General features: G+C 34.5%; 95 protein-coding genes and 1 tRNA gene (2 of these 96 cut by a window edge). 63 read left to right on the forward strand and 33 right to left on the reverse strand.

From position 1 onward, the window contains the following. Positions 1–383: the 5' portion of a ParA family protein gene (locus tag BKM63_RS17445; protein ID WP_071637843.1), read on the reverse strand. The gene continues 385 nt to the left of window position 1, outside the view; 383 of the gene's 768 nt are visible here — the first part of the coding sequence; the start codon lies at positions 381–383; its stop codon lies off the left edge, out of view. A 743-nt stretch (positions 384–1,126) separates the two neighbouring features. Between BKM63_RS17445 and mobA the strand changes: the two genes are divergently transcribed. From mobA to BKM63_RS17515, 15 genes are all read left to right on the forward strand, one after another. Further along, positions 1,127–1,564, forward strand: a complete 438-nt coding sequence (gene mobA / locus BKM63_RS17450) for a conjugal transfer protein MobA (RefSeq protein WP_071637844.1) — start codon at positions 1,127–1,129, stop codon at positions 1,562–1,564. A gap of 2 nt (positions 1,565–1,566) precedes the next feature. Beyond that, entirely contained in the window at positions 1,567–2,856 is a 1,290-nt protein-coding gene (mobB, locus tag BKM63_RS17455) for a conjugal transfer protein MobB (RefSeq protein WP_071637845.1), read from the forward strand. A 102-nt stretch (positions 2,857–2,958) separates the two neighbouring features. Continuing rightward, complete coding sequence (mobC, locus tag BKM63_RS17460; protein ID WP_071637846.1) at positions 2,959–4,956, forward strand: conjugal transfer protein MobC; 1,998 nt, start codon at positions 2,959–2,961, stop codon at positions 4,954–4,956. Positions 4,957–5,096: 140 nt separating this feature from the next. Beyond that, complete coding sequence (locus BKM63_RS17465) at positions 5,097–5,903, forward strand: SDR family oxidoreductase (protein WP_071637847.1); 807 nt, start codon at positions 5,097–5,099, stop codon at positions 5,901–5,903. Between the two features lie 73 nt (positions 5,904–5,976). After that, positions 5,977–6,888, forward strand: coding sequence for a helix-turn-helix domain-containing protein (locus BKM63_RS17470; RefSeq protein ID WP_071637848.1), 912 nt, complete (start codon positions 5,977–5,979; stop codon positions 6,886–6,888). 117 nt (positions 6,889–7,005) lie between these two features. Next, complete coding sequence (locus BKM63_RS17475) at positions 7,006–7,536, forward strand: TetR/AcrR family transcriptional regulator (RefSeq protein ID WP_278248030.1); 531 nt, start codon at positions 7,006–7,008, stop codon at positions 7,534–7,536. A gap of 37 nt (positions 7,537–7,573) precedes the next feature. Then, positions 7,574–8,188 carry a hypothetical protein gene (locus BKM63_RS17480; protein ID WP_071637850.1) on the forward strand — a complete coding sequence of 205 codons (615 nt, stop codon included), beginning with the start codon at positions 7,574–7,576 and terminating at the stop codon, positions 8,186–8,188. 54 nt (positions 8,189–8,242) lie between these two features. Continuing rightward, on the forward strand, positions 8,243–9,025 hold the full coding sequence (locus BKM63_RS17485; RefSeq protein ID WP_071637851.1) for an SDR family oxidoreductase: 783 nt from the start codon (positions 8,243–8,245) through the stop codon (positions 9,023–9,025). Positions 9,026–9,112: 87 nt separating this feature from the next. Then, positions 9,113–9,889, forward strand: coding sequence for an SDR family oxidoreductase (locus tag BKM63_RS17490; RefSeq protein ID WP_071637852.1), 777 nt, complete (start codon positions 9,113–9,115; stop codon positions 9,887–9,889). Positions 9,890–9,916: 27 nt separating this feature from the next. Continuing rightward, positions 9,917–10,918, forward strand: a complete 1,002-nt coding sequence (locus BKM63_RS17495) for a saccharopine dehydrogenase family protein (protein WP_071637853.1) — start codon at positions 9,917–9,919, stop codon at positions 10,916–10,918. 29 nt (positions 10,919–10,947) lie between these two features. Beyond that, complete coding sequence (locus BKM63_RS24055) at positions 10,948–11,154, forward strand: nuclear transport factor 2 family protein (RefSeq protein ID WP_083572275.1); 207 nt, start codon at positions 10,948–10,950, stop codon at positions 11,152–11,154. Then, positions 11,151–11,417, forward strand: a complete 267-nt coding sequence (locus tag BKM63_RS24060) for a nuclear transport factor 2 family protein (protein ID WP_278248025.1) — start codon at positions 11,151–11,153, stop codon at positions 11,415–11,417. The genes BKM63_RS24055 and BKM63_RS24060 overlap by 4 nt, the downstream gene beginning before the upstream one ends. A 113-nt stretch (positions 11,418–11,530) precedes the next feature. Next, complete coding sequence (locus BKM63_RS17505) at positions 11,531–12,088, forward strand: DNA-3-methyladenine glycosylase I (protein ID WP_071637854.1); 558 nt, start codon at positions 11,531–11,533, stop codon at positions 12,086–12,088. Beyond that, the gene (locus BKM63_RS17510; RefSeq protein ID WP_071637855.1) at positions 12,085–12,423 is read left to right on the forward strand and encodes a hypothetical protein; all 339 of its coding nucleotides are present in this window, start codon (positions 12,085–12,087) and stop codon (positions 12,421–12,423) included. Before BKM63_RS17505 ends, BKM63_RS17510 begins: the two co-directional genes overlap by 4 nt. A gap of 9 nt (positions 12,424–12,432) precedes the next feature. Further along, positions 12,433–12,753 carry a MazG-like protein gene (locus BKM63_RS17515; RefSeq protein WP_071637856.1) on the forward strand — a complete coding sequence of 107 codons (321 nt, stop codon included), beginning with the start codon at positions 12,433–12,435 and terminating at the stop codon, positions 12,751–12,753. Positions 12,754–12,805: 52 nt separating this feature from the next. On the opposite strand, the gene BKM63_RS17520 is transcribed toward BKM63_RS17515, so the two are convergent. The 6 genes from BKM63_RS17520 to BKM63_RS17545 all read right to left on the reverse strand — a co-directional run bounded on the left by BKM63_RS17520 (position 12,806) and on the right by BKM63_RS17545 (position 21,207). Further along, complete coding sequence (locus BKM63_RS17520) at positions 12,806–13,702, reverse strand: ORF6N domain-containing protein (RefSeq protein WP_071638160.1); 897 nt, start codon at positions 13,700–13,702, stop codon at positions 12,806–12,808. A gap of 13 nt (positions 13,703–13,715) precedes the next feature. Beyond that, a complete protein-coding gene (locus BKM63_RS17525) occupies positions 13,716–15,785 on the reverse strand; it encodes a type IA DNA topoisomerase (protein WP_071637857.1) in 2,070 nt (689 codons plus the stop codon). Between the two features lie 6 nt (positions 15,786–15,791). Then, positions 15,792–17,210 (reverse strand): DUF3945 domain-containing protein, encoded by a 1,419-nt coding sequence (locus tag BKM63_RS17530; RefSeq protein ID WP_071638161.1) that lies wholly within the window; start codon positions 17,208–17,210, stop codon positions 15,792–15,794. An 81-nt stretch (positions 17,211–17,291) separates the two neighbouring features. Then, complete coding sequence (locus tag BKM63_RS17535) at positions 17,292–17,600, reverse strand: helix-turn-helix domain-containing protein (protein ID WP_071637858.1); 309 nt, start codon at positions 17,598–17,600, stop codon at positions 17,292–17,294. Between the two features lie 227 nt (positions 17,601–17,827). Then, a complete protein-coding gene (locus BKM63_RS17540) occupies positions 17,828–18,676 on the reverse strand; it encodes an RteC domain-containing protein (RefSeq protein WP_431733027.1) in 849 nt (282 codons plus the stop codon). A 104-nt stretch (positions 18,677–18,780) separates the two neighbouring features. After that, complete coding sequence (locus BKM63_RS17545) at positions 18,781–21,207, reverse strand: aminotransferase class I/II-fold pyridoxal phosphate-dependent enzyme (RefSeq protein WP_071637860.1); 2,427 nt, start codon at positions 21,205–21,207, stop codon at positions 18,781–18,783. A 245-nt stretch (positions 21,208–21,452) separates the two neighbouring features. Here BKM63_RS17545 and BKM63_RS17550 point away from each other — a divergent pair, with 245 nt between their 5' ends. The 4 genes from BKM63_RS17550 (at position 21,453) to BKM63_RS17565 (ending at position 24,798) form a co-directional block, all read left to right on the forward strand. After that, positions 21,453–21,836 (forward strand): hypothetical protein, encoded by a 384-nt coding sequence (locus BKM63_RS17550; RefSeq protein ID WP_071637861.1) that lies wholly within the window; start codon positions 21,453–21,455, stop codon positions 21,834–21,836. A gap of 45 nt (positions 21,837–21,881) precedes the next feature. Then, positions 21,882–22,817 carry a helix-turn-helix domain-containing protein gene (locus BKM63_RS17555; protein ID WP_083572277.1) on the forward strand — a complete coding sequence of 312 codons (936 nt, stop codon included), beginning with the start codon at positions 21,882–21,884 and terminating at the stop codon, positions 22,815–22,817. Positions 22,818–22,907: 90 nt separating this feature from the next. After that, a complete protein-coding gene (locus BKM63_RS17560) occupies positions 22,908–24,422 on the forward strand; it encodes a MauE/DoxX family redox-associated membrane protein (RefSeq protein ID WP_083572278.1) in 1,515 nt (504 codons plus the stop codon). Positions 24,423–24,522: 100 nt separating this feature from the next. Beyond that, positions 24,523–24,798: a DUF6520 family protein gene (locus BKM63_RS17565; protein WP_071637863.1), complete on the forward strand. Its 276-nt coding sequence runs from the start codon at positions 24,523–24,525 to the stop codon at positions 24,796–24,798. A gap of 74 nt (positions 24,799–24,872) precedes the next feature. Here BKM63_RS17565 and BKM63_RS17570 read toward each other — a convergent pair whose 3' ends face one another. The 3 genes from BKM63_RS17570 to BKM63_RS17580 are packed head-to-tail and all read right to left on the reverse strand — an operon-like array spanning position 24,873 to position 31,895. Further along, the gene (locus tag BKM63_RS17570) at positions 24,873–27,518 is read right to left on the reverse strand and encodes an alpha/beta hydrolase family protein (RefSeq protein WP_071637864.1); all 2,646 of its coding nucleotides are present in this window, start codon (positions 27,516–27,518) and stop codon (positions 24,873–24,875) included. Between the two features lie 50 nt (positions 27,519–27,568). Further along, positions 27,569–28,951, reverse strand: coding sequence for a RagB/SusD family nutrient uptake outer membrane protein (locus BKM63_RS17575; RefSeq protein WP_071637865.1), 1,383 nt, complete (start codon positions 28,949–28,951; stop codon positions 27,569–27,571). A gap of 10 nt (positions 28,952–28,961) precedes the next feature. Next, positions 28,962–31,895, reverse strand: coding sequence for a SusC/RagA family TonB-linked outer membrane protein (locus tag BKM63_RS17580; protein WP_347512051.1), 2,934 nt, complete (start codon positions 31,893–31,895; stop codon positions 28,962–28,964). Positions 31,896–32,870: 975 nt separating this feature from the next. Between BKM63_RS17580 and BKM63_RS17590 the strand changes: the two genes are divergently transcribed. The 8 genes from BKM63_RS17590 to BKM63_RS17625 all read left to right on the forward strand — a co-directional run bounded on the left by BKM63_RS17590 (position 32,871) and on the right by BKM63_RS17625 (position 46,117). Further along, positions 32,871–35,117, forward strand: coding sequence for a DEAD/DEAH box helicase (locus tag BKM63_RS17590; protein ID WP_071637868.1), 2,247 nt, complete (start codon positions 32,871–32,873; stop codon positions 35,115–35,117). Beyond that, positions 35,104–35,892 (forward strand): DUF2290 domain-containing protein, encoded by a 789-nt coding sequence (locus BKM63_RS17595; RefSeq protein WP_071637869.1) that lies wholly within the window; start codon positions 35,104–35,106, stop codon positions 35,890–35,892. The genes BKM63_RS17590 and BKM63_RS17595 overlap by 14 nt, the downstream gene beginning before the upstream one ends. 456 nt (positions 35,893–36,348) lie before the next feature. Further along, on the forward strand, positions 36,349–38,217 hold the full coding sequence (locus tag BKM63_RS17600; RefSeq protein ID WP_071637870.1) for an HsdM family class I SAM-dependent methyltransferase: 1,869 nt from the start codon (positions 36,349–36,351) through the stop codon (positions 38,215–38,217). Beyond that, positions 38,217–39,239 carry a restriction endonuclease subunit S gene (locus BKM63_RS23675; RefSeq protein ID WP_071637871.1) on the forward strand — a complete coding sequence of 341 codons (1,023 nt, stop codon included), beginning with the start codon at positions 38,217–38,219 and terminating at the stop codon, positions 39,237–39,239. Before BKM63_RS17600 ends, BKM63_RS23675 begins: the two co-directional genes overlap by 1 nt. A gap of 671 nt (positions 39,240–39,910) precedes the next feature. Beyond that, on the forward strand, positions 39,911–42,061 hold the full coding sequence (locus BKM63_RS17610) for an ATP-dependent endonuclease (RefSeq protein WP_071637872.1): 2,151 nt from the start codon (positions 39,911–39,913) through the stop codon (positions 42,059–42,061). A gap of 3 nt (positions 42,062–42,064) precedes the next feature. Continuing rightward, the gene (locus tag BKM63_RS17615) at positions 42,065–43,948 is read left to right on the forward strand and encodes a UvrD-helicase domain-containing protein (protein WP_123907090.1); all 1,884 of its coding nucleotides are present in this window, start codon (positions 42,065–42,067) and stop codon (positions 43,946–43,948) included. Between the two features lie 433 nt (positions 43,949–44,381). Beyond that, a complete protein-coding gene (locus tag BKM63_RS17620) occupies positions 44,382–44,570 on the forward strand; it encodes a hypothetical protein (protein ID WP_071637874.1) in 189 nt (62 codons plus the stop codon). Further along, on the forward strand, positions 44,567–46,117 hold the full coding sequence (locus tag BKM63_RS17625) for a recombinase family protein (RefSeq protein WP_071637875.1): 1,551 nt from the start codon (positions 44,567–44,569) through the stop codon (positions 46,115–46,117). The genes BKM63_RS17620 and BKM63_RS17625 overlap by 4 nt, the downstream gene beginning before the upstream one ends. Here the strand turns inward: BKM63_RS17625 and BKM63_RS17630 are convergent. Next, positions 46,083–46,156 (reverse strand) — tRNA-Arg (locus BKM63_RS17630). The genes BKM63_RS17625 and BKM63_RS17630 overlap by 35 nt on opposite strands. A 114-nt stretch (positions 46,157–46,270) precedes the next feature. On the opposite strand from BKM63_RS17630, the gene BKM63_RS17635 reads away from it, so the two are divergent. Continuing rightward, entirely contained in the window at positions 46,271–46,783 is a 513-nt protein-coding gene (locus tag BKM63_RS17635) for an adenine phosphoribosyltransferase (RefSeq protein ID WP_071637876.1), read from the forward strand. Here the strand turns inward: BKM63_RS17635 and BKM63_RS17640 are convergent, their stop codons facing one another. The 3 genes from BKM63_RS17640 to BKM63_RS17655 all read right to left on the reverse strand — a co-directional run bounded on the left by BKM63_RS17640 (position 46,784) and on the right by BKM63_RS17655 (position 49,269). Beyond that, positions 46,784–47,434 carry a response regulator transcription factor gene (locus BKM63_RS17640; RefSeq protein WP_071637877.1) on the reverse strand — a complete coding sequence of 217 codons (651 nt, stop codon included), beginning with the start codon at positions 47,432–47,434 and terminating at the stop codon, positions 46,784–46,786. Then, the gene (locus tag BKM63_RS17645) at positions 47,418–48,206 is read right to left on the reverse strand and encodes a sensor histidine kinase (RefSeq protein WP_071637878.1); all 789 of its coding nucleotides are present in this window, start codon (positions 48,204–48,206) and stop codon (positions 47,418–47,420) included. Before BKM63_RS17645 ends, BKM63_RS17640 begins: the two co-directional genes overlap by 17 nt. Before the next feature lie 628 nt (positions 48,207–48,834). After that, complete coding sequence (locus BKM63_RS17655; protein WP_071637880.1) at positions 48,835–49,269, reverse strand: hypothetical protein; 435 nt, start codon at positions 49,267–49,269, stop codon at positions 48,835–48,837. Between the two features lie 261 nt (positions 49,270–49,530). Here BKM63_RS17655 and BKM63_RS17660 point away from each other — a divergent pair, with 261 nt between their 5' ends. The 3 genes from BKM63_RS17660 to BKM63_RS17670 all read left to right on the forward strand — a co-directional run bounded on the left by BKM63_RS17660 (position 49,531) and on the right by BKM63_RS17670 (position 54,610). Beyond that, positions 49,531–51,546: a hypothetical protein gene (locus tag BKM63_RS17660; protein WP_071637881.1), complete on the forward strand. Its 2,016-nt coding sequence runs from the start codon at positions 49,531–49,533 to the stop codon at positions 51,544–51,546. A gap of 80 nt (positions 51,547–51,626) precedes the next feature. Further along, positions 51,627–53,789 (forward strand): hypothetical protein, encoded by a 2,163-nt coding sequence (locus BKM63_RS17665; protein WP_071637882.1) that lies wholly within the window; start codon positions 51,627–51,629, stop codon positions 53,787–53,789. After that, positions 53,786–54,610 (forward strand): N-acetylmuramidase domain-containing protein, encoded by an 825-nt coding sequence (locus BKM63_RS17670; protein WP_071637883.1) that lies wholly within the window; start codon positions 53,786–53,788, stop codon positions 54,608–54,610. Before BKM63_RS17665 ends, BKM63_RS17670 begins: the two co-directional genes overlap by 4 nt. A gap of 201 nt (positions 54,611–54,811) precedes the next feature. On the opposite strand, the gene pheT is transcribed toward BKM63_RS17670, so the two are convergent. From pheT to BKM63_RS17695, 5 genes are all read right to left on the reverse strand, one after another. Beyond that, complete coding sequence (pheT, locus tag BKM63_RS17675; protein ID WP_071637884.1) at positions 54,812–57,232, reverse strand: phenylalanine--tRNA ligase subunit beta; 2,421 nt, start codon at positions 57,230–57,232, stop codon at positions 54,812–54,814. Positions 57,233–57,411: 179 nt separating this feature from the next. Continuing rightward, a complete protein-coding gene (locus BKM63_RS17680) occupies positions 57,412–58,275 on the reverse strand; it encodes a bestrophin family protein (protein WP_071637885.1) in 864 nt (287 codons plus the stop codon). Positions 58,276–58,302: 27 nt separating this feature from the next. Continuing rightward, entirely contained in the window at positions 58,303–59,613 is a 1,311-nt protein-coding gene (locus BKM63_RS17685) for a TolC family protein (RefSeq protein ID WP_071637886.1), read from the reverse strand. A gap of 65 nt (positions 59,614–59,678) precedes the next feature. Then, on the reverse strand, positions 59,679–62,777 hold the full coding sequence (locus BKM63_RS17690; RefSeq protein WP_071637887.1) for an efflux RND transporter permease subunit: 3,099 nt from the start codon (positions 62,775–62,777) through the stop codon (positions 59,679–59,681). 96 nt (positions 62,778–62,873) lie between these two features. Further along, entirely contained in the window at positions 62,874–63,935 is a 1,062-nt protein-coding gene (locus tag BKM63_RS17695; RefSeq protein WP_071637888.1) for an efflux RND transporter periplasmic adaptor subunit, read from the reverse strand. Positions 63,936–64,505: 570 nt separating this feature from the next. Here BKM63_RS17695 and BKM63_RS17700 point away from each other — a divergent pair. The 3 genes from BKM63_RS17700 (at position 64,506) to BKM63_RS17710 (ending at position 66,678) form a co-directional block, all read left to right on the forward strand. Beyond that, positions 64,506–65,105, forward strand: a complete 600-nt coding sequence (locus tag BKM63_RS17700; RefSeq protein ID WP_071637889.1) for a peroxiredoxin family protein — start codon at positions 64,506–64,508, stop codon at positions 65,103–65,105. A 29-nt stretch (positions 65,106–65,134) separates the two neighbouring features. Beyond that, positions 65,135–65,989, forward strand: a complete 855-nt coding sequence (locus BKM63_RS17705; protein WP_071637890.1) for a hypothetical protein — start codon at positions 65,135–65,137, stop codon at positions 65,987–65,989. Between the two features lie 80 nt (positions 65,990–66,069). Next, on the forward strand, positions 66,070–66,678 hold the full coding sequence (locus BKM63_RS17710) for a PAS domain-containing protein (RefSeq protein ID WP_071637891.1): 609 nt from the start codon (positions 66,070–66,072) through the stop codon (positions 66,676–66,678). Positions 66,679–66,992: 314 nt separating this feature from the next. On the opposite strand, the gene recG is transcribed toward BKM63_RS17710, so the two are convergent. Further along, positions 66,993–69,101, reverse strand: coding sequence for an ATP-dependent DNA helicase RecG (recG, locus tag BKM63_RS17715; RefSeq protein WP_071637892.1), 2,109 nt, complete (start codon positions 69,099–69,101; stop codon positions 66,993–66,995). A 204-nt stretch (positions 69,102–69,305) separates the two neighbouring features. Here recG and BKM63_RS17720 point away from each other — a divergent pair, with 204 nt between their 5' ends. Both BKM63_RS17720 and BKM63_RS17725 read left to right on the forward strand, forming a co-directional pair. Continuing rightward, positions 69,306–71,078, forward strand: coding sequence for a hypothetical protein (locus BKM63_RS17720; protein WP_242661180.1), 1,773 nt, complete (start codon positions 69,306–69,308; stop codon positions 71,076–71,078). Positions 71,079–71,129: 51 nt separating this feature from the next. Continuing rightward, on the forward strand, positions 71,130–71,669 hold the full coding sequence (locus BKM63_RS17725; RefSeq protein WP_071637893.1) for a DUF1697 domain-containing protein: 540 nt from the start codon (positions 71,130–71,132) through the stop codon (positions 71,667–71,669). Positions 71,670–71,672: 3 nt separating this feature from the next. Here the strand turns inward: BKM63_RS17725 and BKM63_RS17730 are convergent, their stop codons facing one another. Genes BKM63_RS17730 through BKM63_RS17740 form a run of 3 tightly spaced genes read right to left on the reverse strand, consistent with a single transcriptional unit; the run spans position 71,673 to position 73,310 of the window. After that, positions 71,673–72,176 (reverse strand): hypothetical protein, encoded by a 504-nt coding sequence (locus BKM63_RS17730; protein WP_071637894.1) that lies wholly within the window; start codon positions 72,174–72,176, stop codon positions 71,673–71,675. 1 nt (position 72,177) lies between these two features. Continuing rightward, a complete protein-coding gene (locus tag BKM63_RS17735; RefSeq protein WP_071637895.1) occupies positions 72,178–72,573 on the reverse strand; it encodes a hypothetical protein in 396 nt (131 codons plus the stop codon). Then, positions 72,573–73,310: a diphthine--ammonia ligase gene (locus BKM63_RS17740; protein WP_071638164.1), complete on the reverse strand. Its 738-nt coding sequence runs from the start codon at positions 73,308–73,310 to the stop codon at positions 72,573–72,575. Before BKM63_RS17740 ends, BKM63_RS17735 begins: the two co-directional genes overlap by 1 nt. A 99-nt stretch (positions 73,311–73,409) precedes the next feature. Between BKM63_RS17740 and BKM63_RS17745 the strand changes: the two genes are divergently transcribed. The 3 genes from BKM63_RS17745 (at position 73,410) to BKM63_RS17755 (ending at position 76,942) form a co-directional block, all read left to right on the forward strand. Further along, positions 73,410–75,473: a M1 family metallopeptidase gene (locus BKM63_RS17745; RefSeq protein ID WP_071637896.1), complete on the forward strand. Its 2,064-nt coding sequence runs from the start codon at positions 73,410–73,412 to the stop codon at positions 75,471–75,473. Between the two features lie 112 nt (positions 75,474–75,585). Further along, the gene (locus BKM63_RS17750; RefSeq protein ID WP_071637897.1) at positions 75,586–76,491 is read left to right on the forward strand and encodes a patatin-like phospholipase family protein; all 906 of its coding nucleotides are present in this window, start codon (positions 75,586–75,588) and stop codon (positions 76,489–76,491) included. Between the two features lie 10 nt (positions 76,492–76,501). Then, on the forward strand, positions 76,502–76,942 hold the full coding sequence (locus BKM63_RS17755) for an HAD family hydrolase (protein WP_071637898.1): 441 nt from the start codon (positions 76,502–76,504) through the stop codon (positions 76,940–76,942). 2 nt (positions 76,943–76,944) lie between these two features. On the opposite strand, the gene BKM63_RS17760 is transcribed toward BKM63_RS17755, so the two are convergent. Next, on the reverse strand, positions 76,945–77,466 hold the full coding sequence (locus tag BKM63_RS17760) for a hypothetical protein (RefSeq protein ID WP_071637899.1): 522 nt from the start codon (positions 77,464–77,466) through the stop codon (positions 76,945–76,947). 123 nt (positions 77,467–77,589) lie between these two features. On the opposite strand from BKM63_RS17760, the gene BKM63_RS17765 reads away from it, so the two are divergent. The 4 genes from BKM63_RS17765 (at position 77,590) to BKM63_RS17780 (ending at position 82,097) form a co-directional block, all read left to right on the forward strand. Further along, complete coding sequence (locus tag BKM63_RS17765) at positions 77,590–78,357, forward strand: sulfite exporter TauE/SafE family protein (protein ID WP_071637900.1); 768 nt, start codon at positions 77,590–77,592, stop codon at positions 78,355–78,357. A gap of 291 nt (positions 78,358–78,648) precedes the next feature. Beyond that, positions 78,649–80,985 carry an ATP-dependent helicase gene (locus tag BKM63_RS17770; protein ID WP_071637901.1) on the forward strand — a complete coding sequence of 779 codons (2,337 nt, stop codon included), beginning with the start codon at positions 78,649–78,651 and terminating at the stop codon, positions 80,983–80,985. Beyond that, on the forward strand, positions 80,978–81,400 hold the full coding sequence (locus tag BKM63_RS17775; RefSeq protein WP_123907091.1) for a hypothetical protein: 423 nt from the start codon (positions 80,978–80,980) through the stop codon (positions 81,398–81,400). The genes BKM63_RS17770 and BKM63_RS17775 overlap by 8 nt, the downstream gene beginning before the upstream one ends. Positions 81,401–81,476: 76 nt before the next feature. Beyond that, positions 81,477–82,097, forward strand: a complete 621-nt coding sequence (locus BKM63_RS17780) for an L-threonylcarbamoyladenylate synthase (protein ID WP_012024981.1) — start codon at positions 81,477–81,479, stop codon at positions 82,095–82,097. Positions 82,098–82,284: 187 nt separating this feature from the next. On the opposite strand, the gene BKM63_RS17785 is transcribed toward BKM63_RS17780, so the two are convergent. From BKM63_RS17785 to BKM63_RS17795, 3 genes are read right to left on the reverse strand one after another with little or no spacing between them, the layout of a single operon-like run. Beyond that, positions 82,285–83,118, reverse strand: a complete 834-nt coding sequence (locus BKM63_RS17785; protein WP_071637903.1) for an OmpA/MotB family protein — start codon at positions 83,116–83,118, stop codon at positions 82,285–82,287. A gap of 34 nt (positions 83,119–83,152) precedes the next feature. Next, positions 83,153–84,172 carry a glycosyltransferase family 2 protein gene (locus tag BKM63_RS17790; protein WP_071637904.1) on the reverse strand — a complete coding sequence of 340 codons (1,020 nt, stop codon included), beginning with the start codon at positions 84,170–84,172 and terminating at the stop codon, positions 83,153–83,155. A gap of 20 nt (positions 84,173–84,192) precedes the next feature. Next, on the reverse strand, positions 84,193–84,645 hold the full coding sequence (locus BKM63_RS17795) for a type I restriction enzyme HsdR N-terminal domain-containing protein (protein ID WP_071637905.1): 453 nt from the start codon (positions 84,643–84,645) through the stop codon (positions 84,193–84,195). A 101-nt stretch (positions 84,646–84,746) separates the two neighbouring features. Between BKM63_RS17795 and holA the strand changes: the two genes are divergently transcribed. The 3 genes from holA (at position 84,747) to ettA (ending at position 87,771) form a co-directional block, all read left to right on the forward strand. Beyond that, positions 84,747–85,751: a DNA polymerase III subunit delta gene (holA, locus tag BKM63_RS17800; RefSeq protein ID WP_071637906.1), complete on the forward strand. Its 1,005-nt coding sequence runs from the start codon at positions 84,747–84,749 to the stop codon at positions 85,749–85,751. A 67-nt stretch (positions 85,752–85,818) separates the two neighbouring features. Then, a complete protein-coding gene (locus BKM63_RS17805) occupies positions 85,819–86,001 on the forward strand; it encodes a CAL67264 family membrane protein (protein ID WP_071637907.1) in 183 nt (60 codons plus the stop codon). Positions 86,002–86,079: 78 nt separating this feature from the next. Then, on the forward strand, positions 86,080–87,771 hold the full coding sequence (gene ettA / locus BKM63_RS17810) for an energy-dependent translational throttle protein EttA (protein ID WP_057119783.1): 1,692 nt from the start codon (positions 86,080–86,082) through the stop codon (positions 87,769–87,771). A gap of 218 nt (positions 87,772–87,989) precedes the next feature. Here ettA and BKM63_RS17815 read toward each other — a convergent pair whose 3' ends face one another. Beyond that, positions 87,990–88,403: a thiol-disulfide oxidoreductase DCC family protein gene (locus BKM63_RS17815; protein WP_071637908.1), complete on the reverse strand. Its 414-nt coding sequence runs from the start codon at positions 88,401–88,403 to the stop codon at positions 87,990–87,992. A 408-nt stretch (positions 88,404–88,811) separates the two neighbouring features. After that, positions 88,812–90,977 (reverse strand): endonuclease MutS2, encoded by a 2,166-nt coding sequence (locus BKM63_RS17825; RefSeq protein ID WP_071637910.1) that lies wholly within the window; start codon positions 90,975–90,977, stop codon positions 88,812–88,814. Between the two features lie 135 nt (positions 90,978–91,112). On the opposite strand from BKM63_RS17825, the gene BKM63_RS17830 reads away from it, so the two are divergent. After that, complete coding sequence (locus BKM63_RS17830; RefSeq protein WP_071637911.1) at positions 91,113–91,778, forward strand: uracil-DNA glycosylase; 666 nt, start codon at positions 91,113–91,115, stop codon at positions 91,776–91,778. Between the two features lie 135 nt (positions 91,779–91,913). Here BKM63_RS17830 and BKM63_RS17835 read toward each other — a convergent pair whose 3' ends face one another. From BKM63_RS17835 to BKM63_RS17850, 4 genes are all read right to left on the reverse strand, one after another. Continuing rightward, the gene (locus tag BKM63_RS17835) at positions 91,914–92,288 is read right to left on the reverse strand and encodes a DUF4258 domain-containing protein (RefSeq protein WP_071637912.1); all 375 of its coding nucleotides are present in this window, start codon (positions 92,286–92,288) and stop codon (positions 91,914–91,916) included. A gap of 36 nt (positions 92,289–92,324) precedes the next feature. Then, positions 92,325–93,524: an alanine dehydrogenase gene (locus BKM63_RS17840; protein ID WP_071637913.1), complete on the reverse strand. Its 1,200-nt coding sequence runs from the start codon at positions 93,522–93,524 to the stop codon at positions 92,325–92,327. A 175-nt stretch (positions 93,525–93,699) separates the two neighbouring features. Then, a complete protein-coding gene (gene tsaE, locus BKM63_RS17845; RefSeq protein ID WP_071637914.1) occupies positions 93,700–94,107 on the reverse strand; it encodes a tRNA (adenosine(37)-N6)-threonylcarbamoyltransferase complex ATPase subunit type 1 TsaE in 408 nt (135 codons plus the stop codon). A gap of 182 nt (positions 94,108–94,289) precedes the next feature. Beyond that, the gene (locus BKM63_RS17850) at positions 94,290–95,843 is read right to left on the reverse strand and encodes a bifunctional response regulator/alkaline phosphatase family protein (RefSeq protein ID WP_071637915.1); all 1,554 of its coding nucleotides are present in this window, start codon (positions 95,841–95,843) and stop codon (positions 94,290–94,292) included. A gap of 224 nt (positions 95,844–96,067) precedes the next feature. Between BKM63_RS17850 and BKM63_RS17855 the strand changes: the two genes are divergently transcribed. The 16 genes from BKM63_RS17855 to fabG all read left to right on the forward strand — a co-directional run. After that, a complete protein-coding gene (locus BKM63_RS17855; RefSeq protein WP_071637916.1) occupies positions 96,068–97,297 on the forward strand; it encodes an HD domain-containing protein in 1,230 nt (409 codons plus the stop codon). A 39-nt stretch (positions 97,298–97,336) separates the two neighbouring features. Continuing rightward, on the forward strand, positions 97,337–98,380 hold the full coding sequence (gene lpxD / locus BKM63_RS17860) for a UDP-3-O-(3-hydroxymyristoyl)glucosamine N-acyltransferase (RefSeq protein WP_071637917.1): 1,044 nt from the start codon (positions 97,337–97,339) through the stop codon (positions 98,378–98,380). Next, complete coding sequence (locus BKM63_RS17865) at positions 98,373–99,761, forward strand: bifunctional UDP-3-O-[3-hydroxymyristoyl] N-acetylglucosamine deacetylase/3-hydroxyacyl-ACP dehydratase (protein ID WP_071638165.1); 1,389 nt, start codon at positions 98,373–98,375, stop codon at positions 99,759–99,761. The genes lpxD and BKM63_RS17865 overlap by 8 nt, the downstream gene beginning before the upstream one ends. Positions 99,762–99,835: 74 nt before the next feature. After that, positions 99,836–100,621, forward strand: a complete 786-nt coding sequence (gene lpxA, locus BKM63_RS17870; RefSeq protein ID WP_071637918.1) for an acyl-ACP--UDP-N-acetylglucosamine O-acyltransferase — start codon at positions 99,836–99,838, stop codon at positions 100,619–100,621. A gap of 93 nt (positions 100,622–100,714) precedes the next feature. Beyond that, positions 100,715–101,281 carry an elongation factor P gene (efp, locus tag BKM63_RS17875; RefSeq protein ID WP_057122993.1) on the forward strand — a complete coding sequence of 189 codons (567 nt, stop codon included), beginning with the start codon at positions 100,715–100,717 and terminating at the stop codon, positions 101,279–101,281. A 91-nt stretch (positions 101,282–101,372) separates the two neighbouring features. Continuing rightward, on the forward strand, positions 101,373–102,302 hold the full coding sequence (locus tag BKM63_RS17880; protein ID WP_071637919.1) for a UDP-3-O-(3-hydroxymyristoyl)glucosamine N-acyltransferase: 930 nt from the start codon (positions 101,373–101,375) through the stop codon (positions 102,300–102,302). A gap of 1 nt (position 102,303) precedes the next feature. Next, positions 102,304–102,666: a nuclear transport factor 2 family protein gene (locus tag BKM63_RS17885; protein WP_071637920.1), complete on the forward strand. Its 363-nt coding sequence runs from the start codon at positions 102,304–102,306 to the stop codon at positions 102,664–102,666. Positions 102,667–102,752: 86 nt separating this feature from the next. Beyond that, the gene (sucD, locus tag BKM63_RS17890; RefSeq protein ID WP_071637921.1) at positions 102,753–103,625 is read left to right on the forward strand and encodes a succinate--CoA ligase subunit alpha; all 873 of its coding nucleotides are present in this window, start codon (positions 102,753–102,755) and stop codon (positions 103,623–103,625) included. A gap of 167 nt (positions 103,626–103,792) precedes the next feature. Next, the gene (locus BKM63_RS17895) at positions 103,793–104,221 is read left to right on the forward strand and encodes a hypothetical protein (protein ID WP_071637922.1); all 429 of its coding nucleotides are present in this window, start codon (positions 103,793–103,795) and stop codon (positions 104,219–104,221) included. Between the two features lie 461 nt (positions 104,222–104,682). Further along, entirely contained in the window at positions 104,683–105,294 is a 612-nt protein-coding gene (locus BKM63_RS17900; RefSeq protein ID WP_071637923.1) for an RNA polymerase sigma factor, read from the forward strand. 89 nt (positions 105,295–105,383) lie between these two features. Then, positions 105,384–106,496, forward strand: coding sequence for a FecR family protein (locus BKM63_RS17905; protein ID WP_071637924.1), 1,113 nt, complete (start codon positions 105,384–105,386; stop codon positions 106,494–106,496). Positions 106,497–106,797: 301 nt separating this feature from the next. Beyond that, positions 106,798–110,514, forward strand: a complete 3,717-nt coding sequence (locus tag BKM63_RS17910) for a SusC/RagA family TonB-linked outer membrane protein (protein WP_071637925.1) — start codon at positions 106,798–106,800, stop codon at positions 110,512–110,514. 14 nt (positions 110,515–110,528) lie between these two features. After that, positions 110,529–112,016: a RagB/SusD family nutrient uptake outer membrane protein gene (locus BKM63_RS17915; protein ID WP_071637926.1), complete on the forward strand. Its 1,488-nt coding sequence runs from the start codon at positions 110,529–110,531 to the stop codon at positions 112,014–112,016. 20 nt (positions 112,017–112,036) lie between these two features. Then, on the forward strand, positions 112,037–112,894 hold the full coding sequence (locus BKM63_RS17920) for a zinc-binding metallopeptidase (protein ID WP_071637927.1): 858 nt from the start codon (positions 112,037–112,039) through the stop codon (positions 112,892–112,894). Positions 112,895–112,923: 29 nt separating this feature from the next. Beyond that, positions 112,924–114,267 carry a DUF4302 domain-containing protein gene (locus tag BKM63_RS17925; RefSeq protein ID WP_071637928.1) on the forward strand — a complete coding sequence of 448 codons (1,344 nt, stop codon included), beginning with the start codon at positions 112,924–112,926 and terminating at the stop codon, positions 114,265–114,267. 502 nt (positions 114,268–114,769) lie between these two features. Beyond that, positions 114,770–115,343, forward strand: partial view of a 3-oxoacyl-[acyl-carrier-protein] reductase gene (fabG, locus tag BKM63_RS17935; protein ID WP_071637930.1) — the 5' portion only. The gene runs 173 nt beyond the window's last position; the window shows 574 of its 747 coding nt (coding positions 1–574); it begins with the start codon at positions 114,770–114,772; the stop codon falls past the right edge of the window.

Below are 115,343 nucleotides of genomic sequence, written 5' to 3' on the forward strand. Positions count from 1 at the left end.
TTCAGGATCCCGGGCGTGTTAACTGTTCCGGGCAGGTCAAAGAATACAACATCAACCGGCGTGGGAGAATCATTCACAAACTCTTGAGCTGCTTCCAATACGCTGTCCGCTTTGTATGGCATAATGGGATAGGCTTTTTTGTTGATGGTAGTAAACTGTCTATACGCCAGCTTTTTCAAAGCTTCGTTTTCCATTACCATTGCCAAATCCCTTGTCTTCATTTTCACAAGACTATGCTGTGGAAAATCTGCATCAAATACGGCTACGTTGTAGCCCAAACGATAGTGCAGCACACTTGCTAGAAGGGTTGTAAATGTACTTTTACCAACACCGCCTTTTTGAGAAGAAAAGGCGATAAACAAAGGTTTCTTTTTTGTGTTCATATTTTATAATTTAAAGTTTATATATTCTAGCAATACAGTTTTGGAGGCTACACTGATTTCATTCTTACTATTTAGCAGGGTAGCTGTCAGGGCTGCCGGCCGACATTTCTGATTGCCTGCTTTTTTTAAGTACAGCATCACTGCATTCACCTCTGTATCTAGTCAGGCGGGAATTCCATCTTACTTATGTTCTTTCATCCCTTCATCCCTTCATTCAGGATAGTCTCACGGCCAGCCGTCACGCTTTCCAACATTTCCGCATTGTTACGATCTTGCATTCTTGCAATCATGAAAGCCAGATGATATGCAATCTGGAATGTGCCCAATACACTTGTCGTGAAGTACAGGCTGATTGTCGTCCTGCCAACATTCAAACACAAAGGACGAATCATTTTTGTTGCACTCTATGGGTGTGGCATTGCTTGTCGCTCAAAGGAAGTGTTTGGTAACTATTCATATTACAATCCTTTTATAAACAGGGATTTACTTTGTGAAATAAATTTTTATTAAAAGATTTATGCAACGACTTATGAATAAACGGAGAATAACGGAACGGCTTCGAGCCGTTTTCCCTGTTACATTTAATCCGTCCCGAAGGGCGGATTTTTGTGTTCACCAGAACACGGCAAGTTGTGTTTTGAGGCACTCTTAAACGAGTTAGTGCCTCAAAACAACTTGCCTGGCCGGGGGCTGAAAAAACCTTCCGAAGTCAGGTTTTTATAAAATTTAATAATGGATAAATAATGAAGGAGAACAATAACAACAAAAAACACAAGGGTGGACGCAAGCGCAAAAGCGATCCAAGCATCCATCGCCATGTATTTCGTCTGACAGATACGGAAAATGCCAAACTTTTATCGCTTTTTGAAACATCGAGTATTCCCAACAAAGCAAAATTTATCACCTCGCTGCTGTTCAGCAAGGAGATGAAATCGATTAAAATTGACAAAGGAACAGTTGATTTTTATATGCGGTTGACTTCGTTTCATAGTCAGTTCCGCTCCGTAGGGGTGAATTATAATCAGATTGTCAAGCTATTGTACCGTCATTTTTCCGAGAAAAAGGCGGCGGCTTTTCTCTACAAATTGGAAAAACAAACTGCTGAAATGGCGGCACTATGCCAAAAAATCATCCAAATAACTGAAGAATTTGACGCAAAATATCTGAAAAAACAGCCTTAGAAATGATAGCAAAAATCGGAAGAAGCGCAAATTTATACGGAGCTTTAGCCTACAACCAGCTCAAAGTTGAGAATGAAAAAGGGGAAATATTGTTTGGCAATAAGATAATTGAAACCGCTAGCGGTCTTTATTCGGTTGCGCAATTAGTCCAATCTTTTGCCCCTTACCTGATAGCCAATCGCAATACCGAGAAACATACGCTGCATATCTCGCTCAATCCTGATCCGAAAGATGAGATAAGTGACGACAGGTACAGGGAAATGGCAGAAGCATATATGCAGGAGATGGGTTACGGCCAGCAGCCTTATGTGGTTTTCAAACATACTGATATTGACCGCAGCCATATTCATATTGTATCGGTCTGTGTGGATGAAGAGGGCAAAAAGATTGCGGACAGTTTTGAGAAAATGCGCTCTATGAACGTCTGCCGTGAACTGGAAAGGAAATACGGTTTGATACCCGCAACAGATAAAGAGCATAAACAGATAGACAAGGTTTTCCGTCCTGTAGATTATAAGGCAGGTGATGTTAAAAGTCGGATAGCTTCAGTAGTTCGTCACCTGCCTAACTACTATCGATTCCAAACTTTAGGAGAATTTAATGCCTTGCTTTCTCTTTTTAATATTACCACCGAAAAAGTGCAGGGCGAGTTGAAAGGAAAAATGCAGCAGGGTTTGTTATATATCCCTTTGAATGAAAAAGGCGAAAGAGCCGGACATCCTTTCAAGGCTTCTTTATTTGGAAAGAATGCCGGACTGCCGGCTCTGGAATTGCATTATGCAAAATGTAAAGAAACATTAAAAGACCACGTGGCAAAGCCGACCATTAAAGCTGTCGTTACCATTGCCGTGCAATCAACAAGTGACGAAGAGGCTTTTAAAAAACAGTTAAGGGAGCAAGGAATTAACGTGGTAGCACGGAGAAATGATACAGGACGAATTTACGGAATTACCTTTATAGACCATAATTCTAAGACAGTGTGGAACGGTTCAAGATTGGGCAAAGAGTTTTCGTCCAATACTTTTAATGATTATTGGAACAACAATATCGAACCTGAAATAAAAGGACAGGTTAAACTACAATCGAAAATATCGACATCAAATAGTACAGATCTTCCTGCAAATGAACCTCATCGTTTGTTCGACTTCCTTAATACTGCCGAAAAACATGACGAGAATTTGCTTGATGCATTTGGTGGCTTATTTCCAGAAGCTCAAGGAGAAGATTACCAGGAGCAGGATTTTGCCAATAGATTGAAGAAAAAGAGAAACCGCATAAGAGGACAGAAATAAGAATTCAGCCAAACACTGCCACAGACCGCCTATGACTTCTACATTGAAATAGCCTAGCTGCATAGCTTTTAAATTCATGCCCGAACATTAAAAATTAAAATAATGCAGGGAGAAGATGATTTAAGAGGATTAGCCAAAATTATGGCTTTTATGCGGGCAGTAAGTATCCTATTGATACTGATGCACATTTATTGGTTTTGCTACGGTTACTTTATAGATCGGGGCTGGACACTAGAGGTAATCAACAAAATATTAGGCAATTTTCAGCTTACCGCAGGATTGTTCTCGCATACTCTTTATACCAAAGTATTTGCCTTGGTGTTATTAGCTTTAAGCTGCCTTGGATCAAAGGGAGTTAAGAACCAAAATATAACCTGGACTAAAATTTATATTGCTTTGGCAATTGGATTTGTTCTGTTTTTTCTGAACACAGCTTTATTAAAGCTATCAGTCAATACCGCTACAATTTCTTATATCGTTACAACTGGTTTAGGTTATATCGCTTTAATGGTTGCCGGAGTCTGGATGAGCCGATTGCTTCGTAATAATCTGATGGACGATGTTTTCAATAACGAGAACGAAAGTTTTATGCAGGAAACTAAATTGATGGAAAACGAATATTCTGTCAATCTTCCCACGAAGTTTTACTACAAAGAAAAATGGAACAATGGGTGGATTAACATAGTCAATCCTTTTCGGGCAACGATCGTTTTAGGTACACCGGGCTCAGGAAAATCATATGCAATCGTAAACAATTATATCAAACAGCAGATTGAGAAAGGTTTCTCAATGTACATCTACGATTTCAAATTTGATGACCTTTCTACCATTGCATATAATCATTTATTAAAGCACAGCGATAAATACAAAGTACAACCAAAATTCTATGTCATCAACTTTGATAACCCCCGAAAGAGCCATCGTTGCAATCCGCTTAATCCTGATTTCATGACGGATATCTCGGATGCTTATGAAGCAGCATACACGATAATGCTGAACCTCAATCGTAGCTGGATACAGAAGCAGGGTGATTTTTTCGTCGAAAGCCCGATTATCCTTTTGGCTGCAATCATATGGTACCTGAAAATTTATGACGACGGTAAGTATTGTACGTTTCCACACGCTATTGAACTCTTGAATAAAAAATACTCAGACGTATTTACGATTTTAACCTCATATTCCGACTTGGAAAACTATTTATCGCCTTTTATGGATGCCTGGCAGGGAGGCGCACAAGACCAATTACAGGGACAGATAGCCTCTGCAAAAATCCCTTTGTCAAGAATGATTTCGCCACAACTTTATTGGGTTATGACAGGCGATGATTTTTCATTGGACATCAACAATCCCAAAGAGCCTAAGATATTATGCGTAGGCAATAATCCTGACCGACAAAATATCTACTCTGCTGCATTGGGATTGTACAATTCGCGTATCGTTAAACTTATTAACAAAAAGGGTCAGTTGAAAAGTTCGGTTATCATAGACGAGCTGCCGACGATCTATTTTAGAGGATTGGATAACCTTATTGCAACCGCCAGAAGTAATAAGGTGGCTGTTTGTTTGGGCTTTCAGGATTATTCCCAGCTGACAAGGGATTATGGCGACAAAGAGAGCAAGGTAATTCAGAACACCGTAGGTAATGTTTTTAGCGGCCAAGTGGTTGGAGAAACTGCAAAAAGCCTTTCGGAAAGATTCGGGAAAGTATTGCAGAAAAGGCAGAGCATGAGCATCAACCGCAATGATACATCAACTTCAATATCAACTCAATTGGACAGTCTTATACCGGCTTCCAAAATATCCACCCTGACACAAGGTTTTTTTGTTGGTTCTGTGTCGGACAATTTTGATGAACGCATCGAGCAGAAAATCTTTCATGCTGAAATTGTCGTGGATAATGTAAAAGTTGCTTCAGAAACTAAAAGTTACCAGAAGATACCGGAAATTTTATCTTTTGTAACCGAGCAGGGAGAAGATAAGATGAAGGATGAAATTGAAAGCAATTACAAACGTATAAAATCTGACATACTGAATATTGTTGTTAGTGAAATGGAGCGCATCAAGAATGACCCTGCATTGCAGCACCTTGTGCAGAAATAGTTAAGTTATTTCAAGAACTAATTTAACAGCTATTCTTCTTTAATGTTACATTGTCATTTCGGCTAATAATATTGCGTTTTTGATTAATTTCAGGTTTTAAGGAATGTGCACTTTTGCATAGTTAATCTAAATAAAGAAATATGCAAAAGACAATTTTTATTACCGGAGCTTCATCTGGACTTGGTAAAGCAACAGCTAAATTATTTCATTCAAAGGGTTGGAACATTATTGCAACGATGCGAAACCCTGAAAAGGAAGAGGAACTAAAGGAACTTGTAAATGTAACCATGGTTCAATTGGATGTTACTGATAGTTTATCTATTCAAAAAACAATTGAGGCTATTTTACAATCCCATCCAGTAGATGTCGTGTTAAACAATGCTGGTTACGGTCTGATAGGTCCGCTGGAAGCTTTGAGAGACGAGCAAATTCTATCTCAGCTGCATACCAATCTCATGGGTGTAGTTAACGTAACCAGAGCTTTTGTTCCATATTTTAGGGAAAGGAAAAGTGGAAGCTTCATCAATATTACCAGTACATTTGGACTAGTAGGTTATCCCACCTGTTCTATCTATAATGCTACCAAATTTGCTGTGGATGGTTTTTCAGAGAGCCTGGCATACGAATTAGCACAATTTGGGGTAAAAGTTAAAGTGGTTGCACCGGGCGGAATGCAGACTGACTTTGCGGGAAGGTCTTTACAGGGTGGAATGCATCAAGCGTACACTAAACTGGTGGCAAAAGTTAGCGAGGGCTATAGCGAGGATCAGCTTGCAAATTATGCAAAAGCAGAAGACGTGGCCCAGATTATTTATGATGCAGCCACTGACAACAAAGAACAGCTCAGGTATATTGCAGGTAATGATGCTATTGGTTTATACAAGGAACGCCTGGAATTGACGCCCGAAGGACAATTCGAAAAAATACGTTCGCAATTTATATTTTAGATTCATTGTTTCTGTCGGATTTTATATCAATTTGGCAGAAACAACTTCTTTAAGAATTACTTAAATTTGTATTATGAAAAAACAGCCTGTCATATTCAGTTCGCTATCCCAATTACATCGGGCTATGGGGCAAGCGGCACCATTACATCCGCTGATCAGTATATTAAATTATGGAGATGCTAAGTTTGATCCAAAGGAATTTGAACAAGGTATTATACTAGACTTTTACAAGATATCTTTCAAGACAAGCTTTTCCGGAAAACTGAGATATGGCCAGGGATATTACGATTTTGAAGCGGGCGGAATGTCATTCATAGCACCAGGACAGTTATTGAAAATGCAAGACGAAGAAGCCGATTACAGCGGAATGACACTTCACATCCATCCCGATTTCATTCGACACTATTCGTTAAATACACAGATCAAACATTATGGTTTTTTTGGCTACTCGGCCGCCGAGGCCCTTTATCTTTCTGAAAAGGAAAAAGAAACAATTCTGAGTATTTACAGATTTATTGAGGATGAACTGGGAGAACGTATTGATAAATTCAGTCAGGATGTAATCATTTCACAAATTGAGCTTTTACTCAATTATGCCAACCGTTTTTATGACCGACAGTTCCTGACACGAAAGAATATAAATAATGATATTCTTTCCAAATTGGAGGAGACGTTGGAAAACTATTTTAGGGACGATAAATTACTTATCAAGGGACTGCCGACTGTTAATTCTGTTGCAGAAAATATTAATGTTACACCTCGTTACCTGAGCGATCTGCTGCGGAACCTTGTCGGATTGAATACACAGCAATACATTCACGAAAAAGTGATAGCAAAGGCTAAAGAATATCTGGCAAAGGATGAACTGACTATCGCTGAAATTGCGTATCATTTAGGATTTGAACATCCACAATCATTAAATAAACTCTTTAAAAGTAAAACTTCGTTCTCCCCTTCAGACTATAAAAAAAGTTTATTGAATTAAATTAGGGCGACAAAATATTGAATTCTGAAATGATTGTTTCAGATATTTTTATATCTTTGCAAATGAATTATGGCAAGAAATGTTGAATTTGACGAACAATTAGCAGTTTCCAAGGCAATGGATGTCTTTTGGAGGAAAGGCTATAATGGCACCACAATGCGGGATCTGACCGAAGCTATGGGCATCAACAGCAGCAGTCTTTATAATACCATTGGAGACAAGCACGAGCTTTTTATCCGTAGTATAAAGCATTATACCGAGACCAGAATGAAGGAAGCCGTAAAACAGTTAGAGCCCATCAAATCTCCTATAAAGGCGATCGAAAAATTTATACAATCTTCAGTTTATGTCATAACTAATGAACCTAATAGCTGTATGGCTATTAAAACCACTTTCGAAGTGGCAAGTACCGATGAACAGGTACAAAAAATCATTAAGGCTGACAATGAATTTACCTATAATCTATTGAACGGTTTGGTGGAAAAAGCAATTCAGAATGGAGAAATAACGATAAGCCAGGATGCAGCTATGCTAACGGACTATATCATCAATCATTTCAGTGGCTGGCACGAATTTTTTATCATCCATAAAAACAAAAATCGTATCAAGAATATGGCAACATTCCTGATCAAGCAAATTAACCAATAATTTTTTTATATAAATCTGAAACAAACGTTTTAAAATTATGAACATACTGAAAGAATACAACGACTATTACACGGCAAATGAAAAGCCTGAAGTATTGGAAATAGGCGAAGCAAGCTACATATCTATTATCGGGGAAGGAAGTCCCGGAACTGCTGTTTTCTATGAAAAGAAAGCTGCTATTAAAGAATTTGTTGCTTTATTGGCGTATCATTGTGATGCGACAGATTTGGCATTTTCAAGCAACGTGGTAGAAATATTCTACTGGTTTGATGAGGAAAAAGTGGGGTATGTAGATATCGGAAATTTCTATACGACAGTTGACCTGGATCTGCTACACTACAGAATTGCGATCCGCATTCCAGAGTTTATAAAAGCTGAAACCATTCAAGAAGTGGGGCAAAAAAGCGATCTCCCTTTCGCAAACGACTTTGAATATTTTACTTATTCGGCAGGAACTTGTGTGCAGCTTTTGCATAAAGGACCTTTTGCAGGAGAATTGCAAACACTGCCTGTGCTCCAAAAATTTGCTTCCGAGAATGGATTTAAGAAATCTGGAATGCACCACGAAATTCACTTAACCCCTTTTGAATTGGGACAAAGTCAGGAGCATCTGAAGACCATCTTGCGAGATCCCGTAGCTAAAGAATACTAATTTTTTTAATCAAATCTGAAACAAGCGTTTCAATAATAATAATAATAATAAATAATGGAAAACTCAATTAAAGAATTATCGGGTAAAATAGCCTTGGTTACCGGTGGGACAAAAGGTATCGGAAAAGCCATAGCAGATAAGTTGGCGTCCAATGGAGCAACAGTTGTGGTAACTGCACGAAAGCCATCAGAAGAAAAAAACGAGCATCATTTTATAGCGGCAGATCTAACCGACAGTACCGCTATAGCTGAACTAACAGAAAAACTGATCGAAAAATACGGAACGCCAGATATCCTTATCAATAATGTAGGCGGCACTTCCTCTCCGGCAGGAGGTTTTCAGATGCTCAGCGACGGCGACTGGAACAGGGATATTGAACTCAATCTTTTGGCATCTATCAGACTGGATAAGGCTATGGTTCCAAAGATGATTGAAAAGAAATCGGGAGTTGTGATTCATATTTCCTCGCTGAACGGTAAGATACCCTTGTACCAGTCCAATTTCTCTTACGGGGTAATGAAATCAGCTTTAAATGCCTACAGTAAGACACTGGCCAATGAAGTTGCCAAAAACGGTATTCGGGTAAATACAGTATCCCCGGGTATGGTCAAAACAACAGCTATGGAAACTTTTCTGGAAAGCTATGCACAAACCATTGGTAAAACCGTAACAGAAACTTCACAACAGCTTATGGATAGCATGGGTGGCGTGCCGATGAACCGTTTGGCCGAACCTGAAGAAATTGCCAACATGGTGGCCTTTTTAGTATCTGATGGTTCTAGTTACATAACTGGAGCCAATATGCTTGTTGACGGCGGTACCTTTCCAGCTGTTTAATTGCCATTTAGTTTAAGAATAGTCAAAAAAATAATAACATCGGAAACGTTGGTTTCGGCAGATCATTCAATTTAAAATACATAAAAAGTGGAAAAAGAACTCATAGGGAAAGTAGCTTTGGTAACTGGAGGTACAAAAGGCATCGGTAAGGCAATCGCTAACAGATTATCGGAAGCTGGGGCTATCGTTGTCGTAACGGCGAGAAGTCGCCCTGCAAAAGAGCAAACAAAACATCATTTTATTGCCGCGGATCTGACTATTGCCAATGATACCGATACAGTAGTGAGAGAGGTCAATGAAAAATTCGGTACAATAGATATTCTGGTCAATAACATGGGTGGTTCTACCAGTCCATCAGGAGGGTTTGCTGCCCTTACAGATGAACATTGGGAAAATGACCTGCAATTAAACCTTCAAGCTGCTGTACGCATAGACAGGTCGATATTACCGCAGATGGCAGAAAAGAAAAGCGGGGTCATCATCCATATCTCTTCAGTCACAGGCACGCTTCCGGTATATCAATCATTGGGCGGCTATGCCGTAGCTAAGGCAGCCCTAAATAATTACAGCAAAAGTTTGTCGAAGGAATTTAGCCCTCAAGGGATAAGGGTTGCGACAGTCTCTCCAGGTATGGTAAAGACAGATACCATGGATGCCTATTTGCAATCACTGGCTGAAACATCAGGTTCGAGCGTCGAACAAGTAACACAAAATTTGATGGATAGTCTCGGGGGAATACCTATGGGCAGGATGGCTGTGCCAGAGGAAATAGCAGAACTGGTTGGTTTTTTGGTATCTCCAAAAGCATCCTATATCACCGGGGTAAATTACATTATTGACGGAGGGTCAAATCCATCTTTATAGTGTTCAAACCCTAAATAAGATAAGAATATGAACAACAAGAAAAATAAGCTCTTGATTTATGGGGCAACGGGATACACTGGAAAAATCATTGCAGCCAGGGCAAAGGAGTTAAATATTAATTTTGAAATTGCAGGACGGGAAACCAATAAAACTCGGAAATTGGCAGAAGAATTAGCGGTTGGTTATCACATTTTTGAAGTCGATACCGAGGACGCCTGGAAAAAAACATTACAGGATAAAACTGTTTTAATTAACGCGGCGGGGCCCTTTCAGTTCACTGCCTCACAGGCTATGAAAGCTTGCCTGAAGGCTGGCGTTCACTATCTGGATATCAGTGCAGAATTGGATACCTACCGAATGGCGCAATCGTTGGACAGCGAAGCTCGGAAAGCTGGGATACAGTTGATATCCGGTGCGGGACTTTTCGTAAGCTATGATGCACTGGTGATACACCTTTCAAAATTGGTGTCAGAACCTGAATATCTGAAAGTAGGGTTCCGTCATTATGGAGGTTTCTCCAAAGGATCTGTATTGAGCAGCAAGAACATCGCTGACTTAGGCATATTAGTACGTAAAAATGGAGCTATTGTTAACAACCCTGAGCCAAAATCGAAAATATTTTCGTTTGGTAAAGAAGAAGTGGAATGTATGCCAACGCCTCTTGGGGGAATTATCCTGAGCTATAAATCCACGGGAATTCCAAATATCGAAGAATTTTTTTCCTTAAAACTGCCTGCAACTGAACTTCCGGATTTAACTTCCAAAAATCTGCCTGATGGACCAACATCAGAAGAAAGGGCAGCGGGGCGAAATGGAATTTCAGCTGAGCTTACTGGCAAAGACGGAAAAGTAGTAAAAGCTTATGTAGATGCTCCTTCGGGATATGACCTTACACCGCTTTCGGTATTAGCAGTAGCAAGTCGCATCTTAAATAATGACTTTAAAGTGGGATATCAATCACCGGGTTCAGCGTATGGTGAGGATATCTTGAAGGATATCCCTGATACCTATTTGGTCGACACTAAATAACAAAAAGGATAAAATCTAAAATTATAAAAATGAGCAGCGAACAACAAATTCAGAATTTAATTGGCCGGTACACGCATTATGTAGACCAAGCCAGATTTGATAAGATTGGAGATTTATTTGCTAACGGAAAAATTATATCCCCAAGAAATGTGATAGAAGGGAGAAAAGAAGTGATTAGCCAATTAAGCAAAAACTTACAGGTCTATGCCGACGGAACCCTAGAACGGCGCATGTGACCACCAACACAGTTTTGGATATTATGGAGGATAAAAATCAGGCTACAGCGTTATCCTATCTCACAATTTTACAAGCTGATGCCGAAAGAGGACTTTCTTTACAGCCAATTGCCGTGGGACGTTACCATGATACCTTTAAGCATGTGGATGGGAAATGGGAGTTTTCGGTTAGGGAACTATTCATCACATTAGCAGGAGATCTTTCACACCACGCAGTACCAAATACCATTGACCCTAAGATTATTGAAAAAAGAGAAAAATAAGATCTTTTAAGAATAGATTAAAATGTTCGTCAAAATGGCAACGAAACCTTCCTTTTTGACGAACTTTATCTTCGCAGCTTAGCTGATCTTTGTACTAACATAAATTAATAATAATGAGTTATTGCAACTATATCCCTATGATGAACGAACCGAGCCGTAGCCTTCATCAGAATTATCATGACAATCATTATGGATTTCCTATTCATGATGACAATGAGCTCTTCGGCCGCCTGATTATGGAAATAAATCAAGCGGGGCTGAGCTGGGAAACTATTCTTAAAAAAGAGGAAAACTTCCGTAAAGCCTATGATAACTTTGACCTTACGAAAGTGGCAGCCTATACAGAAAAAGACCGTGAAAGATTACTGAATGATTCGGGAATTATCCGTAACAAACTGAAAATTAATGCAGCAATAGAAAATGCTAAAACAATTTTTCAATTGCAAAAGGAATATGGCAGTTTTGACAAATGGTTGGAACACCATCACCCAAAAACTAAAGAAGAATGGGTAAAACTGTTCAAAAAAACATTCCGTTTTACTGGTGGTGAAATTGTAAATGAGTTCCTAATGAGCATCGGGTATCTGCCTGGAGCCCACTCGCCATTCTGTCCCGTACACATAGCTATATTAGAGACACATCCAATGTGGTTAAAAAATAGAATGATATGAATATAGAAACATTTATCAAAAATTGGGTTGCTGCAAGCAATGCATTTGATACTATAAAATACCTTGGTTTTTATTTGCCCGAAGCTGTTTTAGACGATCCATCAGTAGGCAGAAAGTTTGAAGGACATCATGGAATTAAGCAATATTTCGATAGCTACTTTATTGGATATAATACGCATACCGAGCAGATAAAACTTAATATAATTGATGAAGCAACTGCCCATTTGAAAGTACAGTTTACAGGTGATTTTCCTGAAGGTAAAATTGACGGTACATTTGATTTTAAACTTAAAGGAAATAAAATAATTTATTTAAAAGCAGATTTAATCCATTAATAAAAAAATATGAGCATAGATAATTTTGACGAAATCATTCGTCGCTCTTTGGAAATTAGAAAAAAGTACCATGGACTAGAAGTGTTGCACCATGGAAGTGAATGGATCGTGGAAGAGGACGCTTTGGCTTATTTAACCGATGCTGGTTTAGTAGCTCGAAACATTATGGCACAACAGAAACGCTGGCCGAAAATTGGCTTTGAAGAAGAACTTACGCATAAACTTGGCGAAAATATTTGGTGGCTGATTGTGTTAGCTGATAGAATGGATATTGATATTAAGCAAGCTGTTGACAAATTCTTAAGCAAAACAGAAAAGTTAATCAAATAATCAGGATTTACTGTTATACTATTTAATTGGATATTCTTAATTGGGAAAAGCATTAAAAATTAAGGCTACCTCCATTGTTCAGGATCTGCAGCATTCTGCCAACCTCAATATCCATTCTTGAAAAGGCGAACCATTTTTTGCCAAGGTCTTTGAGCGAGGCTCCGATATGATAGAGCTCCGTATCGTCGATTATCAAAAACCGGTCGTGAGCATCAGGGAAAATTTCGATTTCAATCGGGGGATATTGACTGTTGTATCGCTGCGCATCCAGTCGTAGCTGATTGCTGATATTGCAGGTGTAGATAGTTGCGGTAACATTATCGCTGCGTTTACCCAGTAAAGTTAGTACCGTGTCATCGACATAATTATCCAGTAGGATAATGGAGTTTTTGGCAGCTCGGATAATATTGGAAACAAAGGCATAGGCATCAAAAACCTGCCCGTTATAGAAAATCCCTTTTTCGCTATGGAGCTTATCGCTTTCCAAAGCCTTAAAAATTTCTTCAAATTTTTGGTCAGCTTCTAATTGTTTGAATTCAATCTTATCTAATCGATGAAAAAGTGAAGCGTTGCTCATAAGGATTCTACGCATTTCTACAAAGGCTTCCATAATTTCTACACTGACCTTAACGGCAATGTGAGAACGGAGTATGGCAGATGCCATTGCAACACCTTGTTCCGTAAAAACATAAGGTAAATAGCGTCTTCCACCGTAACTCAAACTTGAGGTTCCAATTTGGAACCTCAAGATTTCAGCTTCCTCTTCATTCAATTGAAAACAAAAGGATTCAGGAAACCTTTCAATATTCCTTTTTATGGCTTTATTTAGGTTCTTTGTTTCCACCTGGTATAAGGAAGCAAGGTTGCTATCGAGCATAACCTGCTTTCCACGTATGGAATAAATCAGATTTCTGATTTCCATGGTGCTGAGGGTAGGTTTATTTTCCATTACTTGTGAAGCTTTAATTTTTGGCAAATTCAAAGGTAGTTTCGGCATTATCGTTCAGTACGATGTACGCATCGAATTTCTTTCCTGACCTGCTTTTCATTCCTTTAATGAGTGAAGTTGTACCCTTGCTGACAAGACTTTTAATATTGTCTATACTGATTTGCGCACCGCAGACATTGCGGAACTGTATCCAGTTGCAAGTCTCTTCAGGACACTTTACTATTTTGTCACGTATGATAAGTTGTTGGCTTTTACATTTCGGGCAGATGAGGTCTGGCAAGTTGTTTTTCGCAATTGGGATCTGCAACAATTCATTGGCAATAGATGCAGCGTAATTTTCCGTTTGCTTTTGAAATTTTCCTGCATCTGATTCGTTGTTCTCGATTTTTTCCAATGCAAGTTCCCATTGGGCAGTCATCGCCACATCTGCTATTTTTTTTTCTTTGACCAATTCGTATACCAATAATCCCTTTTCGGTTGGTACCAGAGATTTCTTTTCCCTATTTATGTAATTACGGGTAAACAATATTTCGATAATTGATGCTCTTGTAGCTGCAGTGCCGATACCTAAATTTTGCAAAACCTTTCGCTCACCTTGATTTTCGATATCATTTCCGGCACTTTCCATAGCTGACAAAAGGCCTGCTTCAGTGTAAAGCACAGGCGGTTTGGTTTTCTTTGCCAGAACAAAAGCCTCCTTTATTTTAAGATCATCGCCTTTTTTCAACTCAGGCAAATCCAGTACTTGTTCTGTATCGTTATCAGAAAAACTGCCTTTAATGAAGCGCCACCCAGGTTCTGTAATTTTACAGCCATTTGCTGTAAAATCGTAGTGCAAAACTTGTATATCGACATCCGTTATCTCTTTGATACAGGGTTGTGCAACGGCTTCAAGTAATCGAAATGCAATCATATTATAAACCGCATTTTCCTTTGGATTCAGGGCTGATGGGATTCTATCAGTAGTTAATAATCCATGATGGTCGGTAACACGCAGATCGTTCACAATATGTTTATTAAAACGGCGCCATTTCATTTGAGATAGGTTTTGTTTAATATTTTCCCTCTTTTGTAAAGCTCTTACAAGATTAGGAATCTCTGCCCACATATCTTCAGGAATGTATTTGCTTGCGGTACGTGGGTATGTGATAAATTTCTGTTCGTAAAGGCTCTGGCAAATGTTAAGGGTTTCTTCGGCCGAAAGGTTTAATTTTTTATTGGCTTCTTTTTGCAGGCCGGTAAGGTCGAACAATAAAGGCGGTTGCTCTGTAACGCTTTTGGTCACTTGGGATGTAATTATTGCCGTTTGGTTTCGCGCAATGGCTTTCAACACATCAGCGGCTAGTTTTTTATCTTCCCATTTGATTTTTGAGATACTTTTAAAATCTATCATTTCCTTGTTATGGGACAACTGAATCTGCCAGTAATTTTTTACTTTGAAACTCCTGTTTTCCAGATAGCGTTTGCATATTAAAGCCAATGTAGGTGTCTGCACTCTTCCGAGTGAATAAACCCCGTTAGAAACTGCAATGGAGAGCGCTTGCGTGGCATTGATACCCACAAGCCAGTCTGCACGGCTCCTGGCTTGTGCTGCCTGATATAATCCGTCAAATTCTTTTCCGTCTTTGAGATTATCAAAACCTAGTTTAATGGCTTTTTCGGTAAGGGAGCTTATCCAAAGTCGCTTAAAGGGTTTATTGCACTTCAAGTATTCGTATATGTACCTAAAAATGAGTTCGCCCTCACGTCCTGCATCGGTGGCGACAATAATATTATCGCTGTTGTCAAAGAGCTCTCTAATGATTCTTAGTTGTTTTAGTGCTCCTGTATCTACAGAATCCCCTTGCTTTTTACTGACGTTTCTGACAGTCAGTAAAAAAGGGTTTGGAAGTATCGGCAGTGATGCTTTGTCAAATCCTGTGATGCCGTAATCTTCGGGCATTCCTAATCCTACAAGATGGCCCAGTGCCCATGTAACAAAATAGCCATTACCTGTCAGGTAGCCATCTTTTTTTTCGGTGGCTCTGATTATAACGGCTATTTCCCTTGCTACACTGGGCTTTTCTGTAATAATTGTTATCATATCTTATTACATTTTAGGCCCTTTTGATTTAGCAGGTGCACTTGATTCTTGTTGTTGCTGTTGTTTCTTGTCATCGGGATTTGTTTGTCCTGATTTTAATGGCTCCTGTATGTTCTTAGTAGCTTCGTTAGTTTTGCCTTCGGAATTGACAGCAGTCTGCGTTTTGTGGGCTTCAGAAGGTTTTATTTGTTCTTTGATTTTATCTGGATTTTGGAATGAAAAATCTGTTTTATTGGTTTCTTTGTTGTAGGTGATATATCCATTGTATTCTTTCCCTTTTTTATCCACTAAGCCGCTGATATAAACTGTTTGACCATCTTTGAGTTTTTGATATTGATCATTATCGAGTTCTTTATCTCTAAAGTTTTTTGGTGCTCCCTGCGTCTGGTTCTGCTTGTTAGGATCATTTCTATCAAAGAGAAATTCAACAAAACGTTTGTCGGCATTAAACTGCACAGATGCATCAAATGCAGTACCTTTCTTTGAAACCATACCTTCTAATGTAAGCGGTTTACCTTCAAATAAAGTTTGTTTTTGCTCTTCGCTTAGTTTTACACCTTTAATTTCATCGGGAATTTTAATGAAATCCGTGCGCAGTGCGATTACCTCATTGGTCAACCTGTCTATACTGATAATGGAAGGCATGATCTCATTGTTTTTCGGATTGGTGAGATCCACTATGCGTCCCATATTACCTGTTTGCAGCAGATTGTCTTTATCTTCCTTGCTGAACTCGTGACCGAAAAAAGGATAATTCAGATTAGGCTCTTTTCGGATGCCGTGAATGGCCAACACGACCTGTCCTTCGTCGTTTTGCTTAAGCGACAAACGGGCATCCATTCTTGTAACTGCAGTACCAAGATTTAAACTTACCGGTACAAGCTCATTTGTTTTGTATCCCTTGAGTAGCGGATCAAGCAGGCTCATTTTTTCAAGCTTTTCTTTGCTTAAACCCAAATGGTTTAATGTTTCCCAATCGATCTGTTCCGGTTTGTATTTGTATTCACTTGTTTCCGGATTTGTTTGTGCTGTTTCCATATTAATTTCGTTTTTTTGATTATTCGGTTTAATTTCATACTGTTTCATTAATTGTTCACCTTCAGGTGTGGGACGATCAATTTGCTTCTGCATCTCTTTTGAAGTATCAACAGCCAGAAGAGCAGGGATTTTGAAGAACGAAAAATTAGTCGGGTCCTTCAGCTGGCTGAAAAAATTGGAAAAGAAATTTGAAAACAAATCTCCCTGCTTGTCTACGCGCATAAACTGGTTCTGATTTTTGCGCGTAGGGTCAACGGTTTCCAGATTGCCATTTTGGTCAATGCCTTTTACTGCCAGAATTTTCTTTTTCTCTTTATCAAATACAAGCAGTATATCCGATAATTCTTCCTGAGTATTAAGTGGCGGGTCTTTAATTTGTTCACTCATAATTTTAAATTTTAAATTCATGTGCGAAATTAAAAGGTGAAAAGATGCTGACTAAAATCTGGAACAGTTTGGCATCGTTTTTCACTCCCTGGCATAAGTTTTTGGTATTCGGACGTTGATACTTTCTCTGATGAACTGGTGTACATCCGATAGCTTATAATATATTTTTCCGCTAATGGTATAGTAGGGGAGCTTGCCAGTTGATCGGTAACGCTGCAGTGATCTCCCGCTTATCTTAAGCATTTGCAATATATCCTGATTATCCAATAGCTCTTCGCCGTCAACACTTCCGCGTTTTTTTTCAAGTTCACTGATGTGCGCGCTCAAAAGGTCGAAACGTTCTATGATCCGTTCCATCCAGGAAATGAATTCCATTCTGTCTATATTCATGGCGGTGTGTTTTACATTAGTGATGCAAAATTGCTAATGGCAAAAGTTTTTCATTACCAATTTCAGCCAATGTAAAATGCTGTTTTATGAAAATTTTAACTGAATAAAAAATTATGATGAGTTGCTGATTTACTGGTATAATTGAGCATATAGAAGTAATTATATGCCAGTAGCCATTTGATGCCAATTGCACCTCATTGGCAAGAAAATTGCAAGTTTTAAAAAAATCAGACCTCTTTTTCCATGTGCTGTTTAAGCGATAATTTCAGCTGGTCCAGGAAAATACTTTTGCTATCAGCCCTGTCTTTCATCCTATGATAGGCATGATGAACATCTCCGAGCTGGATCCTAAAAAGCAACTGGAAAACCATACTGATTTTACGGATGCCGGCTTTTCCATGAGATATACTGCCCGATGCGTGAAGTGCGTAAATTAATTCGATCAGCGCATTCTTTGAATCTGTCCAGAAAAAATCTCTGTTAGCTACATTTCCGTCTGAAAAAATGGTGGACTGCTGGGTGTCAGGTTCAATTTTAGAAACGAGATAACTGTTAAGCAGTTCGTTAGCAATTATACGCGCTACCTTATAATCATAATAGGTAGAAAATTGAGTGTCAATTTCAAAAACAAAACTATTAACTCCTTCATGAAGGTCTATTTTACCCCGACAAAAGAAATGATGGTCCCATTCGGTTCTTCCCGTGCGATAATAGCGATAAAAATCTGTGTTATAAAAGTGCTCTTTATACTCCTGTTTGAGGAGATTAAGCTCATTGGAAAAGTATTTATGATGCATTTTTCCCGTTACAACCGGACAGGATGCTTCAATTCGGAAAACTTTATTATAGAAAATCAGTTTTCCTAGTATTTGGGGTTTGATAATTTTAAAAAAATTAATCTCTTCATTTTCATCGGAGAATCCTTTTTCTAAAACAATTTTTTTAACCGTACAAAGCAAGCTTCGAAGAACGGTAGTCATGTGGTAGGATTTTTCAATTATATGTTCAGGGTCTAAGCTGAATTCCTGTTCTGCTTTTCGAATAACCTGAAGGGCGTTCTCACATGTAGATCTTATCATGGCAACAGAATTTAGATTTATTTGAACAAGGAAAAGTGAGGGCAGTTCTGCCCAGATACGGTATGACGTTACTTTTCGTTAGAGAATTTAAATATATTATATCAGCGCGCGGTATTGGTTTCATTCTGCAGTGTCTGCATCATTTCCATAGCGTAGTTGTCCTTAGCCTGTACGTAAGCGACCTTCGTTATGATGGAAGCGCCAAGTTTTTTCTTCTCAAAGCTTGCCGATATGCCAAAATCAATTCGACCAATTTGAAGTTCTCGCGCTCTTTTGATCGTTTGGTATAAAAGCTGCCTGTATAGATTGAAACCTTCTCCGACAATATAGTCCATGCCGATAAGTTCAGGCACATATACATTTCCTGAATTTTTATAGCAAAACATTATTCCAATGAAATTCTTTTCAACTGCATTTTTCAGGGTCAGAATTATGAACTCCCAGTTTGGAGAGCTATTCATCTTTTCAAATACTTGCCTGTTATATGTGAAGGTATTTATGGCTAGGTTGCGATCCTTTACATTGCAGTACAGCTTGTAAGCCCTGTTTATTTCTTCTTGATTGAGGCAATCCTTTATTTCAACATCGTAGAATTTTTCGTATGGCAGTATTTCCCTGTTGTAATGCTTGCGTGAACGGGTTGAAAGCAGGGAACCATAATTCTCAATTGTGGGCCAGTTTTTATTTTCAATTACACAGGATTCTGGCATATCAATCCGGAAATACCCTTGGTTTCTAACCATTTCATCCCACTTGAATCCAGTTTCAAAATCACGCAGAACGACCATATCAGCCCCTAAAGAACTGTATGTTTCTTCCATCTTGTTCAATAGCATTCGAAATGATTGCTCGGCCAGAGGATGACCCTGGTCAATATAACAGTGCATTCCCTCAGTAAACAAAGAGCCGGTGCTTAGTACTTTGGAAGTCATATACATGGGCTCTGTTTTTCGAATTTCTTCAAGGTGTCTTGAAACTGATTCTGTAGACAGCATATCATCTTTCCATATCCCAAATGTGCAGAACGTCATTAAAACAACTTGCATGTTTTGGTACCTGATTATATAATAGAAAAAATCCAATTTACTGGCGGAATCCTCGTTACCGGAGAAAGTTTGTTCAAGATAATTCATTCCGTCCCAATCCAGGATATTATGAGTGCCCAAATATTTGTTCCATTCCTGCTTGTCGATATTCATTATTGTTGTTTGCTCTTCAATATGCAGCAGTGCTATTTGCTGTTTTTTAGCAGGGAGTTTTCTTCTGATATCCATTCTAAAAGCCTGCCGTATTTTTTCATCACTGCTTCCGGTTTCTTCCACGACTTTCTGGAAGTGGTGATCCATTGCACGGGCAAGTTCTGAAATATCTTCAATTTTATTATGCGCAGATATCGTGATACGGATTCCGGTGTTTTTTATAGGTACTGCTGGATAAATGCCAAGGTTGAGATAAAATCCTTCTGCGAAAAGGCGCTTTGTAAAATTATAAGCAGTGGCGGGTGTCCCCATACCAATAAAAAAAACCGGGGAGTCATTTTCAGAAACGAGCGGCAGACTGCTTTTTGAAAGCAGCGTGCTGAAATGTGCTATTTTTTTGGAAAGTTGAGCCTGAAGCTCATAGATTTCTGCAGAAAGATGTATGTTACAGGATGCAATTGCAGCGGCAACTGATGCAGGTTCAAGCTGAGCTGAAAAAGTAAGGGGACCGCCAAAAGTTTTAATCTTTTCCCGCAATTTACGATCACTGCAGAAAAATGTGGCACCGCTGGCACCAAAAGTCTTGCTCAGCGTGCTGACAACGACAACGTTTTCTTCCAGCGTTTCAATAGCGTCGAAGATAAAACCTGTACCATTTTGTCCTTTCCAGCTCATTCCGTGTACATCATCAAAATAGAGGTGAAACTGCGGATACTTTTGCGCAAGTTTTAAAAGATCCTGTACTGGTGCATAATCTCCGTACATTGAGTAAACACCGTCCGCCATGTACCAGATTTTGCCCGATTTACCGCTGAACATTCGAATTTTGTCTTCAAGCATTTCCAGATTGTTATGGCGTACCATCTCCACAGGTATTCCCCTAAGCTTTAGAACCTGACAGGCATTCTGCACACTCCAATGCGCCTGATGGTCTAAAATTACGGCATCTTCATCTCTTATCAGGGTGGGAATAATGGCCATATGTCCAAGGGTACTGTTCTTGGTTATTATTGGCGGTATATCGTACATCTGCTCAATCTTGCTTTCCAATTCAGCATATAAAGGATGCGAAAGATAAGTTTTAGAAAGAGGAAACTGCGTCCCGTAATTTCTTATAGCATTTATTGCAGCCTCTTTTAACCTTTCATCCTGTTCGAGTCCTAAATATCCCGTAGTGCCAAAATGGAGCATTTCGTATCCGTTAATTTTTATCGTCCGTCCATTTAAATATTCACCTTCCGTGTATAGGTGTAGCATTCCTTGATCCTTTGCACTAGTAAAAACAGTGTCTACTGTATCGATAAAATTATTGTGTTTGATTTTTGCCATCTCTTATTAAATTTTTAGGTTTAGATCTGTGTTTTTGTAATTGTCTGAAAATTAGACACCTAAAATTCATTATAAAAATCGAAAGCGCTTTTACTTGCAGATATTTTATTCCCAATTTGGCAAGGGTAATTCCCGATTTGACAACAAATTACAGTGTTTTGCAAGAAATAATCCATATTTGACAATGACAATGTTTCTAAATCTTTATAATTTTGTTAAATTTCAAGTTTAAAAACAAACAGGTCATGATTGCCTCACATGAATCTTTTGAGAATCAAAATGCAAGGTTTTGGATTGAAAAGGGAATCCTCTTTTTCGAATATAAACCTAATACTGCAATAGATTTGCAAGTCGCTATGCGCGTGGTTGCAGACAGGATTGCATTTCAAAATGAAAGGAATCTTCCTGTATTTTGCGATACCAGGGGAATTGCCTCAATTGACAAAGCAGCCCGAGACTATCTCGCAAAATCCGGATCACTGCTTGCAAAAGCAGTCGCTCTAATTGGCAGTGAAAATGTTTCCATGACTATGAGCACTTTCTATCTTGAAATTAGCAAGCCGTCTGTGCCTACGCGAATTTTTACCGTGGAGCAAGAGGCATTGGATTATTTAACGGATTTCGTTTAGGACCACTCTTAGACAGATAGATACAAGTATTAAATATTTACACAAATGAAAAGCTCTCACAACCGCCAGCGGATGGTCTCGATGCACAAGATGTTATTTGAAATGGCAAGGGGCAATTTCAATAACCAAATCCCTTTGAGTAGTTATGACGACGAAATTGAAACCTTGGTCGTTCTTGTCAATATGGTGGCGGAAGAACTTAAGGAGTCCGCTTTTCATTCAGGTTTTGTCAATCCGTATATTACTCACAGGATGGTAACACCTGCAACTTTTATCTTAGATGAAAATCATTCTATAAAGAATGTGAATCAAGGCGCTTTGAAAATTTTGGGTTATGATTCGATAGAGATGCTCAGCAGGCCAATACAGGAATTCTTATTAGATGACTTCACGGAAATGTCTGATCTAGAGAAAAAAGCGCTGGAGGAGCTTCTTCTATCTGGTGAAATCATTACTCTAAATTTCATAACATATAAAAAGCTGATAGTAAGCGCCGAATGCTCGGTATCAAGATTGTCGGAAGGTAAGTTTACAGTACTCAGCTTCATAGCTCCCTTTCTCCAGCTTGATGACGCTGTTCCGGAATCATACGAAACAAAAGAGCAAAAGCAGCATAATTTTAGAAAAGCCGATGCGCGCCTGATGCAGCGAGTTTACGATTACGTACTTGCGAATTTGGCGGAGCCTTTGCCTTCAATAAAGGAAATTGCTAGACTTTTTGGGACAAATGATTTTAAACTCAAAGACGGATTCCGGTATTTTTTCCATACAAGCGTCTACAAGTTTTATACCGAACAGCGGCTTAAACGGGCTTACCTAATGATTGAGCAAACTGATATTCCTTTGAAAAATATTTCGTTTATGAGCGGTTTTAATAGTTATCCTAACTTTTCCAAATCATTTAAAAAACAATTTGGGCTCTCCCCAAAAGAAATAGGCCGAAACAAAACAGGTGGTCTTTTTATAAGTGAAAAAGATTAATCCTTTCTGAGTAATACTCGCTCCCGATAGTATAAGTGTTATTGATTTGTAATTCAGAATTTTACATTGTGGAATTCAAATCGACTACTTATGATACTGAATGCGAAAATCGGATTGAAAAAAAATATTGTAGAGATAATATGCCTGCTGTATCTATTATTGTTTGTATATGCAGCCACAAATAAAGCCTTGGATTTCGAAAAGTTTCAGGTGGAGCTTGGGCAGTCTCCTTTATTGAGCGCGTTTGCAGACTGGATTTCTTGGACGGTACTAATTGTGGAGTTTCTAATAGTATTTTTTCTGTTAATTAGCAAGTCAAGAATGAAAGCATTATATGCTGGATTTTGCTTGATGGCAATGTTTACTGCATACATTTTTATAATGTTAAATTATAGTTCATTTCTTCCATGCTCCTGTGGTGGGATACTGGAGAAAATGAGTTGGCAGCAACATTTGCTCTTCAATGTTTTCTTTTTGATAACAGGTGGTATAGCACTTTCGTTACAAAATAGCTTTGTAAAAGATAAAAGCAATTTCATTAAATTCTACAATATTAAGTTAGCTTTAGTTGCTGTAGCAAACAGTGTAATTGTTCTAATTTTATTTCTGTCTTCAGAGCAAATAATGCAGCGCCAGAATCCCTTTATTCGGCGTTATCCACATCATCCTATTACATTAAAACATACGGTGGATTTAAAATACAATTCTTATTATTTTGCAGGATCGGGAAACAGTGAAGTATATTTGGGAAATTCAACAGTGCCGTTATATTTATTATCTATTGATTTCAAACTCCAACAGCAAAAGATACATGTAAAATTAGATCGTGACAGTTTTACTTTTAAATCGATCAGGCTAGCTGTTCGCCCTCCTTTCTTTTATGTAATTGATGGTAAAACCCGAGTGATTTTTAGAGGTCATATAAGTGATTGGAAAGCTAGATTACAAAAGCCTAAATCGCCATACTTCAATATCGCCATACCGATTGATAGTAGTACAATCGCATTTAGGGGAATCAGTAACAATACTAATATATTAGGATTTTTCACGACAGGAGAGAAAGCCAAGACAAATATGGCGCCACAGTTATTGCAAAAGCAAATTGATGGCATTTTCGATACGGATGGTATGTTACATTACAGTACAGAGCTGAAAAGAATTGTATACATATACAGCTATAGAAATGAATATATAGTGGCAGATCAAAACGGAGTATTGGACTATCGAGGAAACACAATTGATACCGTTTCACATGCACAAATTAAAGTAGCATATCTCAAAAACAAAACAGAACGTACAATGGGAATTCCAACCATTAGTGTAAATGCTGCTAGCAGCATCTGCGGGCATCTTCTTTTTGTGAATTCCAATGTTCCGGGTCGATATGAAAAAAGAAAAGTTTGGGATCAGGCATCTGTTATTGATGTATATGATCTAAATAAAAAGACATATCTGTTTAGTTTCCATATTTATGGAATTGATGGAAAAAAAAATAGGAATTTCTTGGTTACTCCAGACTATATATATGCTCTTATTGATACCAAATTAGTGATGTATAAAATAAACAATAAATTAAAAAAAGAGATAAAAAATATACCTGAATAAGGATTATAATAACTTAAAAATATACTAGCGCATGTATCAGGAATCAGATCGAACACCTGTAGAAAAAAGTAGATCGCATTAATTTTTAAAATTTAATATTATGAAAACAATTGTAAAAAAAGCGTTGCCGATGGCAATTTTTGTACTTGGAATTTCTGGAGCATTTTTTACTTCATCGATGCAGAGTGCAGAGAAAGCAGATGATATCAAATTAGGATATCGAGATACACCTCAAAATCCATGTAGCATGCCTATTACCTGTTCAGATCAGGAAAATGAGGTTTGTCGTGTTTCTTATCTTCCTGCCGGAGAGCAGGTATTTGCAAAGGATGAACAAAGTCAAACCACTTGTTCAGAAGTAGTATACCGTCCTTAATAATTAATTATTTGAGGAATGTATATTATAGGAATGTAATGCAGTTCTTTTGGAACTGCATTACTATTTTTATATTATTGCAAGCCATCTTTTATCCATGTTGAAGGGGGTAAATCTTTTAGCTTATAGTCAAACCAATCATGTATTCGCATCGATAAGTCTTTCTGATTTACAGGTTTTAAAATAGTATGTCCTTCTTTTGGATAAACTAACATAATATGCTCTTTATTTAATCGATGCAGAGCCAAATAAAGTGCTGCACTTTGATTCCAGTTCATTTGTTTATCGCTTTCTCCTGTCCAGGAAAGAAGCGGGGTTGTTATGTTTTCTGCATGTTCAATGGGTGAATTGCTATTATAACCTTCACGATCATCAAACAATGATTTTCCCATACGCCACTGCTGATTTTCAAAACGCCACATATTAGATCTGCCTGTAGCTCCAACTGTAAGATAGAAATTTGTCAGGTCTGAAGCGCCACTTCCTGAAACTGCAGCTGCATATAGATCAGTTTGTGTTATAATAAAGTTTGTTTCGTATCCACCGAAAGAATGTCCTATAAGACCAACTCTATTGGGAAGTATCATTTCTTTGTGAATTATTTCTTTTGTTGCAGAGACAACACAATCGGCTGCGGATAATCCAGGTTTCCCTATTTGATATGAGATATCGGGCAGAAGGACAAAATAACCTTGAGTAGTAAATGTTGTGATATTAAATCCTCTATCTTCTAATTGGGAAGGAGCAATATATTTATAAAAATCGTTTGATAATTTTTCATAAATGTAAACAATCATGGGATACTTCTTCTGGCTATTGTATTGAGCAGGATAATATAAGATGCCACTCAGCGAATCTCCTTTTGTATTTTTATAGTGGATTAGTTTTGCTTTTCCCCAATAAAATTCTTCCTGCTGTGGATTACTTTGTACTAGCAGTTTTGAAGAATCATTAGATTGATTTTTAATCATCAATTTGGGTGAAACGTCATATCTCTGTTCTAAATAAACAAATGTAGTTCCGTCGGCCGACTGAGTAAATTGATTGAGAAGCGTTGATGTTGAATATACAAGATTTTTATTAAATTTTGGTGACCATTTATAAAAGCCGGAATATCCCCGCACACTGCCCGCTTCTAATAATAACCCTTTGTGAAGATCGACCGAATCAAATATTATCCCATCGTAGTTCGATCTTGCAGGAAGGACTAAAGAGTAACCAGCTAACCTGAACTTTATTTGTGTTTCTCTACCAGAGGTCAATCTTTGAGCAGAAGTTCCATTCGTGTTTATCGCCCAGATATCATATTCGTCACACAATAGGATCTCTTTGCCATTCATTGTCCAGAAAATGCTAGAATCAACATCTGTATTATTTGGATGCTGTTTTTCATTATGAAAAAAAGAAGATTTCAGGTTTTTAGTGATATTGGTATGCGACTTTTTTGAAATATTATAAATCCACCAGTTTTTTTGTTTAAAGTAAGCAATGTATTTTCCATTTGGTGAGGCTGTTGTACGTAACATATTGCCGGAATGTTTCTTCAGCAACAATTCACTTTTTCCAGAAGATAAATCCATAATATAAAAGTCTCGCGGACTTTCATAATCATACTGTGGCTCATATTGCTTTTTATTGGAAAGTATCGCATAGCGCTGATCCCCCGTCAGCATAATTTGAGGTAGAGTATCATTGGAAAGAAGTCTTGTGTTATTTTTAAAAGGCTCCCATAGGGCAAGGTAAGTTCTTTCAGCTTGTTTTCTTTTTTCTTCCATAGGATAAATCCATTTAGCATTTCCGTTCCATAATTGTACTTCAGAGCTTACTTTAGTTATTTCTAGTTTGGTTTTTCGCTTTACAGAAAAAAAGACCTTTTGCATGTCGTCTGATATCTTCAGTTTGTGACTTTTATCGGTAATCGATAATGAATCTCCCAATTCATTCTGTACGTCAATATCAAGTTTGTAAATTTTATTGCCGTGCAAGTCATAATAAAAAACCATTTTGCTTTCTGATGGATTTAAAGGCATTTCCATAAAAGCTACTGATTTTCCTTTTGGATGCCAAACCAGATTATCAAAAGAACCCGAACTATTACCTAAAATTGTTATTTTGTTTTTTTTAGAAAGATCTAAAAGTGTGATTTCATGCTTTGTATCCGCTTTGGAAGTGTATAATACCATTTGCAACGCGGGATCCATTATAAAGTTATCAACTGATGCAATCTGCTCTTTGTCGGTACCATTCAGTTTACGAATAAGCAATGTCCTTTGGTTTTCATTTTGACTCAAAAGAATCAATAGTTTTCTTGTATTAGGCGAATAGTCATATTGTATCGCATTTTTAATTATTTCTTTTAAACCTGTTTTGAGATTTACAAGGTGCACTTCCTTAGTAGTTTGAAAAATAAACCAATCAGAATTTACAAAACGGCCATTAGTTCCCGCTGCGAAGCTTTTTGATAGCATTGATTTGGTATTTTTCAGAAATAAAGTATCAATACCATTTTCGTATGATAAGGTATAACTAACCCAACTTCCGTTTTCGTTTAATCCATTCAGATTTAATTGGCCCCATTTAGAATAATCATTTACATTCAGTATTTTTTTTTGCAATACCTGTCCCAAGCAGGGACAGGCGGCTAATTGCAAAATAAAAACTAAAAATAAAAATGCCTTTCGGCGGGGAAATATAACGTTTGTATAAATGTCTTTTTTCATTTTACTCTAGTATTCAGTAATAATTTGCATTTGCTAATGCAGATTTTGCACTATAAATTAGGGTTTACAATAAACTCACTTTCTGGAATTGGCAATAAACGATCGGTAGTATCCCAACCGGGTTTTGCAAATAATACCGCATCGAGATTATTGGTGCGTTTAAGATCAAAAAAGCGGTGACCATATTCCGTAAAAAGTTCTTTTCGTCTTTCCTCAATTATAGTCTGCAGAAATTCTTCTTTTGTATTGGCAACAGAATTAGAGAGCCCTGCACGTTTTCTGATTTTATTCAGGTCTTCTCTGGCTCCTTGATAATTTTCAAGTTGTGTATTTGCTTCTGCACGAATAAGATATTGTTCAGTTAAGCGTAGGATGATAGAATATTCCTTTGCCGCTGACGTATTTTTAGATTCTTTATATTTAGAGGCGTAATACCAGGTTTTGCCTGCAGTAGTAATTGCTGTTGTCCAATTTGTTTTACGAAGGTCGTTTGCTGTAAACGAATTCATAAGAGATTCACTCATAGCTACCAGTGGAGGCGGACCTGATGTGAATGTAAACAAAATAGCTTCATCTGTATTTTTTCCCGCTACTGATGGCATAAATTGCCAAATAGCCTCTGTTGAGCCTTTTAAAAATACCTTGCCTATTGTTTCCTCAAAAAGATAAAGTGAATTATTATCTATTACTTCACTGCTCATTTTAACAGCATCATTCCATCTACCTGTGTATAAATAGACTCTGGCAAGCAATGCCTTTGCCACAAATGAATTGACACGAACTCTTTCTGAGCTTGAATAAGAGGAGGGAAGAAGCTGTTCAGCATTTTTCAGATCATTTATAATATGAATGTAAACCTGATCGATAGGTAAACGTTTTACAGTACTATTCAGCTTGTAATCGGTCGTTTCGATATAAGGGATGTCTCCAAAAAGCTGTGTAAGATAAAAATGAAGCAAACCGCGAATACAAAATGCTTCTCCTTGTAATTGAGCTTTCTCTGTAGTACTAAAATCAGATACAGCTATACCTTCTAAAACTGAATTAACAGCGTAAATTTGATTGTATGTATTATTCCACATTGTACTTACAGTAGTGTTAGAAGGCAAAACAGAATTACTATAAAACGCAAAAGCAGGATTGGTAGATGTACCATAAAAAGTAAGTTCGTCTGTATAATAACCCAGTTGATTGGAAATACCAGAAACTGTTCCGGTAAGAAGACCTTTGTCGCGAATTTTGGCATAAATATCAGCCATTGCTGCATTGGCTGTTGTGTAATTTTGGAAAACTGCAGTATTGGTTAATTGCGATTTTGGAAGATCTACTTCGACAAATGAATCACAGGAGTAAAGCATTAAAATAAGTATATGAAAATTTATTTTAAAGGCTATTTTAAGTTGTGCTATGTTTTTTGTTGCTATTCTTTTCATGTTTTATCAATTAAAAAGTGAGTTGTATTCCGGCAGTAATTACTTTTAATGGGGGTAAAAATCCAATAGTACTTTCTGGGTCTCCATCCTCATAAGGCGTAAAAGTCAAGAGGTTTTGGCCATTTATTGTAAACAGACAATGTAACTCTTTCGATTTTAAAGGAAGATTATAACTTATTGCTATAGTTTTTAAACGAATAAAAGAAGCATCAGTAGCAACTGCATCACTGGTACTGTAAAGGGATTGTGCCGTCAATGCGACAGCATTGTATCCGGCAGTGTGCATTTGGTAAGGGCTTGTATCACCCTCTTGCTGCCAACTGTTCACGAACCTATTTGGATGATTGATCATTCCTGCAACTCCGGCGTAACTTTCACGCTGTTGTTTAACAAACTGAAAAAGAAAATCCAATTTCCAGTTCTTGTAACTCAGTTGGTTTTGAAACCCTCCAAAAAAATCAGGATTAAGATTTATGACAGTTTGTTTGTCATCTGGAGAAGAAATCTTTCCATCGTTATTTTCATCTTTAAACTGGTAAATTCCAGTTACGGGATCAAGCCCAGTGTATTTATACCGCAATAAAATGCTGAGTGGTTCACCAATTCGGTACGTGTTTTTATAGCTGGAACTAGCTAAGTTTGGAAACGATACCAGATTATTTTTAGAAAAGGAAACATTGAAATTACTGGTCCAGTTAAAATTTTTATTCGAATAATTAACGGTGCGTAATGTGAACTCCAATCCTGTATTCTGCACTGTAGCATCTAAATTGGCTTGCAGTTGTGTAAATCCAGTTGTTCCGGGAAGCGGAATACCAACCAATTGATTTGAAGAACGATTCTGATACCAAGCCCCAGTAATAAAAATTTTATCTGCTAAAAAGCCTAATTCCAAAGCAGCTTCCAATTTTTTATTGACTTCCCAGCCAAAATCAGCATTAAAGAGACGGGTTGGCTGAAGCCCTATTATGTTTTGATAATTGACTCCCGAGGAGTTATAGGTGTTCAAGAACTGGTAATCTCCAATCTGGTCATTCCCAGTTATCCCGTAACTACTGCGAATTTTTCCAAAACTCAGCCAAGAACTGTTTTTAAGAAAGTTCTCATTAGAAAAAAGCCATGCTACACCAACAGCGCCAAAATTCGCAAATTGATTTCCGGGACCAAAACGGCTTGATCCATCACGTCTTGCGGTCAGGTTCATAATATATAGGTCATTCCAGTTGTAATTAATTCTGCCAAAGAATGCCTGATATTTATAAATGGTTTCATCACTCATTTGAACTTGACGGTTAGTTGCCGAGGCCAAATCATAAATAAGAGCATTGGAGCTAAAACCGGAGCCCGATTGAAATAAACGCGAAGCATTCCTTTGCTGAAAAGTGCTGCCTAAAAGAATTCCAAGTTTTCCCTTGCCCAATTCTTTTTCCCAGTTTAATTGTGGTTCAATAATCCATGAGCTTCGTTTGCTGTTGTTGAGATATAAAGTTGAATTAGCACTTGTTATTCCAAAAGAAGGATTATAAATCGTGGAAGGGTTCGTACGGCTTTCCACATGCTGTAAATCTGTATAGCCAAAGTTGCTTTTGAGAATCAAATTTGGAATTATTTCATAAGATAGAATCGTGTTGGCTACAAGATCTTTTGTGTTGGATTTATTTTTGGCCTGCTGGTTGGCCAAAGGATTGTTCCATGTTCCGTTTTCCCAATTAAGATTTCCTGAGGAATCGTATAGGGCTGGGGCATTTGGTGCGAGTGTTGTAGATGTTGCAGTCAGATCAAATGCTGGTTGGTCATTATTTTGTATGGTGTATCCGGCAGAAAATACAAGGCGGAACTGGCCATCTTTAGACTGATGGTTCAAATTCACGTGCGAGTTTCCCTTTTTATATAAAAAATCCCCCGGAAATACGGTCGATTGTGTGTAATAGCTTCCGCTAAATAGAAATTGCGTGTACTGGGATCCTCCACTAATGTTTCCACGCAATTCGTTTATTAATGACGTACCGCCTATAAGTTCCTTTTGCCAGTCAGTATACCGATTTTGATCCCATGTTCCGTTGATGTCATAATCTCCTGCAGGGTAGTTAGCTATTCCATCATTACGAAAAGCCTGACGCCGCATGTCTAGATATTGGTCTGTGGTCATTAATTTCATAAAGCGGGTAACTGAGCCTGCTCCGGTTGAAGCGCTAAAATCAAACTTAGTCTTTCCCTCTTTTCCTTTTTTGGTCGTTATAAGTACAACTCCATTGGCACCGCGAGAGCCATAAATTGCAGTTGCATCAGCATCCTTAAGCACTTCAATACTTTCAATTGTGTTGGGGTCGATACTGTTTAATGGACTTGTTACAGTTGGAAATACTGTTGAGGTCTGTGTGTAACCGATAGCATCCGAAGCATAAGGTACGCCATCAACGATGTATAAAGGAGCATTGGCATCTGTTCTTATGCTATTTCTTCCTCTGATCTGAATGTCAAATCCGCCTCCCGGAACACCAGTATTTTGTGTAATGTTCACACCCGCCATTCGGCCCTGCATAGTGGCAAGCACATTGGTCACAGGCTGTGTATCGATATCTTTGGAGGTAATACGAGATATATTACCGGTTCGTTCACTTTCTTTGACTGAATAATATCCGGCATTCACTTTTACTTCTTGAAGGGTAGTAGAATCATAGAAAAGTATAATGTCTACAACTGAGCGTCCTTGAATGGGAACAAGCGCAGTTTTAAAACCTATATAAGATACTACCAGTGTATCATTTGAAGAGGAGGTTAATGAGAACTGACCACTGTAATCGGAAATTACGGCATTGTTTTTTTTGTTTTTAATGGCAATAGTTACTCCAGGCAGAGGATTAGTGCCGTCTGTGACAGTGCCTTGAACCTTATGTTGTTGGGAAAATGATTTGCCTTGCCGAGAGTGATTTTTGGCAGACATTGGTGAAAAAGACAATAGGAAGCCTAGAAAAATTAGGCAATAGAGATCTATTCCACCCTTGGAAAATGAAAAATTATTCATAATTTCGGGATTGGTTAGTTAAATATGATTTGATTGACTATGGTCCTCTACTCTAGTTAGTCGCTGCGGTTGGGGACCATTTTTTATGCATTAAGTAAACGGCTTAATGTTCACAAAGAAAGATTTTTTAAAACACGGGCAGTAATAATTTAAATGGTTGACTTTCAATAAAAGCGAGCCTTTAAAGTAAAAAAAGAAGTAAATTCACTAAGAATCTAAGAAAGTTTATGGCATAAAAAAGGCATGGAACTCAGCTTATTGTTATCGGGGTACTGGCGGCACCTTTCCACGAATAAGTGAGCCCACGCCAATGACGTGAGCATCTTACTTATCATCTCGTGGTTATTTAAACGCCAGTTTTCGATAACGAGATTCAAAGCGAATGCTTCAAATATTTTTACATGAAGAATCGCAAAAGTACATTACATACTTGAAATGATAAAGCAAATATAACAAAATATTTAATAATGCGCACTTTCGTACGCACTATTTTTTAAGGATTAACTTTTCTTTGTTATTATGACAGGAGTGAGTAATATTATTTGCAATTACATATATAAAAACTGGATTCAAACTTATAAATCCCAGAGATCTTTTGCATTGGATCATAATATTGAGGAGAGTATTGTTAGGAAAATAAAAAATACTGCGCTCAAAATTAAAGATATAAATTATAATGTTCCAGTAAATACGCTACAAAAAATATGTGATGCTAGGAATATGAAGCTATCAGAGTTTTTTAAAGTAATTGAAAATACAACAAAATTATAGGAAGATGCTTTTGCATCTTTTTTTTTTAATAATTATAATGTTGAGTTTTAATAAAAGCAACCTTAACCTTAAGATTAAAATATTTAACTTTAATACTAGAACATTAATAAAGAAATAAATAAAATGGAATTTTTAGCAGGTAATATAGAATTAGAAAATAATGTTTTAATTAATGAAATGTGGGACTTAATTGCCGATAATACTTTACATCTACCAGGTATTTTAGGCTATAAAACACCTTCATTAGGTAAAAGTATTGAGGAAACTCCATCTTTTATTTTGCGAAGTAATGAATTTGGTATAATTATAATAGATTTAGTTAACGACAATATAGTAAAATTTGATGAGGAAAATGAATACTGGGAGACTTCGGAAGGGGAGGAAATCTTCTCTAGAGATATAATTTTAGATTTATTTAAGCAAGAAATTGAAAGCAAATTTAAAAAAAATAAAAATTTGTTTGACATTAGAAAAGAAGAATGGAAAGTTGATATTAAAATTAACAGATATATTGTATTCACTCAAAATAGTTTAGAAGAGATAAATACACTTAATAATTGTGATAATCCGTTACTTAATAAATTTTATGGTGCCGATAATTATGGAGAAGTATTGGATGAAATATTAACAAAAACCGATAAGATTAGCCAAGATAAATTAGATGTAATTGATTCTATTTTAGATGGATCTGATATTTTTTCAAAGACTTCAAAAAAGAAAGTAGAAAAAGATCCTGAAAATATAAATGAATTTATAAAATTATCATTAGATAATACTTTCAAGCTGGATTCAATCCAAAGGCAAATAGCATTACAGATTCCTAGCGGTCCACAACGAATTAGAGGTCTTGCTGGTACTGGTAAAACTATAATTTTATGTATGAAAGCTGCTTTAGCCCATAAATTTTTTCCTGAAATGGATATACTTTTTGTTTTTAATACTCAAAGTATGTACAGTCAAGTCGAATCTTTAATTACTAAATATTATTTCAACGAAACTAACAAAATGCCTAATTGGAATAAATTGCATATTTTTCATGCTTGGGGAGGTAGTAATAAGCCAGGAGTTTATTTTAATACTGCCAACTCAATTGGTATAAAACCTTTGAATTATATGAATGTTAAAAATGCAGAAGATCCTTTACAAGTTATTTATGCAGATCTTTTACTCAATGGTAAATCTAAAATAATTCCAAAATATGATATTGTTTTAATTGACGAAGCACAAGATTTTCCTTCTGCTTTTTTTGAAACAATCTTTTTTATTACTAAATATTCTGATGAGGATAATAAACTTAAAAGAATAGTATGGGCATATGATGAATTTCAATCATTAACAGAAATAAAAATTAAAGAACCAGAAGAATTATTTGGATTAACCGAAGGTAAACCGAACATTCCAAATCATTACTTAGAAGGCTTCTATAAAGGAAAAATTCAAAAAGATTTTGTGTTACCAAACTCATATAGGAATCCAAGAATTAATCTAATGGTTGCTCACGGATTGGCATTAGGATTATATTCTATAAATAGTAAAATGCCTATGGATTCTAAAAGAGATTGGGAAGCTAGGGGCTATACCGTTTTAGAGCCAAATAAATTAGTTTTTGAAGAGAATGATAAAATTGAAGTTGAAAGAAATTCTTCTGTTAGTAAAAATAATTTGGAAAAATTAATTAGAGATAAAGGAAGAGAGGATAGATTAGTTCAATTTAAAACTTTGGCGGATACAAAAAATCAGCTTGATGAAACAATCTTAAGAGTACATTATCTTATAGATACTCAAAAGGTTGAGCCAGAAGAAATTATAATAATAAATTTAGATACAAAAAATTCTAAAGATCAGTTTGAATACATTAGACAAAAATTAGATATAATAAATATTAAATGTATAACACCAGGCTACATAGAAAGTAATGACTCTTTTAAAGTAAAAGGTTTTATAACATTAACAACCCCGTTTAGAGCTAAGGGGAATGAATCGAATATCGTGTTTATTTTAAATTCTCAAAAAGTAGTTAACGATTTTACTTTAAGAATGCGAAATGCAATATTTGTTTCTATTACAAGATCACGAGGATGGTGTTATATTTATGGGCAAGGGGATTCAAATACCATTTTAATAGAAGAAATAACTAAAATACAGAATGATTACCCATTTTTTAAATTTGATTTTCCGTCCACAGAAGATATAAAAAGAAAATATTCGATCTTAAAAAGTAAAAAAGATATTGAAAAAGCCGATAATGATATAAATACATTGTTTAGTGATGATTCATATAGAGCATTATTAATCGAAAAGTTAAGTCAAGATCCAAAATTGCTTCAGGAGATTCAAAATTTGAAAGATAAGCCAAATGAAACTAAGTAATATAGAGTCTGAATTAAAACTTATTGAAAATATTTTTAGAGAGCTGATTATAACATCTAATTTTAAAAAGATATCTGATGATATTATAAGTTGGGAAAATTATCAAACTGGTATTTTTAAAAATATATACTCTAAGGAATATGAATTTATTATTAAAAACCGTCAATACAGTTTCTTATTAAAAAAGGATAAAGGCTGTATTCAATTTTATTATTTTTATGAAAACGGTATAATTAGTAAAATAAAGATGGCATATTATCCTTATCCTGTAGAATTGAGAGAGGACAAAGATCAATTTGAAAGTTTAGTAAATGATTCAGAAGATGAAATAATTAGTGAATATTATTTTGATTTATGGAATATATTTAATCATAATTTTGAACTGAACATAAATGATGATAATTTAAAAAAACTTATAAATGATTCCATTGCGAATGGTAATGATGAGAGTGTCGAAAATCTTCTTTTAGGTACATTTGAATACAAATATAAACATACTAATACCTCGCATTTTAGAATTGATTTTGATTCAAAAGTGGCTTCTCACCATAAATGTGAAATCCAAATAGGTGCCATAAACAATATTAGACTTCCTATGGATCGGATTATATCACCTTTGTTCTTTTTTGATTTTATTATAAAAAATGTCTTTAAAAAAGAATATGTTGATATTAAAAGTAAAGCTGATTACAAAACCAATTTTAATAATTCTAAACGTAATTCTTTGGTGATAAATCCTTTTGATGAGTTAAACATATTTTTAAATCATAAGTAATTATACTTTTTTGATATTATCATAAATTATTACAAAAAATTAGATATCAAAAGATATCTCCATAAAAAGTAATCGTTTAGATTTATTAAAAGATCACGATAAAACAATCTGACTTTATTGTAATTAATCAAGAGTTTGAAAAGCAATTCAAATGCATCAAGAGATGATTTTAAAATTGTGTATTTTAAAAATTGAGAATTTAAATGACCGAAAAAAGCGAAAAAAGAACGAGATAAAATTACTTTTCCGAAATGATTTGTGAATATAAATTGTTGAAAAAATCGTCAGACACCAACAATTGTATTACGCTTTTCGGAAGTATTCAATTTAATAATTTCCAATTATAGAATGCCCGGAATATTGGTTGTTATAAGGAAAAATAATTAAACAAGTGTATCTTTAAAAGAAGAAAAAACGAAACATTTATTTACTTTAGCACTTTGAAAAAAGAAAGAAATGGCAAAAGGCACAAACGAAAGAATTACAGAGAATATTGTTCGAGATACTTTAAGAAATTTAGGTTATTACGAGCCAAATAATGGCATCACTATTGAGGAACAAAAATCTGAAATTGCGAAAGTTAAAGCTCTATTATCAAAATCAAGTAAAAATCAGAAAGGTAACTCAGGGTATCCAGAATTTATTATTTCTAATAAACTAGATCCAAATTTTTTAATAGTTTTTGAGTGTAAGCCAGATACTAAAAAACATGCAAGTTTTAAATTAGATAAACCTGTTGATTTTGCGGTTGATGGAGCGATTCACTATGCAAAACACCTCTCTGAAAAATATACAGTCTTAGCTATTGCTATAAGTGGAACAACTTTAGATTCTTTGAAGATTTCTAATTATATTTTTCCTTCTGAAAACACTCCTTATAAAGAGCTTGTTAATGAACATGGTCATCAAGTTACAGAAATATTACCTTTTGAAGATTATTATCGCCTGTCATCGTTTGACCCGGAAGTTGCTAAAAAGAGGCATTCAGATTTAATATCATTTTCTAGAGAATTACACGAGTTTATTTGGGCTAAGGCGAAAGTGTCTGAAGAAGATAAGCCTTTATTGGTGAGCGGAACTTTAATTGCTCTAATGAATAACTCTTTTCAAAAAACTTATTCCTCTTTAAATTCTGATGATATTCAAGAAGCTTGGATAAATGCGATAAAAAAAGAGTTAAATAAAGCAGAAATTCCACAAGGTAAAAAAGACACAATGATTCAGCCTTACACGGCTATTGCAGTGCATCCAAATTTAGGAAAACCTGATACCAAGACAGCTATAGAATACCCTGATGGTGTTTTTAAAGAATTGATAGATAGGATAAATGAAAATGTTTGGCCATTTATAAGTATATATCATGATTTTGATGTAGTTGGACAATTCTATGGTGAATTTTTAAAATATACAGCTGGAGATAAAAAGGCTCTAGGAATTGTATTGACACCAAAACATATTGCTGAATTATTTTCATTAATTGCGAATGTACACAAAGATGATATTGTTTTAGATATATGCGCAGGTACTGGAGGGTTTCTTATTTCCGCTATGCAACATATGCTTAAAACTGCTGTAACTGAAGAGGAAAGGCTGGATATTAAAAAAAACAGATTGATAGGAATTGAAAATTCTCCAAAAATGTTTGCCCTTGCGGCTAGTAATATGATTTTGAGAGGTGACGGAAAAGCAAATCTACATCAAGGAAGTTGTTTTGATGAAGCTATAACTGCATCGATAAAAAAATCAAAACCAACAGTTGGAATGCTTAACCCACCATATTCACAATCTAAGAGTGATGCGGAATTACATGAATTATATTTTGTTAAACATATGCTTGATCTATTGCAGAAGGGAGCAACTGGTATCGCAATTATTCCTATGAACTGTGTTATATCTCCTCATCTTGCTAAACAAGAATTATTAAATAAGCATACTTTAAAAGCAGTTATGACCATGCCGATTGAACTATTTTACCCAGTAGGTGCACCAACATGCATTGTTGTTTTTGAAGCACATACTCCACATTTAAAAGCACATAAAAAAACATGGTTCGGTTATTGGCGAGAAGATGGGTATATGAAAACTAAACATTTGGGTCGAATTGATTTAAATAATAAATGGTCATCAATTAGAGATAGATGGATAGAATCATACAGAAATAATGAAATACATCCAGGAGAATCTGTAAGTGCACATGTTACTGCAGATGATGAATGGGTAGCAGAAGCCTATTTAGAAACTGATTATTCGACAATTACAAAAAATGACTTTGAGAAAGTTGTTAGAGATTATGCTGTTTTTAAAATGTTAAATGAAGTTAACTAATGGTAGAGCTAAAAGAAATTTTTGACGTCCAATATGGTCATTCTTTAGAGTTGAATAAGCAGGAAATTTGTGACGGTACTAATGGAATTGCTTTTGTTTCTAGGAAATCTGGGGATAATGGAATATCGGCTTTTATAAAAAGAATTTCAAATATTGAACCTGCACCTGCAGGTGAATTAACTTGTGCTTTAAGCGGGAATGGTGTATTATCAACTTTTATTCAAGAAAGAGAATATTACACATCATATCATGTTGCGAGGTTAAAACCAAAAGTTAAACTGTCAAGAACAGAATTATTATATTATTGTCTGTGCATATCAAAAAATAGATATAAATATAGTTGGGGAAGACAAGCAAACAGAACTTTGAAAAATATTTTAATTCCCTCTGTAACAGAAATTCCAATTTGGGTAAATGAATATGCTGCTGAGACATTTGAAAGTTCTGAGAAGCCATTGAATTTAAGTAAAAATATTATTCTTGAACCAATAGGTTGGAAAGAATTTAGATACGATGAAGTTTTTGAAATCTGTAAGGGATATTATAATAAAAAACCACCTACATGTGACAAAACAGCTACGGCAATACCTTTCATTGGTGCAACGGAATATAATAATGGAATAACTTCCTATATTGAAAAAGAAACATTGGGAATTTATGATAAAACCGGGACAATTACAGCTAAAAATTTCAAGTTAAAACTTTTTAAGGCTAAGTGTATAACAATAAGTAATAATGGCTCTGTTGGTGAGGCTTTTTATCAAGAGCATGATTTTACATGTTCGCATGATGTAAACCCAATTTATCTTTTAGACAAATCGGTTGATTTTAATAAATTTATAGCAATGTTTCTTGCTACCCTGATTAGAGCAGAAAAATACAGATGGGGCTATGGGCGAAAATGGAGACCAGTAAGAATGCCAAGTTCTGTAATTAATTTACCTGTTGATTCGAATAATAAACCTGACTGGGCGTATATGGAAGAGTTCATAAAAACAATAAAGTTTAGCTCAACTATATAAAATATATAGCAAGGAACACAGTTTCTATAAATTAGTAAATTTAAAAGAATTATGTTTTTTATTGTCTTTCGTTCAGTACTCATATATTCGCAAGTTGCAAATTCATGAGGCAAGTGAATCTTGTTTCTTTTATTTCGTAAATTGCTAACAATAACTTTGTATATCTCTTAAAATATGAAGTTTAAAATCTTTTATTCAGTTGTTCAAATAGTGTTAATACCCTAAATTACTTTTTTAAATAATTCTAATTTAACCTATTTTTTCAACATTTGCTTTAAGCCTAGTATGCATTCTACAGGATATGGTTTGGGCATTTACCATAATTAAATCTATGCAAATGTTTGTTTTTTTTAAAATTTAATCCATTAACAATAGTCTTCATTGGAAAATTAAAATAGGTTTAATATGGTTATCGAACTTATGGCTTTTAGTAACTATAATAAACAGGTAATTATACGGGACTTTACTATCTATTAAAAGCCTAATTTTCCAGCTATAAAATGCTATTATGGAAAACCGTAAAATTAAATTAAAAAGGTTTTGTAAGTTAGTGCTAAGGATTGATAAAGAACATGTTAGTAAATTTGATTTCTAATAAGATATTCATTTTGTTTATACTAATTAGTGTTAATATGATACATTAAAATAACAATAAAAAATATCAACTAGAAATGAAAATAGACTTCATAGAAATTAAAAATTTTAGAAAATTACAATCTTGCAAAATTGACTTTTCAGAAAAAGAAACAATCTTTGTAGGGGCAAATAATAGTGGTAAAACTACCGCTATGGATGCCTTAATAATATTTCTTAAAGCAAAAAGTTTTAAAACTCAAGATTTTACTCTAGATAATTGGAAAGAACTAAATAAAATTGCAGATAACTGGATTAGTGGTAAAGAATTGACGGAAGATGAAAAGTCAATTAAAATTTTAGAAAATTTCTTGCCTACTTTAGATCTTTGGATTCAAGTTGAAGATAGTGAGCTTCATTATGTTAGCCATATTATCCCAACTTTAGATTGGAAGGGAGGATTACTGGGAATAAGACTAAGATATGAGCCAAAAGAAATGATTGAGTTAATCCAAGAGTTCTCTACATCTTATAGTAAGTCAAATTTATTATTGAGTGAGAAGGGTAAAAAATTTAAATTATGGCCAAAAACTTTTTGGGATTTTTGTGAGAGAAAACTCAATTCACATTTTGCAGTAAAAACATATTTACTTGATCCTGAGAAATCTTTCGAAAGACAGGAATTATCAGAGAACAATCTTGCTTTGGATGGGGATGTTTTAAAAGGTCTAATAAGAATTGATATTATAAATGCACAGCGTGGTTTCAGTGATGCAAATTCAGAAAATTCAGAAAGTAAAAATGATAAAAAACTTTCTTTTCAGCTAAGAGCATACTACGATAAACATCTAAATCCGACATTAGAGCCTACCGAAAGTGATTTAGATGCTTTAGAATCTATTAATAATGCGCAGGATGCGTTCGATAAAAACTTAAAAGAGAGTTTTAAAACCTCACTTTCCGAATTAGAAGGATTAAATTATCCAGGATTTGGAAATCCTAAAATTCAGCTTTCGACACAAATATCAACCTCTGATGGACTTCAACATGATTCGGCAGTACAATACTATCTTGATGAGGAGTTGTCTCTTCCAGAAAAATATAATGGATTAGGTTATCAAAATTTAATATCAATCATTTTCAAATTGATTAGATTTAGAGACGAATGGATGAGAACTGGGAAAAATACTGTAAATGAAGATGATATAATTGAACCATTACATTTAGTATTAATAGAAGAGCCAGAAGCACATTTACACGCTCAAGTTCAACAAGTTTTCATTAAAAAAGCACATAGCGTTTTAAGAAATAATGAGAAATTGGGAGATAAAAAAGATTTTACGAGTCAGTTAGTAATAAGTACTCATTCAAGTTACATTGCCCATCAAAAATTTCTTAGTCTTAGATATTTTAAAAGAAACGTTTCTAAAGCTTTGCCAACATCTGAAGTGATTAACCTATCTACAACATTCGGAACAGAAAATGATTCAACTAAATTCACTATACGATACTTAAATACAACTCATAACGATGTTTTTTTTGCAGACGCTGTCATTCTAGTAGAAGGACCTGCTGAAAGGATGTTAATTCCTCACTTCATAAAAAACTTTCATCCAATACTTGATAACTGTTATATTACTATATTGGAAATTGGAGGTAGTCATGCTCATAGGTTGAAGCCATTCATTGAAATCTTAGGAGTAGTTTGTTTAGTTATAACAGATATTGATTCAGTAAATCCAAATAATAATGGAAAAAAATGTCAGCCTGAAAAAGGTAAAAATTTTAAAACAAATAATGATAGTTTAAAGAAATGGCATCCTCAAAAAGAACTATTAGATGATTTATTAAATATGACTTTTGAAGAAAAAGTTATATCTGATTTACCTATTAGATTCGCATATCAAAATGGTGTCGAATTCAAAGATGGAGAAAAAACAAATTTTGTATATCCTTACACATTTGAAGATGCATTGGTAATTGAGAATAAAGAAAAATTTAAGTTAATTTCAAAATCTGTTAGTTTGTTAAAAAAGATGGTTGAAGCTTCGAAAAAAGATAATTTGCAAGAATTTGCTACAGAAACTTATACAGTTATAACAGATTCTCAAGCTAAAAAAGCAGAGTTTGCACTAGATGTTCTTTATTTTGAAGATCCTAAAAATATAATTCCTCCTTCATATATAAAGGAAGGTTTGGTATGGATTGAAGAGCAATTAAAAAATGATAAACAAGGAAAAAAATCGTAAATCATGATCGAATATAATAATGATGTTGATACTCATGTAGATGACGAAATTTTTGATTGTATCAATCCGAACTCTCCCAAAAGTTTTTTTCTATTTGCAGGTGCTGGATCCGGAAAAACTAGAACATTGATTAATGTCTTATCTCGTTTCAAGGAACAGCATGGAACAGACTTTAAGTTTAGAAATAAAAAAATAGCAATTATAACATACACTAATGCGGCTGCAAATGAAATTACTCGTAGGTTAGAACATAGCAGTATTTTTAATGTGAGTACAATTCATAGTTTTTCATGGGACTTAATAAAAAATTTCACACACGATATTAGGGCATGGATTAGGAATAATTTAATTTTGGAAATTTCGGAATTAAAGGAACAACAATCTAAAAGCCGAGATTTAAGTAATAAGACATCAATAGGTAGAGCAAAAAAAATTGAATCAAAAACAGATAGATTAGAATCACTGTCAATAATTCATAAATTTGTCTATAATCCAAATGGAGATAACATTACTAAAGACTCCCTGAATCATAGCGAAGTTATCTCAATTGCTGCTGCGTTTATTAAGTCAAAAGATCTATTTAAGAAAATATTATTAAACAAGTACCCTGTCATTCTTATTGATGAAAGTCAAGATACCAAAAAAGACTTAATCGATGCATTATTTGAGCTTCAACGTCAATATAAGGAAAAGTTATCTTTGGGACTTTTCGGTGATATAATGCAGAGAATTTACTCTGACGGTAAAGAAAATTTAGGGGTAGGATTGCCTGATGATTGGATTCAGCCGGCAAAAAAAATGAATCATCGTTCTAAATCAAGAATAATTGATTTGATAAATAAGATACGAAGCGAAATAGATAGTCAAAAACAATTTCCAAGAAAAGAGAATATTGGGGGTATAGTTAGATTATTTGCAGTTTCTAGAACTAAAAATAAATTAGAAGTGGAAAAAATCATCTGTAACAGAATGAAAGATTTTACTAACGATGAAAAGTGGGTTAATGATGAAACTGATGTAATGACTTTAACTTTGGAGCATCATATGGCGGCAATAAGAATGGGATTTTCTATATTTTTTGAATCTCTACATGCTGTTGACAAACTTAAAACAAGTTTATTAGATGGAAGCTCAACTTCTATTAATTTTTTCTCTAAAATAGTTTTGTCATTATATAAAGCGAATATAAAAAATAACAAATTTGAAGTTGCCAATATTGTAAAAAAGCATTCTGATTTAGTTAGCAAACAAATGCTTTTGAAAGAATCAAATAAGTTAGATGTCTTTCATTCAACAAATGAAAAAGTAAATAAATTACTGTCATTATGGAATGATGGAAAGCAACCAACTTTATTAGAAGTGTTGGTTAATATAAATAAAACTAAATTGTTTAAAATTCCCCCAACCTTACAATTAGTATTAGCCAGAAAAGAAACTGAAATAATTGAAAATGATGAGGAAGAGGATTTTGATAAAGATGAAGATATTTTAGGTGCATGGGAAATTGCTTTGACTGCGAAATTTTCAGAAATAATAGAATATAGTAAATACATTAATGAAGAATCCGCTTTTGGAACTCATCAAGGTGTCAAAGGATTAGAATTTGATAGGGTAATGGTAATTATTGATGATGAGGAATCAAGAGGTTTTATGTTTAGTTATGATAAATTATTTGGGATGAAACCATTGACTCCAAACGATCAAAAGAATATTGATGAAGGAAAAGAGACAGGAATTGATAGGACATTGAGATTATTTTATGTTGCATGTAGTAGAGCTAAGGAAAGTTTAGCCATAGTTTCATATACAGATATGCCAGATGACTTAAAAAAAAATGTAGTTAAATATGGCTGGTTTGCAAATGATGAAATAGAAATTATAAAGTAAGAGGTCTAATATGAAATATCATAATTATTTCAAAGTGCATTGTCCTAAAAAAGAATATATTAGGCAAGATGATAATGAACTTTCGGGAATTCTCATGGAAGAATTTATTTACTTTTGGATTCGGAATTGACAAAAAATTATTCTTCGCACAATCCTAAAGAGGACAATTTTTAAAATTAGCCTTTACCATGGAAAGTACAAAAATGGTTGGTATTACACATGTAATATCAACCATTTTTTTTTAATACTATACCGATAAGTGTCTTTTAGCCGAAAAGTACTATTCATTTTGCTTTAGGTGTTTAATATTGAGTAAAACTTTCTCATAATTTTTTAAGAAGTAAATGATTCAACTCGGAAATTGGCTTCCTTGGAAAGACAAGTTCACCTGTTCTGTAGATTTAAGGTATTTCGGTACTTAAATTACATTTTTATGAAAAAAAGTGTGATTATGGAGAAAGATATTGACTACAGTAATTCAAAGTTGACCCCCGAAAAAGCTTTACAGATGCTTCGGTCTGAGGGATTAGATGTAACTGTCGAACAGGCAGAGGAAATCTTGCATTTCTTAAGAATAATTGCTAATATCGCTGTTTTGAAACATTTAAACAAAAGAAAATGAGCAAGATAGCGGACTTATACATCAGAGTAAGCACTGACGAGCAGGCAGAAAAAGGCTTCTCGCAGCGTAATCAGGAAGAGATGTTAAAAAAATATTGCAGTATAAACCAAATACAGATACGCAATGTAATCTATGAAGATCATTCAGCAAAGACTTTTAACAGGCCTCAATGGAAAAAATTTCTTGATGAAGTAAAAAAAAATAAAAATAAAATTAATTTGGTTCTTTTTATGAAGTGGGACAGGTTCAGCCGTAATGCGGGTGATGCTTACCAGATGATCAATGTATTAAGAAAATTGGGTATAGAGCCGCAGGCAATAGAACAGCCACTTGATCTTAGTGTTCCGGAAAACAAAATGATGCTTGCATTTTATCTGGCCGCACCCGAGGTTGAAAACGACCGAAGGGCATTGAATACCTTTCAGGGACTTAGAAGGGGTAAGAAGGAGGGAAGGCATATGGGTATGGCCCCTTATGGTTATGCTAATAAAGTTACAGAAGATGGAAAAAAATATATTGCCATTGTGCCTGAGAAAGCCGTAAAAGTTATATGGGTGTTTGAACAGATTGCGAAAAATATTTTTAGTACTGAATCTATTTATCAAATGGCAAAAGAAAAAGGTTTTGCTATTTCTAAAAATAACTTGTGGCTTATCATAAGAAATCCTCTTTATTGTGGAAAGATAGTTGTTCCTAAGTATAGAGATGAAGAGGAGAGATGGGTCAATGGACAGCATGAGCCAATTATCACTGAGGGATTATTTTATCGGGTTCAAGACGTTCTTGATAGTAAAGCAAGAACCTACCGGCCGAAAATTAAGACTATTGAGAATTTTCCTTTGCGAGGTTTTTTTCTTTGTCCAAAGTGCGGTCAGAAGTTAACAGGAAGTAAATGTAAAGGAAGGAATAAATATTACTACTATTATCACTGTGATAAAGTATGTAAATGGAGAGTGAATTCTGAAATAGCTAACAAGATTTTTAAAGAACATTTAAATAAATTTAAACCTTTAGAAGAAGTTAAGAAGCTATATATCGCAGTTCTGCTTGAAGGTTATAGAGAGCATACTGGAGTAATAGCTAACGAAAAAAAGAAGTCCCTTGAGCAGATTGCAGTTTATGAAAAGAAATTATCTGTGGCCAGAAATTTATTAGTTACCGAGAAAATCGATGCTGAAGATTACAATCTCATGAAGACTGAATACAATGAGATTATCAGTAATCTGGAAAAAGAGATGGGTAATGTAGAGGACGACAGGGCGAGTATAGAGCATTTAACGACGACTGGATTGGAAAACCTTTTAAAGCTAGGTGAAGCCTTTGATGGTGGGACTTTAGCTGATTCCAGAGAGATAATTGGTTTAATTTTTCCCGAAAATTTCACATTTCAAGAACAGAAAATCCGCACCGCCCGAGTCAATGAAATGGTTAACTGTATCTATCTGGTAAACAATAGATTACGGGCAAAAAAAAACGGGACAAAAGATGATATTTTTCTTTTGTCCCGAGTAGTGACCTCGACTGGATTCAAACCAGTAACCTTCTGAGCCGTAATCAGATGCGCTATTCAGTTGCGCCACGAGGCCTTTTTATTATCAATTAGCTAATTTTTTGTAGCTTTGTTGATTGCTTATTGCGGGTGCAAAGATAGAGATAAATGCGAGATATACAAGAGAAAAATAACATAAAAATAAAAAAAAATGAAGATTGAAAATTATGTGCGTGATATTCAGGACTTTCCTAAAGAAGGAATTTTGTTTAAAGATATCACTCCACTGCTAAATGACGTCGAAGCGAGGCAGGAATGCTTATCGATTTTGGTAAATTCCTTAAAAGGACAGAAAATTGATAAGGTGGTAGGGGCAGAAAGCCGTGGCTTTTTCTTCGGAATGTTATTAGCACAAGAACTCAATGCAGGTTTTATTCCGGTTAGAAAACCTAAAAAACTTCCTTATGAAACCATTTCCGCTTCGTACGAACTGGAATACGGAACCGACAGCCTGGAAATGCATACAGATGCTATCAAAAAAGGAGATCGTATTTTAATTCACGACGATGTTCTGGCAACTGGCGGAACGGCAAAAGCTGTTTGCGAGTTGGTAGAGAAGCTGGGAGGCGAAATTGTACAGTGTAATTTCTTAATGGAACTGACTTTTCTTAACGGAAGAGAAAAAATCAAAGAATTTCCAATCTTTGCAGCGCTGTCTTATTAATTAAACAAACACAATCTTGTGTTTAACAGCGTACAAAACTAAACCTATTCTGGTTTTTATCTCTAATTTATCAAATAAACATTCTCTGTATCCGTCGATGGTTTTGGGGCTTAGGCACATTTCTGATGCGATTTCCTTATAAGTCATCTCGGTACAGGCATGTTTTATAAAAACCAGTTCTTTTTCTTTTAAACTGACTTTTTTATTGTCGCTGTTGACTTTATTAACCAGCATTCCAGAAACTAATTCAGTAAAATAAAAGCCCTTTTCGATAACACATTCTATGGCTTCTTTAAAAATTTCGGGAGAAGTGTCTTTTAGGAGATAACCTTTTGCCCCATTCGTAATCATTTTTATAATAATTTCTTCATCGTCATTTACAGAAAGTGCAATTACTCTTAAGTTAGGTCGGTTTTCTTTGATCCATTTCATGGTGCTCAGGCCGTCTAAAACAGGCATATTAACATCTAATAATATCAGGTCAATATCGGTTTCCGGATTTTCCTGAAGGTATGAAAGGAATACTTTCCCGTTTTCAAATCGCTCGATTACTTCATAGGCACCAAAACTTTTAATTAAAAGTTCTAAGGATTGAGAAAAAAGCTGATGATCGTCGACAATAATAATTTTACTTTTAGTGTTCGGTTTCATTGGTTCTAGTTAATGGATATTCTAAAGTTACGGTTGTTCCTGATGAATTCGATTCCATGATTAATTGGGCGCCAATCAATTTAGCACGCAGTTTCATGTTGGTTAATCCTAATCCGGAATTTGCTTTATTGGTATCATAGCCAATCCCGAAATCCTTTAATTTTAACTGAAAAAGTGTTTCAGTTGTTGTAATATTTACTTCGTATAAATCGCTGTGAGAATGTTTTAAGCTATTGTGAAGTGCTTCCTGAAAAATTCGGTAAATAAACAAATCATGTTCTTCGCTGATCTTTGGAATTTCTCCGGTTAAATTATAGCGATAATGAATTTTCTTCAGTTTTTTTACACGTTCCAGATCTTGTTTTATAGCTTCTATAAAGTTGCTTTGCAGTAAATTATCTTTATTGATAATACGTGATAAAATTCTGAGTTCGTCCAGTGCTTTTGCCAGCACTTCTTTTAGGTCTTTTAGTTCTTTTACCTGAATGCTTTTGCTACTGATAGACATATTAAGCTGCATGATACCAACCGAAATAATCTGCCCTATGTTGTCATGCAGTTCTTTACTGATTTCAGAAAGAGTTTGATCTTTAATCTCGATTCTGGTTTTTACCAATTCGGATTGAAAGTACAATTCGGCTTCCATTTTTTCGACCAGATAGTTGTTTTTCTTCTTTAAAAAATAAAAGAAAAGAACAAGTACAATGACGAGTAAAGTTAGAAAAACTATACCTAATGAAATGACTAATAATTGTATTTCTTTTCGCTCCATAAAAAACCTATTATAAAACAGCTGTGGGCAAGAAAATTGAGAATGAACAATACCAGGCTGAATATGGATTCGTCTTGTTTAATAAGAAACCAATTGATAGCCAGCATAAAGGGCGTAAAAGGCACGTGGAAAACTAATATTCCCAAAACATACCAGAAAAAAACAGATCGTTTAAAGTTTAAAATTTTGTCTGAATTAAAAATCTCTACCAAATATAAACAGGCTAGTATTAAGACAAGTACCACTCCAATAGCAAAACTATATGTAAAGGAACGATTGGTATCTTCTTTAAAATACATAATATTTAAAAAGAAAGATACAATAAAGAGGATCAGGCAGAAAACTGCTGTTACTCTGTAATTTATCTTTATTAACAAACTCCGAAGGAGCAGGATATAGGCTGAGAAACTAACGAACATATAAAAATTATATACATAATAATTTAATAAGCCCGTCCAATAGGTAAAATAGTATCCAACTAATTCTATTAGTACAGAAAACCAGATTAAAATTACTAAAAATTTAGCTTTCTTACCAGGCAGTTTATGCATTGAAATTAATCCGATGCTGCCTGATAATAAAGCTAAATAAATGATATAAGATCTTAAAAATTCAAACATAATTTAAATTAATATATTAAACTTGGCGGTCTGCCGATATTTCCGTAATTCATTGGTTCAAGGCTTTGAATGTCTGATGACTGTGCTTCCTGAAGCATTACAAAACTTTGAATTTTTGCGGTATTATTTTCGATTTTCTTTCCGGTAGGAACCAAGAATAGGGTTGTTAATCCGGCTTTTTCGCCATGTTTTTCATCATCTGGATATACACCAAAATAAAAGCGTATTCCGTCTACGTTATATCCGTCTTTTGTGCCATTAGTTTTGATATAGTCGATATAACTTTCTAATGCTTCAAGTGAATACCATATTGCATTTGCATCTTCTTTTTTCGCTGCTCTTCCTGTTAAGGACGCTGCTTTCTTGTTGTTGTAGTTAACATTTAACTGTTTTGCAAATTCTTTAGTTATTAACTGACTAGGTTTTGCGGGTGGATTTTTCATAATTATTTAGAATTTAATTGGTTAATGGTTAGTTTACAGCATTTTTTTAATTGTTGCCGGGACAAAATTATCTGAAACCTAAAAACGGTACAAGGGGAAAAATACCCTTTTTTAGTTGGGTAAAATTATTTAAAAAAATGGGTTAAAGTGCTGTTTCATAATATTTTATAATGAAACAATTTTACATCGTCAATTTTGTGCAGCAAAATCGGCGATCAAAATGAGTAACCATTAATAAGTAATAACTAAATTTTTTAAATTATGTCACAACCAACACCCCTAGGTTATCCTCACGCAGGAGCCGGAACAGTAGAAATTCTTTTAGAGAAAGAAGATGGAGCAGATTATGCAGTACTTTTTTCGCCAGATCCTAACAATATATTGTTAAGAGATGCCGGACTGCCAATGCAGTTTTACTACTATCCAAAAGCCCCAAGACTGGCAAAACATCCTGACGGAAGATTCAAATTTGCAATGCAGGTATTTAAATCAGAAGGAGATTCTTCTACCGTAATTGGAGCAGAAGGTCTGGAAGAAGAAGCCGGAGCTTATACTACCTTAACTAGTACGATCGATTTGCCGGAAGCTTTATTAAAAAAAGCAATTGATAAGCTAAAAGCAAAACTTCACACTAATTACAATAATCAGAGACAGTCCAAACTTTTTGGTCTATTCTCTTATTTGAAAGGAGTCGACAGAGATTTTAATGAAACAAACGTGCGTCCAATTCAATTAACAGAAAACAAAATCGCGATGCACGTCGTAGGCGAAAAATCACCTAATAATCCGTTTGGAGGTGCAAATCCCTGGACTTTCAACATTCAGGGAGAAGGTGCAGGAACTACATTTGGCCTTGGCGATAATGCACTTTCTGTGCTTATGGGGCGCAACAGTGCTTCATTGGTAAAAAATGCCTTAGAAAGCGGTTCTAATAACCTTGTAGTTGAAAACAACATTAAGTACAAAGGTTATATGCCGACTACAACCATTAAAACAACTGTCGATGTTAAAAAAGTACACTCTTATTTTTCGGCGAAAGCCAATGTAAGCTGGTCTTTTGTTGATGTGAACTGGGAAAGCGAATACGAAAAAATCTTAACTCAGGGGGGTATTGTTAGCGAAATTATCACTGACAATCAATTCTCTAATGAAGAAAGAAAAAAAGTAGAAGAAGCACTTTTTACCAAACAAAGAGATTTTGCTTTTCAAATGGTGCAGAAACAGATTTTTGATGCGCCGGAAAAACAATTTACACCAGCATCAACCCCAGAAAAACCAGGCGGATTTTTCAGAATCCTTTTCGGGATAGGAAGCGTTGGCGTAAGTTTAAAATCGGGAACGCAGATTAGAGAAGTAAAATTTACAGATGAAATTAAATTCTCTGCTATTGAAGTTTTAGATTCAAAAATAAGCGGAAATCTAACCCCGTTGACATTAAAATCTGGCCCGGAAGCAAAAACAGAATTGAAAAAATACATTACTGAAATTCAGTTAGATGAAGATTTTTCAAAAGTTCAGGTAATTGCTTCTTTAAACGGAGGTTTAATTAAACTCGACAAAGACAGTGATATTGTTAACGATAGCCCGGTTAGCCAGGTTTCTATTGAAGTTGGATATCCGGATTCTAAAGGTAAATTAATCTGGAAAAGTTCCGGAAGAATGATTGCTCCGGAAGGAACTCCTTATGTAAAAAACACCAGTAAATCCGGTAAAGAAATCGACGCGATTTTCCCTGCTACATGGAACGACAAATCGAAAGAAAAAAATGCTTTTGTCTTTGATTTTGTAAAAAACAACGGTTCTACTAAAATTAAAGTAAGACAAGAAGTAATGTACGAAAAAGATAAGAGAATCAAGCTGAAAGATGTAACAAGAGAGTTTGAATTTGAAGGAACTAAAATATTCGTGCCGCTTCCAATTCAAAACATGATTAATTACACTTTATCTACAGAAGAACTTTACGATTGCGATACGCTTGAAGTAACCTTAAAAGTCGACAAAATGTCGTCTAAAAAATTCAAGTTTACTGTTGATAATTTCGAAGATGCGATTCCGTACAGAGCTTGGTATGAATTAGATTATACCATTAAACCAACAGAGTATAAAGTAAAATATACCTGCAGCGGAAAAATTGGCAAGAAAGCTAAAAAAGTTTCAATCTCAACAGATTATCAAAAAATCGATTATTTGGAAGGCGATGTTTTATTCGAAATCCCAACAGGAACTGCAGCGCAGAATGCTGATATTGAGAAAATAAGAGCTCCATTTATGGAATAATTTTTCTGAGACATTTTACAAAAGGGACTTCATGTCCCTTTTGTTTTCTTAAAAGTCACTAATCATTAAACCTAAACATCATGCCAGATTTAAATACATTTAAGCTCGAAGGAACCAAATTAGTTCCTATAAACAGATTCAATCTAGAGCCAGCAAAACCCAGTACTTCTTTTAGCGTGGCGGCGGCGATTAAAAAAGAAACTGATTTTAGAGTTATAGAGCATCCTATAATTCATTCGATAGAAATAAAACCAACTCCAATTATTATAGGTTTTCCAATTTTTGAAAGCTATTTTCCTTTAATCGAAGACGATAACGCCATTACAGAGAATGCCTCCTTTAAGGATTATTTTAAAAATGAAATCACTTTGTTTTTTCCTCAGGTTGAGATCGAGCCCAACAACGGCACTCTTTTTTACTTTGAGAATGTGCCCAACAAATCTGGAGACAAAGAAGGACTTCTTGGGAAAGTAACTATTAAATACAGTATTAAACCAAAACCATTACAAATCAATCAGAAAAGTATTGTTTTAAATTTAAGAGAAGCCATTTTAAACTTAAAAGTAAAAGGAGATTCTATTAAAATAAACGGAATTATAAACAGCATCACTCAGGAAATTCAGTTTGATTTGATTGACGAAGCGGTTAAAATTGCCTTTATCAACCTGATTTCAAATATACCTGATCTCAAGTCCAATGTTGATTTATTCTTTGATTTTAAAGGATATTCCAAACTGAAACGTAATTTTATGTTTGCCAAAGATATTTTTGTTTTAAGAAGCCAGAATGTTACGAAAAAGGATTTAACAACCAAATCGACACTCCAGCCAAAAGCAACGCTTATAAGCAGTCCTTTGATGGTAAAATCAACAATGGAAGCCAGAGTCGCGCCAAAAACAATGATATCCGAGATTCAGCGTGATAATAATATTAAGGCAGACGATCAGGAAGAGTATGTGAAAAGTACTTTTTTGCTTAAGGTTAACAAAACACTCAATTATCCGCTTACTGCTAATGCAGAAACAAGTTTGTACAAAACTAATACCGGCGGATTTATAAATAATCCTTTTAATTTAAATGAAGATTTTTCGCAGTTCAAACAAATATTTGTTTCCGGTTATAATTTCAATAAACTTTCGATTTACAAGTCAATGGTACAGCCTAATACCTTTTTGCTGATTTCTAAGGTTTACAGTTTATCAAAAGATCTAAATACCATGAAACCCTGTGTTACGACTATTTTTCATGCTTATGAAGAAGGCGCTGGAACATCTGAGGAAATTTCAAAAATCAGTTTCCAATTTGTCATTGGTCCAAATCTTTCTGATTTTGATCTGGCTAAATTGAAAATCGCCTTACTGCAAAACAATTTTGTAGACGGAGATACAAGTGATTATTTTGATAAAGTTCAGTTTTTGTTTCCAAATGATATTGCGGCGGATTATGAAGTTAATGGGAATTATTTTCTGCAGCAGGCAGGCGTTACATCAGATGGGAAACACTTTATTTTTAATCTGTCGACCGAGAATCTGTCTGAAGCGAGTATTATGATTAATGCTTTTAACAACACGATTACACAATACGCCAATATCAATTTTAAGCATAAAGAAATTAAAGATACCAGCGTAATCGAACTGAATATTGAAGAAACTGTTGGCGAAATTGTGGAAGCTTTGATTGATAATAATGCAAAACAAATCAAAATCAGTAATCAGTCTATTTCAAATTGCAAACTCAATTCTATTTTGTTGGTTTACAATCAAAATTCTACCTATTTAAATAGCTTATTTTTTAAAAATTATCCGCAGCTCGTAAGCAGTGATACAAAGCTTTTGGATTTTACAGCTCTTAACCCGGCGACTTCCGGCGAATTGAAGAATGTATTCTTTGATTTTGAAAACATAGAAAATATAAGTTCAGAGTTTAATCAGGTCGTTTCGCAGTCTACCGCATACAACAGATACGTTCAGGTTGAAATTAAAAGCCAAAGCGCGGCAACGGCAAAAATTACGATTGAATTAACGGTTCAGGAAACCGGAAGTAAATTTTTATTTGAGCGTTTAAAATCGGAATTTTCGACCCCTATTTTATTCAATTTTATTGTTAAAAATACCTTGAACAGCAATACTTTGATTTCGTATAAGGTCAATTATTATGACAAAAATGACAATCTGACAAGTACCAGAAATGAGGTTTTTAACTTTTTATCATCAGCAAAAATAATCATAAACAAAAAGTCATGAGAACTATAAAATTAGGCATAAAATCAAGCGAAGTTTATTATTTAAACGAGCTTTTGGCAAAAGAAGGTTATCCAGTTGTGGTTTCGGATAATTTTGGCGCAGCGACAGATAAAGCAATCAGAGATTTTCAACTAAAAAATAATCTGGTTGTAGATGGGGTAGTGGGATTAAAAACGTGGTCGGCTTTATTAGAGAAAAACCGAGCTTCATTTTCTTCCAATTCCAAATTACTTTCAGAGCAGAATCTTATTGATTTTTCTCATCAATTTAATCTGGAACTGGCCGTAGTAAAGGCTGTAAATGAAGTCGAAAGCAACGGAAAAGGCTTTTTGGTAGACGGAAGGCCAAAGATTTTATTTGAAGGCCATATTTTTTGGAAACAATTGGAAAAGAGAAATATAAACCCCAGAAACTATGTTAATGCTTCTAACCAAAACATATTGTTTGAAAGTTATAACAGGAAATATTATGTGGGCGGTGCAGAAGAATACAACCGTTTAGAAAAAGCAGCAAACCTGGGTGCAGATAAAAGTTTTAGGGATGCGGCAAACTGTTCTGCTTCATGGGGACTTTTTCAAATCATGGGATTTAATGCTGTTCCTATTGGTTACAAAAGTATAGATGAATATGTCGCTAAAATGAACGAGAATGAAGGCGAACATTTAAAAGCTTTTGGAATGTTTTTAGAGAAAAACAACTTACTGGCTACACTGCGAAGTAAAAACTGGGCAGCTTTTGCCTTGCGATATAACGGTCCGGCCTATAAAACCAATAAATACGACGAGAAACTAATGCGTGCCTATTTAAAATATTCTAAATGAAGTAGTTTTGTTTCAGGTTTCAAGTTTCAGGTTCTTTACTTTGAACATAATTTTACCGCAAAGTTCGCAAGGTTTACGCTAAGTTTCGCAAAGTTATTTCTTTGCGAGCCTTGCGAAAATACTTTGCGAACTTTGCGTTTAATTACCATCCCAACAAACCTGAAACCTGAAACAAGTAAAAACCTGAAACAAGTAAAACTTTTATCTTAAGCTTGCGCCCAATTCAGTTTCAAAAGTCTGCTGTAATTTCGACATGATTTTATCGATTTGAGCATCTGTAAGCGTTTTTGTATTGTCCTGAATGGTAAAACTCAAAGCGTATGATTTTTTACCTTCCGGAAGTTTACTTCCTTGGTAAACATCAAATAAATTAATGTCTTTTAAAAGTGCTTTTTCAGTTTGTCTGGCCAAATTAAAGATACTTTCGTACGTTATCTTATCGTCGATTAACAAAGCTAAATCTCTGCGAACTTCCGGATATTTAGGAATCTCGGTATATTTAATTTTTCCGGTAATGATTTTTAAAACTAAATCCCAGTTGAAATCAGCGTAGTAAACATCTTGTTTAATTCCGAAATGCTTTAAGATTGATTTTTTAACCACTCCCATTTCAACTAATGTATCATTGTTGTAGCAAATAGAAGTTCCTTCTGAGAAAATATCAGACTGAACCGGAGCATTCGAAATTTTCTCAATTCCCAAACGCGCTAAAACACCTTTTACATATCCTTTTAATAAGAAGAAATCAGTTCCTTTTTGCGGATTTGTCCAGCTTTCTTTATTTCTGTTCCCGGAAATAGACAAAGTCAAATGTTTGTGTTCTTCGTAACCGTTAAGGTATTTATGATATGATTTTCCGAATTCAAATAATTTTAAATCAGAATTTCTTCTGTTGATGTTATATGAAATTGCTTCCAAAGCAGAAAACAATAAAGACTGGCGCATAGTTGATAAATCACTGCTTAAAGGATTTAACATCGTAACGTTGTGTTCTTCTTTTAAAGCAGTCGATAATTTAGCGTAAGCAGCAGTTGTCAGCGAATTGGCCATCATTTCATGAAAACCTTGTGAATTCAATTGAGAAGCGATAACATTTTGTACTTTATAATCTTCCGTTCTTGGAGAATTTGCCACTGTTGCATTGAATTTTTTAGAAAACTCAATGTTATTGTAACCGTAAACTCTTAGAATTTCTTCGATAACGTCAATTTCTCTTTGAACGTCAACACGATAAGCTGGAATTGTTAATCCTAAACCAGTATCCGAAACGCTGTTTACTTTAATATCTAAAGAAACCAATATTTTTTTGATTGTATCTTTTGGAATTTCCTGTCCTATGATTTTAGAAACGTGGCTGAAATTCAATAAAACCGAAAAATCTTCTACTTTTTTAGGATATACTTCTACCACATCAGAAGTGATTTTTCCGCCTGCCACTTCCTGTATCAAAAGAGCGGCACGTTTTAAAGCATATTCCGTAATCGTTGGATCAATTCCTCTTTCAAATCTAAAAGAAGCATCTGTATTTAACTGGTGTCTTTTTGCTGTTTTACGAACGCTTACAGCATCAAAATAAGCACTTTCTAAGAAAATAGTAGTTGTTCCGTCTGAAACGCCAGATTTTTTCCCGCCAAAAACACCTGCAATACAAAGCGGTCCTTTTTCGTCGCAAATCATTAAATCCTCAGCATGTAACGTTCTTTCAACATCATCTAATGTTGTAAATTTAGTTCCTGCAGGTAACGTTTTAACGATCACTTTTCCGTTGATTTTTGCAGCATCAAAAGCATGAAGCGGCTGTCCTAATTCATGTAAGACATAATTAGTAACGTCAACAATATTATTTTTTGGAGTTAGACCAATTGCTTTTAAACGATCTTGTAACCAGGCAGGAGATTCCTGAACAGAAATACCTGAGATGGTTACACCGCAGTATCTTGGTGCCAATGTCGGCTCTTCAACATTCACATCAATTTTCAGCGTACGCATATCGACTCTAAAATTGCTTACAGATGGCGTAATCAATTCAATATTAACGCCTCGTTGCAGCATTCCGGCTCTTAAATCACGTGCAGTTCCAAAATGGCTCATTGCATCGGCACGGTTTGGTGTCAATCCAATTTCGAAAACTTCATCATTTGTAATTTGAAAAACTTCGGCAGCCGGAGTTCCGGGAACCAGATTTTCGTCCAGAACCATAATTCCGTCGTGACCTGTTCCAAGACCTAGTTCATCTTCGGCACAAATCATTCCGTGACTTTCCTGTCCACGGATTTTACCTTTTTTAATTGTAAATTCAGCACCTTCTTTATCATATAAAATGGTTCCAATAGTCGCAACCGGAACTTTTTGTCCTGCGGCAACATTTGCAGCGCCGCATACAATTTGTATAGGCGCTTCTAAACCAATATTTACGGTAGTAACATTTAATCTGTCGGCATCAGGGTGTTTTTCGCAAGTAAGTACGTGTCCTACAACAACCCCTTCTAATCCGCCTTTAATAGATTGGTATTTCTCGACAACTTCAACCTCAAGACCTAAATCTGTCAATAATTCTGAAGTCTGCTCCGATGTCCAATCTGTTTTAATGAATTGTTTTAACCAGTTGTAAGATATTTTCATGTTAGTTTTATTCTTTTTATGAGGATACAAATATAAGGATTGCGGATTGTAGTAAGAAAGAAATTATTTGGTTTTTTCTGACTGATTTTATTTTACCAAACCGCGTGAAATAAGTATCTGGTATTTTTAATTTTAAGATTATCTGTGAAAATAAACACAGAAACGAAGATTTGAATGTATTAAATCAGTTCTTCGACATGTTTTTTAATATTTTCGGCAATTTTTTTGGTTGGAAGATCATTTTCGTCATCTCCAAACGGATCTTCGATTTCTTCTGCAATGAGCTCCAAACTCGCCAAAACATAAAAAATAAAAACCACTACAGGCGCTACCAAATATCCTAAGCTGACAGAATATCCAAATGGAAGTGTCATGGTGTAGAAAAAGATAAATTTTTTAATAAAAGCGCTGTACGAGTAGGGAATAGGCGTATTTTTTATTCGCTCGCAGGCGCCGCAAATGTCGGTAAAAGCAACCAATTCGTCATTTAAGGTAATAAGCTGCTCACCGGTAATTTTTTTTGCATCATACAAATCGTTGATTTTATGATACATGATTCTTTTTAATTGATTTGGTTTGTGTTTATGATGATCAATTTCTAAATCGACATCCTCAAAAAGCTGTTTGCTGGTATCGTCGTCTTTTAAATGTTTGTGCAGAATATCTGCGTATAATGGAATAAATTTTCTAAAGAAGTTTCGATCATTTTCGTCTTTTAAAATAGCCGAAAGTTTTATAGCCAGATTACGGCTGTTGTTTACAAGGCCGCCCCAAAGTTTACGGCCTTCCCACCAGCGGTCATAGGCTGTATTGGTTCTAAAAACAAGCAATAATGATATTACAAATCCCAGCATCCCGTGCATGATCGGGATATTATGGATGTAATCGTTTTTGGTGACTTTAAAATAATGGAGTTCAAGATATCCAACTAGAGCAGCATAAATTCCGATAGCGATCATTATAGGAAATAATTTTCTAACGGTATCTGATTTATGAAAATGGAATATAAAAGTAAACCAGTCTTTGGTATTATACGTGATCATCTAAGTTTGTTTTAAAACAAATTTAGTTTAAAAATTAATATTTCCCGCTAATTCTTTTAGTGCAATTTCAGATAATTTTGCTTCATATTGTGCGTTGCTGTAGCGTACTTTTGCATTCACATAATTCAATTGAGCAGTTCTAAAATCAAGGGTTGTAATGGTTCCAATTCTAAATTTATCCAGCGTAATATCCAAATTTTGTTTGGCAATAGCTTCGTTATCCTCTTCTAAATCAATTAATTCTAAATTGGTTAAATAAGTTTGAAATGCAGTACTCAGCTGCGTATTCAAAATCATATTTTGCTGTTCAATAGCAATTTGAGAATTTTCAATTTGAAGTTTTGCCACTTTTTCATTTCGGTGCTGATTAAAACCGTCAAAGATATTCATCGAAGCATTAAAACCATAAGTAAAACCCTTTGAAGAGTTTTCGCTTGTAAATCCTAAACTGGACTGGCTTTCAGCAAAGTTATAACCCGAAGTTAAATTTACAGTTGGATATCGGCTTGCTTTTACTTGTTTGAGCTGTAATTCGGCAATACGTTTATTGATAATCTGTGATTCTAAAGCCGGATTTTGTTTTTGTGCCAAATCCATTAAGTCGTTTAAAACCAGTTTGTCATCCACTGTAACTTCATCAGTCACTGTGAAATTAATTTTAGGATCACGAGCTAAATATTGGTTTAATAATATTTTAGCATTTGCATACGATTCTTTTTGTCTTAAAAGGGCAACCTGATCTGTATTTAAGTCAACCTGAGCGTTTAAAACTTCTAATTTTGAAGCTTTACCAATAGTGAAACGGTTTTGCGCTAATTCAACCCTTTGTTTTGAAATTACAATTGTAGTGTCTAAAGCCGCCAGTTGATGCTGCTGTTGTACTAAATCATAATAAGCTGAATTTACCTGACCAATTTTTATCAGAATAGTTCTTTTTAATTCGGCATCGCCTAATTTCTGAAGTTCTTTTAAGTGATCGTATCTGGCAAACATTCTCATTCCGTCAAAAACAGTCCAGCCTAAGCTTACGCCGTATGTCAAGCTGTTATTTTTTGCATTATTTAATGTAGTCGATGTACCGTCCTGGCGGACCTGCGTTGAGTTTGTAACGCTGTTGTTGTCTACAATATTAGCTGTTGCAGTTGGCAGGATACCGGCATTTCCAACGGTAGCATTTGTTTCGCTGATAGTCGAATTATTTTTAGCAATTTTAATTTCGAAATTATTCTCTAAAGCGATTTTCATTGCTTCTTCAATAGTCAAAACTTCCTGTGCTTTCACGTTGATGGTGCACAGAAAAACAGCTATTAAAATGTGGTATATATTTTTAATATTCATGGTTATTTTCTTTTACCGGAAATTCACGAATTCAACATTGTAAAATTCGTGAATTTTTTTGGATGCTATTTTATACTATCTTTTTCGTATTCGTCGATATGATCAAATTCCGGATAATGTTTACGGGCTCTTGACCACATGAAATAAATGGCCGGAATAACAAAAAGCGTCAGTGCAAGAGAAAAAATAGTTCCTCCCACAATTACAACTCCCATACCAATTCTACTGGTAGAAGCGGCTCCAAGCGACATTGCAATTGGCAATGCACCTAAAGCAATGGCCAGACTCGTCATTAAAATTGGACGTAAACGTGCTTCTGAAGCTTCAAGAATGGCTTCCATTTTTGGTTTGCCCTGTTCTCGCAGCTGATTGGCAAATTCCACAATTAGAATACCATTTTTGGTCACCAGTCCAATAAGCATTACGGTTCCAATCTGGCTGAAAATATTCCAGGTCTGATTGAATAACCAAAGTGAAAATAAAGCTCCTGCAACCGCCATTGGCACGGTTAAAATGATAATAAACGGATCGATAAAACTCTCAAATTGTGCAGCAAGAATTAAGAAGATTAATAATAAAGCCAATCCAAAAGCGAAAGAAGTATTAGAGCTGCTTTCCACAAAATCTCTTGATTCTCCACTTAAATCAGTTGTAAAACTCTCGTCTAAAACTTTAGCTTTAATTCTGTCCATTTCCTGAATACCATCACTGATACTTTTTCCAGGAGCTAAACCAGCCGCAACTGTTGCTGACATATAACGATTGTTATGGTACAATTGAGGCGGATTACTTTGTTCAGCTACTTTTACAACGTTGTCCATCTGGATTAATTCGCCTTTTTTGTTTTTTACAAACATCGAAGTCAAATCTAAAGGTTTCGATCTGTCTTTTTGATCAAACTGACCAATAACCTGATATTGTTTTCCGTTTTTAATGAAATAACCAAAACGCTGTCCGCTTAAAGAAAGCTGTAAAGTCTGGGCAATATCAATAATAGAAATTCCTAAACTTTCGGCTTTGGCACGGTCAATACTTACATTAATCTCCGGTTTGTTGAATTTTAAATTCACATCGGTGGTCGAAAACACATCGCTTTTACCAACCTCGTTCATGAAAACAGGGATTTTTTCTCTTAATTTGTCAAAATTAGGAGCCTGAATGATATATTGTATCGGCAGTCCACCACGTCTGTTAACCGCAATTGTAGGCTGTTGTGTCACAGAAGTTTTAGCATTAGGATATTGCTTCGTCCATTTAGTCAGTTTGTCAGCAATGTCTTTTTGAGATTTTTCTCTTTCATCAACATCTTTTAAGGTAAGCCTTACCAATCCGCTGTTTACGGAATTCGAGCTGAATCCGGGAGATGTAATTACCAAACTTACTTTTTTCTCCGGAATAGAATCGTCAATTAATTTCGAAATTTCCTGCATAAAACGGTCTGTATATTCGTATGAAGATCCTTCGGGAGTTGTCATACGCATGGTTACAGAGCTTCTGTCATCATAAGGTGCGGTTTCTTTTGGAAGAATAGTAAAAAACAAATAAATCAATCCAAAACAAGCAATTAAAATAGGGAAACTGATCCATTTTCTGTCCATGAATTTAGTCAGCGCTTCGGCATAACTGCTGTTCATCTTCTCAAAAAAAGGTTCTGTTTTGATGTAAAATTTAGATTTTTTCTGTTCGCCGCCTTTCATTAAATAGGCATTCAACATTGGCGTTAAAGTCAGGGATACAAAGGCGGAAATTAATACAGCGGCTCCAATTACGACTCCAAATTCCCTAAAGAGTCGGCCAACGAAACCTTCCAAAAAGATTACTGGTAAAAATACCGCTGCTAAAGTTACCGAAATCGAAATTACAGCATAGAAAATTTCATTTGAACCTTTAATCGCAGCTTCAATTGGCGACATTCCTTCTTCTACCTTTTTAAAGATGTTTTCGGTAACAACAATTCCGTCATCTACAACCAGACCGGTTGCCAGAACAATTGCTAATAAAGTTAATACATTGATCGAGAATCCGAAAAGCCACATAATAAAAAACGTAGCAATTAACGAAACCGGGATATCAATTAAAGGTCTGAAAGCGATTGCCCAGTCTCTAAAGAATAAATATATAATAATGATTACCAGAACAATAGAAATTCCTAAAGTTTCGGCTACTTCGAGTACTGATTTTTTTACGAAAATGGTGTTATCAAGAGCGATATTCAGCTTAATATCTTTTGGAAGATCTTTTTTAAGTGCCTCGTATTTTTTGTAAAACTCTTTGGAAATATCCAAATAATTGGCTCCCGGCATCGGTACAATGGCCAAACCAATTAAAGGAAGTCCTGACTGGCTTAATTTTGTTTCCAGATTTTCAGGGCCTAATTCGGCACCGCCAACATCACTTAGACGAACAATTTTGTCGCCATCTGTACGGATAATAATATTATTGAACTCTTCGGCTTTAGAAAGGTTTCCAACCGTTTTTACAGTTAATTCGGTGTTATTTCCGGTTAGTTTTCCTGACGGAAGTTCAACATTTTGGGCATTTAAGGCATCACGAACTTCGGCAACTGTACAGCCATAAGCAGCAAGTTTTACCGGATCGATCCATAAACGCATGGCATAGCGTTTCTGACCCCAAATTTGAACCGCACTTACTCCCGGAATAGTTTCTAATCGCTGTGAAATAACATTTTCGGCATAATCACTTAATTCTAATGAGCTTCGGGTATCACTCTGAACGGTCATCGAAATAATAGCGTCACTATCGGCATCTGCTTTTGAAACAACCGGCGGTGCATCAATGTCCTGCGGTAAACTTCTAATGGCTTGCGAAACTTTATCACGAACGTCGTTTGCAGCTTCTTCTAAATCTTTATCCAGATTAAACTCGATGGTAATATTACTGCTTCCCTGATTACTCGAAGAAGTTATATTTCTAATTCCGTCAATGGCATTTACGGCTTTTTCAAGAGGTTCTGTAATCTGCGATTCGATAATATCAGAATTGGCTCCGGTGTAATTGGTTCGGATAGAAACCTGCGCCGGATCTATCGAAGGAAATTCTCGAACACCCAAAAAAGTATAACCAATAAAACCGAATAATATAATTAATAGATTCAGTACAATGGTTAAAACAGGTCTTTTTATACTTGTAGTTGATAAACTCATGTGTGATTTTAGATTTTTTAGAATATAGAAAATAGATTAAAGAGTATTGTCGTAAGTTTTACGGCTTAAACTCATAACCTAATAACCCATAACTTCTTACTTACTAATTTTAACTTTAATTGGTGCTTCGTTTTTCAATGACATAACACCGCTTGTAATTAAAGTGTCACCGGCTTTTAATCCTGATAAAATCAAAATTGAAGAATCAGTTCTTGTTGTGGCATCCACCATAACTTCTTTTGCTTTGCCCATATTGGCAATAAAAACTTTTTTACCGTCCTGAATGGGTATGATAGCCTGAGAAGGTACAACTATAGCGTCTTTAATAATATTTAATGGTAATTTGACATCAGCAAAAGTTCCAGGGAAAAGTTTACCGTCGGTATTGTCAGCAATGGCGCGAATTTGCAATGTACGTGTTGCAACTGCCACTTCAGGCTCAATGGCGTATATTTTTGCTGTATATGTTTTATCTGAACCAGAAACAGTAAAATCAATTGTAGATCCTGATTGTACCTGCGAAGCATATTTCTCCGGAATAGAGAATGTAATTTTTAATTTTCCTGTATTAACCAATTTTGCTACCAAAACAGTTGGTGTAATGTAAGTTCCCGGTGAAATGGAACGAAGACCTATTTTTCCTGAAAAAGGGGCTTTTACCGATGTTTTAGATATTTGCGCTCTGATTAATTGTGTTTGGGCTTGCGCCGAAGCGTGATCTGCTCTGGCAACATCAGCTTCTTCCTGGCTGATGGCTTCTTTTTGAAGTAATAATTTGGCTCTTCTTTCGTTTTCTGCTGCTAAACCTTCTTTGGTAACGGCTTGTCGCAATTGTGCTTTAAGCTCGATGTCGTTTACTTTAAAAAGTACCTGACCTTTGTTCACATACGTTCCTTCATTAAAGTAAATCCCCTCTACAATACCTGAAACTTCACTATGGATTTCAATTTGTTCATTGGCTTCGATAGAACCCGATAAAGATAAATTATTATCAAATGTCGAAGTTTTGATGACAATTCCGCTTACCGTTGTTGGAGCATCTTTGTCGCCAAATTTTTTAGATTCTTCGTTTTTGCCTTTATTGGATATTATTCTATAGGTGATAAATCCTCCTAAAACAATGATTATAAGGGCGTAGATTAGGTGTTTTAGTTTCATAAAATTGAGGTGAATATATGTTTTTGGTGTATGTTTTTAGCAGCTAGCAAATTTAACTTTTTGTACCGAAACCAAAAGATGTTAGCTTTTATTTAACATTTGGATGACAGTAATTTTAAATCATATTTGGGAGTGCATAGTCGTAAAAAGTTTGCGGTTAGATGTTGATTTTGATAAAAGGTTTAAAAGCAAAGGTGTTTTTTTTACATTATTCTTAACTTTTTTTGGAAGATAGTTTGTATTTTGTTTTAAATCAGGTAGATAGTGTTTTTATAGATATAAAAATATTTTGGGTTTACTATTTAAAAATCAAAGGGAAGCTGTGTGGTTACTAAACTTTAGTAAAATTTTTCGTTTTTGTCCGATTTTCTTTGCAGTTTATCGATTTTATTTGTATTATTGATATGTTAAACAAAATGATAATATTTGTAGTATTTATTAAGGAATACTCTTAATATTTTGATTTAAGTTGTAGGCTTGGTGTAGTTTTTTGTGTTTTTTAAAGAATTTGATTAATAATTGTATTAACAAGTGTTTATAATTTTCGTTCTTAATTACTAAAAATATTATATGAAGAAAAAAATACTCCTAAGTTTATGGTTTACATTATTACTGGCTTCGATAGGCTTTCTTTTTTGGCAGAATGAATTTAAATATAGTCTTCCTACGCCCATTCCCAAAAACTATCATACTATAGCAATGGGTTCTAAAATCGATTTATCGCAATGCTGTGCTTTTGATAATAAACCTGTTTTTTTTCATTTCTTTAATCCGGATTGTCCCTGCTCACGATTTAATGTGCCTCATGTTAGCGGATTAATTAAAAAGTACGGGGATAAAATCAATTTCAAAATCGTTGTTTTAAACAAACAAAAGACTTTTTCCATAAAAGAAATCCAAGAGAAATTTGGTGCCGAAATTCCTGTATATTTTGACGAAGGAATTGCCCAAAAATGCGGTGTAATTTCAACTCCTCAGGCTGTTCTTTTAGATCCATCACATAATTTATATTATCGTGGTAATTACAACAAAACCAGATACTGTACAGATGCTGACAGTAATTACGCTCAAATGGCGATTGACTCGCTGTTAAAACAAAATAATGCGCCCTCATTTAATGCTTTAGCTCTAAGAGCTTACGGATGTTCGTTACCAAAATGCACTAAATAAATCTATCACTAACTTAATTTTTTAAACCTATGAAAACAAAAGCCAGTTTGAATGAGCAAGATTATCTGCATAATTTTATGTCTACCATGACACAAAAATCAGATACAATTATCAATTATGTTCTAGCCGTTTATTTTCTTCTCGGAATTGGATTATCCTTTAAATACGATACTTTCGAAATAGGAGTGGGAGTAGGAACGCTGAATCTCCTGGCCTATTATTCGGCAAAGTTGTTTATGAAGAATTCTAAATTCTATCAATATGTTTTATCCGTTGTACTGGCGATTTTTATGGCTCAGTATATTTACCAAATGCATGGTATGTTCGAAATGCATTTTACGGTTTTCATTGCCAGTACGATCTTAATTATTTATCAAAACTGGAAACTTCAGATTCCGTTAACGCTTTTGGTGGTGCTTCATCATGCTGGTCTTGCTTATTTGCAGAACTTCGTTTATAATGATGCAAACGGTCTTCAGGTTTATTTTTCTCAGGTAAATTTTGATTTAGAAACGCTTATTATTCACACTGTTTTAGCGGCCGTTGTATTTTTTATGAATGGTTATTGGGCGTATTATTTTAAAGAGCATAGCGAAAATCATATTTCTAAAATTTCGGATGAATATGAATTAGAAAACATGAAACTGGCTTCGGCTAAATTCAGCTCTATGTCGGCTACAAAAGAATACAATGACTTTATTCACAGAACTACTTTAGACTTAAAACTTCCTGTAAATTCTGTTTTAAAATTAATTGATGTTTCGAAAGGACATACAGATAATGATAAGCTTTTGACTTACTTGGATATGATGAGAGAAAGCGCTAAAAAAATTGATGATTTAGTGAATGACATTCATGTAAAATCTACGAACAGCAGAAATTAAGACAGTAAAAATCAACTTCCAAAAAAAAACATTTTTACACGCAGCGCTGCCATTATTTATTAATTTTTAATAGAAAATTTATGGATACAAGATTTACCCGCCCAACTCCCTCTGACCGAGAAGTCGACTGGAATAAAAATAAAGTATTACTTAGTAAAACAGATAAAAACGGAACAATTCTGTATGCCAATGAAGATTTCATAGATGTTTCCGGATACGATGAATTTGAACTTATAGGGCAGCCTCACAATATTGTGAGGCATCCTGATATGCCGAAAGTAATTTTTAAATTCTTATGGGACAGTATCAAATCCAGCGAAAATATTCATGTCATTATAAAGAACATGGCTAAAACCGGACGCTATTACTGGGTTGTTACCGATTTTAAAATTATATCTGATACGAATGGAGATGGTGATATAGTAGGGTATTTCGGAACCCGAAAATCAGTTCCGGAACCTATCATCACAAAATTTATTGAACCTTTATATAAAAAACTGCTGCAGATAGAAGAGGCGAGCGGCATAAACGCTTCTGAAGAATATCTGGTTGGTTTTTTAGAGGAACGAAAGAAAACGTACATGGAATACGTCGACCACTTAATCGCTACGGGAAAAGACGATAAAAATAAAATAAGCAAAGGCTTGTTTAGCGGTATATTCGAAAAGAAAAGTCCGCCAAAGAAGTAATAAAAAACCTAAATACGCTTCATTGTACCAACTCAAAATATTCACTAAAAATTTGCCCCCAACAAATCTAAATCACCTGAATATTAGAAAAACATTGAAGTGTATTTTTTTTTAGGTTCTAAGGTTCTGAGGTACTTAGGGGCTAAGTTTTTTTAGGTACAGAGTAGCAAAGTATCTTTAAAAAATATGTTCAGGTTTTCATAAACCTTCGACTTCGCTCAGGATGACAATTCATTATTTATGCTCCGTATTATTTCTATTTTTACTAAAAACCTCAGCAACTCAGCACCTCAGTACCTCAGAATCTTAGCACCTTAAGAAATATAATTCCAAATATTCTTTTTCTTTGTCAATTCTATAAAAACCATTTTCAAGACTGCATGTTCTGGTTTTTGTAAAGGAGGATCTTCTTTTAAAATTTTCATGGCGTAGTTTCGGGCTAAAGATAAAATCTCTCTGTCCTTTACAATATCAGCGATCTGCAGGTTTAAAACACCGCTTTGCTGTGTTCCCATTAAATCTCCCGGACCGCGGAGTTTAAGATCGACTTCGGCAATTTCGAAACCATCATTAGTTCCAACCATCGTTTCCATTCTGGTTTTGCTGTCGGTGCTTAACTTGTGGCTCGTCATTAAAATACAATAACTCTGCTCAGCGCCTCGGCCTACGCGTCCGCGTAACTGATGTAACTGTGAAAGACCAAAACGTTCTGCACTTTCAATAATCATAACGCTGGCGTTTGGAACGTTTACACCAACTTCAATTACGGTTGTAGCGACCATAATATTGGTTTTTCCTTCGGAGAAACGTTTCATTTCGGCATCTTTATCAGCCGGTTTCATTTTTCCGTGCAGAATGGAAATCGAATATTGAGGCAAAGGAAAATCTCTTGAAATACTTTCGTAGCCATCCATTAAATCTTTATAATCCATTTTTTCAGATTCCTGAATAAGCGGATAAACGATATAAATCTGTCTTCCTTTAGCAATTTCATCACGCAGGAATTTCCAGACTTTTAAGCGGTTGGTATCATAACGATGTGCCGTTTCAATAGGTTTTCTTCCCGGCGGTAATTCATCAATTACTGAAATGTCCAAATCGCCGTATAAACTCATCGCTAAAGTTCTTGGAATTGGCGTTGCCGTCATTACCAAAACATGCGGCGGAATATCATTTTTCTTCCACAATTTTGATCTTTGCTCGACACCAAAACGATGCTGCTCGTCGATTACGGCTAAACCAAGATTTTTGAATTTTACTTTGTCTTCTAATAAAGCATGTGTTCCAATTAAAATCTGCAGACTTCCATTTTCGAGATCTTCATGAATAATTTTTCTTTCGGAAGTTTTAGTCGAACCGGTTAATATTTTAATGTTGATGTTTAGCGTATTGGCAAATTCTGATAAACCAATAAAATGCTGGTTGGCCAGAATTTCTGTTGGTGCCATCAAACAGGCCTGAAAACCATTATCAATAGCCAAAAGCATACTCATAAAAGCCACGATTGTCTTTCCGGAACCTACATCTCCCTGCAGTAATCGGTTCATCTGGGCATTGCTTCCCATATCCGATCGGATTTCTTTTATAACCCTTTTCTGCGCATTGGTCAGCGCAAATGGAAGGTGATTTTGATAAAAATCATTAAAAAGTTCACCCACTTTTGTAAACGGATGTCCTTTTATTTTGTGTTTTCTGATTAGATTTTTAGTGATTAACTGAAGTTGAATAAAAAACAATTCCTCAAATTTTAATCGGAACTGGGCTTTTGCCAGAGCATCTGCACTTTTCGGAAAATGTATGTTGAATATGGCTGCTCTCTTCGGAATCAGTTTTAACTCTTCTATCAAATAAGGCGGAAAAGTTTCGGTAAACAAAGCCTGGGTTTCAATAAACAATTGCTCCATGAGCTTATTTATTGTTCGGTTGGAAATTCCTCTGTTTGTCAGCGTTTCAGTAGACGGATAAACGGGCTGCATAGCTGAACGAAGGCTCTTTTCATGTTCGCTCAGCAGTTCAATTTCCGGATGTGCCATACTGAATTGGCTTCCGTACAAAGAGCATTTTCCAAAAATAACGACTTGTTCATTTAGCTTTAAACTCTCGCGAATCCATTTATGTCCCTGAAACCAGTTTAAGTCAATCTGCCCGGTTTCATCCACAAAAGCGGCAACCAGGCGTTTTTTGTTTTTGGCAAATTCAACGGTTTTTATGTTGATGATTTTTCCAATAATCTGAACTTCACTTCCTGTATTCTGCAGTTCGTTAATCTTATAATAACGCGTTCTGTCAATGTAACGATTGGGGTAAAAGTTAACTAAATCTCCATATTTATGAATTCCTAATTCCTTACGAAGCAATTGACCGCGGCTTGGGCCAACACCTTTTAGGTATTCAATAGGAGTTTCCAGAAGATTGTTAGACATAGAGGAGTTTTAGATTTTAGAGTTTAGATTGAGGATTTGGTTTTGATCCCGAAACCTCGGGACGGAATGGATTTTTAAATTTTACAGACAGCGAATATAATTCTTAATTAGGAAATTTAAAAGCCTGAAATAATTGGATAAGTATTTTAACAAATAAAGATAATTCTTAGATTTGTTAAAATGTTTAAGATATAAGCCCCTGATATGATTAACGAAGAAAAAATTCCTTTTGAAACCTTAGAGTTTGCCGGTATTACATTTAAAGTGATTAATCGACATGCAGCTCACGATATTATTGGAAATCTTACCAATTTTAATAACGAAAAAATATACAACGTTTTTGAAGATACCTGGCGTTTTCCTGATTATGAAGAAAATCCAATTTTTCTATTAGCAGAAGATGATGTAGAAATGGATTCGTTTGAAATGGATTTTAGTACAGAGGAACATCCCGATATTTTCATTCTAGGATTTATTTTTAAAGGTAACCTAAGTGTTAAGAAACTAATCAGTTCTTTTGATACGGACAATTCACCAGCTTTAATTGTATTCGGAGAAACTACATCGGTAAATATTACTTTATTTGGAAGTGTTCATTACTTAGGCGGCGGCGTAAAATGTGATGCTCTTTTGGGAGAATACAATCACGGAGAACTTTTTGTAAAAGGAGACGTCACAGCATGGTTAATTTACAGTGATGATATGCTGATGCATTTTGAACGTTTTACAGATGTTCAGGCCATAATTAGTATAAACCGTCCTGATGTATTAATCTGCAGTAATGTTACGGACGAGGATGGTACAGTAATTACCATTGAAAATTACTTTCCGTCAACTCATAAATTATCTGATATTGTTGATGATTCATTTATTGAAATATCAGATTATGGAACAGAAACATTAGGAAATAATTACTACGAAGATGCCTTTAAGGAAGGACTTTCGATCCTGAATTACGATAAAACGGAAAAGTATATGTATACTAATTTCCGGGATGAGTTTATAAAGATGGTTGAAGTTTTGTCTGAACTGGAATATGTAAAGCAGATAGGCAGAATCAGTAAAAATATTGCAGGTACTACATATTCGTTTATTCCTTTTGATTATGAAGGGAAAAAGTACAGCCAGATTTCGGAAGAAATTGGAAATGGATTTAATATTCGAATGCGTGCTTTATGGTGTCATGACAATGAAGAAATCATGCTTATACTGGAATATCTTTATGAAGATGGAAATCCTAAGTATCAATGGATGAATAATGAAACAGCGCCGGGAATAGAGATGTTTTGTGTAAAAGGTGCGGCAATAAAAGCTTTTGAAGTACTTACCGCTGAGCCTTCTGAAGATGACGACGACGATGAAGATGAAACAGAATATGCAGAATACGACAGCAGTTTTTCATTAGAAGATTTTTCGGCTCAGTTTGGCCGTTATGCTTTGCCGGAAGATTTAGTGAAATTATATGAGTTTGAGCAGGAATATGGAGCAGAAACGTATTCAGAATGTTTTGGACTTACCATAACAGACGATAAGACCGGCATTAAAACCTGGTCTGAAGAGGAAGAATTTTATAATAGTTTCATCGAATTTGCAGGAGCAAATGGTTCCGGAAGTTCGTATGCGTATTGGTTGATTGATAATGATTTAAATAACTGCCCAATAGTTGTTTTTGGTGATGAAGGAGGAATTCATGTCGTAGCCGAAAATACACGAAAATTGATTCATCTTTTAACTTTAGATACAGAAATTTCAGTTGATTTTGATTCGGCTTATTTCTATAAAGACGAGGAATATTACTCAGAAAATGATAATATAGAAGCGTTTCAGCAATGGGTTAAAAAAGAATTTAATCTTGATCCAATAGAAACTAACGAAGAAACCGATGAGATTGTAAAACAAGCGAAAGACAAGTATAAAAAACGATTAAACGATTTCTTAATCAAATTTGATATAGAAATTGGCGAAGATGACGAATAGTTATTTCTGCAATCATCAAATGAATCTTTATCTTTGATTAAAATTTAAAGAATGACAACACATTTAGCACTTTTACGCGGTATTAATGTTTCGGGCCACAATATGATGAAAATGGAAGCTTTGAAAACAATGTTGGAAAATATTGGTTTTCAAAATGTCCGCACTTATCTGCAGTCGGGAAATGTTTTTGTAGACAGTGAAGAAGATGCTGCAAAAGTGGGTTTCATGATCAAACAGGAAATTTTTAAAGTCTTTGGACATGAAGTTCCTACGATTGTAATTACAAAAGAAGATTTGGAATTGTGTTTTAAAAACAATCCCTTTCTAAAGGAAAAAGACGCAGATACGAAGAAACTTTATGTTGCTTTTGTTTCAATTGCTTTGAAAAAAGAAAGCATAAATGACTTGAAAATTAGTCAGTTTAAACCAGATGAAGCCAGTATCGACGGGAACAGAATTTTTATTAAATATGCCGTTGGTGCCGGAAAAACAAGGTTTGACCAAAAATATATTGAGAAAAAACTTAATGTCATATCCACAATTCGAAACTGGAATACAGTTACGAATCTGTTGAAAATGTACGAAGAATAAAACTTAATCCCGCAGCCATTTCTGCATTGCAGGAAAGGCTGCTTTTTGTTCTTTTTCTGCACGTTCTTTTCCAACGCATAATCCTATCCATTCCAGAAAAGGAAGTCCGATATAAGTGCCATTACTTAAATTTGAAATTAACCATTCCGAATCGTTTTTATAACCATCGGGATGAAATACAAATTCTAATGGTAACTGCAAATAATTAGATGCTGCATAAGACCATAAAATAGCAGCGATTTCTTCTCCTTCCGTAGGCCAGTCAGCAGCAATTTCAGTTGTACCAATTAAGTTTCGGTTTGCAGCAGTAGTAACTGCAAGATGTCCTGCTTCATGCAGTATATCTCCTGGATATAATAATGTATTATAATCAATATAAATACAGTTTGGTCCTAATTCTAATCCGGGTAAAAAACTTGTTTCTACTTCTTTTTCAATAACATTAATACCGATTTCTTCCAGAAATCCCAGAACTTTTTTTATTTCTTTGCTTTCTTTTAAAGACATATTAATTCGTTTTCTTCATTACTTTTTTCAAATATAGTGTATCAGCATTATGCAGGGCGCCCTTTTTAGCTCCACCGCCATGTGGGGTTATAAATTGAATGTTTTGAGATTCGAAGCCTTCTTTTTCGACTTTTTCATTGACCGATAAAATTGGCGCTTCAAAACCATAAAGCGTAAACTGACGATATCTTTTTTCATCTAATTCAAAATAACCGTCAGCATTGCTGAAAGTTTCGCCCACCCTGCATTTTTCAATTGGTGTTTGGAAGTCTGAATCATAAATATATCCTGTAATTTTTGGTCTTTCACATCGGCTGACCAAACAACTTTGTAAAGAACAGCTGATAGAGGCAAGAACTAGTACGAACATTATTTTTCTAAAATAAAATGTACTCATTATTTTTTAATTAAATCACAATACCAAAATCCATAATCAAAAGCATCAGATGAATCTGTATCACAAGCTGTATTAGAAGAATCTGTGTTTTTAGGTTTTTCATATTTACGGTAAACAATTTCGCCGACTTGAAAATGGACAGGCTGCGAAAATATCGGACCATCGAATGAAAAGGTGTGAAATTCACCGTTTTCTCCGCAAACATCAACATTTTCGGGTAAATCATTTATGAAATCCTGATCTATAATTCTGCCCACAAAGCTTTTGTCTAAGTAACGTTCGTTTACACAAACCACAATGGTTTTAAATCCCAGTGATAGAAATTCCTGAATTAAATCGTGAGACGGAATTTTCCAAATTGGAAAAACGCCTTCAAAACCTATTTTAGCCAATTGTTTTTCGCGATACTCTCGTAAGTCTTCAAGGAAAATATCTCCAAAAACAGAATGTGTTATGCCTTGATTTTTTAATTCTGTTAAAGTTTTAGTCATTACATTTTCATAAACTTCCATTGTGGGCATTTCCGGAATCTGCATGATTTTTAACGGAATTCCAATGCTTTCTGCCTGAGCCTGCAACAGTTCAACACGTACGCCATGCATTGAAATTCGCTGATACTGCTGATTAACGCTGGTTAACAAACAGTCAATTTTATAATCTGGATTTTGAAGAATTTTATATAATGCAAGGGCAGAATCTTTTCCGCTGCTCCAATTAAATAAGGCTTTTTTAGGTATAGACACGTTTGATTATTTTTCTATTGTAAACTTACAAATTTCATTCGATTTGTAAATGAAACCTTTGTAACTTTGGATTTTGCCTTTAATTAATTTTCAATGAAATATATTTTTCTTTTTGTAACCACCTTCGTTTTTGCGCAGCAAACCCAATATGTTGATTTTAAATCGGTTTCAGGGCAATTAACAATAAACGATTCAAATAAAACCATTTCAGGGCGTATTGATTACCATTTTGATGTTTTGAAGCCAATTGATACCATAAGAATTGATGGAAAAAACATGGAGTTTACAAATGTTCAAATTGATGGCAAAGACGTTGTTTTTGTTAATACAGGCAAAGAGTTACAAATCCTGAATAAATTTCAAGCAGGAAATAATCATCTTACATTTAACTACAATGTAAAACCCAAACAAGCTTTATATTTTGTAGACATTGAAAACAATGAGGTGCAAATCTGGACGCAGGGACAAGGAAGATATACCAGTAATTGGTTTCCAAGCTTTGATGATGTCAATGAAAAAGTGATTTTCAATCTCGGAATTTCCTATAAAAAAGATTATCAGGTGGTTTCAAATGGAGTATTGAAAAGTAAAACCGAAAATAACGATCAGATTCACTGGCAGTACCAAATGGAAAATCCAATGAGTTCTTATCTGCTGGTTCTCTCTGTTGGGAAATATGATAAAAGAGTTTTTACTTCCAAATCAAAAATTCCGTTAGAATATTATCTGGAAAACAAAGATACGGCCCGTTTTGAGCCAACATATCGTTATTCAAAACGTATTTTTGATTTTCTGGAAAAAGAAATTGGTGTTAAATATCCCTGGAAGATTTTCAGGCAGATTCCAGTTCGGGATTTTTTATATGCCGGAATGGAAAATACAACAACTACACTTTTTACAACGCGTTATGTTGTTGATGATGTTGCTTTTATAGATAGAAATTATACTAATGTCGATGCGCACGAATTGGCACATCACTGGTTTGGAGATTTAATCACAGCCGAAAGCAGTACGCATCATTGGCTTCAGGAAGGTTTTGCAACTTATTATGCATTATTGGCAGAACGAGATATTTTTGGTGATGATTATTTTTATGCCAAATTATACGATACAGCCCAGCAGATAAAGTTTGCTTCAAGAACTGATGCAATTCCGGTATTGAATGCAAAGGCAAGTTCCCTTACTTTTTATGAAAAAGGAGCCTGGACACTTTTTGTGCTGCATGAATCAATTGGAGATAAAGCGTTTAAAAAAGCCGTAAAAAGTTATTTGAATAAATATGCTTTTAAGAATGTAAACACACAGAATTTCTTCGACGAAATTAAAAAAGTTTCTGATTTTGATTTAGTTCAGTTTCAGAAAACGTGGTTAGAATCGACCGCTTTTGATACGCCGACTGCTAACGCTTTGCTAAGCAAAAACAAAGCAATTAAGGTTCGTTTAGAAGTGGATAAATTGAAAAAAACACCATTACGTGAAAAAATTGATTTCTTAAAACAAACATTAGATTCTGATGTTCATTATTCTGTAAAAGAAGCTGTTATTTCTCAATTGCAGACAGAAAAATACGAAGACAAAAAAGAATTATTACTAAAAGCGCTGCATCAGAATAATCTTCAGGTTCGCCAGACTTTAGCAGGAACATTATCTGTTATTCCGGAGGATTTTAGAATGGAATACGAAACTTTATTAGATGATAAATCATACCAAACCCAGGAAATAGCATTGTTTTATCTATGGAAGAATTTCCCAAATCACAGAACAGAATATTTAAATAAATCGAAAAACTGGATTGGTTTTAACGATTATAATCTGCGTACTTTATGGCTTTCCCTTGCGTTGTCTACACCAGATTACAGTAGTAATCCGGAAGAATTAATAAAGGAGTTAGCCGCTTTTTCAACCACAAAATATGAAGCTACAACTCGTCAGAACGCTTTAGAAAAACTGATTGCTTTTAAATTTATAAATGATGATGTCTTAACTAATTTGGTTAATGCTACAACGCATCATATGTGGCAGTTTTCTAAGTTTGGAAGAGACACCATTAGAATTTTATTGAAAAATCCAGAAATGCTTGCTTCATTTAATAGAATTTTGCCTAATTTGAACCCCGACGAACAATTTCAATTAAATCGTTTATTAAAAGAATTATAAGGAGAATTTAGAGAATAGAAAATAGATTATTTCGAATAAGCTGTAGTCTGTACTCTATATTCTTTTTTTATTCTCTCCAAAAACAAAACAAAAACAAACCTACAGTTATTATATGAGAGCATTAGTTATTTCTGGCGGAGGAAGTAAAGGCGCATTTGCCGGAGGAGTTGCACAATATTTAATAGAAGAAAAAAAACACGAGTACGATTTATTTATAGGAACATCTACAGGCAGTTTGTTAATTCCGCATTTGGCACTTGGGCACATTAAAAAAATTCATTCTGTTTACACCAATGTTACAATGGCAAGTATTTTTAATATTTGTCCTTTTGTGGTAAAAGTAAAGGAGGGAATTGATATTGTAACGATCAATCACTTTAATGTACTGCGTCAGTTTTTTAAAGGAAAAAGAACCTTTGGCGAAAGCAAGGGTTTGAAAAAATACATTCAGAATAATTTCTCCATATCTGATTTTAATAAACTCAAAAAGCTGGATAATGATGTCATTATTACTGTAACTAATTTTACTAAAAACGAATCAGAATACAAATCGGTTAAAGACTGCACTTATGAGGAATTTTGCGAATGGTCGTGGATTTCCAGTAATTATGTTCCGTTTATGAGTTTGGTTACCAAAAACAATTATGAGTATGGCGACGGCGGATTTTCAAGCTTGGTGCCCATTCGTGAAGCTATCAATCGCGGCGCTACCGAAATAGACGTAATTATTCTGGAAACCGAAGTAAATACCAGCAAAATGGTCATTGGTAAAAACCCATTTTCGCTAATGATTGATTTGTTTAGAATTGCTTTAGACCAGGTTGAAAAACACGATATTGCTATAGGAAAACTTATGGCAAACAGCAAAGATGTAAAACTTAATTTATATTACACTCCAACAAAACTGACGGATAATGCACTTATTTTTAATAAAGAAGTAATGAAGGATTGGTGGGAGCAAGGTTATGAATATGCTCAGAATAAATCTGAGGTTATGAGTGACAATAAATTAAGTTAGGATTTTAAATATGAAAATATCTTTTGATTTAGATGATACTTTAATTGCCAAAAATAAATTTAAATTAGAAAGGTCAAATTTGCTGCAAAAGCTTTTTGGTATTGAACGTATTAGAGAAGGAACAGTTGATTTATTTAAAGAGTTAAAGAAGCAAAAGCATACAATCTATATTTATACGACATCGTACAGAAGCGAATTACGAATAAAATGTATGTTTTATTCTTATGGCATTTCTGTTGATTATATTATTAACCAACAGAAACACTTAAGTAAAATTAAGAAAGAAAATTTTCGATGCTCTAAATTCCCTCCAATGTTTAAAATTGACATTCATATTGATGATTCACTTGGAGTTGAATTAGAAGGTCAAAAGTATGGATTTCAAACTATTGTGATTTCTGAGACGGATGAAAATTGGACTCAGACTATTTTGGATAAAATCAAAGATTAGATTTACCACAATTCTGAAACTTCATTTTTAATGTATCCCAAAGCAGCATTACTTGGCGACTGCTTTTCTAATAAATCGTTTAAAATAACTTCACGAAGTTTATCAGCGCTGTCAACACGATCGCTCATGGCTGCTTTACGGATTATTTGTATTGTTGAGTTTTTTGCAGTTGTAATGATTGTCCAGCATTCGTCAGACATATAAATTTGCTGTGTTAAATTGTGCTCAAATTCTTGTTCAATTTGGTCAATTACAAAGTTTTCATAATCATGTTTATCGGGAGAAATAGGAGAAATTCTAATCAATAATTTAGTCAGATTGATACGCTCTAAAAACAAGGTCATACGCTCGTAGGCTTGTAAACGTATTGGAAGAGATTGTTTCTGATATTCTCTATTTAGTAAAAATGCACGTTTTTTGTCGTTGTTTTTAATATGCAGCTCAAAAAAACGGTAAGCTACAAATCCAGTAACAATTGCAGGTAATGTATAACTGGCTAATTCTATAATTCTTGTAAAATCCATTGGGTTAATTTTTTAGCAAAAATATACTTTTTGGTGAGAAAACCACTTTAAAATTTCGCAATAAACAAAATGTAACCCGTACTTTTGTTACTTGTTTTTTTAATTTATGAAAACACACTTTTAATGGATTCATACATCATATTTTTTCTCTGTCTCGCTGCTTTTGCTGCAGGATTTATCGATGCCATTGTGGGCGGAGGCGGACTGATCCAGACACCAATGGGACTGATTTTACTGCCTAATCTTCCGGTTTCAACAGTTATTGGAACTTTAAAAATTCCAGCTTTCAGCGGTACTGCTTTTGCTGCTTTTCAATATCTTAAAAAAGTAGTTATTCAGTGGAAATTACTTTTAATTATGATGTGCCTGGCGGTTCCGTCAGCATTTTTGGGTTCTACTATTTTAACTATGGTGAGCAATGATTTTATGAAACCGCTTTTGCTTGTGGTTTTATCATTGTTGTTTATTTATACATACGCTAAGAAAAACTTCGGGCAGCATACTGCCAAAGATCATTCGCAGACCACTCAGATTATTTATGCGGTTGTTATTAGTGTGATTGTTGGTTTTTATGACGGATTTATCGGCCCCGGAACCGGAAGTTTTTTTGTAGTTGCTTTTATAGCTCTTTTGGGTTTTGACTTTTTGCACGCTTCGGCAAATGCTAAAATGGTAAATCTGGCAACGAATTTTGGTTCGATTTGTTTGTTTATGATAAAAGGAAAAATAATCTGGACAATAGCAGTCCCGATGGCAATTAGCAACGGACTTGGCGGCTGGCTTGGTGCAAAACTCGCCATTAATAAAGGAAACGGATTTATCCGGATTTTCTTTTTAATAGTAGTGGTTGGAACATTGATTCGATTTGCCTATGATGTATTCTATAAATAAGTTTCTATCCCGAAACTTCGGGGCTAAGTTCTTGAAGTTTAGTTAAAAAGAAAGAACCTTAGTCTCTTAGAGCCTTAGCATCTAAGAATCTAAAAAAAAATGTTTACTTCCTAACCCCGATAGAGGCGGTATCCTCGTAATGAAATGAAGAGATAAAGCCGAAAGCGGGAAACCATGTTCAATAAAATGCCTATTGTTTGGCTTCAAAAAAAACTTAGCATCTTAGCGTCTTAGTACCTTAGGAACTTTCTCTTTTAATTCTTATTTTTGCATATAAAGGAGATAAATTACATGCAGAAATATATTGACCAGCTCAACGAAGCGCAACGACAGCCTGTTTTGAAAAAAGACGGGCCAATGATTATTATTGCTGGTGCAGGTTCGGGAAAAACTCGTGTTTTAACGATTAGAATTGCTTATTTGATGGCTCAGGGTGTTGATGCTTTCAATATTTTGTCGCTGACTTTTACCAATAAAGCAGCACGTGAAATGAAGCACAGGATTTCGGATATTGTGGGAGCTTCGGAAGCAAAAAACCTTTGGATGGGAACTTTTCACTCGATTTTTGCACGTATTCTTCGTTCAGAATCAGATCATTTGGGTTATCCATCTAATTTTACTATTTATGATTCTCAGGATTCGGCCAGACTAATTTCTTCTATTATCAAAGAAATGCAGCTGGATCGTGATGTTTACAAACCAAAACAGATTTTAGGACGTATATCTAGTTATAAGAACAGTTTGATTACGGTTAAGGCGTATTTCAATAATCCGGAATTGGTTGAAGCCGATGCAATGGCAAAAAGACCAAGATTGGGCGAAATTTACCAGCAGTATGTAGAGCGCTGTTTTAAAGCAGGTGCTATGGATTTTGATGATTTGTTATTGAAAACCAATGAATTATTAACCCGTTTCCCGGAAGTTCTGGCCAAATATCAGGATCGTTTTCGTTATATTCTGGTTGATGAGTACCAGGATACGAATCACTCTCAGTATTTGATTGTTAGGGCTTTATCAGACAGGTTTCAGAATATTTGTGTGGTTGGTGATGATGCCCAGAGTATTTATGCGTTCCGCGGGGCGAATATTAATAATATCCTGAACTTTCAAAAGGATTACGAAGGTGTAGTAATGTTTCGTTTGGAGCAGAATTACCGCTCAACCCGAAATATTGTAGAGGCGGCAAATACGGTAATGGAGCATAATAAAACCAAACTTGATAAAGTTGTTTGGACGGCAAATGAATTTGGGCCAAAAATTAAAGTCCATAGAAGTTTGACAGATGCTGAAGAAGGACGTTTTGTGGCCAGCACGATTTTTGAACAGAAAATGCAGAACCAGCTTCATAATGGATCTTTTGCGATTTTGTATCGTACCAACGCACAATCGCGTGCGATGGAGGATGCTTTAAGAAAACGTGATATTCCGTATCGAATTTATGGCGGATTATCATTCTATCAACGTAAGGAGATTAAAGATGTTTTATGTTATCTGCGTTTGGTAATTAACCCAAAAGACGAAGAAGCACTAATTCGTGTGATCAATTATCCGGCACGTGGAATTGGTGATACAACGGTAGAAAAACTGACCATTGCAGCCAATCATTACAAACGTTCGATTTGGGAAGTAATGGTAAATATCGATAAAATTGATTTAAAACTGAATACCGGCACAAAAAACAAACTAAAAGATTTTGTGACGATGATTCAGAGTTTTCAGGTTATCGATCAAAATCAGGATGCTTTTTATATAACTGATCATGTTGCTAAGAAAACAGGTTTGGTTCAGGAATTGAAAAAAGATGCTACTCCGGAGGGAATGGCAAAAATTCAAAATATCGAAGAGCTTTTAAACGGTATTAAAGATTTTACCGAAGGGCAAAAAGAAATCGACGGTGCGAGAGGGGCTTTATCTGAATTTATGGAAGATGTAGCGCTGGCAACAGATTTAGATAAAGATACTAATGATGAAGATCGTGTCGCATTAATGACCATTCACCTAGCGAAAGGACTAGAGTTTCCTCATGTTTTTGTTGTGGGAATGGAAGAAGATTTGTTTCCGAGTGCCATGAGTATGAGTACCAGAAGCGAATTAGAAGAAGAACGTCGATTATTTTACGTAGCTTTAACTCGTGCAGAGCATCAGGCATATTTAACTTATGCGCAATCTCGTTACCGCTGGGGAAAATTGACCGATAGTGAACCGTCCCGTTTCATTGAAGAAATTGATGGACAATATTTAGAATATCTAACTCCGGCAGAAAGTAATTATCGTTACAAATCACCTATTGACGGAGATATTTTTGGTGATGTTGACAAATCAAAATTACGATTAGCAAAACCAGTAGGAGGAACACCTCCTAAACATATTACAGATAATAATCCTAAACCGGATTTGAATATCCGTAAATTAAAACCTGTAGCAGGAACTAATCCAAACAGCGGTGCGCCAAATTTATTTGATAATAAATTAACGGTGGGAAATGTAGTAATGCACGAACGTTTTGGAAAAGGAGAAGTGATTAATTTAGAAGGAGTTGGAGCTGATAAAAAAGCCGAAATTAAATTTGAAGTTGGAGGAATTAAAAAACTCTTACTAAGATTTGCTAAATTAGATGTGGTTGGATAGTGTGAAAATCTTATTATGTAGTTTTGTCTTTTTGATTTCTTTAAATGTTCTTGGGCAATCTGAAAAATTGGAAAGAAAAAATGATAAAAAGTTAGTCGGATATTGGAAGGGTGCTGAATATGATAAAATCACACTTGTCCCTAAAATATATTGGACTATAAATAGAGATGAGACTGGAAAATACTTTATTGTTTTTACTTCGACAAAAGATTGTGAAGTAAGAGTTTGGAACGAAAGTGGAAGATGGTGGATTGATAACGGTAAATTTTATAAATTAAATTCACGAACAGGCGATTTGACTGTAATAAATTATAGTTTTACTGGAGTAAATGAGATCTTTTTTTCTGAAAAACCATCTGACGCAAAAATTGAAGAGAACGATGTATTCTATTTTGAAAATTCAATAGATTATTGAAGACTTAATTAGGCAGCATTAAAATTAGGTTTTAAAACAAAACTTGAAACAACTAAAAACTTGAAACAAAAACATAATGGCTGAGTTCATAAAAATATATCCGGATAAACCTAGTGAAGCGGCAATTGCAAAGGTTGTAAAAGTGCTTCAGAATGGTGGTTTGGTAATTTATCCAACAGATACCGTTTATGGTTTAGGTTGTGATATTACCAATTCGAGAGCTTTAGAGAAAATTGCAAAAATAAAAGGGGTAAAATTAGAGAAAGCAAACTTTTCGTTTATCTGTCATGATTTGAGTAATTTATCAGATTATGTGCGCCAAATTGATACTTCGACTTTCAAAATATTAAAGAGAGCTTTACCTGGGCCTTACACTTTTATTTTGCCGGGAAATAACAATTTACCCAAAGAGTTTAAAAAGAAAACTACGGTAGGTATTCGTGTCCCTGATAATAATATTGTTTTAGAAATTGTTCGCCAGCTTGGAAATCCGATAGTTTCGACTTCGATTCGAGATGAAGATGATGTAATAGAATATACTACAGATCCGGAATTAATTTTTGAGAAATGGCAGAATCTGGTTGATATGGTAATTGACGGCGGTTATGGGGATAACGTTGGTTCGACGATAATTGATTTATCTGAACATGAGCCAATTGTGGTAAGAGAAGGGAAAGGCGATATTGATATTTTGTAAATAAATACTTAAATCGTATAAAAGTTAAAAAAATATAACTAACTTTAGTATAGTTAAAATTTAGTTAGTTAATTAAAAATAATGCTATTCTTGATTTATATTTAATTGGTTATTAAAAAAATTAAGGATACATAAAAGCAGGTCAATTGACCTGCTTTTTCTGTATAATCTGGTATGTTACTACAAATTATTTAGCCTGTTTTTTCATTTCTTTCTCGATCATATCGTAGAATTGATCAATTTTAGGCATAACAACGATACGAGTTCTTCTGTTACGAGCTTTGTTTTCTGGAGTATCATTAGCTACTAATGGTACATAAGAACTTCTACCTGCAGCAATTAATTTAGCTGGGTTAACACCAAGGTCGTTAGTTAATACACGAACAATAGATGTAGAACGTTTAACACTTAAATCCCAGTTGTCTAAAATAATTCCATTGCTTTTGTATGGTACATTATCAGTGTGACCTTCAACCATACATTCAAAATCAGGTTTGTCGTTTACTACTTTTGCAACTTTAGCAAGAACACCTTTTGCCGCATCAGTTACGTCGTAGCTTCCGCTTTTAAATAACAATTTATCAGCGATAGAGATAAATACAACTCCTTTTTCAACATTGATTTCGATATCTGGATCGTTGATTCCAACTGCACCTTTTAAACTTGTAACCAATGCTAAAGTTACACTGTCTTTTTTAGTAAGAGCATCTTGAAGTCTAGAGATTTTTAAATCTTTCTCTTTTAAGCTTTCCAAAGATTTTTCAAGGTTTTCAGCACCTTTAGTAGTTAAAACTGTTAAATCTTTAGAGCTGTTAATTAAGTCTTGATTATGTTGTTTATAGCTTTCAGCTGTTGCTGCTAATCCTGCTTTTTCTTCTAGACAAGAATTTAATTTAACTGTACAAGAGTTTAATAAATCTTGGGTCTCTTTTTGCTTAGCTTCTAGCGCTGCGTATTCCTTTTTCGATACACACGAAGTTAGGGCCATTAATACTGATAGTGCGATAACTATTTTTCTCATAGGTATTATATTTAATTAAACGTTGATTACAAATTTAGTTTTTAATATTTTGATTACTGTTAAAGATTTCTTTAAAAACCCGTAATTTCTTTATGTAATACAAGAAAACGATACTTTTTACAGTATAGTATTGCTGTATTTGAAAATCTTTTCGCTCTTTAAGATACTTTAAAGATATGCAATAAAAAGAAAAATGTGCCTTTAAAATGGCAAAAGTATGTTGAAACTTGCCCTGTGTAAGAAAGCGTACACCTGCAATGCCGTCTAAAACCATCCGGAAGAAAATCACAAAAAACAGCCCTTTTTTTGGCAGATTTTTGACCAGCATCAATAATGAATTCCTAAAGTTTAGATAAGTTTTTTTTGGGTTTCCCTGCTGTAATGTAGCGCCACCAACATGATAAACAACAGATTCTGAGTTATATTTTATAATATGTCCTTCATTTGCGGCACGCCAGCATAAATCAATCTCTTCCTGGTGGGCAAAAAAGGTTTCATCAAAGCCGCCTAATTCATCATAAACCTCTTTTCTAATAAAGAAACAGGCGCCCGAAGCCCAAAATAATTCGCAATTGTCATTGTATTGGCCATTGTCTTTTTCAACAGTGTCAAAAATTCGGCCTCTGCAATAAGGGAATCCGTATTTATCAATAAATCCACCGGCTGCTCCGGCATATTCAAAATATTCTTTGTTTTTAAAATCCAGAATTTTAGGCTGAACAATAGCTGTTTGTTTTTCTTTTTCAAAAGTTTCAAGAATTGGTTTAAGCCAATTTTCGGTTACTTCGATATCTGAATTAACTAATGCGTAAATTTCAGCATCTATATGTTTTAAGGCATCATTGTAGCCTTTTGCAAAGCCATAATTGCCTGTGTTTTTTACAATCTTAACGATAGGGAAATTTTCTTTAACAAATTCAACAGAATTATCTGTAGAATCATTATCAGCGACATAAATTGCTGCACCTTCTGAAAATTGAATAACAGAAGGTAAAAACTGCTCAAGCAATTTTACTCCGTTCCAATTTAAAATTACAACTGCTATTTTATCCAAAAGTATTTAATTATTTATTTTTAATGGTTTTCTTTATAATCAGGCAGGTTTCTTAAAAACTCATATCTTTCGTTTTCAAAATCCATCTGACAATAAAAGTGGCTTAGTCCGTTTGTGACATTCAAAAACCGTGCCTGCATTGTCATATTATAACGGGCAATTTGATCAAAAGTTGCCTGTGATATTTTAACTTCCGGCGCTTTGCACTCTACTAATATATGTATAGAACCATCTGAATTGAATACCACTACATCATATCTTTTTCTTAATCCGTTGACTGTTAAAACTTTCTCTACATTGATGAGGGATTTGGGATATTTTTTTTCATGAATTAAATAATGAACAACATGCTGACGAACCCATTCTTCGGGAGTAAGAATGATAAATTTTTTCCTGATTTCATCAAAAATAGACACTTTATTTTCGCTATTTTTGAATCGGAAAGTATAAGTAGGGAAATTAAGCTTTAACATAAAGCAAATATAATTTGAAAATTAGTCAATTTGAAAATTAGTTAATTATTTATTTAGAGATTAAACTGAACACTGATACTGAACACTGAAAACTAGAATTAATGGACGAAGTTGTAAAAATTGTTAACGATATCAAGGCAGGAAATATAATGCCAATCTATTTTTTAATGGGTGAAGAACCTTATTATATAGATAAGCTGTCTGAATATATAGAACAAAATGTACTGGCTGAAGAAGAAAAAGGATTTAATCAAACGGTTTTATACGGAAGAGATGTTTCTGTAGAAGATATAGTTTCTACGGCCAAGCGCTATCCTATGATGGCTGAACGTCAGGTTGTTATAGTTAAAGAAGCACAGGATTTGTCCAGAACAATTGATAAAATTGAATCGTATGTAAATAATCCGATGGAAACAACTGTTTTGGTTTTTTGCTATAAATATAAAACGCTGGACAAACGTAAAAAAGTAACCAAACTTTTGGCGCAAAAAGGAGTTGTTTACGAAAGTAAAAAATTATACGAAAATCAGGTCGGCGACTGGATAAAACGTGTTTTAGCAGGAAAAAAATATACCATCGACCCAAAAGCAAACGCAATGCTGGTAGAATTTTTGGGTACAGATTTGAGTAAAATCAATAATGAACTCGAAAAACTGCAGATTATACTGCCTCAGGGAACAATGATTACTCCCCAGCATATCGAGGAAAACATTGGGTTTAGTAAAGATTATAATGTATTCGAACTTCGAAAAGCAATTGGAGAACGAAACCAGCTTAAGGCTTATAAAATTGCAGAAAACTTCGCGCATAATCCAAAGGAATATCCACTTGTAATGACAACCGGATTAGTCTTTGGTTTTTTTGTGCAGCTACTAAAATATCACGGACTTAAAGATAAAAACCCAAAAAACGTGGCTGCAGCAATTGGTGTAAATCCTTATTTTTTAAAAGAGTACGACTTGGCCGTAAAGAATTACCCAATGCGAAAAGTTAGTCAGATCGTGGGCGCTTTACGTGATATTGATGTTAAAAGTAAAGGGGTTGGAGCCAATGCTTTACCGCAGTCGGATTTACTAAAAGAAATGCTTTATAAAATATTTAATTAAGCCGTGAAAATTCACGATATTTGCCTCTCTAAAAAATTTACTACTTAAAAATAATAATTACACAATTATGGGAATGAATAAAAATACCGTTTTAGGATGGGCTACTTTTATAATGGTACTTATGGGATTGTTGCTTATAGGTCTTGGTGCTTTTAGATACAGAGATGTTTCTGGCTGGGGATTTGCGGCAGCAGGTGTTGGCTTTTTTGCTAATGCCTGGGTTTTTAATGCTTTAAAAGGTAGGGTTTGATAAAAAGACGGCAATGGTAAAAATCAATTGCAAAATAGTTACTAGAAGAATAATTAAAATTAAAAATAATAACATAATATGTCAGACGATAAGAAAGTAATTTTCTCAATGCAGAAATTGAGTAAAACCTATCAGGGAGCAGACAAACCAGTACTTAAAAATATTTATTTGAGCTTTTTTTACGGAGCTAAAATTGGTATTTTGGGTCTTAATGGTTCTGGAAAATCTTCACTTTTAAAAATTATTGCAGGAGTTGATAAAAACTACCAGGGTGATGTTGTTTTTCAACCAGGTTATACTGTAGGTTATTTAGAGCAGGAACCAATTTTGGATGATTCTAAAACTGTAATCGAAATTGTTCGTGAAGGAGCTGCAGAAACTATGGCGGTTTTAGAAGAATACAACCAAATTAATGATTTATTTGGTCTTGAGGAGAACTACTCAGATCCAGATAAAATGGATAAATTGATGGACCGTCAGGCGGCTTTGCAAGATAAAATTGATGCTCTTGGCGCTTGGGAAATAGATACTAAATTAGAAATTGCAATGGACGCTTTGCGTACGCCTGAAGGTGATACGCCTATCAAAAACCTTTCTGGAGGTGAGCGTCGTCGTGTAGCTTTATGTCGTTTGTTATTGCAGCAACCAGATGTATTACTTCTGGATGAGCCTACCAACCACCTTGATGCTGAATCTGTACTTTGGTTAGAGCAGCACTTAGCGCAATATTCAGGAACTGTTATTGCGGTAACGCACGATAGATATTTCCTTGATAATGTGGCTGGTTGGATTTTAGAGCTGGATAGAGGAGAAGGTATTCCATGGAAAGGAAACTATTCTTCTTGGTTAGACCAAAAATCAAACCGTATGGCGCAGGAAGAAAAAGTTGCTTCTAAACGCAGAAAAACTTTAGAACGTGAGTTAGAATGGGTTCGCCAAGGTGCAAAAGGACGCCAGACAAAACAAAAAGCACGTTTACAGAATTACGACAAATTATTAAATGAAGACCAAAAACAATTGGACGAAAATCTGGAAATCTATATTCCGAATGGTCCGCGTTTAGGTACAAATGTTATCGAAGCAAAAAATGTTGCCAAAGCTTTTGGTGATAAATTATTATACGATAATCTGAATTTTACTTTGCCACAAGCAGGTATTGTTGGAATTATCGGGCCAAACGGTGCTGGTAAATCGACTATTTTCAAAATGATTATGGGAGAACAGGCTACAGACAGTGGAGAATTTTCTGTTGGAGAAACAGTTAAAATTGCTTACGTAGATCAGTCTCACTCTAATATTGATCCGAATAAATCGATCTGGGAAAACTTTGCCGACGGTCAGGAATTAATTATGATGGGCGGAAAACAAGTGAACTCAAGAGCTTACTTATCTCGTTTCAATTTTGGCGGTGGAGAACAAAACAAAAAAGTTTCGATGTTGTCTGGTGGAGAACGTAACCGTTTACACTTAGCAATGACATTGAAAGAAGAAGGAAACGTACTTTTACTGGATGAGCCAACGAATGACTTAGACGTAAATACGCTTCGTGCATTAGAAGAAGGTTTAGAGAATTTTGCAGGTTGTGCCGTAATTATTTCGCACGACAGATGGTTCTTAGATAGAATCTGTACGCACATTTTGGCTTTTGAAGGAGATTCTGAAGTTTATTTCTTCGAAGGAAGTTTCTCTGATTATGAAGAAAACAAAAAGAAACGTTTAGGTGGTGATTTAACTCCAAAACGTTTGAAATACAGAAAATTAATTAGATAATAAGTTCTAATAAATTTCAAATTAAAAATCCCAAATTCCAAATCGTGATGATTTAGAATTTGGGATTTTTTTGTTATTCTTATTCTATGCCAGACTGAGCGAAGTCGAAGTCCCGCAAAGTAATAATATAGGAAATTAACACAAAGAGTATATCGATTGTCGATATACGCGCGTGACTTCAACTTCGCTCAGTCTGACAAAAAATATAAAATTTATTTTCACAAAAACTTCGCTTTCAATTCCGGAGTAGGAATCATGCAGCTTTCTTTTTTGCCATACCAATTGTATCTGTTTTTGGCAATGTAATCGTAAATATAATTTCTAAGTTTCTCAGGAAAAATTTTAAAAACAGACATGAAACTATAAATTCCTCCAAGTTCTTCTGCAATTTCAATAACTGCTGAAGATTTATAATAATAAGCAACACCAGGGTTATACAAAATAATACTGTCGATTTTTGTTTGGTCAACACCAATATAATTACAGATTTCTTTTCCCAATTCTGATTGCAGAGCCACAAAACGAAAAACATCTTTTTTATCATGTTTAATGATAAACTGAACTGCGCCATTACATAAATTACAAACGCCGTCGAAGAGGATTATTTTTTTATTTTTTGGAAGATTTTGCATTTTGGAAAAAGTTTCAAATTTAAGGTTTCAAGTTTTAAGCTTTGTCAAAGTTTTGAACTTTGATAAAGCTGTAACATCTAGTTTGTCATTCCGAGGAACGAGGAATCTCCGCGATAAAATTCTACAAAGATTAGAAAAACTTTGCGGAGCTACTTTCGGAGATTCCTCGTTCCTCGGAATGACAAAAATGAGGATAATTAATGTTATAAAAATAATTTATAAGAATGTAAAAATCAATAATTTTTACAAATCAAAAACAGCTTTCATAAATTATTTTTAAGCTATTTTTATAAAATTTCGATCTTCGTAATTCACTTTCAGAAAACACTTGATTAAATCGCCTTATTTTGATTTTTGACCAATTTCCGTGTTTTTTAAGACCGAAAACTGCTATTGAAAACCAAATACTTACTTCTTTCCTGCTTCAACTAATTCCAATTCATCTAAACTCACCTTCGATGTAAAGATTCCGTAATTTACGGTCGCTTTATTTTTTTCGATCGAGTCGATACTTCCCACAGATCTTCCGTCTAACATTCTCACGCGGTCACCAACTTTTAAAATTGGTTTTGGTTTTTCGATAACTGGTTTTAATTTCTTTTCTTTTTTCTCTTTACGTATTTCTTCAACTTGAACTGTCACTTCAGCAATAACTTCTTTTTTCTTTTCAATTATCGCTTTGGTTTCTTTTGGAGTTGCCTTTTTGCGTTTTGAATTTTCGATCTCAACTATTTTCAAAAATTCACCAATCAGTTCTTTTTTGTTTTTGTTGTTGAAATATTTCTCAGCAATATCTTCAATTTTTTGTCCAATGTAAATCGTCTTCTGATTACTGTCGTACAATTCCTGATAGCTTTCCAGTTTTTGTTTGATTTTTACATTGATGTTTTCCATCTTTTTGCTTTCCTCACGCGCACGGGTTTCTTCTTCTTTTAAATTCAAAGAAGTTTTTTCGAGCTTCGATCTTTCTTTTTGAAGCGTAGCAATAGTTTTATCAAAACGAACTTTGCCCACTTCGATTTTCTTTTTCGCACGATTAATTAATCCAAACGGAATACCATTTTTTTGTGCTACTTCAAACGTAAACGAACTTCCGGCTTGTCCCAGAGCCAGTCTGTACATCGGTTCTAACGACTTTTCGTCAAACATCATATTCGCATTTGTAGCAAAAGGCAATTCGTTTGCCAGAATTTTCAAATTTGAATAATGTGTAGTAATAATTCCGAATGCTTCACGATGGTAAAATTCTTCAAGGAAAATTTCAGCCAAAGCACCTCCCAATTCAGGATCAGAACCAGTACCAAATTCGTCTATTAAAAACATGGTTTTCTTGTTACATTTCTTCAAGAAGTAATTCATGTTTTTTAACCTGTAACTATATGTACTAAGATGATTTTCAATAGATTGATTGTCTCCAATATCGGTTAAGATTCTGTCAAACAAGAAAGTTTCGCTTCGTTCATGAACCGGAATCAGCATTCCGGATTGAAGCATTAATTGTAATAAACCAACGGTTTTTAACGAAATTGTTTTTCCTCCGGCGTTTGGCCCTGAAATTACAATAATTCGGTTTTCTTGTTTTAATTCAATCGTCTGCGGATGCGTAACTTCGTTTTTTTGTTTGTTGTTCAAATACAAAATGGGATGATAAGCCTCTCTAAAAAACAATCTTCTTTCTTCTGTAATTGTTGGTAAAATTCCATTGATACGATTTGCATATTTAGCTTTTCCGGCAACCACATCAATGTCACTTAAAAAATCCTGATATTCAATTAATAAAGGCAAAAATGGTCGAATTGCATTTGATAATTGTTTTAATATGCGGGTAATTTCTTCTTTTTCTTCGTATTCAAGATTTGCTAATTCTCTTGAATATTTTAAAGTAGCTTCAGGTTCGATGTAAGCGATGCTTCCGGTTTTAGAACTACCTAAAATAGAGCCTTTTACTTTTCGTCGGTACATAGCAAGAACAGCCAAAACACGTCGGTTTTGAACAAAACTTTCCTTGATATCATCTAAATATCCTAAACTATTGTATTGTGTAAGTGCCACGCCAAAACTCTGGTTTACTTTTCCGCGAACCAAATTCATATTCTGACGAATACTCAAAAGGGCAGGTGAGGCGTTGTCTTTTATTTCGCCGTATTTATCTACAATTGCATCTATTAAGGTAACAATGTCTTTTGTATATTCGACACGTGATGCTCTAGCATTTAAATTTGGATAATAATCGTCAAATTTTTTAAGGAAGGTCAGCAATACATTTGTTGTAGAAGAAAGTGTTGCGATTTTTCTAAAACTGCCCACTTCCAGAAAACTGTCTTCGATTGCTAAAAACTTAATTTCGTGAGTTATAGCATCAAATCCGTGATTTGGAATTGCGTTATTATTTTGAAAAGACGAAACATATTCTGATGTCTGCATTAAAGCCTGCATCAAAGTTTCTTTGTCTCTAAAAGGAGTTATGTTTAAAGCTTTTTCTTTTCCAATATCTGTATTACAGCCGGCCGAAATGGTTTCTAGCACTGTTGGAAATTGTAAGTCTTGTAATGTTTTTTCGGTAATACTAATCATTTAATTTCTTTAAGAAAGTACAGGCAAAAATACAAAAATTGTATCATTGAATACTGTAAAGTTTTAGTGTTATTTTATTGTTTGTTAAAGTATGATTTTACTTAAAAATTTCTGAAATTCGCATAAAAAATTATTATGGACGTAAAAATGCATTCTTCTTGGAAACCAGTTTTGAATGAAGAATTTGAAAAACCATATTTCAACGAATTAATAGAATTTGTAAAATCTGAGTATTCGACTAAAGTTTGTTATCCAAAGGGAAATCAGATTTTTTCTGCTTTTGACCATTGTCACTTTGATCAGGTAAAGGTTGTTATTATTGGGCAGGATCCTTATCACGGACCAAATCAGGCAAATGGTTTATGTTTTTCTGTAAACGACGGCATTCCGTTTCCTCCATCTTTATATAATATTTTCAAAGAAATTGAAACTGATTTAGGAAAACCCATTCCCAAAACCGGAAATTTAGAACGATGGGCAGATCAGGGTGTTTTTCTTTTAAATGCAACTTTAACCGTTCGACAATCCGAGGCAGGAAGTCATCAGGGAAAAGGCTGGGAAAAATTTACCGATGCCGTTATTAAACAAATTTCGGCCGAAACAGAAAATGTGGTCTTTTTACTGTGGGGCGGTTTTGCCCAAAAGAAAGCGGCATTAATAGACGCATCTAAACATCATATTTTAAAATCAGGACATCCTTCTCCACTAAGCGCTAACAGAGGGTTTTGGTTTGGAAACAAACATTTCAGCCAGACGAATGCTTTTTTGAAATCAAAAGGATTGAAAGAAATTGAGTGGTAATTTTTTATAAGCAACAAATTTGCAGAGGAATAAAGGGGCAAAGGGAGAACTTTGCTTCTTTGTTCGTCTATGGAAAGCATTTTGATTTAAAAAAAAATCTTCTGAATCTGCGAGAAACAAAAGATTTAATTTATATTACTTTTTAATAATCTCTTCAAGAACAGCTTTCTTCTCATAGTTTACTACTTTTAAAATAATCTCTTGATTTTTGGCTGTTTTTCCTTCAATGATATATAATTTTCCTTTATTAAACGGAACATTACTTTGATCAAAATCAACATCGCCGTATGTTAAAGTACTTTTGATATCAGCGGTATCAATCCATTTTTCGTTTAAAGTCTGAATGGCTTTATCTGAATATTGAAATGGTTTTGTTCTTAGATTGTTTAAAACTCTGGCATTTGGAAAATAGTTGCAGCGCGTGTCTTTACCACTAAATACAAGGGCTACAAAAAAGCATCCCATTACTAATCCAATCAAATAATATGCAAAACGGTGTACGAACTTCATGAAATAAAATTTTTGCAAAGGTACATTAAAGTTCCTTTAAAATACAAGTAAATTAATATCGTTGTCTGGCAGGTCGAACCAGTCGCCAATAGCTTTATTTGTTAGAATTCCGTGGTATAAATAAATGCCGTTTTTAAGGCCTTTATTGCATCTTATTGCACTTTCGATACCACCATCTTCGGCTATCTGATGAAGGTAAGGTGTTAAGATGTTACTTATTGATAATGAAGCAGTTTTGGAATATCTTGAAGGGATGTTTGGTACACAATAGTGCAAAACATTATTTTTAATGAATGTTGGTTTTTCGTGTGTTGTTACCTCAGAACTTTCAAAACAACCGCCGGTATCGATGCTTACATCTACAATTACAGCGCCTTTTTTCATGTGTTCTACCATTGTTTCGGTTACCACAATCGGGCAGCGTTCTTTTCCACGCATGGCACCAATGGCTACATCACAGCGTCTTAAGGCTTTTAATAGTGCTTTTTGCTGAATAGTAGAAGTAAATATTCTTTGGCTTAAATTATTTTGTAAACGACGTAATTTAGTAATCGAATTATCAAAAACTTTTACGTTGGCACCTAATCCAATTGCGGTTTTTGCGGCAAATTCGCCAACGGTTCCGGCACCAAGAATAACCACTTCGGTAGGAGGAACTCCTGTAATGTTACCAAATAGAAGACCTTTCCCGAATTCATTCGTAATCATTAATTCGGCAGCGATAAGAATGGAAGCTGTTCCGGCAATTTCGCTTAAGGATTTAACGGCAGGATAAGAACCGTCTTCGTCTTTAATATATTCAAAAGCTAAGGCTGTAATCTTTTTTTGTGCCAAAGCTTCAAAGTATTCTTTCTTTTTAGTTTTTAATTGAATGGCTGAAATGATAACTGTTTCCGGATTTATCATTTCAATTTCGGCTAATGTAGGCGGTTCTACTTTTAATAAAAACGGACAGCCGAAAACTCTTTTGGTATCTTTTGTAATTTCTGCACCAGCATCAGAATACTCTTTATCAGTGTAACTCGAGCTTTCTCCGGCTCCAGATTCGATCATAACACGATGACCTTCATAAGTTAGAGAATTTACAGCATCGGGCGTTAAACAGATACGGCGTTCCTGGTAGCTTGTTTCCTTAGGAATCCCTATGAAAAGCTCTCTTTTAAAACGACCAACCTCCAGTTTTTCTTCTTGAGGAATTAACTGTTGTTTTGTAAATGGAGTTAAAGTAATTGACATGGATTGTGCAAAAAATTAAGGGTACAAATTACGTAAAAAGTTTTAAAATTAGTGCAAAAATTCTGCTAATAGTAAAGTTCAGTGTTAATATATTTTTTGAGGATTTTTATATTAAATTTTATGACAAAGTACGCTAAGATTTCCGCAATCCCGAAGTTTCGGGACGCAAAGTCATTTATGCTAATTTCAATTCCCTGTTTCCATCTGCCAATAACTCAATTGTTATTGTTGAAGTATCTTCAGGCAGCAGGCTTGCAATTTTTTCAGACCATTCGATAAAACACCAGTTTCCGGAATACAAATAATCATCAACCCCCATATCGAGTGCTTCTGTTTCTTTATTCAATCTGTAAAAATCAAAATGATATACAATTTGATTATCAGAAGTATAGTATTCGTTAACCAAAGAAAAGGTAGGGCTGCTGGTTGCATCTTTTACGCCTAAACTTTTGCACAACTGTTTAATTAAAGTAGTTTTTCCAACGCCCATTTCTCCGTTAAAAAGAATGATTTTTTTAGGATTTGAATCTAAAATCTGCTGGGCAACTTCTTGAATTTGATCTAATGAAAAAACGATGTTCATTTTTTTTTAAAGTTACAAAGGTTCAAAGGTTTTTTCTCTTTGAGGCTTTGGTTTATATTATTCTTTATATGTTTTGTTTTGCCACGAATTTCGCTAATTAAATAATATTTTAAAAATAAATTCGTGCTAATTAGTGAAATTCGTGGCAACTTTTTTACTGAAAACTGTGACTGAAAACTTTTTTATTTCGGGTTAAATACCAAGAACGGAATAATCATTTCTTCTAACGAAATACCGCCGTGCTGGTAGGTGTTTTTGTAATAACTCACATAATGATTATAGTTGTTTACATAAGCCAGAAAATAATCATTTTTGGCAAAAATAAACGAACTGCTCATGTTTATAGCGGGTAAACCAATTGTTTTTGGTTCTTTTACTACATAAACATCTTTTTGTTCGTATGTTAAACTACGCCCTGTTTTGTAACGCAAATTTAGACTTGTATTTTTATCTCCCACAACTTTCGACGGATTTTTTACATTAATTGTTCCGTGGTCTGTCGTTAAAATTAGTTTGAAACCTAAAAGCTGCGCTTGTTGAATGATTTCTAATAGAGGAGAATTTTTAAACCAGCTTAATGTTAAGGAACGATATGCTTTATCAACTGAGGCTAATTCTTTAACTACTTCCATTTCGGTTTTGGCGTGAGAAAGCATGTCAACAAAATTATAAACGACAGTAACTAAGTCATTTCCTTTTAAAGCCTTAAAGTTTTCTGCCAGTTTTTTTCCGCCGGCATAATTGGTAATCTTAAAGTAATCTTCCTTAATGTTTAATCCCAGGCGTTTTATTTGTGCCGAAAGAAATTCGGCTTCATAAAGGTTTTTTCCGCCGTCTTCAACATCATTTTTCCAATATTGCGGAAATTGTTTTTCCATATCTAAAGGCATTAGACCTGAAAAAATAGCATTTCTGGCATATTGAGTAGCTGTTGGAAGAATTGAAAAGTACGGAACTTCTTTTTCTAATTTGTAATAGTTAGAAACTACGGTTTCAAATGATTTCCATTGGTCATATCGAAGATTATCAATTACGACAAACAAAATAGGCTTGTCTTTCTTTTTAATTTCCGGAACAACTAATTCCTTAAATAAATTATGTGATTGAATTGGTTTGTCTGCTTTTGGAGCAAACCAGTCTTCGTAATTTCTTTCGATATATTTCCCGAATTGCGAATTGGCTTCGACTTTTTGAGATTCCAAAATTTCGATCATGGCCTGATCGTTAATGTTTTCCAGTTTTAATTCCCAAAAAAGAAGTTTCTTATATAATTCAACCCAGTCTTCATAAGAGTTTACCATCGCTAATTCCATTGAAATTTTACGGAATTCTTTCTGATAATCTAAGGTGGTTTTTTCAGAAATTAATCTCGAATCGTCCAGGTTTTTCTTTAAACTTAATAAAATCTGATTTGGATTTACTGGTTTTATCAAATAGTCGGCGATTTTAGAACCAATGGCTTCTTCCATTATATATTCTTCCTCGCTTTTAGTAATCATAATCATCGGGATGGCCGATTTTTTTTCTTTCATTTCAGAAAGAGTTTCCAAACCGCTCATTCCCGGCATATTTTCGTCAAGGAAAACAATATCAAAATTGTCTTCTTCAAACAAAGCAATTGCGTCAAGCCCGTTGTTGCAGGTTGTAACTTCGTAATTCTTTTTTTCTAAAAATAATATATGTGGCTTTAAAAGATCGATTTCATCATCGACCCAAAGTATTTTGATCTTGTCCATAAGAGAGTTTTAATTTTTAATGCAATTTAAAAGTATAGAACTTAAAAAGTATTAAAAATAGTATAAAATTAGGAATGAAGAACTGAAAATAATTTTTATATATTTTTTCTTTATAATTAATGTTTAGGAAATTACTTATAATAAATAACGGCATTTTAAGTTAAAAACTGAAATAGGTTTATACTTATTTACTTATATTTGTTGACCAAAAAAATAGCCAGCTAGTGACTCAAATTAACAAGTTAAAAATATTCAACGACCCAATTTACGGGTTTATATCTATCCCCAATGAACTTATCTACGATTTAATCCAGCATCCGTATTTTCAGCGTTTACGCCGTATTTCACAAATGGGATTGTCGTATTTGGTTTATCCGGGAGCCAATCATACGCGTTTTCATCATGCTTTAGGATGTATGCATTTAATGCAGAAAGCAGTAGAAACACTTCGTTTTAAGGGTGTTGCTATTTCAAATGAAGAAGAATGTGCATTGTTAATCGCTATTTTGCTTCATGATATAGGGCACGGGCCGTTTTCGCATGCTATGGAAAAAAGTATTGTTGAAGATGTGAACCACGAAGCCATCTCCTTATTATTCATGAACAGGCTGAATGAAGAATTTGAAGGAAAACTAACGCTTGCTATTCAGGTATTTAAAGGAGAGTACCACAGAAAATTCATGCTTCAATTGATTTCAAGTCAATTAGATATGGATCGAATGGATTACTTGAAAAGAGACAGTTTTTACACCGGGGTTGCTGAAGGAAATGTAAATTCTGAGCGTTTAATCCAGATGATGAATGTTGAAGATGATGTTTTAGTCATAGAAGAAAAAGGAATTTACTCGGTAGAAAAATTCCTGCTTTCAAGAAGATTAATGTATTGGCAGGCTTATTTGCATAAAACAAGTCTGGTAGCCGAATTAATTTTGATGAAAGTGTTAAAAAGAGCAAAAGAACTGACTTTAAAAGGAATAAAACTACCTTGCAGTGAACCTCTTATGTATTTTATGCAAAATAAGATTACGTTGGAAGATTTTGACGCCGAAAAACTGGATTTATTTGCTCAATTAGATGATTTTGATATTATAAGTGCCTTAAAAGCATGGCAGAGAAATAACGATTTTATTCTTTCTACGTTAAGTAAAATGATCATTAACAGAGATTTATTGAAAATTAAGCTTAGTGCAGAAAAAATTCCGATGGAAGAATCTCAATCGTTAAAAGAAGAATTCGCAGAAGCGCACCATATTTCGGCGGTTGATGCGGGTTATTTTATTTTTAGAGGGAAAATTAAGAATCAGGCATACAGTAAAGAAGCCGAACCGATACGAATTTTGAAAAAAGATAAAACAATTGAAGACGTAGTTGAAGCTTCTGACCAGTTGAATTTGAAATCGTTATCTAAATTGGTGACAAAATATTATATCTGTTTTCCAAAACAACTTATCTAAAATTAACATTTAAAATCTATTTTTTATATTTTTGTCGCGATGAAATTTACAGCAGAACAAATAGCAGGAATTTTAGAAGGAGAAGTTGTTGGGAATCCCAATGCAGAAGTTTCTCGACTTTCTAAGATAGAAGAAGGAGAAGAAGGATCTCTCACTTTTTTGGCTAATCCAAAATATATCAATTACATATATACTACAAAAGCGTCAGTTACAATTGTTAATGACAGCTTTATACCTGAACAGGAAATCACCACTACATTAATAAAAGTTGAAGATGCGTATGCTTCGTTTTCTAAACTATTACATTTTTACAATCAGGTAAAATTGAATAAAAATGGAATCGAGCCGCAGTCTTTTATGACAGAAGGGACTAAATATGGAGAAAATCTTTATTTAGGAAGCTTTAGTTATATTGGTCAAAATGTAGTTTTAGGCGATAATGTAAAAATTTACCCAAACAGTTTTATTGGCGATAATGTTGTTATTGGTGATAATGTGTTTATTTTTGCGGGTGCAAAAATTTACTCAGAAACTGTGATTGGAAACAATTGCACTATTCATTCGGGAACTATAATAGGTGCAGATGGATTTGGTTTTGTACCAAATGAAGAAGGAGTTTATAGTAAAGTACCGCAAATTGGTAATGTTATTATTGAAGATAATGTAGATATTGGTGCCAATACTACAATTGACAGAGCAACTCTGGGATCTACAATTATCAGACAAGGAGTTAAATTAGACAATCAAATTCAGATCGCTCATAACGTTGAAATTGGTAAAAACACTGTAATTGCTGCACAAAGCGGAGTTGCAGGTTCTACTAAAATTGGCGAGAACTGTATGATTGGCGGGCAGGTAGGTATCGCAGGCCATTTAATTATAGGAAATAATGTGAGGCTTCAGGCACAGTCTGGAGTAGCAAGAAACATTAAAGATGATGAAGTGCTGCAAGGAACTCCGTCACTTGGATATACTGATTTTAATAAATCGTACGTTCATTTTAAAAATCTTCCTAAAATTGTTGCCGAAGTAGAAGAAATAAAAAAACAAATAATAAACCCAAAAAATGGAAATAATGGTTAAACAGAAGACCATCAAAAATGAAATTTCACTAACAGGAGTTGGATTGCACACTGGTAAAGAAGTTACAATGACTTTTAAACCAGCTCCAATTAATAATGGTTTCACTTTTGTCAGAGTAGATTTGCAAGGTCAACCAGTCATTGAGGCTGACGCTAATTATGTTGTTAATACGCAAAGAGGAACTAATTTAGAAAAATTAGGTGTTAAAATACAAACTCCGGAACACGTTTTAGCTGCAGTAGTTGGTTGCGATTTGGATAATATTATTATTGAATTGAATGCCTCTGAACTGCCTATTATGGACGGTTCATCAAAATATTTTGTTGAAGCAATTGAAAAAGCAGGAATCGAAGAGCAAGACGCAAGCCGTAATGTTTATGTAGTAAAAGAAGTTATTTCATTTACTGATGAAGCTACAGGAAGCGAAATTCTGGTTATGCCAAGCGACGATTACCAGGTAACTACTATGGTTGATTTTGGTACAAAAGTTTTAGGTACACAAAATGCTACGCTTAAAAGTATTGCCGATTTTAAAGATGAAATCGCAAATTCAAGAACTTTTAGTTTTTTACATGAGCTGGAATCTTTACTGGAGCATGGATTAATTAAAGGAGGCGATTTAAACAATGCTATCGTATATGTAGATAAAGAGATTTCTGAGGCTACAATGGAAAATTTAAAGAAAGCGTTTGGTAAAGATGAGATTTCAGTAAAACCAAACGGCGTTTTAGATAATCTTACATTACACTATCCAAACGAAGCGGCAAGACATAAGCTTCTTGATGTTATTGGAGATTTATCTCTTATAGGAGTTCGCATTCAAGGTAAAATCATTGCGAATAAACCAGGGCATTTTGTAAATACGCAATTTGCTAAAAAACTGGCAAAAATCATTAAAATAGAACAAAGAAATCATGTTCCTGTTTATGATTTAAATCAAGAGCCATTGATGGATATTCATAAAATCATGTCAATGCTGCCTCACAGACCTCCATTCTTGTTGATTGACAGAATTATCGAAATGTCTGATCGTCACGTGGTTGGTTTAAAGAATGTTACGATGAATGAGAATTTCTTCGTAGGACATTTTCCTGAAGCTCCAGTAATGCCGGGAGTTTTAATTGTAGAAGCAATGGCACAAACAGGAGGGATTTTAGTTCTGAGTACTGTTCCGGATCCTGAGAATTACTTGACATATTTCATGAAAATTGACAATGTTAAATTCAAACATAAAGTATTGCCGGGTGATACTCTAATTTTCAAATGCGAATTGATTTCTCCTATCAGAAGAGGAATCTGCCACATGCAGGCAAATGCATACGCAAACGGAAAATTAGTAACCGAAGCAGAATTAATGGCACAAATTGCAAGAAAACAATAATAAATTAATCAAATTTATTGTTTACGTTTGTTGCCCTCAAATTAGATTATTTTAATTTAAAATATAAAACATAGATGAATCAACCATTAGCATATGTTCATCCTGGCGCGAAAATCGCTAAAAACGTTGTAATTGAGCCTTTTACAACAATTCACAATAATGTTGTTATTGGTGATGGTACTTGGATTGGTTCAAATGTGACCATTATGGAAGGAGCTCGAATTGGAAAAAATTGTAACATTTTTCCGGGAGCTGTAATTTCTGCTGTACCTCAGGATTTAAAATTTGGTGGAGAAGAATCTTTGGCAATCATTGGAGATAATTGTACCATTAGAGAATGTGTTACTATTAACAGAGGTACAATTGCTTCTGGACAAACTATTCTGGGAAATAATTGTTTAGTTATGGCATATGCCCACATCGCGCACGATTGTGAGATTGGAAATAATGCTATTATTGTAAATGGTGTTGCATTAGCAGGTCACGTAGTTGTTGGAAACCATGCTGTAATTGGCGGTTTGGCAGCAATTCACCAGTTTATTCATATTGGAGATCATGCCATGATTTCTGGAGGATCTTTGGTAAGAAAAGATGTTCCTCCTTATACAAAAGCAGCTAAAGAACCATTATCTTATGTAGGTATAAACTCAGTTGGTTTAAGAAGAAGAGGATTTAGTACTGAAAAAATTAGAGAAATTCAGGAAATTTACAGAATTTTATACCAAAAGAATTATAATACAACACAAGCATTAAGTATTATCGAAGCTGAAATGGAAGCGACTCCGGAGAGAGATGAAATTCTTGATTTTATCAGAAATTCATCAAGAGGAATTATGAAAGGCTATTCAGGGAATTATTAAAATAAGTTTAATTGTTTATTTGTTTAATCGTTCAACCGAATAAACAGTTAAACGATTGAACGATTTAACAGAAAATAAATAAAACAAAAACAAATGGCATCTACATCAGATATTAGAAATGGATTGTGTATTAAATTTAATCACGATATCTATAAAATCATTGAATTTCTTCACGTTAAGCCTGGAAAAGGTCCAGCTTTCGTAAGAACGAAATTAAAAAGTTTAACCTCAGGTAAAGTATTGGATAATACCTTTTCTGCAGGTCATAAAATTGATGTAATTCGAGTAGAAACACATACATTTCAGTATTTATATCCAGAAGGTGATGAATTTCACTTTATGAATGCAGAGACTTTTGAGCAGATTTCTTTAAATAAAAACATTCTGGATGCTCCAGATTTGTTAAAAGAAGGAACAAATGTAATGGTTCAGATTAATACTGAAACTGATTTGCCATTATCTGTAGATATGCCGGCATCTGTAATTCTTGAAGTTACTTACGCAGAGCCGGGAGTAAAAGGAAATACAGCTACAAACGCTACAAAAAATGCAACCGTAGAAACTGGAGCATCTGTAAACGTTCCGTTGTTCATCAACGAAGGTGATAAAATTAAAATCGACACAGCTTCAGGTTCTTACATGGAGCGTGTAAAAGAGTAGTTTTTATAAGTTTTCAGTTTTCAGTCACAGTTTTTCAGTTTGTTGATTGAAAACTGAGACTGAAAACTGAGACTAAAAACTAAATAAATATATGAAATTTCCAAAAGTTCACTCTTTAGAAGAAATTGCAAATTTGCTTAACTGCGAATTTATTGGTGACAAAAACTTTGAGGTTTTAGGCATGAATGAAATTCATGTTGTAGAACCAGGTGATATTGTTTTTGTAGACCATCCAAAATATTATGACAAAGCTTTACAATCTGCAGCAACAATTGTTTTAATTAATAAAAAAGTTGATTGTCCGGAAGGTAAAGCTCTTTTAATTTCTGATGATCCATTCAGAGATTTTAATACTTTAACGAAACATTTTAGACCTTTTCAATCAACAAATGTATCAATCGCTCTTTCTGCAACTATTGGAGAAGGAACTGTAATTCAGCCTAATTGTTTTGTTGGAAATTATGTTACAATTGGTAAAAACTGTATAATACATCCTAATGTTACTATTTACGATCATACCGTAATTGGTGATAATGTAATGATACATGCCGGAACTATTTTGGGAGCTGATGCTTTTTATTATAAAAAACGTCCCGAAGGATTCGACCAGTTAATTTCTGGTGGCCGGGTAGTAATTGAAGATAATGTTGGAATTGGCGCCCTTTGTACTATCGACAAAGGAGTTACAGGTGATACAACAATTGGAGAAGGAACAAAGCTGGATAATCAGGTACATGTTGGACATGATACCGTTATTGGTAAAAAATGTTTAATAGCTTCGCAAACCGGTATTGCCGGATGTGTTGTTATAGAAGATGAAGTGACAATTTGGGGTCAGGTTGGTACAACCAGCGGTATCACGATAGGAGCGAAAGCTGTTGTTATGGGACAGACAGGTGTTACTAAATCAGTAGAAGGAGGCAAATCCTATTTTGGAACTCCAATCGAAGAATCAAGAGAAAAGTTAAAACAATTAGCCAATATCAAAAAGATTCCTGAAATTCTAAATAAATTGAAGTAATATGTCTATAAAAGAATTTGTTCAAAAATTTTATAAGTCTGATGCCTTAATTGATAGTGAAGTTCTAAAAACCTATTTGCATCCAGAGGTTATAATCGAGTGGAACAGCAGTAAAGGATTTATCGAATTGAATCATGATTCAATATTAGAGCTGGCAAATGAACTCAGCAGAGCTTATGTGCGTTCTAAGGTAAGAATCAGTCATATTATTGCTGAAGACGATTTAGTTTCAGTACGTTATTCTCATTATGTAAAAACAATCGAGAATCCGCGTGAGGAAATGTTATTGGCACATTTTGCTACAATTTGGCAAATAAAAGATGATAAACTTTATAGAGGTTATCAAATGAGTCAATTTTCTTAATATTTTTTTGACAATAAAAGAGGCAAAATACATTACAAAACCTTATTTTTGCAACACAAATTTAAAAACTACATAAAATATATATCATGAGTGTTTTAGTTAATAAAGATTCCAAAATAATTGTTCAGGGATTTACAGGAAGCGAAGGAACTTTCCACGCTTCTCAAATGATTGAGTACGGTACTAATGTTGTTGGTGGTGTTACTCCAGGAAAAGGAGGGACGAGCCATTTAGACCGTCCGGTTTTTAATACAGTAAAAGACGCTGTAGATCAAGCTGGAGCTGATACTTCTATCATTTTTGTTCCGCCAGCTTTTGCTGCTGATGCAATTATGGAAGCTGCTGATGCCGGAATTAAAGTAATTATTGCTATTACAGAAGGAATTCCTGTAGCAGATATGATTAAAGCAAATAATTATGTTAAAGAAAGAAATTCTAGATTAATTGGACCAAACTGCCCGGGTGTAATTACTCCAGGTGAAGCTAAAGTTGGAATTATGCCAGGTTTCGTTTTCAAAAAAGGAACTGTAGGTATCGTTTCTAAATCTGGAACTTTAACTTATGAAGCAGCAGACCAAGTTGTAAAACAAGGTTTAGGAATCACTACAGCTATTGGTATTGGTGGAGATCCAATTATTGGAACTACAACTAAAGAAGCTGTTGAATTATTAATGAACGATCCTGAAACTGAAGCAATCATTATGATTGGTGAAATTGGAGGTCAATTAGAGGCTGATGCTGCAAGATGGGTTAAAGCTGATGGTAACCGTAAACCAGTTATTGGTTTTATCGCTGGAGAAACTGCTCCTGCTGGTAGAACAATGGGTCACGCAGGTGCTATTGTTGGTGGTTCTGATGATACAGCTGCTGCTAAAAAACAAATTATGAGAGACAACGGAATTTTTGTTGTTGATTCACCAGCTGAAATTGGTAAAAAAGTAAAAGAAGTACTTGGATAATCTCCAGTCCCGATCCCGAAACTTCGGAACGGGATAAAATAAAAAAAATCCAAAAAAGTCTCAATTTTTACTTGAGACTTTTTTACATTTTAAAAAATACTGAGGTATAAATAGAAAAAATAACAGCATCTTAGAACCTCAGTATCTCAGAGGCTTAAAAAAGAAATATGTACAAAGAATTAGAAAAATTCAAATCAGGTAATAGTTTTACTTTTACTGTAAATGATAGTTTAGAAGAAGTTTGCAATGCTCCGGAAGGAAGTGCTGGGGTTTTTGTTGTTTATGAAATTGACGGAGATTCAAAAGAATTAATCATGGTAGGCTCTACAGGAACAGTTCAAAACGATGGAACTTTAAAAAGTAAAAACGGAGGCTTATATGATAAAATCGTAAATGGCCATCAATTTGCAAAAACAGGAAGAAAATATTCTTGGCCTGCGCAAATGAAATTAGAAAATATTTCGGTTCTTGAAGTGTTTTGGTACGAAACTTTTAACGCAGATGTAAAAGCAATTCCAACTGCCGTTGAAGGACAGATTTTGCAAAACTTCTTAGACGAAAATGCAAAATTACCAAGATGGAATGTAGCTTTCTAAAAGCACTTTCTTAATAAAAATAAATCAAAAGCCTTGCTGGAAATAGTAAGGCTTTTTTTTATTAAGCGACAGTTTTTTCTTTGCTTTATTAAACCTGTCGAGATCAGAAAATGCTTGTAAAATTTGATATTCGGGAGCTTATTGTTTTAGAAAATCAAAACAAAAATGAGGACTCTGATTACTAAAATTATTAAATCTTAAAAACAAAAATAATTGTGTAAAATCTTATAATTTTAGAATATATCTTAATTAAAAATAATTTTAACATTTCATTAAGAACCCAGTCGTATCAAAAGAAAGAAGCATTTCTTGTTATTAGGATAGTGTGTCTTTTGTGTAAAATAATTGGTTTTAAATATTTGCTTTTATATATTTATCGAACAAAAGGAAACGATAATGTTAAAATAGTGTATTCTTTACATTAAGAAATACTGCTATTTTTAGAGCAATACCACGCAATTATGAAGACCCGAATTCTACCAATCAATTCAGTTGATGACAATACGCTTTGGAATGATTTAATTATAGGCGATGAGAAATCATTCTCGCTTTTATTTGAACGTTATTACAGCGATCTGGTCAGTTACGGAAACTCACTTTCTCCGTATGCGGAAAAAGTGCAGGATTGTGTTCAGGACGTTTTTACCGATATTTGGGTTTATCGAAATTCTTTACAAGGTACTGTCGTTGTAAAGGCTTATTTATTATCAAGTGTGAGAAAAAGAATTGCGCGTTTATACGAACGCGATCATATTTTTAGAAAAACGTCAAGTACTGATGATATTGCCTTTCTTTTAGAATTTTCTGTTGAAAATGATCTGTTAGACGATGATTATGCTACAAAAGAAAAAGTTACTTATCTTAATAAATTATTAAACGAATTGCCCGCCAGACAAAAAGAAGCTTTGTATCTGCGTTATCATCAGGCGCTTTCTGTCGAACAAATTGCAGAAATGCTGGATGTTAATTATCAGTCTGCCAGTAACTTGTTACATCGCGGTTTACTTACCCTTCGCAAAGAATGGAAGGGTGCTTTATCCTTAATTGCCTTACTATTTTCAAGCTCTCTTTGAAAAAATTTAAAAAAGTTTAAAAAAAATCATAATTTGGTGAGTATATAATAAGAAAACTGTCCTCTATGTTTTTGTAACCTTATTTTTAGATGCAAAAACGTAATAAATATACCGAAATAGAAGATTTTTTATCTGATGAATCATTCCAGTCATGGGTCTTGTCAAAAATTGATAATGACGGCTGGGAAGAGTGGACTTTAGAAAGTCGTCAACGTGCAAAACTAGTGGAAGATGCAAGATTACTGCTTCTTGCAATGAAAATTCCTGACAGTGAATTAACAAAATCTGATATTCACAGAGCGTTACAGAATACCTGGTTCAAAATTCGTGAGAAAGAAAATCAAAAAACGGTTCAAAGTTCAAACTTAAATTTGTTCAAAAGACGATTTCTTTCCGGAATAGCCGCAACTTTAGTTATAGGCTTAGCTGCCACATGGTATTATAATAATTATGCTGCAGCCGAGAGTCAAATTGTAACCTACAAAGAACTTATTGATAAAAACAATGAGGGATTAGTAGAACAAACCAATAATTCTAATAAACCACAAATTATTACATTATCAGACGGAAGTTCTGTTTTATTACAGCCTGATAGTAAATTGAGTTACCCTAAAATCTTTACCGGAAACGAAAGAAAGGTGTATTTATCCGGCGAAGGTTTCTTTGAAATTAGTAAAAATCCTAAAAAGCCTTTTTTCGTTTATGCGAACGAGATTGTTACAAAAGTTGTTGGGACTAGTTTTAGAGTTAAAGCTTATTCTGATCAGCCAGATGTAGAAATCCTGGTACGTACCGGTAAAGTTAAGGTAAAATCGAATGAATTGATTTCTAAATCAAATGAAGAAGAAATCGTGTTACTGCCCAATCAGGCACTGCGATTTTTACGGAATGACATGAAATTCAATAAAATCACAAATATTACGCAAGATCCGGTATTAGTCCAGAGTGTTGGTAATATTGAACAGCTGAGTTTTGAATTTAATGATATTCCAGTTTCGCAAATTTTAGAAACGATTGAGCAGGCTTATCTTGTAGATATCGATTATCCAAAAAATAAACTAAGAGAATGTCATTTAACGACATCTTTGAGCGATCAGCCTTTGACAGAAAAATTGAAAATTGTCTGTAAAAGCATAGGAGGTAACACTAGTTTCGAAATGAACGGAAATCAAATTATTATCACTTCAGAAGGCTGTAATTAATTTTTTTGTGTAACTGTAATTGCACATCTCTATTTTTTAATAACTCCTTTTTTAAAGTATAATCTTATTTTCTCAAAAGAAAATGAAGCTGATTTCTATTTCTTTTTTATAAAAAAACAACCAAAAACTAAACTCAACCAGAAATAAATTATGCCTATGTAAAAAAGTACAATGCAAAAAAAAGTGTCGAAATGCTGTAACATTTTCGACACTTATAAAATTGAATCACTTTCTGTAAAAAGTTATTCATACGTTTCTTAAAATACACTCGAATCAGTATTAATCAAAACAATTCAAAATTATGAAAAAACCAGTTGTTAAACAACGATTACTCCATAGAATCATGAAAATAACACTATTTCAGTTTGTCTTAGCACTTGTGTTTTCAAGCTTCGCTGTGGCAAATAATGTAAATGGGCAAAAAAAATTAGATACAAAGGTTACTATTCTAGTTGAAAACTTGACTCTGGATAGTGCTTTGTCTAAAATTGAAAAGTCGGCTCATGTAAAATTTTCTTATAATTCAAGGCTTCCTCAACTAAGTCGTAAAGTAAGTATAGAAGCGAATCAGGAAACGCTTTCTAGTATTTTAAGCCGAATTTTGGTACCGTTTAATATTACATTTTCAGAAGTAAGCAATCAAATTATTTTACAAAAAACTGCAGCGGGAGATCCTTTTGCAAGCGTAGATAATCATGATACTCTTTTTGAAGTATTAACTGCCGGACCAATCATTAAAGGTAAAGTAACAGATCAAACCGGAAGCCCGCTTCCTGGTGCGACAATTATGGCAAAAGGAACAAAGGTTGCAGTATTGACAGATTTTGATGGAAATTTCTCTATCGAAATGCCTGCAAACTCAGATAGACTTGTAATTTCTTACGTAGGTATGGAAACGAAAGAAATTGGAATCTCTAATGTTACTCCAACAATTGTTTTAAGCGAATTAGGACAAAACTTAAAAGAAGTTGTTGTTACTACAGGTTACGAAAAAACATCAAAAAGAACATTTACAGGTGCGATCAGTAAAATTTCTGGCGCAGAGTTAAAAGTTGATGGTGTAGTTGACGTAAGCCGTATGATTGAAGGTAAAGCGGCAGGGGTAACAGTACAAAACGTTACAGGGTCTTTTGGTGCTACTCCTAAAATTACAGTGCGTGGATCTTCTTCAATTTTTGGAGACACAAAACCATTATGGGTTATTGACGGTATCGTTCAGGAAGATATCATCAATGTTTCATTTGCAGATTTAGCTTCTGGAAACTCAGCAACATTATTAAGTTCTGCAGTAGCAGGTTTAAATGCTAATGATATTCAAAGTATTGAGATTCTTAAAGATGCATCTGCTACTTCTATCTATGGTTCAAGATCATTAAATGGGGTTGTGGTTGTTACAACTAAACAAGGACGCAGAGATTCTCCATTAAAAATTAATTATTCTGTAGAGAATACAGTAAGAACAGTTCCAAGCTACACTCAATATGATATTTTAAATTCTCAGGAATCTATGAGTGTTTTTCAGGAAATGAGAACAAAAGGATACTTAGATCAAAGTTCATCATTAACAGCCAGATTTAGCGGTGTTTATGGTATTTTAGCGAAACAAATCAACCTTTTTCAAGAGTCAAATGGTTTATATGGTGTTAAAAATGAGCAGCCTTATGTTAATGAATTTTTGAAAAAATATGAGTTAGGAAATACAGACTGGTTCAAGGTTTTATTCAGACCATCTATCACTCAAAATCACTCATTAAGTTTTTCTGGTGGTGGAAAAAACAATACATTCTATGCTTCTTTAGGATATTATACAGATCCGGGATGGACTTTGGCAGATAATGTAAAACAATTATCATCAAACATTAAAGGAACATTCTTTATCAACGACAGATTAACAGTTACTTTATCTACTTTAGGATCTATTCGTGATCAGGAAGCTCCTGGTACTTACGAAAGTAAAAATGATGTTGTATTTGGAAAAATTACCAGAGATTTTGATATCAACCCATTCAACTATGTATTAAGTACAAGCAGAACGCTTAGACCTTATGATGAGAAAGGTAATTTAGAGTATTACCAAAATAACTGGGCTCCAATGAACATTCTTAACGAATTGAAAAACAATACACTTGGAATTAAAGTACAAGATGTTCGTTTTCAAGGTGATTTAGATTATAAAATCAACAAAAACTTAACGTATAATTTTACAGGTTCTGCACGTTATGCTAATACATCAAGAGAGCACAAAATTTACGAAGATTCAAATGTTGTTGCAGCTTATAATGCTGGGGTAGGAGAAAATTTAAATACTCAAATTCAAAAAGACAACGTGTTTTTATATCAAAATCCAAATGATTTAACAGCACCAAAAATTTCTGTATTGCCAAATGGTGGTTTCTTAAGAAAATACACTAACGATATGACATCTTACAATATCAGAAATAGTATTACTTATAGAAATACATTTAATGATAAACATGAAGTTGAAGGATTCTTTGGAACAGAGTTTAGATCTGTAGATAGAAATAACGACAACTTTACTGCTGCTGGTATTCAATTTGGAAAAGGACTTAGTGCATTTACTGACCCTAAATTAATTGAAAAATTAATCAATGACGGAAACTCTTACTACGATTTTGGAGCAGAAAGAGAGCGTACAGTTGGTTTCTTTGGAAAAGTAGGATATACATACGATCGTCGATATACTGCTTCTGTTACAGGACGTTACGATGGATCTAACAGACAAGGTGACAGCGGTTCTTCTAGATGGTTGCCTACTTACACTGTGAGTGGTAAATGGAATGTAAAAGAAGAAAGTTTCATGAAAGATGTAGAGTCTGTAAATACTTTGGCACTTAGAGCTTCTTATGGTTTAACAGCTACAGCCGGACCAGCTACAAACTCATTGGCTATTTACAAAAGTTATATCACGGATCGTTTCAATACTGGAGACAGAGAAAACGCTATTCGTATTGAAGACTTACAAAACAAAGATTTGACTTGGGAAAAACAATATGAAACAAATATTGGTTTAGACTTAGGAATGTTTAGAAACAGAGTGCAGCTTACTACAGATATTTACAGACGTAAAGCATTTGATTTGATCGATTATGTAATTACATCAGGAGTAGGAGGACAAGAGGTTAAACAAGGAAACAATGCAGATATGGAAACAAAAGGTCTTGAGGTAGGTATTACTACTCAAAACATTGCTTCTCAAGATTTTAAATGGTCTACTACATTGAATTTTTCTGTTTATGATCAAAAAATTACAAAATTAGCTAACAAACCAGCTGTATTTGATTTAATTGCTACAAATGGTGGTAATACAGTAGGACATCCTAGAAACTCATTATACTCTTACCAATTTACAGGGTTAAATAATGAAGGATTACCAACTTTCAAATTACAAGATGGTGCTGAAAGTAATATTACAGATGCTAATTTTCAGGATACTAATGATGTTACAAAGTATTTGAAATACGAAGGATCTGTTGAGCCAAATAAATCAATTGGTCTTGCTAATACATTTACTTACAAAAACGTGACGTTATATGTATTTATCGTAGGATCAGGAGGAAATAAAGTAAGATTAAACCCAGTATACAGCAATACTTATACTGATCAAACTGTTTTCACAAAAGATTTTGCAAACAGATGGATAAATCCTGGTGACGAAAACTATACAAATGTTCCGGTTATTGCAGATAGACTAATGAATAGAAATTATGGTACAAACGATTTACAAATTGCATATAATACTTATAATTTTTCTGATGTTAGAATTGCCAGCGGTGATTTTGTAAGATTGAAAAACATCTCTCTTGCATGGGAATTTCCAAATGATTTCAAGAAAAAATTAGGATTAGGGACTTTCAATTTAAAAGGATCAGCAGTTAACCCATGGTTGATTTATTCTGATAAAAAATTAAACGGACAAGATCCTGAATTCCGTAACACAGGAGGGGTAGCTTTCCCTATTACGGCACAATATACATTTGCAATAAATCTTTCATTTTAACAATAAAATTGATTATGAAAAATATAAAAATAACACTCTCATTATTATTAATGATTGGACTTAGCAGCTGTGATGATTTTCTTTCAGAAATACCAGATAACAGAACACAAATAGATACGCCTGAAAAAGTATCAGAATTACTAGTTACGGCTTATCCAAACAGATCTTATTTGCCAATTGCAGAGGTAATGTCGGATAACGTTTTTGATACTGAGTCACAAGTTGTAACAAGTATCATTAATGAGGAAAGCTTTAACTGGGAAATGCATTCCCAGATTGGTAATGATAGTGAAAATGCATTCTGGACAGCATCATACGAAGCGATCGCAGCGGCAAACCAGGCTTTGGAAGCTATTGAAAAATTAGGTAGCCCTGCAAGTTTAAATCCGCAAAAAGGAGAAGCATTAATAGCAAGAGCTTACAATCATTTTATGCTGGTTCAGTTATGGGCAAACCGATATAATCCTGCCACGGCAGCTACAGATTTAGGTGTGCCGTATGTAACAAAACCAGAAACAGAATTATTAGCGAAATACAAACGTAATACGGTTAAGGAAGTATTTGATTTTATTGAGCAGGATATCAATGAAGGTTTGAAATATGTTACAAATGAGTATAAAGAGCCTAAATTTCATTTCAACATTGATGCATCTAAAGCTTTTGCAGCCCGTTTTTACTTAATAAAAGGAGATTGGGATAAAGTACTTGAATTTAGCGAATCGCTTGGTTCTAAACCAACAAAAATTAGAAACTGGACTGCTTTTAATGCGGTAGCTTTTGCTTCAATGGCTATTGAATATTCAAGGGCAGAACAAGAAACTAATTTATTGATCAGTTATCCAAATTCAATTGCTAACAGAGTTGCAACGTACAGATTCAGTCTTCCTGGAAATAAATCAGATGAATTATTAGGAACCCAGACAAACATGTGGGGTAAAGCCAATTTAATTAGAGCTAATGGTCAGTATTTTGGAGGTACAAATGTATTTACTCCTAAGCTTTATGAGTATTTTAAATATACGAACTTAACATCTGGTACAGGTATTCCTTATACAGCGACTGTATTATTTAGTAATGACGAATTATACTTAAACCGTATCGAGGCATTAGTAATGAAAAACAGAATGGCAGAAGCGAATACTGAGTTAGGATACTTTTTAGGAACCAGAACTACTGGATATAATCCTGCAACAGATTTATTGAATGAAACAGTAGTAACCACAAAATATCCTGTAATTCCTAATGAGTTTACTCCGTTCTATACCTTAACTCCTGTTCAGGCTTCTTATATTAAAGCAATTGCCGAAGCAAGAAGAAAAGATTTTCTTCGTGAAGGTACTAGATGGTTTGATATTAAGCGTTTTAACCTTGTAGTAACGCATAATACGCTTCAATTCGGTAAAATAACTAGAGGCAACGTTTTAGAGAAAGACGACAAAAGAAGAGCGTTACAAATTCCGCTTAGAGCTTCAGACAACGGTATTGAAAAAAATCCTAGATAAATTTTTAATTAGAAAGTATTATGAAAATATTCAAAACATATAAAACAGTTGTAATTGCTGGAGTTTTACTTCTTGCATCTTGCGCTCAGGAGGATCAGCCAAAAGAAAGTCAATTAGATTTTTCAGTACCGGTAAAAACAGATTTAGATAAATGGATTGGTACTAATTTCTTAGATCCGTATAATATTGCGGTATACTACGAGTGGAACCAAAACTTAGTAGACAATAACAAGTATTTATTTCCGCCTTTAGTAACAAAAGTACAGCCGGCAATGGAAGTAGTTAAGAAAATCTGGATCGATAGTTATACCACTATTGGAGGAGTAAACTTTGTTAAAAAAGTGGCTCCAAGAGAATTTGTACTTGTTGGAGGTGTAAACTTAAATACAAACGGTACAGTTACATTAGGTCTTGCAGAAGCAGGTCAGAGAGTTTCTCTTTTTCAAATTGATAACCTGAACAAAAAAAGCAGAGCAAGTGTAACGCAGTTTATTCATACTATTCAACACGAATATGTGCATATTTTAAACCAAACAAGACCTTTTGATGAGCAGGCTTGGGCAAAACTTACACCATCAGGATATACTTCAACATGGTATAATGAACCAATTGCTACCTCAAGATCATTAGGGTTTATAACAAGTTATGCGAGATTAAATATTTATGAGGATTTTGCCGAAACTGCTGCTACAATTTTAACAAGTTCAAAAGCAGAATATGATGCAATATTGGCTGGTGTTACAGATGCAACTGCCAAAGCTAACATTAAAGCAAAAGAAGCAATTGTTGTTAAATATTATAAAGATGCTTATAATGTAGATTTCTATGCTTTAAGAGATGAAGCTCAGAAAAATACAGATGCTGTAATAAATAATTAAGAAATTAAATTTTTATAAAAATCAATATTATGAAAGCAAAATATATATATAAGTGCTTAATGATTTCTTTCGCAGCCTTGCTGTTGGGGTCATGCTCAAGCCCTGAGGTAGACGCAAAATTTGATCAAAATGCGACTGAACGACTAAGCGGCCGTCAAAAAGAATTAAATGATTTACTGCTTTCATCAGCAGAAGGATGGAAAGCGGTTTATTATACGGATAGTACACAATTAGGTGGATGGACACATTTATTTAAATTCCTTCCGGCAGGAAAAGTTGAGATGGCATCTGATTTTGACAGCGATACAGGGGTTTATCAAAGCCAGTATGATATTCAGGTAGGAAGTACAGTGAGTTTAGTTTTTACAACAGAAAACAGAATTCATCTTTTGTCTAACGCTGCTGATTATCCTACAGCTGGACTTCTTGCAAAAGGGTATCTGGGTGACTTTCAGTTTTACTACTACGGACAAAAGAATGGTGATATTATTTTTAGAACCAATAGAAATGGGCATTTTCTGCGTTTTGTAAAAGCAACACCGCAAGACTGGGCAGATTTACCAAAAAATACGCCAATGATCAACAATATTACGGGTGATATGTTTAGTCCGCTGTTTAGATTATTAGAAATTAATGACGGAACAACGACAAAAAACTACGATTTCGATTATAATACGGATGCTCGTTTTGGTACAGGATATTCTATAGAACCGGGTGTTAACGTTAGTTATGATCTTGCTTTTTCATTTAATCCTACAGGAGCTTTTTCAAAGATTCCATTAGATGTTAAAGGTCAAAAGCTTACAGATTTTGTTTATAATAGTACCAATAATACTTTTGTGGCTACTGGAACAAATGGAGTTAGTGCAACAGTTAAATATACAAATGCACCGCCAATAGTAACAGATGACTATAAGATTTTATTAAACGGAAAAGGAAATCCTCAAATGGTTGTGGCGTATATAGCAGCTAACTTATATACGGCTCCATCTACTTCAGATTATTTTAGATACTTAATTAGTAAAGTAAATGCAACATTACCTGCGGCGCAGTCTATTGCCAGAGTACAATTAGTGTTTAATAATGCATCTAATCAAACTTTTATCCAATATCAATTTAATGGAGGTAAAGCAGCTATAAGCCATTTGGTAACAACTGTTGAAGATGCTGCAAATAAAACTATTATCTTGAAAGACGCAGGCTGGACAGTAGCGCCGGCAGCATACGCTTTCTTAAAAGATATAGACAATGAATTAACAAATCCAAAAGGTTTGTATATTAAGAAAGAAAGTTTTAGAATTACTTTTAGTAACGTTGTCTGGACACTTACAAGTGCTTCAAGCAGTTTTAGAATGACATCTTACCAATTGTAATATTAAATAAAAAAGCAGCTCATTTTTTGAGTTGCTTTTTTTAAACTAATAAAAAGCAGAAAAATGAAAAAATACATTACACTACCGAATGTCATTATCTTTTTATGGGGCCCATTATATGTAGCGATATCAGTACTGTATCCTGATTATACAAGATATTATTTGTATTTGTCAATTATACTTGTTATCCCAATGATAATTAGAAACCTTGTAATACAAAGAAGAGAAGACAAACTAAATGGTACGGCACAATTGCAAACCTCAATTTATAGTATATTGATTTCGGCTGTAATACTGGGAGTATTGTTTTTTGCTGCAAAACAAAATCACTTGTAATAATTTTAGTTTTAATTTTTATTTTGAAGGAAGCAGCTCATCTTTTTGAGTTGCTTTTTTTTATTGCAAAAAGTAAGATTCCAGACCATTTTTTAGATTACAAATTTTATTAAACGCCCAAATAATCTATATTTGTATTTCGAAAAATAAAAACGAATACCTCAATATGAAATTACTAGAAGGAAAAGTTGCAATTATTACCGGTGCAAGCCGCGGAATTGGAAAAGGAATTGCTGAAGTTTTTGCTAAACATGGAGCAAACGTAGCTTTTACATACAGCTCATCTGCAGCTTCTGCAGAAGCTTTAGAAGCAGAATTAAATAGTTTAGGAGTTAAAGCTAAAGGATACCAATCTAATGCAGCCGATTTTAACGAAGCACAAACTTTTGTTGACGCTGTTTTAGCTGATTTTGGAACTGTAGATATTTTGATCAACAATGCCGGAATTACAAAAGATAATTTGCTTATGCGTATGTCTGAAGCAGATTTCGATCAGGTTATCGACGTAAACTTGAAATCTGTTTTTAATATGACAAAAGCAATTCAAAAAACTTTCTTAAAGCAGCGTGCAGGTTCTATTATCAATATTAGTTCTGTTGTTGGAGTTTCCGGAAATGCGGGGCAGACTAACTATGCAGCTTCAAAAGCCGGAGCAATTGGTTTTACAAAATCAGTAGCTTTAGAATTAGGATCTCGTAATATTCGTTGCAACGCAATCGCGCCTGGTTTCATCGAAACCG

It is taken from the genome of Flavobacterium johnsoniae (assembly GCF_001879205.1).
GTDB classification, from domain to species: Bacteria; Bacteroidota; Bacteroidia; order Flavobacteriales; family Flavobacteriaceae; genus Flavobacterium; species Flavobacterium johnsoniae_A.

What these genes read in the sequence shown, in the direction of transcription:
- mobA (WP_071637844.1), top strand. Translation starts at nt 1,127, where the DNA reads ATGAAGGAGAACAATAACAACAAAAAACACAAGGGTGGACGCAAGCGC.
- mobB (WP_071637845.1), top strand. Translation starts at nt 1,567, where the DNA reads ATGATAGCAAAAATCGGAAGAAGCGCAAATTTATACGGAGCTTTAGCC.
- mobC (WP_071637846.1), top strand. Translation starts at nt 2,959, where the DNA reads ATGCAGGGAGAAGATGATTTAAGAGGATTAGCCAAAATTATGGCTTTT.
- BKM63_RS17465 (WP_071637847.1), top strand. Translation starts at nt 5,097, where the DNA reads ATGCAAAAGACAATTTTTATTACCGGAGCTTCATCTGGACTTGGTAAA.
- BKM63_RS17470 (WP_071637848.1), top strand. Translation starts at nt 5,977, where the DNA reads ATGAAAAAACAGCCTGTCATATTCAGTTCGCTATCCCAATTACATCGG.
- BKM63_RS17475 (WP_278248030.1), top strand. Translation starts at nt 7,006, where the DNA reads ATGGATGTCTTTTGGAGGAAAGGCTATAATGGCACCACAATGCGGGAT.
- BKM63_RS17480 (WP_071637850.1), top strand. Translation starts at nt 7,574, where the DNA reads ATGAACATACTGAAAGAATACAACGACTATTACACGGCAAATGAAAAG.
- BKM63_RS17485 (WP_071637851.1), top strand. Translation starts at nt 8,243, where the DNA reads ATGGAAAACTCAATTAAAGAATTATCGGGTAAAATAGCCTTGGTTACC.
- BKM63_RS17495 (WP_071637853.1), top strand. Translation starts at nt 9,917, where the DNA reads ATGAACAACAAGAAAAATAAGCTCTTGATTTATGGGGCAACGGGATAC.
- BKM63_RS24055 (WP_083572275.1), top strand. Translation starts at nt 10,948, where the DNA reads ATGAGCAGCGAACAACAAATTCAGAATTTAATTGGCCGGTACACGCAT.
- BKM63_RS17505 (WP_071637854.1), top strand. Translation starts at nt 11,531, where the DNA reads ATGAGTTATTGCAACTATATCCCTATGATGAACGAACCGAGCCGTAGC.
- BKM63_RS17510 (WP_071637855.1), top strand. Translation starts at nt 12,085, where the DNA reads ATGAATATAGAAACATTTATCAAAAATTGGGTTGCTGCAAGCAATGCA.
- BKM63_RS17515 (WP_071637856.1), top strand. Translation starts at nt 12,433, where the DNA reads ATGAGCATAGATAATTTTGACGAAATCATTCGTCGCTCTTTGGAAATT.
- BKM63_RS17520 (WP_071638160.1), bottom strand. Translation starts at nt 13,702, where the DNA reads ATGGAAAATAAACCTACCCTCAGCACCATGGAAATCAGAAATCTGATT.
- BKM63_RS17525 (WP_071637857.1), bottom strand. Translation starts at nt 15,785, where the DNA reads ATGATAACAATTATTACAGAAAAGCCCAGTGTAGCAAGGGAAATAGCC.
- BKM63_RS17530 (WP_071638161.1), bottom strand. Translation starts at nt 17,210, where the DNA reads ATGAGTGAACAAATTAAAGACCCGCCACTTAATACTCAGGAAGAATTA.
- BKM63_RS17535 (WP_071637858.1), bottom strand. Translation starts at nt 17,600, where the DNA reads ATGAATATAGACAGAATGGAATTCATTTCCTGGATGGAACGGATCATA.
- BKM63_RS17545 (WP_071637860.1), bottom strand. Translation starts at nt 21,207, where the DNA reads ATGGCAAAAATCAAACACAATAATTTTATCGATACAGTAGACACTGTT.
- BKM63_RS17550 (WP_071637861.1), top strand. Translation starts at nt 21,453, where the DNA reads ATGATTGCCTCACATGAATCTTTTGAGAATCAAAATGCAAGGTTTTGG.
- BKM63_RS17555 (WP_083572277.1), top strand. Translation starts at nt 21,882, where the DNA reads ATGAAAAGCTCTCACAACCGCCAGCGGATGGTCTCGATGCACAAGATG.
- BKM63_RS17560 (WP_083572278.1), top strand. Translation starts at nt 22,908, where the DNA reads ATGATACTGAATGCGAAAATCGGATTGAAAAAAAATATTGTAGAGATA.
- BKM63_RS17565 (WP_071637863.1), top strand. Translation starts at nt 24,523, where the DNA reads ATGAAAACAATTGTAAAAAAAGCGTTGCCGATGGCAATTTTTGTACTT.
- BKM63_RS17570 (WP_071637864.1), bottom strand. Translation starts at nt 27,518, where the DNA reads ATGAAAAAAGACATTTATACAAACGTTATATTTCCCCGCCGAAAGGCA.
- BKM63_RS17575 (WP_071637865.1), bottom strand. Translation starts at nt 28,951, where the DNA reads ATGAAAAGAATAGCAACAAAAAACATAGCACAACTTAAAATAGCCTTT.
- BKM63_RS17580 (WP_347512051.1), bottom strand. Translation starts at nt 31,895, where the DNA reads ATGTCTGCCAAAAATCACTCTCGGCAAGGCAAATCATTTTCCCAACAA.
- BKM63_RS17590 (WP_071637868.1), top strand. Translation starts at nt 32,871, where the DNA reads ATGGAATTTTTAGCAGGTAATATAGAATTAGAAAATAATGTTTTAATT.
- BKM63_RS17595 (WP_071637869.1), top strand. Translation starts at nt 35,104, where the DNA reads ATGAAACTAAGTAATATAGAGTCTGAATTAAAACTTATTGAAAATATT.
- BKM63_RS17600 (WP_071637870.1), top strand. Translation starts at nt 36,349, where the DNA reads ATGGCAAAAGGCACAAACGAAAGAATTACAGAGAATATTGTTCGAGAT.
- BKM63_RS23675 (WP_071637871.1), top strand. Translation starts at nt 38,217, where the DNA reads ATGGTAGAGCTAAAAGAAATTTTTGACGTCCAATATGGTCATTCTTTA.
- BKM63_RS17610 (WP_071637872.1), top strand. Translation starts at nt 39,911, where the DNA reads ATGAAAATAGACTTCATAGAAATTAAAAATTTTAGAAAATTACAATCT.
- BKM63_RS17615 (WP_123907090.1), top strand. Translation starts at nt 42,065, where the DNA reads ATGATCGAATATAATAATGATGTTGATACTCATGTAGATGACGAAATT.
- BKM63_RS17620 (WP_071637874.1), top strand. Translation starts at nt 44,382, where the DNA reads ATGAAAAAAAGTGTGATTATGGAGAAAGATATTGACTACAGTAATTCA.
- BKM63_RS17625 (WP_071637875.1), top strand. Translation starts at nt 44,567, where the DNA reads ATGAGCAAGATAGCGGACTTATACATCAGAGTAAGCACTGACGAGCAG.
- BKM63_RS17635 (WP_071637876.1), top strand. Translation starts at nt 46,271, where the DNA reads ATGAAGATTGAAAATTATGTGCGTGATATTCAGGACTTTCCTAAAGAA.
- BKM63_RS17640 (WP_071637877.1), bottom strand. Translation starts at nt 47,434, where the DNA reads ATGAAACCGAACACTAAAAGTAAAATTATTATTGTCGACGATCATCAG.
- BKM63_RS17645 (WP_071637878.1), bottom strand. Translation starts at nt 48,206, where the DNA reads ATGGAGCGAAAAGAAATACAATTATTAGTCATTTCATTAGGTATAGTT.
- BKM63_RS17655 (WP_071637880.1), bottom strand. Translation starts at nt 49,269, where the DNA reads ATGAAAAATCCACCCGCAAAACCTAGTCAGTTAATAACTAAAGAATTT.
- BKM63_RS17660 (WP_071637881.1), top strand. Translation starts at nt 49,531, where the DNA reads ATGTCACAACCAACACCCCTAGGTTATCCTCACGCAGGAGCCGGAACA.
- BKM63_RS17665 (WP_071637882.1), top strand. Translation starts at nt 51,627, where the DNA reads ATGCCAGATTTAAATACATTTAAGCTCGAAGGAACCAAATTAGTTCCT.
- BKM63_RS17670 (WP_071637883.1), top strand. Translation starts at nt 53,786, where the DNA reads ATGAGAACTATAAAATTAGGCATAAAATCAAGCGAAGTTTATTATTTA.
- pheT (WP_071637884.1), bottom strand. Translation starts at nt 57,232, where the DNA reads ATGAAAATATCTTACAACTGGTTAAAACAATTCATTAAAACAGATTGG.
- BKM63_RS17680 (WP_071637885.1), bottom strand. Translation starts at nt 58,275, where the DNA reads ATGATCACGTATAATACCAAAGACTGGTTTACTTTTATATTCCATTTT.
- BKM63_RS17685 (WP_071637886.1), bottom strand. Translation starts at nt 59,613, where the DNA reads ATGAATATTAAAAATATATACCACATTTTAATAGCTGTTTTTCTGTGC.
- BKM63_RS17690 (WP_071637887.1), bottom strand. Translation starts at nt 62,777, where the DNA reads ATGAGTTTATCAACTACAAGTATAAAAAGACCTGTTTTAACCATTGTA.
- BKM63_RS17695 (WP_071637888.1), bottom strand. Translation starts at nt 63,935, where the DNA reads ATGAAACTAAAACACCTAATCTACGCCCTTATAATCATTGTTTTAGGA.
- BKM63_RS17700 (WP_071637889.1), top strand. Translation starts at nt 64,506, where the DNA reads ATGAAGAAAAAAATACTCCTAAGTTTATGGTTTACATTATTACTGGCT.
- BKM63_RS17705 (WP_071637890.1), top strand. Translation starts at nt 65,135, where the DNA reads ATGAAAACAAAAGCCAGTTTGAATGAGCAAGATTATCTGCATAATTTT.
- BKM63_RS17710 (WP_071637891.1), top strand. Translation starts at nt 66,070, where the DNA reads ATGGATACAAGATTTACCCGCCCAACTCCCTCTGACCGAGAAGTCGAC.
- recG (WP_071637892.1), bottom strand. Translation starts at nt 69,101, where the DNA reads ATGTCTAACAATCTTCTGGAAACTCCTATTGAATACCTAAAAGGTGTT.
- BKM63_RS17720 (WP_242661180.1), top strand. Translation starts at nt 69,306, where the DNA reads ATGATTAACGAAGAAAAAATTCCTTTTGAAACCTTAGAGTTTGCCGGT.
- BKM63_RS17725 (WP_071637893.1), top strand. Translation starts at nt 71,130, where the DNA reads ATGACAACACATTTAGCACTTTTACGCGGTATTAATGTTTCGGGCCAC.
- BKM63_RS17730 (WP_071637894.1), bottom strand. Translation starts at nt 72,176, where the DNA reads ATGTCTTTAAAAGAAAGCAAAGAAATAAAAAAAGTTCTGGGATTTCTG.
- BKM63_RS17735 (WP_071637895.1), bottom strand. Translation starts at nt 72,573, where the DNA reads ATGAGTACATTTTATTTTAGAAAAATAATGTTCGTACTAGTTCTTGCC.
- BKM63_RS17745 (WP_071637896.1), top strand. Translation starts at nt 73,410, where the DNA reads ATGAAATATATTTTTCTTTTTGTAACCACCTTCGTTTTTGCGCAGCAA.
- BKM63_RS17750 (WP_071637897.1), top strand. Translation starts at nt 75,586, where the DNA reads ATGAGAGCATTAGTTATTTCTGGCGGAGGAAGTAAAGGCGCATTTGCC.
- BKM63_RS17755 (WP_071637898.1), top strand. Translation starts at nt 76,502, where the DNA reads ATGAAAATATCTTTTGATTTAGATGATACTTTAATTGCCAAAAATAAA.
- BKM63_RS17760 (WP_071637899.1), bottom strand. Translation starts at nt 77,466, where the DNA reads ATGGATTTTACAAGAATTATAGAATTAGCCAGTTATACATTACCTGCA.
- BKM63_RS17765 (WP_071637900.1), top strand. Translation starts at nt 77,590, where the DNA reads ATGGATTCATACATCATATTTTTTCTCTGTCTCGCTGCTTTTGCTGCA.
- BKM63_RS17770 (WP_071637901.1), top strand. Translation starts at nt 78,649, where the DNA reads ATGCAGAAATATATTGACCAGCTCAACGAAGCGCAACGACAGCCTGTT.
- BKM63_RS17780 (WP_012024981.1), top strand. Translation starts at nt 81,477, where the DNA reads ATGGCTGAGTTCATAAAAATATATCCGGATAAACCTAGTGAAGCGGCA.
- BKM63_RS17785 (WP_071637903.1), bottom strand. Translation starts at nt 83,118, where the DNA reads ATGAGAAAAATAGTTATCGCACTATCAGTATTAATGGCCCTAACTTCG.
- BKM63_RS17795 (WP_071637905.1), bottom strand. Translation starts at nt 84,645, where the DNA reads ATGTTAAAGCTTAATTTCCCTACTTATACTTTCCGATTCAAAAATAGC.
- holA (WP_071637906.1), top strand. Translation starts at nt 84,747, where the DNA reads ATGGACGAAGTTGTAAAAATTGTTAACGATATCAAGGCAGGAAATATA.
- BKM63_RS17805 (WP_071637907.1), top strand. Translation starts at nt 85,819, where the DNA reads ATGGGAATGAATAAAAATACCGTTTTAGGATGGGCTACTTTTATAATG.
- ettA (WP_057119783.1), top strand. Translation starts at nt 86,080, where the DNA reads ATGTCAGACGATAAGAAAGTAATTTTCTCAATGCAGAAATTGAGTAAA.
- BKM63_RS17815 (WP_071637908.1), bottom strand. Translation starts at nt 88,403, where the DNA reads ATGCAAAATCTTCCAAAAAATAAAAAAATAATCCTCTTCGACGGCGTT.
- BKM63_RS17825 (WP_071637910.1), bottom strand. Translation starts at nt 90,977, where the DNA reads ATGATTAGTATTACCGAAAAAACATTACAAGACTTACAATTTCCAACA.
- BKM63_RS17830 (WP_071637911.1), top strand. Translation starts at nt 91,113, where the DNA reads ATGGACGTAAAAATGCATTCTTCTTGGAAACCAGTTTTGAATGAAGAA.
- BKM63_RS17835 (WP_071637912.1), bottom strand. Translation starts at nt 92,288, where the DNA reads ATGAAGTTCGTACACCGTTTTGCATATTATTTGATTGGATTAGTAATG.
- BKM63_RS17840 (WP_071637913.1), bottom strand. Translation starts at nt 93,524, where the DNA reads ATGTCAATTACTTTAACTCCATTTACAAAACAACAGTTAATTCCTCAA.
- tsaE (WP_071637914.1), bottom strand. Translation starts at nt 94,107, where the DNA reads ATGAACATCGTTTTTTCATTAGATCAAATTCAAGAAGTTGCCCAGCAG.
- BKM63_RS17850 (WP_071637915.1), bottom strand. Translation starts at nt 95,843, where the DNA reads ATGGACAAGATCAAAATACTTTGGGTCGATGATGAAATCGATCTTTTA.
- lpxD (WP_071637917.1), top strand. Translation starts at nt 97,337, where the DNA reads ATGAAATTTACAGCAGAACAAATAGCAGGAATTTTAGAAGGAGAAGTT.
- BKM63_RS17865 (WP_071638165.1), top strand. Translation starts at nt 98,373, where the DNA reads ATGGTTAAACAGAAGACCATCAAAAATGAAATTTCACTAACAGGAGTT.
- lpxA (WP_071637918.1), top strand. Translation starts at nt 99,836, where the DNA reads ATGAATCAACCATTAGCATATGTTCATCCTGGCGCGAAAATCGCTAAA.
- efp (WP_057122993.1), top strand. Translation starts at nt 100,715, where the DNA reads ATGGCATCTACATCAGATATTAGAAATGGATTGTGTATTAAATTTAAT.
- BKM63_RS17880 (WP_071637919.1), top strand. Translation starts at nt 101,373, where the DNA reads ATGAAATTTCCAAAAGTTCACTCTTTAGAAGAAATTGCAAATTTGCTT.
- BKM63_RS17885 (WP_071637920.1), top strand. Translation starts at nt 102,304, where the DNA reads ATGTCTATAAAAGAATTTGTTCAAAAATTTTATAAGTCTGATGCCTTA.
- sucD (WP_071637921.1), top strand. Translation starts at nt 102,753, where the DNA reads ATGAGTGTTTTAGTTAATAAAGATTCCAAAATAATTGTTCAGGGATTT.
- BKM63_RS17895 (WP_071637922.1), top strand. Translation starts at nt 103,793, where the DNA reads ATGTACAAAGAATTAGAAAAATTCAAATCAGGTAATAGTTTTACTTTT.
- BKM63_RS17900 (WP_071637923.1), top strand. Translation starts at nt 104,683, where the DNA reads ATGAAGACCCGAATTCTACCAATCAATTCAGTTGATGACAATACGCTT.
- BKM63_RS17905 (WP_071637924.1), top strand. Translation starts at nt 105,384, where the DNA reads ATGCAAAAACGTAATAAATATACCGAAATAGAAGATTTTTTATCTGAT.
- BKM63_RS17910 (WP_071637925.1), top strand. Translation starts at nt 106,798, where the DNA reads ATGAAAAAACCAGTTGTTAAACAACGATTACTCCATAGAATCATGAAA.
- BKM63_RS17915 (WP_071637926.1), top strand. Translation starts at nt 110,529, where the DNA reads ATGAAAAATATAAAAATAACACTCTCATTATTATTAATGATTGGACTT.
- BKM63_RS17920 (WP_071637927.1), top strand. Translation starts at nt 112,037, where the DNA reads ATGAAAATATTCAAAACATATAAAACAGTTGTAATTGCTGGAGTTTTA.
- BKM63_RS17925 (WP_071637928.1), top strand. Translation starts at nt 112,924, where the DNA reads ATGAAAGCAAAATATATATATAAGTGCTTAATGATTTCTTTCGCAGCC.